121 protein-coding genes and 1 tRNA gene (2 of these 122 running past the window's edge) are annotated in these 109,284 nt (G+C 64.6%); 52 read left to right on the top strand and 70 right to left on the bottom strand.

Features of this window, described 5'->3' with window-relative positions; all coding sequences use genetic code 11:
• Positions 1-317, bottom strand: the beginning of a protein-coding gene (gene hisS, locus RIB52_RS03830) for a histidine--tRNA ligase (protein WP_350173068.1). The gene continues 961 nt to the left of window position 1, outside the view; the window shows 317 of its 1,278 coding nt (coding positions 1-317); its start codon is at positions 315-317; the stop codon falls past the left edge of the window.
• Between the two features lie 143 nt (positions 318-460).
• Between hisS and ppa the strand changes: the two genes are divergently transcribed.
• Positions 461-994 carry an inorganic diphosphatase gene (ppa, locus tag RIB52_RS03825; RefSeq protein WP_350173066.1) on the top strand — a complete coding sequence of 178 codons (534 nt, stop codon included), beginning with the start codon at positions 461-463 and terminating at the stop codon, positions 992-994.
• A gap of 21 nt (positions 995-1,015) precedes the next feature.
• Here ppa and RIB52_RS03820 read toward each other — a convergent pair whose 3' ends face one another.
• Both RIB52_RS03820 and RIB52_RS03815 read right to left on the bottom strand, forming a co-directional pair.
• Positions 1,016-2,401: a mechanosensitive ion channel domain-containing protein gene (locus tag RIB52_RS03820; RefSeq protein ID WP_350173064.1), complete on the bottom strand. Its 1,386-nt coding sequence runs from the start codon at positions 2,399-2,401 to the stop codon at positions 1,016-1,018.
• Between the two features lie 94 nt (positions 2,402-2,495).
• Positions 2,496-2,801 carry a hypothetical protein gene (locus tag RIB52_RS03815; RefSeq protein ID WP_350173062.1) on the bottom strand — a complete coding sequence of 102 codons (306 nt, stop codon included), beginning with the start codon at positions 2,799-2,801 and terminating at the stop codon, positions 2,496-2,498.
• Between the two features lie 396 nt (positions 2,802-3,197).
• On the opposite strand from RIB52_RS03815, the gene lptB reads away from it, so the two are divergent.
• From lptB to ctrA, 3 genes are all read left to right on the top strand, one after another.
• Positions 3,198-3,998, top strand: coding sequence for an LPS export ABC transporter ATP-binding protein (gene lptB, locus RIB52_RS03810; RefSeq protein WP_350173060.1), 801 nt, complete (start codon positions 3,198-3,200; stop codon positions 3,996-3,998).
• A gap of 20 nt (positions 3,999-4,018) precedes the next feature.
• Positions 4,019-5,542 carry an RNA polymerase factor sigma-54 gene (gene rpoN, locus RIB52_RS03805; protein WP_350173058.1) on the top strand — a complete coding sequence of 508 codons (1,524 nt, stop codon included), beginning with the start codon at positions 4,019-4,021 and terminating at the stop codon, positions 5,540-5,542.
• 205 nt (positions 5,543-5,747) lie between these two features.
• Positions 5,748-6,443, top strand: coding sequence for a response regulator transcription factor CtrA (ctrA, locus tag RIB52_RS03800; RefSeq protein WP_350173056.1), 696 nt, complete (start codon positions 5,748-5,750; stop codon positions 6,441-6,443).
• A gap of 186 nt (positions 6,444-6,629) precedes the next feature.
• Here the strand turns inward: ctrA and RIB52_RS03795 are convergent, their stop codons facing one another.
• Positions 6,630-7,847 (bottom strand): mechanosensitive ion channel family protein, encoded by a 1,218-nt coding sequence (locus tag RIB52_RS03795; protein WP_350173054.1) that lies wholly within the window; start codon positions 7,845-7,847, stop codon positions 6,630-6,632.
• Between the two features lie 146 nt (positions 7,848-7,993).
• Here RIB52_RS03795 and trmB point away from each other — a divergent pair, with 146 nt between their 5' ends.
• The gene (gene trmB / locus RIB52_RS03790; RefSeq protein ID WP_350173052.1) at positions 7,994-8,695 is read left to right on the top strand and encodes a tRNA (guanine(46)-N(7))-methyltransferase TrmB; all 702 of its coding nucleotides are present in this window, start codon (positions 7,994-7,996) and stop codon (positions 8,693-8,695) included.
• A gap of 146 nt (positions 8,696-8,841) precedes the next feature.
• Complete coding sequence (locus RIB52_RS03785) at positions 8,842-9,339, top strand: ferritin-like domain-containing protein (protein WP_350173050.1); 498 nt, start codon at positions 8,842-8,844, stop codon at positions 9,337-9,339.
• A 56-nt stretch (positions 9,340-9,395) separates the two neighbouring features.
• Here RIB52_RS03785 and RIB52_RS03780 read toward each other — a convergent pair whose 3' ends face one another.
• On the bottom strand, positions 9,396-11,669 hold the full coding sequence (locus RIB52_RS03780; protein ID WP_350173048.1) for an NADP-dependent malic enzyme: 2,274 nt from the start codon (positions 11,667-11,669) through the stop codon (positions 9,396-9,398).
• 159 nt (positions 11,670-11,828) lie between these two features.
• Between RIB52_RS03780 and mutS the strand changes: the two genes are divergently transcribed.
• Both mutS and RIB52_RS03770 read left to right on the top strand, forming a co-directional pair.
• Complete coding sequence (gene mutS / locus RIB52_RS03775) at positions 11,829-14,504, top strand: DNA mismatch repair protein MutS (RefSeq protein WP_502879464.1); 2,676 nt, start codon at positions 11,829-11,831, stop codon at positions 14,502-14,504.
• Positions 14,505-14,527: 23 nt separating this feature from the next.
• Positions 14,528-14,929, top strand: coding sequence for a hypothetical protein (locus tag RIB52_RS03770; RefSeq protein WP_350173046.1), 402 nt, complete (start codon positions 14,528-14,530; stop codon positions 14,927-14,929).
• A 22-nt stretch (positions 14,930-14,951) separates the two neighbouring features.
• On the opposite strand, the gene RIB52_RS03765 is transcribed toward RIB52_RS03770, so the two are convergent.
• From RIB52_RS03765 to gluQRS, 5 genes are all read right to left on the bottom strand, one after another.
• Entirely contained in the window at positions 14,952-15,275 is a 324-nt protein-coding gene (locus RIB52_RS03765) for a hypothetical protein (RefSeq protein WP_350173044.1), read from the bottom strand.
• Positions 15,276-15,356: 81 nt separating this feature from the next.
• Positions 15,357-16,226, bottom strand: coding sequence for a 3-hydroxyacyl-CoA dehydrogenase NAD-binding domain-containing protein (locus tag RIB52_RS03760; protein ID WP_350173042.1), 870 nt, complete (start codon positions 16,224-16,226; stop codon positions 15,357-15,359).
• Positions 16,227-16,299: 73 nt separating this feature from the next.
• Positions 16,300-16,875 (bottom strand): cob(I)yrinic acid a,c-diamide adenosyltransferase, encoded by a 576-nt coding sequence (locus tag RIB52_RS03755; protein ID WP_350173040.1) that lies wholly within the window; start codon positions 16,873-16,875, stop codon positions 16,300-16,302.
• A gap of 34 nt (positions 16,876-16,909) precedes the next feature.
• On the bottom strand, positions 16,910-17,140 hold the full coding sequence (locus RIB52_RS03750; protein WP_350173038.1) for a hypothetical protein: 231 nt from the start codon (positions 17,138-17,140) through the stop codon (positions 16,910-16,912).
• A 24-nt stretch (positions 17,141-17,164) separates the two neighbouring features.
• The gene (gene gluQRS, locus RIB52_RS03745; protein WP_350173036.1) at positions 17,165-18,004 is read right to left on the bottom strand and encodes a tRNA glutamyl-Q(34) synthetase GluQRS; all 840 of its coding nucleotides are present in this window, start codon (positions 18,002-18,004) and stop codon (positions 17,165-17,167) included.
• Between the two features lie 160 nt (positions 18,005-18,164).
• Between gluQRS and RIB52_RS03740 the strand changes: the two genes are divergently transcribed.
• On the top strand, positions 18,165-18,773 hold the full coding sequence (locus RIB52_RS03740; RefSeq protein WP_350173034.1) for an HNH endonuclease: 609 nt from the start codon (positions 18,165-18,167) through the stop codon (positions 18,771-18,773).
• Between the two features lie 224 nt (positions 18,774-18,997).
• On the opposite strand, the gene kynU is transcribed toward RIB52_RS03740, so the two are convergent.
• The 7 genes from kynU to dksA form a co-directional block, all read right to left on the bottom strand.
• The gene (kynU, locus tag RIB52_RS03735; protein WP_350173032.1) at positions 18,998-20,221 is read right to left on the bottom strand and encodes a kynureninase; all 1,224 of its coding nucleotides are present in this window, start codon (positions 20,219-20,221) and stop codon (positions 18,998-19,000) included.
• Positions 20,218-20,844 (bottom strand): arylformamidase, encoded by a 627-nt coding sequence (kynB, locus tag RIB52_RS03730; protein ID WP_350173030.1) that lies wholly within the window; start codon positions 20,842-20,844, stop codon positions 20,218-20,220. Before kynB ends, kynU begins: the two co-directional genes overlap by 4 nt.
• Positions 20,841-21,632 carry a tryptophan 2,3-dioxygenase gene (locus tag RIB52_RS03725; RefSeq protein ID WP_350173028.1) on the bottom strand — a complete coding sequence of 264 codons (792 nt, stop codon included), beginning with the start codon at positions 21,630-21,632 and terminating at the stop codon, positions 20,841-20,843. The genes kynB and RIB52_RS03725 overlap by 4 nt, the downstream gene beginning before the upstream one ends.
• Positions 21,633-21,667: 35 nt before the next feature.
• Complete coding sequence (locus RIB52_RS03720; protein ID WP_350173026.1) at positions 21,668-22,096, bottom strand: DUF4112 domain-containing protein; 429 nt, start codon at positions 22,094-22,096, stop codon at positions 21,668-21,670.
• Between the two features lie 5 nt (positions 22,097-22,101).
• Positions 22,102-23,574 carry an ABC transporter substrate-binding protein gene (locus RIB52_RS03715; protein ID WP_350173024.1) on the bottom strand — a complete coding sequence of 491 codons (1,473 nt, stop codon included), beginning with the start codon at positions 23,572-23,574 and terminating at the stop codon, positions 22,102-22,104.
• 91 nt (positions 23,575-23,665) lie between these two features.
• On the bottom strand, positions 23,666-24,040 hold the full coding sequence (locus RIB52_RS03710; RefSeq protein ID WP_350173022.1) for a PilZ domain-containing protein: 375 nt from the start codon (positions 24,038-24,040) through the stop codon (positions 23,666-23,668).
• Between the two features lie 178 nt (positions 24,041-24,218).
• Positions 24,219-24,677: an RNA polymerase-binding protein DksA gene (dksA, locus tag RIB52_RS03705; RefSeq protein ID WP_350173020.1), complete on the bottom strand. Its 459-nt coding sequence runs from the start codon at positions 24,675-24,677 to the stop codon at positions 24,219-24,221.
• A gap of 306 nt (positions 24,678-24,983) precedes the next feature.
• Between dksA and RIB52_RS03700 the strand changes: the two genes are divergently transcribed.
• Positions 24,984-25,313, top strand: coding sequence for an SEL1-like repeat protein (locus RIB52_RS03700; RefSeq protein ID WP_350173018.1), 330 nt, complete (start codon positions 24,984-24,986; stop codon positions 25,311-25,313).
• Positions 25,314-25,317: 4 nt separating this feature from the next.
• Here RIB52_RS03700 and RIB52_RS03695 read toward each other — a convergent pair whose 3' ends face one another.
• Genes RIB52_RS03695 through RIB52_RS03675 form a run of 5 tightly spaced genes read right to left on the bottom strand, consistent with a single transcriptional unit; the run spans position 25,318 to position 28,481 of the window.
• The gene (locus RIB52_RS03695; protein ID WP_350173016.1) at positions 25,318-26,472 is read right to left on the bottom strand and encodes a GNAT family N-acetyltransferase; all 1,155 of its coding nucleotides are present in this window, start codon (positions 26,470-26,472) and stop codon (positions 25,318-25,320) included.
• The gene (locus tag RIB52_RS03690) at positions 26,469-27,197 is read right to left on the bottom strand and encodes a glycerophosphodiester phosphodiesterase family protein (protein WP_350173014.1); all 729 of its coding nucleotides are present in this window, start codon (positions 27,195-27,197) and stop codon (positions 26,469-26,471) included. Before RIB52_RS03690 ends, RIB52_RS03695 begins: the two co-directional genes overlap by 4 nt.
• Entirely contained in the window at positions 27,194-27,649 is a 456-nt protein-coding gene (locus tag RIB52_RS03685) for a RidA family protein (protein WP_350173012.1), read from the bottom strand. The genes RIB52_RS03690 and RIB52_RS03685 overlap by 4 nt, the downstream gene beginning before the upstream one ends.
• Positions 27,646-28,275, bottom strand: a complete 630-nt coding sequence (locus RIB52_RS03680; protein WP_350173010.1) for an HAD family hydrolase — start codon at positions 28,273-28,275, stop codon at positions 27,646-27,648. The genes RIB52_RS03685 and RIB52_RS03680 overlap by 4 nt, the downstream gene beginning before the upstream one ends.
• Positions 28,272-28,481 carry a DUF3572 family protein gene (locus RIB52_RS03675; protein ID WP_502879462.1) on the bottom strand — a complete coding sequence of 70 codons (210 nt, stop codon included), beginning with the start codon at positions 28,479-28,481 and terminating at the stop codon, positions 28,272-28,274. The genes RIB52_RS03680 and RIB52_RS03675 overlap by 4 nt, the downstream gene beginning before the upstream one ends.
• Before the next feature lie 136 nt (positions 28,482-28,617).
• On the opposite strand from RIB52_RS03675, the gene RIB52_RS03670 reads away from it, so the two are divergent.
• Positions 28,618-28,983, top strand: a complete 366-nt coding sequence (locus RIB52_RS03670; protein ID WP_502879461.1) for a response regulator — start codon at positions 28,618-28,620, stop codon at positions 28,981-28,983.
• Here the strand turns inward: RIB52_RS03670 and RIB52_RS03665 are convergent.
• Positions 28,980-29,516 carry a Pycsar system effector family protein gene (locus tag RIB52_RS03665; RefSeq protein WP_350173008.1) on the bottom strand — a complete coding sequence of 179 codons (537 nt, stop codon included), beginning with the start codon at positions 29,514-29,516 and terminating at the stop codon, positions 28,980-28,982. The genes RIB52_RS03670 and RIB52_RS03665 overlap by 4 nt on opposite strands.
• A gap of 237 nt (positions 29,517-29,753) precedes the next feature.
• Here RIB52_RS03665 and RIB52_RS03660 point away from each other — a divergent pair, with 237 nt between their 5' ends.
• Both RIB52_RS03660 and spt read left to right on the top strand, forming a co-directional pair.
• Positions 29,754-29,996 carry an acyl carrier protein gene (locus tag RIB52_RS03660; protein ID WP_350173006.1) on the top strand — a complete coding sequence of 81 codons (243 nt, stop codon included), beginning with the start codon at positions 29,754-29,756 and terminating at the stop codon, positions 29,994-29,996.
• Between the two features lie 14 nt (positions 29,997-30,010).
• The gene (gene spt, locus RIB52_RS03655) at positions 30,011-31,255 is read left to right on the top strand and encodes a serine palmitoyltransferase (protein ID WP_502879460.1); all 1,245 of its coding nucleotides are present in this window, start codon (positions 30,011-30,013) and stop codon (positions 31,253-31,255) included.
• Between the two features lie 9 nt (positions 31,256-31,264).
• Here the strand turns inward: spt and RIB52_RS03650 are convergent, their stop codons facing one another.
• Positions 31,265-31,888, bottom strand: a complete 624-nt coding sequence (locus tag RIB52_RS03650; protein WP_350173004.1) for a YqaA family protein — start codon at positions 31,886-31,888, stop codon at positions 31,265-31,267.
• A gap of 448 nt (positions 31,889-32,336) precedes the next feature.
• Between RIB52_RS03650 and RIB52_RS03645 the strand changes: the two genes are divergently transcribed.
• From RIB52_RS03645 to RIB52_RS03560, 18 genes are all read left to right on the top strand, one after another.
• Positions 32,337-32,603: a hypothetical protein gene (locus tag RIB52_RS03645; protein ID WP_350173002.1), complete on the top strand. Its 267-nt coding sequence runs from the start codon at positions 32,337-32,339 to the stop codon at positions 32,601-32,603.
• Complete coding sequence (locus RIB52_RS03640) at positions 32,600-33,925, top strand: DNA-packaging protein (RefSeq protein WP_350173000.1); 1,326 nt, start codon at positions 32,600-32,602, stop codon at positions 33,923-33,925. Before RIB52_RS03645 ends, RIB52_RS03640 begins: the two co-directional genes overlap by 4 nt.
• Before the next feature lie 38 nt (positions 33,926-33,963).
• Positions 33,964-35,121: a phage portal protein gene (locus tag RIB52_RS03635; protein ID WP_350172998.1), complete on the top strand. Its 1,158-nt coding sequence runs from the start codon at positions 33,964-33,966 to the stop codon at positions 35,119-35,121.
• Positions 35,118-35,423: a DUF6127 family protein gene (locus tag RIB52_RS03630; protein ID WP_350172996.1), complete on the top strand. Its 306-nt coding sequence runs from the start codon at positions 35,118-35,120 to the stop codon at positions 35,421-35,423. The genes RIB52_RS03635 and RIB52_RS03630 overlap by 4 nt, the downstream gene beginning before the upstream one ends.
• A 14-nt stretch (positions 35,424-35,437) precedes the next feature.
• A complete protein-coding gene (locus RIB52_RS03625; RefSeq protein WP_350172994.1) occupies positions 35,438-35,827 on the top strand; it encodes an HK97 family phage prohead protease in 390 nt (129 codons plus the stop codon).
• Between the two features lie 100 nt (positions 35,828-35,927).
• Positions 35,928-37,091, top strand: a complete 1,164-nt coding sequence (locus RIB52_RS03620; RefSeq protein ID WP_350172992.1) for a phage major capsid protein — start codon at positions 35,928-35,930, stop codon at positions 37,089-37,091.
• Between the two features lie 51 nt (positions 37,092-37,142).
• Positions 37,143-37,793 carry a head-tail connector protein gene (locus RIB52_RS03615; protein ID WP_350172990.1) on the top strand — a complete coding sequence of 217 codons (651 nt, stop codon included), beginning with the start codon at positions 37,143-37,145 and terminating at the stop codon, positions 37,791-37,793.
• Complete coding sequence (locus tag RIB52_RS03610) at positions 37,790-37,954, top strand: hypothetical protein (protein WP_350172988.1); 165 nt, start codon at positions 37,790-37,792, stop codon at positions 37,952-37,954. Before RIB52_RS03615 ends, RIB52_RS03610 begins: the two co-directional genes overlap by 4 nt.
• A 2-nt stretch (positions 37,955-37,956) precedes the next feature.
• Complete coding sequence (gene gp17, locus RIB52_RS03605; protein ID WP_350172986.1) at positions 37,957-38,352, top strand: tail completion protein gp17; 396 nt, start codon at positions 37,957-37,959, stop codon at positions 38,350-38,352.
• 6 nt (positions 38,353-38,358) lie between these two features.
• Positions 38,359-38,766, top strand: a complete 408-nt coding sequence (locus RIB52_RS03600; protein ID WP_350172984.1) for a phage major tail protein, TP901-1 family — start codon at positions 38,359-38,361, stop codon at positions 38,764-38,766.
• Positions 38,763-39,077 carry a gene transfer agent family protein gene (locus RIB52_RS03595; protein WP_350172982.1) on the top strand — a complete coding sequence of 105 codons (315 nt, stop codon included), beginning with the start codon at positions 38,763-38,765 and terminating at the stop codon, positions 39,075-39,077. Before RIB52_RS03600 ends, RIB52_RS03595 begins: the two co-directional genes overlap by 4 nt.
• Complete coding sequence (locus tag RIB52_RS03590) at positions 39,074-39,274, top strand: phage tail assembly chaperone (protein WP_350172980.1); 201 nt, start codon at positions 39,074-39,076, stop codon at positions 39,272-39,274. The genes RIB52_RS03595 and RIB52_RS03590 overlap by 4 nt, the downstream gene beginning before the upstream one ends.
• The gene (locus RIB52_RS03585) at positions 39,267-39,839 is read left to right on the top strand and encodes a tail tape measure protein (protein WP_350172978.1); all 573 of its coding nucleotides are present in this window, start codon (positions 39,267-39,269) and stop codon (positions 39,837-39,839) included. The genes RIB52_RS03590 and RIB52_RS03585 overlap by 8 nt, the downstream gene beginning before the upstream one ends.
• A 15-nt stretch (positions 39,840-39,854) precedes the next feature.
• The gene (locus RIB52_RS03580) at positions 39,855-42,179 is read left to right on the top strand and encodes a DUF2460 domain-containing protein (RefSeq protein ID WP_350172976.1); all 2,325 of its coding nucleotides are present in this window, start codon (positions 39,855-39,857) and stop codon (positions 42,177-42,179) included.
• Positions 42,179-42,991 (top strand): phage/gene transfer agent baseplate hub protein, encoded by an 813-nt coding sequence (locus RIB52_RS03575; RefSeq protein ID WP_350172974.1) that lies wholly within the window; start codon positions 42,179-42,181, stop codon positions 42,989-42,991. The genes RIB52_RS03580 and RIB52_RS03575 overlap by 1 nt, the downstream gene beginning before the upstream one ends.
• A 427-nt stretch (positions 42,992-43,418) precedes the next feature.
• Positions 43,419-45,599: a GTA baseplate fiber-binding domain-containing protein gene (locus RIB52_RS03570; RefSeq protein ID WP_350172972.1), complete on the top strand. Its 2,181-nt coding sequence runs from the start codon at positions 43,419-43,421 to the stop codon at positions 45,597-45,599.
• Between the two features lie 16 nt (positions 45,600-45,615).
• The gene (locus RIB52_RS03565; protein ID WP_350172970.1) at positions 45,616-46,080 is read left to right on the top strand and encodes a DUF2793 domain-containing protein; all 465 of its coding nucleotides are present in this window, start codon (positions 45,616-45,618) and stop codon (positions 46,078-46,080) included.
• A 173-nt stretch (positions 46,081-46,253) separates the two neighbouring features.
• Positions 46,254-47,399: an OmpA family protein gene (locus RIB52_RS03560; RefSeq protein WP_350172968.1), complete on the top strand. Its 1,146-nt coding sequence runs from the start codon at positions 46,254-46,256 to the stop codon at positions 47,397-47,399.
• Positions 47,400-47,625: 226 nt separating this feature from the next.
• On the opposite strand, the gene RIB52_RS03555 is transcribed toward RIB52_RS03560, so the two are convergent.
• The 7 genes from RIB52_RS03555 to RIB52_RS03525 all read right to left on the bottom strand — a co-directional run bounded on the left by RIB52_RS03555 (position 47,626) and on the right by RIB52_RS03525 (position 54,620).
• Complete coding sequence (locus RIB52_RS03555) at positions 47,626-49,245, bottom strand: MFS transporter (protein ID WP_350173157.1); 1,620 nt, start codon at positions 49,243-49,245, stop codon at positions 47,626-47,628.
• A 73-nt stretch (positions 49,246-49,318) separates the two neighbouring features.
• On the bottom strand, positions 49,319-50,017 hold the full coding sequence (queC, locus tag RIB52_RS03550) for a 7-cyano-7-deazaguanine synthase QueC (RefSeq protein WP_350172966.1): 699 nt from the start codon (positions 50,015-50,017) through the stop codon (positions 49,319-49,321).
• Between the two features lie 52 nt (positions 50,018-50,069).
• On the bottom strand, positions 50,070-50,528 hold the full coding sequence (locus tag RIB52_RS03545) for a hypothetical protein (RefSeq protein ID WP_350172964.1): 459 nt from the start codon (positions 50,526-50,528) through the stop codon (positions 50,070-50,072).
• Positions 50,529-50,568: 40 nt separating this feature from the next.
• The gene (gene hslO / locus RIB52_RS03540; protein WP_350172962.1) at positions 50,569-51,477 is read right to left on the bottom strand and encodes an Hsp33 family molecular chaperone HslO; all 909 of its coding nucleotides are present in this window, start codon (positions 51,475-51,477) and stop codon (positions 50,569-50,571) included.
• A 70-nt stretch (positions 51,478-51,547) separates the two neighbouring features.
• Positions 51,548-52,501, bottom strand: a complete 954-nt coding sequence (argF, locus tag RIB52_RS03535; protein WP_350172960.1) for an ornithine carbamoyltransferase — start codon at positions 52,499-52,501, stop codon at positions 51,548-51,550.
• Positions 52,501-53,700 (bottom strand): aspartate aminotransferase family protein, encoded by a 1,200-nt coding sequence (locus tag RIB52_RS03530; RefSeq protein WP_350172958.1) that lies wholly within the window; start codon positions 53,698-53,700, stop codon positions 52,501-52,503. Before RIB52_RS03530 ends, argF begins: the two co-directional genes overlap by 1 nt.
• A gap of 167 nt (positions 53,701-53,867) precedes the next feature.
• Positions 53,868-54,620: a cold-shock protein gene (locus RIB52_RS03525; protein ID WP_350172956.1), complete on the bottom strand. Its 753-nt coding sequence runs from the start codon at positions 54,618-54,620 to the stop codon at positions 53,868-53,870.
• A 291-nt stretch (positions 54,621-54,911) separates the two neighbouring features.
• Here RIB52_RS03525 and RIB52_RS03520 point away from each other — a divergent pair, with 291 nt between their 5' ends.
• The gene (locus tag RIB52_RS03520) at positions 54,912-55,346 is read left to right on the top strand and encodes a protein tyrosine phosphatase family protein (protein ID WP_350172954.1); all 435 of its coding nucleotides are present in this window, start codon (positions 54,912-54,914) and stop codon (positions 55,344-55,346) included.
• Between the two features lie 7 nt (positions 55,347-55,353).
• Here the strand turns inward: RIB52_RS03520 and RIB52_RS03515 are convergent, their stop codons facing one another.
• A complete protein-coding gene (locus RIB52_RS03515) occupies positions 55,354-56,808 on the bottom strand; it encodes an amidohydrolase (RefSeq protein ID WP_350172952.1) in 1,455 nt (484 codons plus the stop codon).
• A gap of 71 nt (positions 56,809-56,879) precedes the next feature.
• Between RIB52_RS03515 and RIB52_RS03510 the strand changes: the two genes are divergently transcribed.
• From RIB52_RS03510 to RIB52_RS03500, 3 genes are read left to right on the top strand one after another with little or no spacing between them, the layout of a single operon-like run.
• Positions 56,880-57,287, top strand: a complete 408-nt coding sequence (locus RIB52_RS03510; RefSeq protein ID WP_350172950.1) for a hypothetical protein — start codon at positions 56,880-56,882, stop codon at positions 57,285-57,287.
• The gene (locus RIB52_RS03505) at positions 57,287-58,246 is read left to right on the top strand and encodes a sterol desaturase family protein (protein WP_350172948.1); all 960 of its coding nucleotides are present in this window, start codon (positions 57,287-57,289) and stop codon (positions 58,244-58,246) included. Before RIB52_RS03510 ends, RIB52_RS03505 begins: the two co-directional genes overlap by 1 nt.
• A gap of 22 nt (positions 58,247-58,268) precedes the next feature.
• Positions 58,269-59,858, top strand: coding sequence for a GMC family oxidoreductase (locus RIB52_RS03500; RefSeq protein WP_350172946.1), 1,590 nt, complete (start codon positions 58,269-58,271; stop codon positions 59,856-59,858).
• 143 nt (positions 59,859-60,001) lie between these two features.
• Here RIB52_RS03500 and amt read toward each other — a convergent pair whose 3' ends face one another.
• From amt to RIB52_RS03475, 5 genes are all read right to left on the bottom strand, one after another.
• Positions 60,002-61,351, bottom strand: a complete 1,350-nt coding sequence (gene amt, locus RIB52_RS03495) for an ammonium transporter AmtB (RefSeq protein ID WP_350172944.1) — start codon at positions 61,349-61,351, stop codon at positions 60,002-60,004.
• Positions 61,352-61,368: 17 nt separating this feature from the next.
• A complete protein-coding gene (locus tag RIB52_RS03490; protein WP_350172942.1) occupies positions 61,369-61,707 on the bottom strand; it encodes a P-II family nitrogen regulator in 339 nt (112 codons plus the stop codon).
• Positions 61,708-61,923: 216 nt separating this feature from the next.
• Entirely contained in the window at positions 61,924-62,493 is a 570-nt protein-coding gene (locus RIB52_RS03485; protein ID WP_350172940.1) for a pyridoxamine 5'-phosphate oxidase family protein, read from the bottom strand.
• Between the two features lie 11 nt (positions 62,494-62,504).
• Positions 62,505-63,389 carry an alpha/beta fold hydrolase gene (locus RIB52_RS03480; RefSeq protein WP_350172938.1) on the bottom strand — a complete coding sequence of 295 codons (885 nt, stop codon included), beginning with the start codon at positions 63,387-63,389 and terminating at the stop codon, positions 62,505-62,507.
• A gap of 51 nt (positions 63,390-63,440) precedes the next feature.
• On the bottom strand, positions 63,441-64,979 hold the full coding sequence (locus tag RIB52_RS03475) for a peptide chain release factor 3 (RefSeq protein WP_350172936.1): 1,539 nt from the start codon (positions 64,977-64,979) through the stop codon (positions 63,441-63,443).
• Between the two features lie 76 nt (positions 64,980-65,055).
• Here RIB52_RS03475 and RIB52_RS03470 point away from each other — a divergent pair, with 76 nt between their 5' ends.
• On the top strand, positions 65,056-65,265 hold the full coding sequence (locus RIB52_RS03470) for a hypothetical protein (RefSeq protein WP_350172934.1): 210 nt from the start codon (positions 65,056-65,058) through the stop codon (positions 65,263-65,265).
• Here the strand turns inward: RIB52_RS03470 and pheT are convergent.
• From pheT to RIB52_RS03455, 3 genes are all read right to left on the bottom strand, one after another.
• The gene (gene pheT / locus RIB52_RS03465) at positions 65,262-67,676 is read right to left on the bottom strand and encodes a phenylalanine--tRNA ligase subunit beta (protein WP_350172932.1); all 2,415 of its coding nucleotides are present in this window, start codon (positions 67,674-67,676) and stop codon (positions 65,262-65,264) included. The genes RIB52_RS03470 and pheT overlap by 4 nt on opposite strands.
• Positions 67,673-68,809, bottom strand: a complete 1,137-nt coding sequence (pheS, locus tag RIB52_RS03460; RefSeq protein ID WP_350172930.1) for a phenylalanine--tRNA ligase subunit alpha — start codon at positions 68,807-68,809, stop codon at positions 67,673-67,675. Before pheS ends, pheT begins: the two co-directional genes overlap by 4 nt.
• Before the next feature lie 115 nt (positions 68,810-68,924).
• Complete coding sequence (locus tag RIB52_RS03455) at positions 68,925-69,833, bottom strand: helix-turn-helix domain-containing protein (protein WP_350172928.1); 909 nt, start codon at positions 69,831-69,833, stop codon at positions 68,925-68,927.
• A gap of 110 nt (positions 69,834-69,943) precedes the next feature.
• Between RIB52_RS03455 and RIB52_RS03450 the strand changes: the two genes are divergently transcribed.
• Positions 69,944-70,840, top strand: a complete 897-nt coding sequence (locus RIB52_RS03450) for an SH3 domain-containing protein (protein ID WP_350172926.1) — start codon at positions 69,944-69,946, stop codon at positions 70,838-70,840.
• Positions 70,841-70,867: 27 nt separating this feature from the next.
• Here the strand turns inward: RIB52_RS03450 and RIB52_RS03445 are convergent, their stop codons facing one another.
• The 3 genes from RIB52_RS03445 to rpmI all read right to left on the bottom strand — a co-directional run bounded on the left by RIB52_RS03445 (position 70,868) and on the right by rpmI (position 72,509).
• Positions 70,868-71,782 carry a helix-turn-helix domain-containing protein gene (locus tag RIB52_RS03445; protein ID WP_350172924.1) on the bottom strand — a complete coding sequence of 305 codons (915 nt, stop codon included), beginning with the start codon at positions 71,780-71,782 and terminating at the stop codon, positions 70,868-70,870.
• Positions 71,783-71,922: 140 nt separating this feature from the next.
• The gene (gene rplT / locus RIB52_RS03440; RefSeq protein ID WP_291134076.1) at positions 71,923-72,282 is read right to left on the bottom strand and encodes a 50S ribosomal protein L20; all 360 of its coding nucleotides are present in this window, start codon (positions 72,280-72,282) and stop codon (positions 71,923-71,925) included.
• 23 nt (positions 72,283-72,305) lie between these two features.
• Positions 72,306-72,509: a 50S ribosomal protein L35 gene (gene rpmI / locus RIB52_RS03435; RefSeq protein ID WP_350172922.1), complete on the bottom strand. Its 204-nt coding sequence runs from the start codon at positions 72,507-72,509 to the stop codon at positions 72,306-72,308.
• Between the two features lie 294 nt (positions 72,510-72,803).
• On the opposite strand from rpmI, the gene RIB52_RS03430 reads away from it, so the two are divergent.
• Entirely contained in the window at positions 72,804-73,415 is a 612-nt protein-coding gene (locus RIB52_RS03430) for a DUF805 domain-containing protein (RefSeq protein ID WP_350172920.1), read from the top strand.
• Here RIB52_RS03430 and RIB52_RS03425 read toward each other — a convergent pair.
• From RIB52_RS03425 to hisN, 3 genes are read right to left on the bottom strand one after another with little or no spacing between them, the layout of a single operon-like run.
• Entirely contained in the window at positions 73,400-73,804 is a 405-nt protein-coding gene (locus RIB52_RS03425; RefSeq protein WP_350172918.1) for a gamma-glutamylcyclotransferase family protein, read from the bottom strand. The genes RIB52_RS03430 and RIB52_RS03425 overlap by 16 nt on opposite strands.
• A 2-nt stretch (positions 73,805-73,806) precedes the next feature.
• Complete coding sequence (locus RIB52_RS03420) at positions 73,807-74,580, bottom strand: SDR family NAD(P)-dependent oxidoreductase (protein ID WP_350172916.1); 774 nt, start codon at positions 74,578-74,580, stop codon at positions 73,807-73,809.
• A gap of 50 nt (positions 74,581-74,630) precedes the next feature.
• A complete protein-coding gene (gene hisN, locus RIB52_RS03415; RefSeq protein WP_350172914.1) occupies positions 74,631-75,401 on the bottom strand; it encodes a histidinol-phosphatase in 771 nt (256 codons plus the stop codon).
• Positions 75,402-75,630: 229 nt separating this feature from the next.
• Between hisN and RIB52_RS03410 the strand changes: the two genes are divergently transcribed.
• Entirely contained in the window at positions 75,631-76,668 is a 1,038-nt protein-coding gene (locus RIB52_RS03410; protein ID WP_350172912.1) for a helix-turn-helix domain-containing protein, read from the top strand.
• On the opposite strand, the gene RIB52_RS03405 is transcribed toward RIB52_RS03410, so the two are convergent.
• The 8 genes from RIB52_RS03405 to glpX form a co-directional block, all read right to left on the bottom strand.
• Entirely contained in the window at positions 76,650-77,027 is a 378-nt protein-coding gene (locus tag RIB52_RS03405) for a ribose-phosphate pyrophosphokinase (protein ID WP_350172910.1), read from the bottom strand. The genes RIB52_RS03410 and RIB52_RS03405 overlap by 19 nt on opposite strands.
• A 147-nt stretch (positions 77,028-77,174) precedes the next feature.
• Positions 77,175-78,110: a ribose-phosphate pyrophosphokinase gene (locus tag RIB52_RS03400; RefSeq protein WP_350172908.1), complete on the bottom strand. Its 936-nt coding sequence runs from the start codon at positions 78,108-78,110 to the stop codon at positions 77,175-77,177.
• 140 nt (positions 78,111-78,250) lie between these two features.
• Positions 78,251-78,646 carry a hypothetical protein gene (locus tag RIB52_RS03395; protein WP_350172906.1) on the bottom strand — a complete coding sequence of 132 codons (396 nt, stop codon included), beginning with the start codon at positions 78,644-78,646 and terminating at the stop codon, positions 78,251-78,253.
• On the bottom strand, positions 78,646-78,768 hold the full coding sequence (locus RIB52_RS03390; RefSeq protein WP_350172904.1) for a hypothetical protein: 123 nt from the start codon (positions 78,766-78,768) through the stop codon (positions 78,646-78,648). The genes RIB52_RS03395 and RIB52_RS03390 overlap by 1 nt, the downstream gene beginning before the upstream one ends.
• The gene (locus RIB52_RS03385; RefSeq protein ID WP_350172902.1) at positions 78,765-79,175 is read right to left on the bottom strand and encodes a hypothetical protein; all 411 of its coding nucleotides are present in this window, start codon (positions 79,173-79,175) and stop codon (positions 78,765-78,767) included. The genes RIB52_RS03390 and RIB52_RS03385 overlap by 4 nt, the downstream gene beginning before the upstream one ends.
• Positions 79,176-79,455: 280 nt before the next feature.
• A complete protein-coding gene (locus RIB52_RS03380) occupies positions 79,456-79,728 on the bottom strand; it encodes a hypothetical protein (RefSeq protein WP_350172901.1) in 273 nt (90 codons plus the stop codon).
• A gap of 213 nt (positions 79,729-79,941) precedes the next feature.
• Positions 79,942-80,628 carry a DUF6920 family protein gene (locus RIB52_RS03375; RefSeq protein ID WP_350172899.1) on the bottom strand — a complete coding sequence of 229 codons (687 nt, stop codon included), beginning with the start codon at positions 80,626-80,628 and terminating at the stop codon, positions 79,942-79,944.
• A 4-nt stretch (positions 80,629-80,632) separates the two neighbouring features.
• Positions 80,633-81,655, bottom strand: a complete 1,023-nt coding sequence (gene glpX / locus RIB52_RS03370; protein WP_350173155.1) for a class II fructose-bisphosphatase — start codon at positions 81,653-81,655, stop codon at positions 80,633-80,635.
• Between the two features lie 52 nt (positions 81,656-81,707).
• On the opposite strand from glpX, the gene RIB52_RS03365 reads away from it, so the two are divergent.
• Positions 81,708-82,415, top strand: a complete 708-nt coding sequence (locus RIB52_RS03365; protein WP_350172897.1) for a hypothetical protein — start codon at positions 81,708-81,710, stop codon at positions 82,413-82,415.
• Positions 82,416-82,699: 284 nt separating this feature from the next.
• On the opposite strand, the gene RIB52_RS03360 is transcribed toward RIB52_RS03365, so the two are convergent.
• Together RIB52_RS03360 and RIB52_RS03355 are read right to left on the bottom strand one after the other, a co-directional pair.
• Entirely contained in the window at positions 82,700-84,022 is a 1,323-nt protein-coding gene (locus RIB52_RS03360; RefSeq protein WP_350172895.1) for a homoserine dehydrogenase, read from the bottom strand.
• Positions 84,023-84,124: 102 nt separating this feature from the next.
• Positions 84,125-84,985, bottom strand: a complete 861-nt coding sequence (locus RIB52_RS03355) for a hypothetical protein (RefSeq protein ID WP_350172893.1) — start codon at positions 84,983-84,985, stop codon at positions 84,125-84,127.
• A gap of 483 nt (positions 84,986-85,468) precedes the next feature.
• On the opposite strand from RIB52_RS03355, the gene RIB52_RS03350 reads away from it, so the two are divergent.
• The 5 genes from RIB52_RS03350 to RIB52_RS03330 all read left to right on the top strand — a co-directional run bounded on the left by RIB52_RS03350 (position 85,469) and on the right by RIB52_RS03330 (position 89,234).
• Complete coding sequence (locus RIB52_RS03350; RefSeq protein WP_350172891.1) at positions 85,469-86,077, top strand: TonB family protein; 609 nt, start codon at positions 85,469-85,471, stop codon at positions 86,075-86,077.
• A 75-nt stretch (positions 86,078-86,152) separates the two neighbouring features.
• Positions 86,153-86,959, top strand: a complete 807-nt coding sequence (locus RIB52_RS03345) for a MotA/TolQ/ExbB proton channel family protein (RefSeq protein ID WP_350172889.1) — start codon at positions 86,153-86,155, stop codon at positions 86,957-86,959.
• 146 nt (positions 86,960-87,105) lie between these two features.
• A complete protein-coding gene (locus RIB52_RS03340) occupies positions 87,106-87,630 on the top strand; it encodes an ExbD/TolR family protein (protein WP_350172887.1) in 525 nt (174 codons plus the stop codon).
• Between the two features lie 39 nt (positions 87,631-87,669).
• Complete coding sequence (locus RIB52_RS03335; protein WP_350172885.1) at positions 87,670-88,128, top strand: ExbD/TolR family protein; 459 nt, start codon at positions 87,670-87,672, stop codon at positions 88,126-88,128.
• Between the two features lie 62 nt (positions 88,129-88,190).
• Complete coding sequence (locus RIB52_RS03330) at positions 88,191-89,234, top strand: aspartyl protease family protein (protein ID WP_350172883.1); 1,044 nt, start codon at positions 88,191-88,193, stop codon at positions 89,232-89,234.
• A 6-nt stretch (positions 89,235-89,240) separates the two neighbouring features.
• Here RIB52_RS03330 and RIB52_RS03325 read toward each other — a convergent pair whose 3' ends face one another.
• Positions 89,241-91,733 carry a ligase-associated DNA damage response DEXH box helicase gene (locus tag RIB52_RS03325; protein ID WP_350172881.1) on the bottom strand — a complete coding sequence of 831 codons (2,493 nt, stop codon included), beginning with the start codon at positions 91,731-91,733 and terminating at the stop codon, positions 89,241-89,243.
• 290 nt (positions 91,734-92,023) lie between these two features.
• Here RIB52_RS03325 and RIB52_RS03320 point away from each other — a divergent pair, with 290 nt between their 5' ends.
• Together RIB52_RS03320 and RIB52_RS03315 are read left to right on the top strand one after the other, a co-directional pair.
• Positions 92,024-92,242, top strand: a complete 219-nt coding sequence (locus RIB52_RS03320) for a hypothetical protein (RefSeq protein ID WP_350172879.1) — start codon at positions 92,024-92,026, stop codon at positions 92,240-92,242.
• An 87-nt stretch (positions 92,243-92,329) separates the two neighbouring features.
• Positions 92,330-92,572 (top strand): BON domain-containing protein, encoded by a 243-nt coding sequence (locus RIB52_RS03315; RefSeq protein WP_350172877.1) that lies wholly within the window; start codon positions 92,330-92,332, stop codon positions 92,570-92,572.
• A 68-nt stretch (positions 92,573-92,640) separates the two neighbouring features.
• Here the strand turns inward: RIB52_RS03315 and RIB52_RS03310 are convergent, their stop codons facing one another.
• From RIB52_RS03310 to RIB52_RS03290, 5 genes are all read right to left on the bottom strand, one after another.
• On the bottom strand, positions 92,641-92,808 hold the full coding sequence (locus RIB52_RS03310) for a hypothetical protein (RefSeq protein WP_350172876.1): 168 nt from the start codon (positions 92,806-92,808) through the stop codon (positions 92,641-92,643).
• 90 nt (positions 92,809-92,898) lie between these two features.
• Entirely contained in the window at positions 92,899-93,810 is a 912-nt protein-coding gene (locus tag RIB52_RS03305; protein ID WP_350172874.1) for a DUF2059 domain-containing protein, read from the bottom strand.
• A 20-nt stretch (positions 93,811-93,830) separates the two neighbouring features.
• Complete coding sequence (pgmG, locus tag RIB52_RS03300) at positions 93,831-95,246, bottom strand: phosphoglucomutase/phosphomannomutase PgmG (RefSeq protein ID WP_350172872.1); 1,416 nt, start codon at positions 95,244-95,246, stop codon at positions 93,831-93,833.
• Positions 95,247-95,637: 391 nt separating this feature from the next.
• Positions 95,638-95,973, bottom strand: a complete 336-nt coding sequence (locus tag RIB52_RS03295; RefSeq protein ID WP_350172870.1) for a molecular chaperone DnaJ — start codon at positions 95,971-95,973, stop codon at positions 95,638-95,640.
• A gap of 3 nt (positions 95,974-95,976) precedes the next feature.
• Positions 95,977-96,837, bottom strand: a complete 861-nt coding sequence (locus RIB52_RS03290; RefSeq protein ID WP_350172868.1) for a division plane positioning ATPase MipZ — start codon at positions 96,835-96,837, stop codon at positions 95,977-95,979.
• A 122-nt stretch (positions 96,838-96,959) separates the two neighbouring features.
• Between RIB52_RS03290 and panC the strand changes: the two genes are divergently transcribed.
• The 5 genes from panC (at position 96,960) to RIB52_RS03265 (ending at position 101,764) form a co-directional block, all read left to right on the top strand.
• The gene (gene panC / locus RIB52_RS03285; RefSeq protein ID WP_350172866.1) at positions 96,960-97,826 is read left to right on the top strand and encodes a pantoate--beta-alanine ligase; all 867 of its coding nucleotides are present in this window, start codon (positions 96,960-96,962) and stop codon (positions 97,824-97,826) included.
• Between the two features lie 90 nt (positions 97,827-97,916).
• Positions 97,917-97,990, top strand: a tRNA-Gly gene (locus tag RIB52_RS03280).
• 198 nt (positions 97,991-98,188) lie between these two features.
• Positions 98,189-99,094 (top strand): sulfate adenylyltransferase subunit CysD, encoded by a 906-nt coding sequence (gene cysD / locus RIB52_RS03275; RefSeq protein WP_350172864.1) that lies wholly within the window; start codon positions 98,189-98,191, stop codon positions 99,092-99,094.
• Complete coding sequence (gene cysN / locus RIB52_RS03270; protein ID WP_350172862.1) at positions 99,094-101,007, top strand: sulfate adenylyltransferase subunit CysN; 1,914 nt, start codon at positions 99,094-99,096, stop codon at positions 101,005-101,007. Before cysD ends, cysN begins: the two co-directional genes overlap by 1 nt.
• Positions 101,008-101,026: 19 nt before the next feature.
• The gene (locus RIB52_RS03265) at positions 101,027-101,764 is read left to right on the top strand and encodes a 3'(2'),5'-bisphosphate nucleotidase CysQ (protein ID WP_350172860.1); all 738 of its coding nucleotides are present in this window, start codon (positions 101,027-101,029) and stop codon (positions 101,762-101,764) included.
• Here RIB52_RS03265 and RIB52_RS03260 read toward each other — a convergent pair.
• The 8 genes from RIB52_RS03260 to pepN all read right to left on the bottom strand — a co-directional run.
• Entirely contained in the window at positions 101,761-102,399 is a 639-nt protein-coding gene (locus RIB52_RS03260) for an OmpA family protein (RefSeq protein ID WP_350172858.1), read from the bottom strand. The two genes, RIB52_RS03265 and RIB52_RS03260, sit on opposite strands and share 4 nt — an antisense overlap.
• A 43-nt stretch (positions 102,400-102,442) precedes the next feature.
• Complete coding sequence (locus RIB52_RS03255) at positions 102,443-104,374, bottom strand: cation:proton antiporter (RefSeq protein WP_350172856.1); 1,932 nt, start codon at positions 104,372-104,374, stop codon at positions 102,443-102,445.
• Positions 104,375-104,466: 92 nt separating this feature from the next.
• Entirely contained in the window at positions 104,467-105,033 is a 567-nt protein-coding gene (locus tag RIB52_RS03250) for an adenine phosphoribosyltransferase (RefSeq protein WP_350172854.1), read from the bottom strand.
• Between the two features lie 123 nt (positions 105,034-105,156).
• Entirely contained in the window at positions 105,157-106,002 is an 846-nt protein-coding gene (locus RIB52_RS03245; protein WP_350172852.1) for a cytochrome c1, read from the bottom strand.
• A 71-nt stretch (positions 106,003-106,073) separates the two neighbouring features.
• Positions 106,074-107,444 carry a cytochrome b gene (locus tag RIB52_RS03240; protein ID WP_350172850.1) on the bottom strand — a complete coding sequence of 457 codons (1,371 nt, stop codon included), beginning with the start codon at positions 107,442-107,444 and terminating at the stop codon, positions 106,074-106,076.
• Between the two features lie 84 nt (positions 107,445-107,528).
• Positions 107,529-108,062, bottom strand: a complete 534-nt coding sequence (gene petA / locus RIB52_RS03235) for a ubiquinol-cytochrome c reductase iron-sulfur subunit (RefSeq protein ID WP_350173153.1) — start codon at positions 108,060-108,062, stop codon at positions 107,529-107,531.
• A gap of 339 nt (positions 108,063-108,401) precedes the next feature.
• Complete coding sequence (gene pgeF, locus RIB52_RS03230) at positions 108,402-109,157, bottom strand: peptidoglycan editing factor PgeF (protein ID WP_350172848.1); 756 nt, start codon at positions 109,155-109,157, stop codon at positions 108,402-108,404.
• A 2-nt stretch (positions 109,158-109,159) separates the two neighbouring features.
• On the bottom strand, positions 109,160-109,284 hold the 3' end of the coding sequence (gene pepN / locus RIB52_RS03225) for an aminopeptidase N (RefSeq protein WP_350172846.1). It continues 2,557 nt past the right edge of the window; the window shows 125 of its 2,682 coding nt (coding positions 2,558-2,682); its start codon lies off the right edge, out of view — the gene reads right to left on this strand; its stop codon occupies positions 109,160-109,162.

Below are 109,284 nucleotides of genomic sequence, written 5' to 3'. Positions count from 1 at the left end.
ACCTTCAGCGGCGCGTGCTGCTGCCAGCCATTGGTTAGGAAGGCGCGCGCGATCCCGGCGGTGAACTCGGGGCGCAGGGTGAGCGATTCCCCGCCCCGGTCCTCGAAGGAATACATTTCCTTCGAGACGACATCGGTCGTCTCGCCGAGGGAGCGCGCGAAGACCTCTGTCCGTTCGAACGCCGGGAATTCGGCGCGGCGGAAGCGATAGAGGCGGCGGACCCGCTCGAAAGTCTCGACGACGACGGCGAAGGCCTCTGCTTGCGCGCCGAAAATGTCCTGGGTGCCGCGAATGGCCTTCGGGGTGTTCTTGCTCATCAAAGGAATGTCCTTGCCTGCCGGCGCGATTAGGCGAGACTTCCGGTTGCCGCAATATCGAGAGCGGGCTATCGGCTCGCAGCGCTGGCCTCGGGGGAGAGGGGGACCGGCGGCTCATTCAAGCGAAGGACAGGACAGCATTCATGCGCATCGACAAGATCCCGACCGGCAGCAATCCCCCGGATGACCTCAACGTCATCATCGAAGTGCCCACGGGCGGAGAGCCGGTGAAGTACGAATTCGACAAGGAATCGGGCGCGCTGTTCGTCGATCGCATCCTGCACACCCCAATGCGCTATCCGGCCAATTACGGCTTCGTGCCCCACACGCTCTCGCCCGATGGCGACCCGCTCGATGCGCTGGTGATCTCGCGCTCGCCCTTCATCCCGGGCTGCGTCGTGAGCGCCCGCCCGATCGGCGTGCTCAACCTCGAGGACGAGCATGGCGGGGACGAAAAGCTCGTCTGCGTGCCGGTCGACACGACCTTCCCCTATTATTCCGATGTCGGCGAGACCAAGGACCTGCCGGCGATCATTTTCCAGCAGATCGAGCACTTCTTCACCCACTACAAGGACCTCGAAAAGGAGAAATGGGTGCGGGTCGGCAACTGGGGCAATCGTGCGGAAGCTCGCCAGATCGTGACGGAAGCGATCGAGCGAGCGAAGAACGGCGGATAAGGTCCGCAGTCGCGGCGGCGCTCACTCGACCGGGCGCCCCGCGTCCAGCAGATCGCGGCTGCCCGCCGGGTCGCTGCGGCGCTCGGCTTCGACGAGATCGCTGATCTCGCTTTCGGGACAGGTGTCCTGCGCCCGGGCGGTGGCCGGCTGGCCCTTGCGGGGCTTGCCGGTCGCATCGGATCGCTGCGCGCTCCTGCCGATCGGGAGTGGATCGGTGCGCCCGTCGAATCGCAGGCGGTAAATCGGCTCGGGCAGCGCGAATCCCGCTTCCTCGAGCGCGTCCTTCACGCCTGCGATGGCGAGGCTGCGCGACTTGAACCAGTCCGCCTCGCGCTGGTCGATCCAGCCGAAGAACTGGATCAGGATGTTCGAATCGCCGACATTCACGATCCGCGCACTCGGAGCCGGATTGTCGAGTACGAAGCTGGGCGCGCCCAGCACCTCGATCCCCAACGCCATCGCCGCTCTCGGATCGTCGTCGGCATCGACCCCCAGTTCGAAATCGAAGCGCCGCTGCGGGTTGCGGGTGTAATTGAGAATCACGGCCTTGAAGACCTGCGAGTTGGGAATGCGAAGGTGATTGCCGTCCAGCGTCATGAGGATCGTCGCGCGGCTCGTCAGGCGGATCACCCGGCCCTCGAAATCCTCGATGAGCACGTGATCGTTGGGGCGGAAAGGCTGGCGCAGGCTCAACATGAGCGAGGCGACGTAGTTCTCGACCGTATCGCGCATGGCAAAGCCGAGCGCGATCCCGATCACCCCTGCACCCCCGAGAAGCGCGCCGAGCAGCGCGCCCGCGCCAAGCAGGTCGAGCGCGATGACCAGCCCGCCGACCACGAAGCCGAAACGGACTGCGGTGCGGATCAGTTCTGCGAGAAAGGCGTTGGGCGCGACCCGGTCCCAGAGGAAGCCGAAGCTTGCAAGCAAATAGCCGAAGCCGCCGACCAAGGCCGCGATCACCGCCGCAACCGCAAGCAGAGGCAGGACGGCAAGCGCATCCGCACCGATCTGCGCAGCCTGTCCGATGATGGAAAGATTGCGCTCGATCGAGAGGTCGCGTCTGATCCGGTTCTCGACCGTAGCGACGCCCGAGACCCGCCCGGCGATCGCCTCGGCCCGCGCGATCGTTTCGGCATCGGGGAGTGTGCCCTCGAGAGTGACGACGCCCTCGCGCACCGAGACGGTCACGGTCCCGAATTGCGGAAGTTCGGAAAAGATGCCCGTGATTCGCGCTTCGATTCGGCTGTTGTCCGCCGCGTCCTGTTCCTGCGCGATGGCGGGGACCGGCTCGGACGGGGCCTGCGAAGCGGGGGAATCCGCCCCAGCGACGGGAGCCGGGCCGGCAAGCGCGGGACCGGCCGGAACGGCGAGGAGCGCGGCGAGGAGGACCGCCAGAAAACGCAGCACGATCACGTCTCCCCTCCCCGCTTGCCGTAACGCGGGAAACCATACAGCACGTAATGCTATGCGAAAGGCCTGCCCGCGCGGCACGGCGCCGGGGTCAGAAGATCGCGAAAAACGCCTTGATCACAATGGTCAGGGCCACCGGCAGGCCGATCGCGAGCAGCCAGAGTGCGGCGGCGTCACGGCGGAAGGCGGAGGCATGGGCCGGATCGATCGCTTCGCCGTCGGACAGGTCCGACCAGCGCTTTTCGAACCAGCGGCAGGCGGGGATTATGCCGGCGACGAGGATGACCAGCGCGGCATAGGGCAGCAGTCCCGATCCGCCCTCGTTCAATGCCTTGACCACCATGAAAATCTGGAGCCCGGTATAGACGAGCAAGGCGTAAGCGACATGATCGCTCATGGCTCGGCGCCAGTCACGCGGACCCGACCCGTCGCGCCGCCTGTAAGGAGCCGCAGCGCTACGGCCTGCAGTGCGATGCCCGTCGTGCGATGTCTCGTTCATGGTCGATCCCCGATCAATCTCCGTCGCCGACAGTATCACAGAATGACCGCCTTGTTGCAAGGACAGTAACCAAACCGAAATAAAGTTGCGTCCAGCGCACCAGCCTTGAGGTAAGCTCCGGATTTTGCCGGATTTGCCCGGATGTGCCGATATGCAAGGTAGCACGGGTTCGGCGGACGGTCGTCCCCGGCCACGCCTGGAAAGAGACTGACCGGACCATTGCAAGCAAAAATCCTGCCAAATTCGCGGTCGATGCCCTTTCATGACCCGTCATGGATGCTAAGGCACTTCGGTATGGACGACTCATCCGCGATCGAGGATGCCGCAGCAGACGCCGTCGGCGAATCCGGGGAAGCCGGGACTGCCTCGGTAGAAGGCGGTCTTGAAGTGATTTCGATCGCCAAGAGCTACGACAAGCGCGCCGTTCTCACCGACATCTCTTTGACCGTAGCGAAAGGCGAGGTGCTCGGCCTGCTCGGCCCGAACGGGGCGGGCAAGACGACCTGCTTTTATTCGATCATGGGTCTGGTGAAACCCGATTCGGGCCGCATCCTGATGGACGGGGAGGACGTGACCAAGCTGCCGATGTATCGCCGCGCGATCCTCGGGCTCGGCTATTTGCCGCAGGAAACCAGCATCTTTCGCGGCCTCACGGTAGAACAGAACATCAATGCCGTGCTCGAACTGGTCGAGCCGGACCGGGACACGCGCGCCGCCGAACTCGAACGACTGCTTGGCGAATTCGGCCTCGTGCGGCTGCGCGACGCGCCGGCCATGGCACTCTCGGGAGGTGAGCGCAGGCGCTGCGAAATCGCCCGCGCGCTTGCGGCGAAACCGTCGATCATGCTGCTCGACGAACCTTTCGCCGGGATCGATCCGCTTTCGATCAACGATATCCGCGATCTCGTGAAGGACCTGAAAGGGCGCGGCATCGGCGTGCTCATCACCGACCACAATGTCCGCGAGACACTCGACATCGTCGACCGCGCCTGCATCATCTATGGAGGGCAGGTGCTGTTCGCCGGGAGTCCACAGGAGCTGGTCGCCGACGAGAATGTGCGCAGGCTCTATCTCGGCGAGAGCTTCACGCTGTGACGCGGGCGCGGAGATAGGCCATGGCTCTGGGTCCGCGTCTCGACCTCAGGCAATCACAATCGCTGGTCATGACGCCGCAGCTGCAGCAGGCGATCAAGTTGCTGGCGGCGTCTAATCTCGAACTCGAAAGCTATATCGGCGAGGCGCTCGAGGCGAATCCTCTGCTCGAGGCCGGGACCTCGGAGCGTGAGGACGATGCCGGTTCGGGCGAAGCGGACGACATCCCGCGCGCGGAATTCGAAAGCGACCGCCTGATCGCTGCGGGCGAAGGCGAAGGCGATGCCCCGCTCGATCTCGATCCGTCTTCGCTCGACCATGATCGCGACACCGGGGACGGGGCTCGCGGCGACCGGGAAGGCGGCGATATCGAAAGCGGCGATTGGGGCGGCGCACTCGCCGCGCCGGGCGCCGGAAGCCTCGAGGACCAGCCCGACTTCGAACAGCTCGGCGCAACCGATGCGACCTTGGGCGAGCACCTGTTGGCACAAATCGGTCCGTCCTCGCAAAACGAACAGCAGGCCTTCATCGCCCGCCACCTCGTCGGCCTGCTCGACGAGGCCGGCTATCTCGCCTTCGACCTCGACGACATCGCCCATGACCTCGGGGCGGGGCGCAAGGCCGTCGAGGAGGCGCTGGCTCTCCTCCAGTCGCTCGACCCGGCCGGGGTCGGTGCGCGCACCCTCGCCGAATGCCTGGCGATACAGGCGCGCGAGGCCGATCGTCACGATCCGTGCATGGCGAAGCTGATCGACAATCTCGACCTTCTCGCCCGCGGGGAAATCGCTCGCCTCAGGCGCATGTGCGCAGTGGATGAGGAAGACTTCGCCGAGATGCTGCGCGAACTGCGCGGCTACGACCCAAGGCCCGGCCTCACCTTCGCCCCCTCGCGGGTGGACACGATCGTACCCGACGTCATCCTTACGGCAAACGCGGCCGGCGGATGGGATATCGCGATCAACGAGGACACGTTGCCGCGCCTCGTGGTCAACCGCAGCTATTATCTCGAGATCAGCGCGGCCGCGCCCGACGGGGACGCGCAGGGCTGGCTCAAGGAGAAACTCGCCGATGCGAACTGGCTGATCCGAGCGCTCGACCAACGGCAGAAGACGATTCTCAAGACCGCGGGCGAAATCGTAAGGCGGCAGGAGGGCTTCTTCCGCCATGGCGTATCCGAACTGCGCCCGCTGACCCTGCGCGAGGTGGCCGAGGCGATCGAGATGCACGAAAGCACTGTCAGCCGGGTAACCAGCAACAAATATCTCGCCTGCGAACGCGGTTGCTTCGAACTCAAGTATTTCTTTTCCAGCGGGGTCGGCTCGAGTGACGGCGAAGGGGCCTCCTCCGAAGCCATCAAGGCCCGTATCCGCGCGCTGGTCGATGCCGAGGACCCCAAGAAGGTGCTTTCCGACCAGAAGCTGGTCGACCTGCTTCGGGGGGAAGGCTTCGACCTAGCGCGCCGGACCGTCGCGAAATACCGCGAAGCGATCGGGATCGGCTCGAGCGCGCAGCGCCGCCGGGCCAAGAAGCTGGAGGGCATCAGCTGAGGCCGCGCAGCGCCTGCAGGCAAGCGCCGCTTGCCGGGCATTCGCCGGTCTTTAAGCTCCCGCGCCGCTTTTGAAGGCGCGCTGCTTTACGTGTTATTAACCTTTTCCCTTCAGATGTTGTGTGGTTAATGAAGGGCAGCACCTCTTAGCGAGGCGTTACCGCGCACACCAAGTCCACCATTATGGGGCAAGCAGGGGACCGGAAATGCGAGTGCTTCTGATCGAGGATGAGCCGACCACCGCGAAGGCCATCGAGCTGATGCTCACGACCGAGGGGTTCAATGTCTATTCGACCGACCTGGGCGAGGAAGGCCTCGATCTGGGCAAGCTGTATGATTACGACATCATCCTGCTGGACCTGAATCTGCCCGACATGCACGGCTATGACGTGCTCAAGAAGCTGCGTGTCGCCAAGGTCCAGACCCCGGTTCTTATCCTGTCGGGCATCGCCGAAATGGATTCGAAGATCCGCAGCTTCGGCTTCGGCGCGGACGATTACGTGACCAAGCCGTTCCACCGCGAGGAGCTGGTCGCCCGCATCCACGCTGTCGTGCGCCGATCGAAGGGCCACAGCCAGTCGATCATCCGCACCGGCAAGCTGGCCGTGAACCTCGACGCCAAGACGGTCGAAGTGGACGGGGCGCGGGTCCACCTGACGGGCAAGGAATATGCGATGCTCGAGCTGCTCAGCTTGCGCAAGGGCACGACGCTGACCAAGGAAATGTTCCTCAACCACCTCTATGGCGGCATGGACGAACCCGAACTCAAGATAATCGACGTGTTCATCTGCAAGCTTCGCAAGAAGCTCTCCCATGCCTGCGGCGGCGAGAACTACATCGAGACCGTCTGGGGTCGCGGCTATGTTCTGCGCGACCCGAACGACGAGGCCGAAGCCGCATGATCCACTTCACGTTCCTGTAAAAAGGCCTCCGGACTGCATGAGCATCGGAGGCCTTTTTCATGCCAAACGCTTTTCGGCGCGTCCGCATTGGAGCGCCGTCAAGGTCGCCCTTCTCCGCACCGCGAGCCCGACGCGCACGGACAATCAGCAAGAACCGCCGCGCGCCCGGAGCGCTTGCCCTGGCACCTATTCCCGCCCCTGCAGGCCCTGCGCAAGATCGAGCCCCGAAGGCTCCTGGAAAACGCGCAGGCCGAATTCGGGAATGATCGCGAGGATATGGTCGAATATGTCGGACTGGATTGCCTCGTAGACCGGCCATTCCGTGCTGGCGGCAAAGCAGTAAAGTTCGAGCGGCACGCCTTGCGGCGTAGGGGCGAGCTGGCGTGCCATCAGGGTGAAGCCCTTGTCGCTGACGCGCGGATGATCCTTCATGTAGGCGACCGCATAGGCCCGCAGCGTGCCGATATTGGTGATCCGCCGCGCATTGACGAAATCGTCGCCGTCGGACAACGTTCGCGCGTTCCATTCGGCAAGTTCGGCGCGCTTGGCGTCGAGATAGGGCTTGATCAGCCGGAAGCGCGAGAGCTGCTCGATCTCTTCCTCGCCGAGGAATCGGATCGTGTTCTGGTCGAGATGGACCGCCCGCTTGATCCGCCGTCCGCCGCTGTCCGTCATCCCGCGCCAATTGATGAAGGCATCCGAAATCAGGCGGTGGGTCGGGATCGTGGTGATCGTCTTGTCGAAGTTCTGGACCTTCACCGTGTGCAGCGCGATGTCGATCACGTCACCGTCCGCGTTCATGCTGGGCATCTGGATCCAGTCGCCCACCCGCAGCATGTCGTTCGAGGACAGCTGGACGCTGGCAACGAGGCTGAGGATGGTGTCCTTGAACACCAGCAGGATCACTGCGGCCATCGCACCGAGCCCGCCCAGCAGGACGAGCGGCGACTCTCCGATCAGCACCGAAATGACGATGATCGCAGCCCCGCACAGGACCACGATCTTGAGCACCTGGAGGTATCCCTTGATCGGCCGGTTCTTCGAGATCGGGCGGCGCTCGTAGACCTCGTTGGCGTAGGTCAGCGCCTTGACGATCGCCATTGCGATCGAAAGAACGATAAGCCCCTGCGCCAGATTGGCGATGACGGTGCGCAGGTCGTCGTTCAGGTGCCGGACGAAATCGATACCGCGAGAGACGATCAGCAGCGGGATTACGGTTGCGAGCCAGGCGGCGGCCTTGTCGGAAGTATCGGTCTGCTTGTCGAGGAAAGGCGCCGCGGCGCGCAGGATCACCTTCTTGAGCAGGAAATTGGCCGCGAGCGCGGCGAGCGCGAGCAGCACGAGGCCGATCAGCGACTGCACCCACAGCGCCTGTTCCTCGAAATTGGTCAGGAGATCATTCATTGCCGGACGCGATAGCGGCACAGGGGCACAATGCTCAAGCCTTGTGGCGGGATTGCCCGGCGCAAGCGCGCGGGTGCCGCGCCAAGGGGACTGGACAAGCGCCCGTCCCCCGCCCTAGCGCGCGGCCCGATGACGAAAGCACGGGCATGACGGCATACAAGGAAGGCGATCCCACGACATTGAGTCGGCTTTATGGCCGTTCGGTGGGCAAGCCCCTGCGCGCGCGCCAGCAGGGGCTGGTCGACAATCTCCTGCCCAAGATCGCCGTGCCTGACGAAGGCCCGGTGACGGCCGAGCGGCTGTTCGGCGAGGCTTGTCCGCTGCATTTTGAAATCGGTTTCGGCGGCGGCGAACACCTCGCCTATCGCGCCGACCTGTTGCCGAACCACGGCTTCATCGGGGCCGAGCCCTTTCTCAACGGGGTGGCGCAGGCGCTGACCCATGTCGAGCAGCAGCGGCTCGCCAATGTCCGCCTGCATCACGGAGATGCGCTGGAAGTGCTTGGCCGCGTGCCCGACGGGGCGCTGACCATGATCTACCTTCTCCACCCAGACCCCTGGCCCAAGGCGCGGCATGCGAAGCGACGGATGATGAACGACGGGCCGGTCGCGCTGTTCGCCGACAAGCTGAAGGCCGGCGGCGAGCTGCGTTTCGGGACCGATCACGCCGTCTACCTGCGCCATGCGCTGATGGTGATGCAGCGCCACACCGATCGCTTCGAGTGGGTCGTGGAAGGCCCTTCGAGCTGGCAGAACCGCCCCTCGGGCTGGTGCGAGACGCGCTACGAACAGAAGGCGCGCGAGAAGTTCGGTCACGAAGTGTGGTATTTCCGCTTCCGCAGGCTTTGACACAGGGCACAGGCGCCGCAATCTCGCTTCATCGCAGCTGAGCCATCAGCGAACGCGCAAGCATCGGTAAAAACACGGTTTTTCGGAACGAGAGCCGGGCTTCGACCGTCGGTTGGGTGAATACCGATCGAAAGGAAGGCAAGCATATGGCTATCACCACCCTCCGCGAACTCTACATAGACCAGTTGCAGGATATCTACAGCGCCAACCGTCAGTCGCTCGAAGCGACGAAGAAGATGCGCGACAAGGCGAGCGAAAGCGACCTCAAGGCCGCGCTGGATGACGGCTTGAAAGGGATCGAAGACGGCATGAAGCAGGTCAAGGCTCTCATCGAAGGCCACGATGCCGATCCCACCGGCGAACATTGCAAGGGCATGGAAGGCCTCGTCAAGGAAGCCAATGCCCACGCGATCGACGCGAACATCGACGACAAGGACGTGCGCGATGCGTCGATCATCACGCAATACCAGCGGATGGTCCATTACGGCATCGCCGGATACGGCACCGCACAGGCCTTTGCCAAGCGCCTTGGCCTCAATGACGACGCGGCGACCATCGGCAAGTGCCTCGATGAAACCTATGACGGCGACACCCGGATGAACAAGATCGCCCGGCGCGAAGTGAACCCGGCAGCGGCCGCCTGATCTCGCGCGAAATCGATTGGAAGCGGGCCCGGCCTTTCGGTCGGGCCCTTTTCGTGTCAGCCGACGACGCCCGCGCTTGCCAGCACCGAGAGCGTCAGGACGTCCGGGGTGAGCGCGGTCATCGGCGCGATCTGGACCGGCTTTTCCATCCCGATCAGCATCGGCCCGACGGTCGTGTTCGCGCCGAGTTCGCGCAGCATCTTGGCCGAAAGGTTTGCCGACTGAAGGCCGGGCATGATCAACACGTTGGCGGGCGCGGACAGGCGGCTGAAGGGATAGAGCTTCATCACGGTCGGATTGAGCGCGGCATCGGGCGCCATCTCGCCTTCATATTCGAAGCCGGGATCCTCGCGGTCGAGGATCGAGACGGCCTCGCGGATGTTGCCCAGCCATTGCCCCGACGGATTGCCGAACGTCGAATAGGACAGGAACGCGACACGCGGCTCGTGGCCCATTCGGCGCGCGACGGCGGCGGTTTCGCGTGCGATATGGGCAAGCTCCTCGGCCGTCGGCCGCTCATTCATGGTCGTGTCGGCCAGGAAGGTGGTGTGGTTCTTGCCGATCATCATGTGAACGCCGAACGGCAGCGCGCCGGGCTTGCGGTCGAGCACCATGTTCACCTCGCGCACGGTCTGGGCGAAGGTCCGGGTAAGCCCCGAGATCATCCCGTCGCCATGGCCGAGCGCGACCAGCAGCGCGGCGAAGACGTTGCGCTCCTGGTTGACCATCCGACGCACGTCGCGTTCGGTATAACCGCGCCGCTGGAGCCGCTTGTAGAGATAGTCGACCATGGCGGGCACGTGCTCGCTGTCGGCCGAGTTCTGGATCTCGAAACTGCCGGGATCGGAAACCGAAAGCTGGTGCAGTTTGTCGAGCACCGCCTTGGTCCGCCCGACGAGGATCGGCATGCCATATCCGAAATCGCGGAACTGGATCGCGGCGCGCAACACGACCTCCTCTTCGGCTTCGGCGAAGACCATGCGCTTCGGGTTCTCCTTGGCCTCGTTATAGACACCGCTGAGGACTGCGGTCGTCGGATTGAGCCGCGAGCGCAACTTGATGCGATAGGCCTCGAAATCCTCGATTCGCGCCTGCGCCACGCCCGAATCCATCGCCGCCTTGGCGACCGCCGAGGAAACGACCTCGATCAGGCGGGGATCGAAGGGTGCGGGGATGATGTAGTCGGTCCCGAACTTGTGGTTCTTGCCATAGGCGGCGGCGACTTCCTCGGGCACGCGTTCGCGCGCAAGCTTCGCGATGGCCTCGGCGGCGGCGACTTTCATCTCCTCGTTGATCGTCGTCGCCTGCACGTCGAGCGCGCCGCGAAAGATGAAGGGGAAGCCGAGCACGTTGTTGACCTGGTTCGGAAAATCGCTCCGGCCCGTGGCGATGATCGCGTCGGGGCGGACTTGCTTGGCTTCGTCCGGCATGATTTCGGGCACGGGATTCGCCATGGCGAAGATGATCGGCTTGTCGGCCATCTTCTCGACCCATTCGGGCTTGAGCGCGCCCGCTGCGGACAGGCCGAGAAAGATATCCGCCCCGTCGAGCGCTTCTTCGAGGTCCTTCGCATCGGTGGCGGTCGCATGCGCGCTCTTCCACTGGTCGATTTTCTCACGGTCGGGAGTAATCGGGCCGGACCGATCGCACATGATGACGTTGTCGGGCGCGACTCCCATCGCCTTGATGAGCGCGGTGCAGGCGATCGCTGCCGCACCGGCGCCGTTCACGACGACTTTCACGTCCTTGATGTCGCGGTTCGTCAAATGGCACGCATTGAGGAGGCCCGCCGCGGTGATGATCGCGGTGCCGTGCTGGTCGTCATGCATGATCGGAATGTTCATGCGCTCGCGCAGGGCCGCTTCGATAATGAAGCACTCGGGCGCCTTGATGTCCTCGAGATTAATGCCGCCGAAGGTCGGCTCCATCAGCGCCACCGCCTCGATGAACTTGTCGGGGTCCTCGGTCGCGAGTTCGATATCGATCGAATCGACATCGGCGAAACGCTTGAACAGCACCGCCTTGCCTTCCATCACCGGCTTGGAAGCGAGCGCGCCGAGATTGCCGAGACCGAGGATCGCCGACCCATTGGAGATCACCGCGACGAGATTCGCCTTGGCGGTGTAGCGCGCCGCGAGCCTGGGATCCTGCGCAATCGCCTCGACCGGGGCAGCGACACCTGGCGAGTAAGCGAGGCTGAGATCGCGCTGCGAGGTCATCGGCTTGGTCGCGACGATCTCCAGCTTACCCGGCCGGATCGTCTCATGATAGAACAACGCCTCGCGCGTGGTGAACCCGCCCTTCGGCCCGCCCGTCGGTTCGTCAGCCATGCCGCTATTCCTTCAACTGCCCATGCCCTGTGCTCGACAGCCGCTTAGCCCGGCAGAATGACAAACGATAGGCTCTTATGGCCCGCTAGGGCCATGGAACAGGGGAAAGCCCGGCACCGCCTCGTTACGGATCGTCGGTGCGATGCTAGTCGGGAGTCCATGGCAGCAAGGACAGCCTCGACAGCCGCCGGTAAGCCCCGGGGCAAACCCACGCCGATGATGGAGCAATATCTCGCGCTCAAAGAAGAGGCGGGCGCATCGCTGCTGTTCTACAGGATGGGCGATTTCTTCGAGCTGTTCTTCGACGATGCGAGGCAGGCCGCGCAAGTGCTCGACATCGCGCTGACCACGCGCGGCGAACATGCCGGCGAGCCGGTGCCGATGTGCGGCGTTCCCGTGCATTCGGCGGAAAACTATCTTGCGCGGCTGATCAAGGCAGGTTGCAAGGTCGCGATCGCCGAGCAAGTCGAAACCCCCGAGGAGGCGAAAGCGCGGGCGAAGCGCGAGGGCACGCCATCCTCGAAAGTGCTGGTGAAGCGGGACATCGTCCGTTTCGTGACGGCGGGCACGTTGACCGAGGAGGCGCTGCTCGAACCGCGCCGGGCGAACCTGCTGATCGCGCTTGCCGAGATCCGGGACACCATAGGGATCGCCAGCGCCGATATCTCGACCGGGCGCATGGTGCTCGAGGAATGCGCGCCAGACATGCTCGGAGCGGAACTCGCCCGGATCGCACCAAGCGAAATCGTGATCCCGGAAGATTTCGCCTTCGCGCATGAGCCGGGGCTCGAGGAAGCGGCCTTTCACGCAAAGAGCGCCTTTTCGAGCGATGGCGGCGCAGAAGCCCTGCGGCGCGTCCACGGGGTTTCGACGCTCGACGGGTTCGGAGATTTCAGCCGCGTGATGCTCGCGGCAGCGGGGGGACTGATCGCCTATCTTGAGCATGCCGGGCGCGGACGTCTGCCGCTCCTGCTGCCTCCGATAAGGCGCGCCGGGCATGCGGGGCTGGCAATGGACGAGGCGACACGCACCAGCCTCGAAATCCTCGCCGGCAGCAACGGCGGGCGCGGCGGGAGCCTCGCGGCCGCGCTCGATCGCTGTTCGACCGGGGCGGGCTCCCGCCTGCTGGCGGAGGACCTGTCGGCTCCGTTGCTGGACCGCGAGGAGATCGAGGCGCGCCTTGCGCTCGTCCAGTTCTGGCTTGACCGCCCGATCGAGCGGGCCGCCTTGCGCGATGCAATGCGTGCGCTGCCGGATATCGGCCGCGCGCTCGGGCGCATCGCGGCCGGGCGGGGGAGCCCGCGCGATCTGGGGCAGGTGCGCGACGGGCTGGTCGAAGCGGCGCGGCTGCATGACTGGCTGGGCGAGGCAACGGACCGCCCGACCCTGCTGGAGCGGCTGCTGCCCGCGCTTACGGGCCATGACGTACTGATCGACCTGCTGTCGCACGCGCTCGTCGCATCGCCCCCGACCGAGCGTGGCAATGGCGGCTATATCGCAGGCGGCTATGATGCCTCGCTTGATGAATTGCGCGAGACATCGGGCAATGCGCGCAAGGCTATCGCGGCGATGGAGGCACGCTATCGCGAGGAAACCGGAACGCCTTCGCTCAAGATCAAGCATAACGGCGTGCTCGGCTATTTCATCGAGGTGCCCGCGCGTCACGCCGATCGCTTCATGGCCCCCGACAGCGGCTTCACCCACCGCCAGACGATGAAGGACGCGGTGCGCTTCAATTCGCTCGCCCTGCACGAAGAAGCCTCGCGCATCGCCGAAGCGGGCGGCCGGGCGCTGGCGGCAGAGGAGGCGCATTTCGAGGAACTCGTCGGCCATGTCATCGAAGCGCGCGAGAAAATCGCGGGGGCGGCCGCCGCGCTCGCCCGGCTCGACGTCGCGGCGGGCAATGCCGAGCGCGCGGCCGAAGGCGAATGGTGTCGGCCTTCAATCGAGGAGGACCCGGTACTCGATATCCGCGCGGGCCGGCACCCGGTGGTCGAGGCAGCGCTCGCCAAGGCGGGAGAACGCTTCGTCGCCAATGACTGCGCGCTTTCGGCGCTGGACCGTCTATGGCTGATCGGCGGGCCGAACATGGGCGGCAAGTCGACCTTCCTGCGCCAGAACGCACTGATCGTGGTGATGGCGCAGGCAGGCTGCTTCGTCCCCGCGTCATCGGCCCGGATCGGCCTCGTCGACCGCCTGTTCAGCCGGGTCGGGGCTGCCGACAATCTCGCGCGGGGACGTTCGACCTTCATGGTGGAGATGGTCGAAACCGCCGCGATCCTGGCGCAAGCGGGCGAGCGCAGTTTCGTCATCCTCGACGAAGTCGGGCGCGGCACCTCGACCTATGACGGGCTGGCTCTGGCCTGGGCGGTCGTCGAGGCGGTGCATTCGCGGATCGGCTGCCGCTGCTTGTTCGCAACCCATTACCACGAGCTTGCCCGGCTGGCCGAAAGCTGTCCCGAACTCTCGCTCCACCATGTGCGCGCTCGCGAATGGAAGGGCGATCTCGTCCTGCTCCACGAACTGGCGGAGGGTCCGGCGGATCGCAGCTACGGCCTTGCCGTCGCCAAGCTCGCCGGGGTGCCGACCGACGTGGTGGCGCGCGCCGAGCAGGTGCTCGGCAAGCTCGAACAGGCGCGCAGCGAAACCGGGGGGCTCGCCGCCGGGCTTGGAGAACTGCCACTGTTCGCAGCGGCGAGCGCGCAAGTCGAAGTAGCGCCCGAGGATCGACTGGCCGAGCGGCTGCGAGAGATCGACGTCGATGCGCTTTCCCCGCGCGAGGCGCTCGACCTGCTCTATGATCTCAAGCGCGAGGCGGCGGCCACCAAACCTTAATCCCGCTGCGATAGGTCATCCCGATGCCCCGCAACGGTTTCGTCAATATCAGGACAGCACTCGCTTTCGCCGCCGTCGTTTCGGTCGGCGCAGGCTTCGTCGCCGCCAATTTTGACGGCGTGAGCGAGAACTCCGACGACACGGCAGACTATGCCGAAGCGGAGTACGGCGCAGCGGACTATGGGACCGATACGGTGGAGCAAGAGCCTGAACCCGCCACCCAAGACAGCGCCAACGGCGCGTATTCGGAAACTCCCGATGGCTGGTACGATACCCCCTATGACGATGTCGAGCCCGGCGAGCCGCTCGACGACGCGAAGGGGTTCGATCCCTCGCCCGTCCTGCCGACAGAGCCGGTGGACGAGGATTACGTCATCGTCGAGGGCGATGGCTCACTGAACGGCGAATACCCCGAAGGGTACTGAACGCATTGCGCAGTCGAGGCGGTCAGCTTTCCTTGCCGTCATACTTTCCGGTGTTGTCGTCGTGATTGGGCTCGCCCGCATAGGCGGAATGGTCGATCCGGCCCTTTTCTTCCATCGCGCGCATCTCGTCGATCATGTCGCGTTCGTTGCCGGCGACATTGTCGACCCCGGGCGACGGCGCCTTGCGGCTTTCGGTCCCGCCGGGCTGGTCGCTTTTGTCCGACTGCGCTTCGCTGGCGACTTCCTGGGCTTGCTGGCGATGGTCGTCCTGTTCGTCATTGTGCGTCTCAGGCGCGAGGCCCGACTGGCGCTGTTCCTGGCTGACGGGGTTCTTCCGTTCGGTCATGCAAAGATCTCCTTTGCCAGACCAACGGGCCGGAAGGGGGCGATGTTCCGCCACTTTCTGCCGCCTCAGCGCGTCGGGACGTCACCTGGTGGGAACTGGCGCCTCGCCGCTGTAATCGTAGAAGCCGCGCCCGGTCTTGCGCCCGAGCCAGCCGGCTTCGACATATTTCACCAGCAACGGCGCAGGCCGGTACTTGCTGTCGCGGGTGGTCTTGTAGAGCACCTTGATGATGTCGAGGCAGGTGTCGAGCCCGACGAAATCGGCCAGTTGCAACGGCCCCATCGGGTGATTGAGACCCAGCCTGCACCCCTTGTCGATGTCCTCGATCCCCGCCGTGGACTGGCCTAGCACGAAGACCGCCTCGTTGATCATCGGCAGGAGGATGCGGTTGACGACGAAGCCCGGCTCGTCCTGCGAGAGCACCACTTCCTTGCCCAGCCCGCGGGCGAAGGCGGTGACGGCGTCGGTCGTATCCTGCGAGGTGGCCAGGCCCGGAATGACCTCGATCAGGCCCATCACGGGCACGGGATTGAAGAAATGCAGCCCGATGAAGCGTTCGGGATCGGGCGAATGGTTGGCCATGCGGGTGATCGGGATCGAACTGGTATTGCTCGCCATGATCGCGCCCTGGCCGAGCACCCTGCTCGCGTTCTCGAAGATCGCCTGCTTGATCTCTTCCTTCTCGGTAGCCGCCTCGATGATGAGGTCGGCGCTTTCCATCGGGGTGTAATCGGGAACCGGCGTGATGCGTGCAAGCAGCGCCTCGGCCTCGTCCGCCTCGATCTTGCCGCGCCCGACGAGCTTGGTCACCGCCTTCTCGATATTGGCCTTGCCCGCCTCCGCCCGTTCGAGGTCGACATCGGCGAGCATGACCTTCATTTTGTGCTGGGCGACGGTCTGGGCGATCCCGGTTCCCATCTGCCCGGCCCCGATGACGGCGATGTTGCGCATTTCTTTTCCTTCGCAAGTGCAGCAATATTGGCGCGCCTGTTAGCGCCAGCCGCACGCAAAGGCCAGCGGATAGCTACCGGTTCGCGCCCGGAACCCACTTCACGTCGGAAGCGCCGCCGTCATTGAGCACCCGTGCGAGGACGAACAGGAGATCGGACAGCCGATTGATATAGGCGCTGGCCGCCGGGTTGACGGGGCTTTCCCCGGCAAGCGCGGTCATGGCGCGTTCCGCGGCGCGGGTCGTCGCACGCGCGACATGGACCCGGGCCGCCGCTTCGCTGCCGCCGGGCAGGACGAAACTGGTGAGCGGTTCGAGGCTTTCATTTAGCGCGTCGATCTGCGTCTCGATCCATTCGGCCTGTGCAGGCACCATGCGCAGCACCATTTCGGACGGCGCGAAATCGCCGTCCTCGGCCGGAGTGGCGAGATCGGCACCAAGGTCGAACAGGTCGTTTTGGACGCGTGTCAGCAGGGCGCGATGCGCGTCGTCGGCAATCGCGCAGATAGCAAGGCCGATCGCGCTGTTTGCCTCGTCGACCATGCCGATCGCCTCGATGCGAACCGAATGCTTGGGAAGGCGGGAGCCGTCGACAAGCCCGGTCGTGCCGTCGTCGCCGGTGCGGGTGTAGATGCGGTTGAGCTTGACCATGGGCGCATCGTCTATGCGCTCTGCGTCCCCGCGTCTAGCGCGCGACCGCGAGAATGATCGCGACCACCACGATCGCCAGCGCCTGGTACTTGATCCGAGCGAACATCGCCTTGTTCTGGGCGAGTTGCATGTCGGTCGCGGTTTCGCCCTCGCCCGATTCGAGATCGATCTTGGTGGTCTTCAGAAAGGCCACGATCCCGCGGATCAGGGAAACGAGGACCATGATGCACAGGATGACGAGCGCGGGGACGAGAATGTATGCCATGAGTGCAAAATGGCCTTTCTGCGGTCAGGTTCCAGACGGCAAATGCTGCAAGCGCAATTGCCTCGCAAGCATCAATCCGTCCTCGCCCGCTTCACGGCGGTCCGAAAGCGCCGGCGAACCCCGGCGTTTCGCCAGTTTCCGGCCCTTTTCATCGAGCAGCAGGCGATGGTGGTGCCAGCGCGGCACTGGCAGGCCGAGCAACGCCTGAAGCAGCCGGTGGACATGGGTCGCCTCGAACAGGTCGGCCCCGCGCGTCACCACGGTCACCCCGTCCACCGCATCGTCGAGCGTGGCCGCGAGATGGTAACTCGCGGGCAGGTCCTTGCGCACGACCACCGGGTCGCCGCCCGCGCGCGGATCGGCGCCCTGCTCGCCCGCGATTTCGTCCACCCAACCCAGGTTTCCGGTCGCCTCAAGCGCCTTTTCCAGATCGAGCCGCAGTGCAGCGGGGCGCTCGGGATCGGGCGCGCCGCGCTTGCAGGTGCCGGGATAGACCGGCCCTTCCGGCCCTTCGCAGGTGGCCGCAGCTGCAATCTCCCGGCGGGTGCAGGTGCAGGGGTAGACAAGGCCCTCCGCGCGCAGGCGCGCGGTGGCGGCTTCGTAGCTTTCGAGGCGGGTCGATTGCGCCGGGACCTCCTCCCATTCGAGCCCGAGCCATTCGAGATCGCGGCGGAAGGTGTCAGCGAGTTCGGGCCGCGAGCGCGGTCCATCGATGTCCTCGATCCGCAGCAGGAATCGCCCGCCCGCCTCGCGCGCGCGGTCATGCGCCACGATCGCGGCAAAGGCGTGGCCGAGATGGAGCGGGCCGTTGGGGCTCGGAGCGAAGCGGGTGACGATTTCCACAGCCGGTGCCTTCTGCCACATCCCGTCGCGAAACCCCACCAAACAGGGCATCGCGAGCGCATTGGCCACATCTTGTCCACAGGTGGCCCACAGCTTGTCGCGGTGGATAAGCGGTCTGTCATGGCATTGACTCTTTTCCCCGCCACGGCATGTTCCATTCAATCAGGGAGGAACGCCCGGCGTGTTTCAGGCCGAACTGATCGAAAGGGCTGCTCGCTTCCGCAGCAGCGAAGAAGACCCGACACGCAACCTGTCGGCATGTCCCGCTCTCGTGCTGAACGCGGATTACACCCCGCTGTCCTATTACCCCCTGAGCGTGTGGCCGTGGCAGACAGCGATCAAGGCGGTGTTTCTCGACCGGGTCGATATCGTCGCGAGCTATGACCGCGAGGTTCATTCGCCCAGCCTCGACATGAAGATCCCGAGCGTGATTGCGCTGCGCCAATATGTGAAGCAGAGCGAATTTCCCGCTTTCACGCGCTTCAACGTGTTCCTGCGCGACCGCTTCCAGTGCCAGTATTGCGGGAGCGGCGAACATCTCACCTTCGACCATGTCATCCCGCGGCGCCTGGGCGGCAAGACGACGTGGGAGAACATCATAACCGCGTGCGCGCCCTGCAACATGAAGAAGGGCGGGCGCACGCCGAACCAGGCCAACATGCCGGTACGGATGAAACCGATCCGCCCGACAAGCTGGCAATTGCAGCAGCACGGCAAACTGTTCCCGCCGAACTATCTCCACGAAACGTGGCGGGACTGGCTCTATTGGGACATCGAGCTCGAGGCCTGATCATCGGCCCGATCGGGGCCGGGGCAAGGTCATCCGGGGACAGCCTCTGCGGCGAAGGAGACGGCTTTCCTACTTGCAGGCGCGGCGCTAGCTTCACTTGGGGCCCCCTATCGCCGCGAACCGTCGCGATCAGGTAGCGCGCAGCATTCAGCCATCGCGTCCCCTCGGCAGGGGGTATGTGCGACATGAACAAGCCCTCGCGCGAATCGGCCGCGCCGGGTCGCTCAGGTCACGGCCGCGCGGCGATTGAATTCGCCTTTACGCCATTCCTCGCTTGCGATCACTTCGGCGAGATGCCCGGCGGCCTGTTCAATATCGGCAAACCGCAGATAGGCCGGGGCAAAACCGAACCGGAGGATGTCGGGCGCGCGGAAATCGCCGATGACGCCGCGCGCGATCAGCGCCTGGCAGATCGGGAATGCCTGTTCGTGACGGAAAGAGAGCTGGCTGCCTCTCGCTGCGCTGTCGGCCGGACTGACGAGGTCCAGGTCAGTTCCGCGACGAGCGAGGCATTCGAGGAAGAATTCTGACAAATCGCGCGACTTTGCGTGAAGCGGCTCGACGCCGATTTCGGCGACCAGATCGACGCCGACCTCCAGCGCGGTCAGGCCAAGCACCGGCGACGTGCCGCACAGCAATTGTTCGACACCCGGCGCGGCTTCGTAATCATCGGAAAAGGCAAAGGGATCCGCATGGCCGAACCAGCCGGTGAGCGGCTGGGCGAGGTCGGCATGATGCCGCTCGGCGACATAGGCGAAGGCTGGAGCGCCGGGCCCTCCGCAGAGATACTTGTAGCCGCAACCGACTGCGAAATCCGCGCCGATCGCAGCGAGATCCACCGGAACAGCCCCGGTCGAATGGGACAGATCCCAAAGCACGAGTGCGCCCGCATCTTGCGCCGCTCGCGTAAGCTCTCCAATGTCGTGCATCGCGCCGGTCTTGTAATGCACATGGGTCAGCATCAGCAGCGCCACGTTCTCATCGAGCGCTGCGGCCAGTTCCTCGCGCGGAGCCAGGCGCCGCTCGGCGAGCCCCTGCCGTTCCAGGCCAGCGACCATGTAGGGATCGGTCGGGAAATTGCCCGGCTCGGACAGCACCACCGTGCGCCCCGGACGCATGTCGAGCGCCGCAGCGATCAGCTTGAAGAGGTTCACGCTCGTCGAATCGCAGGCGATCACCTCATGCGCGGCGGCCCCGATCAGAGGCGCGATCTTGCTGCCGATCCGCTGCGCCATTTCGAACCAGCCTGCGCTGTTCCAGCTCCGGATGAGGCCCTCGCCCCATTCCTCGCATATCACCCGCTCCATGGCCGACATGGTCTCGCGCGGCAGGGCACCGAGCGAGTTGCCGTCGAGATAGACGACACCTTCGGGCAGCACGAAACGCGCGCGAAAAGGCGCGAGCCGATCAGCCTCATCGAGTTCGCGGGCGCGAGGGGTCGGATTCATGCGAGGTCCCTCAGCACCGCGCGCACGGGCGAGGCATCGCCTCCGACGATCGGCAACGGCAGGGCGATGAGCTCGTAGCGGCCTTCCTCGACACCGTCGAGCACCAGCCCTTCCAGCACACGCATGTCGTGCTTCAGAACCGCCTTGTGAGCGAGCATGTCCTGCGAATCCTGCGGATCAAGCGATGGCCCGTCTATCCCCACCAGACGCACGCCCTGAGCACCGAGCCATTCGATCGTCTCGGGTGCGAGTGCGGTGGCATCGTCCTGCCATTCCGCGCGCGGGAAGCAATCGAAGCTGCGAAACAGCACCCGATCCGCTCCGTGGAGAGGCGGCAGGTCGTCGATCTCGATCATGGCACCGGCTCCGCGCGCATCCACCACGAGGCATTCGCCGACATAAGGCGCAAGATCGACCGAGGCGATGTCGGGCGCATCGGCGGCATAGTGGAGCGGTGCATCGGCGTGGGCGCCCGAATGGGTCGACAAGGTGAGCGCCGACACATTGACCGACGAACCATCCTCCATCTGCCAGGTACGAGCCTGCGAAAAAGGCGTGTCACCCGGCCAGACCGGCAGGCCCGGATGGAGGGCTTGCGAGATGTCGCGGATGCGCCCTTTCATATCGCGGTCCTCACGCTCAGCAATTCAGGGAAGAAGGCCTGTTTCAGAACGCCTTCGAGGTAGGGCACGCCGGGTGTCCCGCCGGTCCCGCGCTTGAAGCCGATGATGCGTTCAACCGTCTTGAGATGGCCGAAGCGCCAGCGCTGGAAATGGTACTCTAGATCAACCAGTTTCTCGGCCAGTTCATAGAGGTCCCAATGGGCCTCGGGGTCGCGGTAGATCGCAGCCCAGGCGGCCTCGACCGTCGCGTCGTGCCGCCAGGCAGCTCCCATCTCCCGCTCGAGCACGTCGGTGGATATGGCGAACCCGCGCCGGGCGAGCAGGCGAATGGCGGTATCGTAGAGGCTCGCCCGATCCGTCTCGGCCTCCAGCCGTTCGGCCCAGTCTTCGTTGCCGCGATGCAACCGGACATGCTTCGCATCGCGTCCGCCCAACATGAATTCCATCATCCGGTACTGCGCCGACTGGAACCCGCTCGACGAAGCGAGATGCGGGCGGATGCGCGAATAATCGTGTGGGGTCATGGTGGAGAGCACGTCCCAGCTCTGGATCAGCTGCTGCTGGGCACGCGCGACGCGGGCAAGCATCTTGAAGGCGGGGCGAAGCTCATCTTCCTCGATCCGCACGCGCGCCTCGGTCAGTTCGTGGAGGCACAGCTTGAGCCAGAGCTCACTCGCCTGGTGGACGATAATGAACAGCATCTCGTCATGCGCGCCCGAAGCCGGATGCTGCGCGGCAAGGATGCGGTCAAGGTCTAGATAACTCGAATAGGTTACATCGCGGCTCATTCCCGGCCTCTAGCGCAGGCGCGAAGGCGAGGAAACTAGCCCTCGATCACCCGCGTCTCGGGATGGCGCTTGTCGAGATGCTTGCGCAGGATCTTCAGGTTGCGCGTGTTCGACCGGAAGAAGAAGTCCGCCGCATCGCCCACCAGCGGGACGAGACCGATGACGGTATCGAAAGCGACATTCGCACCCATCCGGGTGAGCTGCCATTTGGACAGTCGCAGATTGCGCGCTTCCCATACGATATAGGCGCCGAGCGCAGTCGTGATGATGTCGCCGACAACAGGCACCAGACCGATCAGCCCGTCGAGACCAATCGGCACTTTCACGCCGGGAATACGCAGGCTGCGTTCGAGCAGAAATTCGACCGCCTCCACCCGCTGGCGAATCGAAGTTGGATCGGTCCCGGTCGGCAGGGTCATCGTCATGGGCCGGGCCGTTGCAGTGTCGTGAGCATCGCGTTTCATCTGCACTATATGGTCGGCTGGGTCAGCGGGAACAAGGGGTGGAGCCCCCACTGGTTCGCCGAGTATGCCCTCACCGCACCGCGCACCAGCGACCAGCGAACCGGCGGGCCGAGCGGGATGAAGACCTCGGCCTCGACCAGGGCCTCATGCGCCTCCAGAAAAAGCCGGCGTTTTTCGGCCGCATCGCCCACCACCAGCGCGTCGCGCACCAATGCGTCAGCCTCGGGCGCGCATAAGCCGAGATCGAGATCGCAATTGAACTGGTTGAGGAACCAGCGCGGCGAGGAATAACGGGCCAGCCGGTCTCGCAATCGCAGGTCCGCGCCCTCGCCTCCTTGAGCCCGCTCGACCCGTACGCCGACCATCCCCCAATCCCGCGCGATCGCACGCAGCAGCAGCGCGCTGCCCGGCCCGGGTGGCAGGTCGATGCTGACAACCGCCTCCTCGCCGGTTTCCGCGACCCAGGCCGCAATCCGGGCCACAGCGATCCGACGCCGCTGATCGAGATCGAGGTCGGGCCAGCGGCTCGCAGGAGAGAGCGACGGGTTCTCGTAAAGCCCGGGCGGAACGATCCATTCGGTCGGCTGCCAGCCGCCGAGCCCGAAAGGCTGGATCAGGCCCGCGCGATCGAGCGCCATGGACAATGCCTCGCGCCGCTCGGGCGCTGCGAGCAGCCCTTCCTCCTCCATCACCAGCAGCCCGAACAGGCCTAGGGCGGGGTCAACTTGGATCGTCCCGCGTGAGAGCGGACCGAGTTCGGCCAGCGGAAACGTCGCGAGCTTGCCATTGAGGACAAGGTCGACCTCGCCCGCCGAAAACGCCTCGACCGCCTCTCTAGCCGACATCGCACGCAGAGCCAGGGACCGGGCATAGGCCTCCCAGTTTTCCCTCGCGGGCATGCCTCTTTCCTCCGGCGGAAGGGCGCTAAGCCGGGCGAGCGCCTCGTCCCCTTCGTCCCGCGACATGATCATCGGCCCCGTGCCGCTCCCGGCCCTGACCAGTCCGAGCTCTGGCTGGGCCAGAAGGCGGAGGAATTCGGGCATGGGGCTCGACAGCCTCAGTTCTATCACCCGCCCGGTCATCGCCCTGACATCGGTGATCTTGGCGAGGTCGAGCGCAAGCGAGGTGCCATCGAGTTCGCGCAGTCGGTCGCGCAGGAGCTTTCGGATGTCGGCAGCGGTTATCGGGTCGCCGTCGGGCCAGGTCGAATCGCGCAGGCGAAAAATATAGCTCAGACCGTCATCGGTGACGATCCAGCGCTCGGCAATTGCTGGGACCACCTGCCCCATCGGATCGAGCGCCACGAGTCCTTCGGCTGTGGCTGCCCGCAAATGCTGCGCGCCCGGCGAAAGGCGCACACCTTCGGCAAAGAGATCATCAGCGCTGTCGATAACCGCGACATCGATCGGCCCGGATTCGCGCGCGGGGTCGCAGGCGGCGACGAAAAACGCGAGGAAGAGGCAGCAGCAGAATCGCATCCCCGCCGATGTTAGCATCCCGCCATTGTGGATTCAGCGACCAAATCGGGCTGCCGACCGATCAGGCGAGAGGCCCGCGTCGGACCCAGGGTCAGACCTTGCGCAGGGTTTTCGGATCGGGACGTCGCGGGGCGCGGTGGGCATAGGAGGTAAAAGACTCGCCGGAGCCGGCATCATCGCCTTCCGCTGGTCGCCTCGCCCGCTGCGAGTCGATTTCGCTGTCGAAGGCGACCCCGAACCGGTCATCCTGCACCCACGCGACACTGCCTTGGACCTCGCCGATATTGCGCAGGGCGACACGCACCCGATTGCCACGGCGCACCTGCAGGCTCGCTTCGCCCATCATACCGCCATCCGACAGGTTGCGCACCCTGACACGATGCGTCTCATCGCTTTCCTCGAGCTTCAGGTCCGCAAGGAGAAACAGGCTGTCGCGAGCGACGCTGCGCGTGTCGACACCAGTCATGTCAGATTCGCCTCCATTAACCCGGAATGCTTCTGGAACCTCCCGGCAATCCGTCGATCGCAGGGCACGCGAGTGCACTAGGGCGACGCGGTAAACGGATTCTTAAAACAGAGCGCCGCCGGTCCGGTGAGGAATGGCCTGTGCCAGACTGGAACGGCCTGCGGCCTGCGCGTCACGATCAATCGTCGCGCGAGACTTTCTCTCGGCGCTCGTGCGCTTCCTGCGCCTCGACGGTCATCGTCGCGACCGGGCGGGCGATCAGCCGCTTCAGGCCGATCGGATCGCCGGTGACCTCGCAATAACCGTATTCGCCTTCGTCGAGGCGATGCAGCGCGGCATCGATCTTGGCGATCAGCTTGCGCTGCCGGTCGCGGGTGCGCAATTCTATACCCCAGTCGGTCTCGCTCGAAGCGCGGTCGTTGAGATCGGCCTCGCGGATCGGGCCGTCCTGGAGCGATTGCAGCGTCTGGCCCGCAGCGCTGTGGATCGAGCGCTTCCATTCGATCAGCAGCATCCGGAAATAGGCCTGATGCCGCTCGTTCATGTACTCTTCGTCTTCGCTTGGGACATAATCGGGCGCGAGCATGCGCTTGGCCTTTTCGAGAATGTCGATGTCGTCCGACTTAGGCGATCCCATGTGATGCTCTTGTCCCCGCGAGTTGCTGCGTGACCCGCCCGATCGCCAGCCCGGCAACGAAGCGGCCGCGGGGCTTTCCGGACGGACATAGCCTCGCCGCGCCTATAGGGAAGGCCAGATTGGGGCACAAGCCGAATCCCTAAAAGCATGGTCTTGCCCTTTCTGAACGGCCGAATCGAGCGTTTGCCGACACCCTGAAATGCGAAAAAGACGCACTGCGTTAACCAATTATTGACCACGATCCATGAGGTCTAGGGGCGAGCGAACCCGCCAAGAGGTCGGTTTCGCAGGAACGGGGAGTGAAGAATGCAACTCACGCCAATCGAAGGGAAGACCAACCTGACGGCCGACACGGCCAGCCATGACCTCGCCTTGGCCGAACGCCTCGCGGCAGCTTCTCAGGGAGACGTTGCCGCCCTGTTCGATCTCGGCGTTGCCTATTCGACCGCGAGCGACGGCGCGCCTTCTGATCTCGTGGAAGCGCACAAATGGTTCAACCTCGCCGCCGCGCGCGGCCATGAGGAAGCCGGCTGGAGCCGGGCGGACATATCCGAGGAGATGACCGCTCGCGAGATTGCGGAGGCTCAACGCCGGGCTCGCCAATGGCTCGCCGAGGAAAGCGTTCGCGCCGCCTGAGCGGTCAGTCCGCGCCCGGCTTCCTGAACGGCGTACGATCGCCGAGAAAGAGCTGGTCGCTCGCCACGCCTTCGCGTTCGCGTTCCAGAAAATCGGCCACTGCCGCGCGGAAGCCGGGATCGCCGATCCAATGGGCCGACCATGTCTTGACCGGTTCATAGCCGCGGGCCAATTTGTGCCCGCCCTGCGCGCCAGCCTCGACCCTGGGCAGGCCAAGCTCGATCGCGACGTCGATCGCCTGATAATAGCACAGCTCGAAATGCAGGAACTTCACGTCCCGGGTGCAACCCCAGTACCGACCGTATAGTGCATCGCGGCCGATGAAGTTGAGCGCTCCGGCGATCGGTTCTTCCCCGTCGAACGCCAGAATCAGAACGATGCGCTCTCCCATCCGTTCACTGAGCAGGTCGAACGCCGCGCGCGTGAGATAGGGCGTTCCCCATTTGCGCGCGCCGGTATCCTGGTAGAAAACCCAGAACGCATCCCAGTGATGCGGCTTGATCTCATCTCCGCTGAGCCGCTCGATCCTGAGCCCGTCCTGAGCCGCAGCGCGTTCCTTGCGCAGGTTCTTGCGCTTGCGCGAGGCAAGTTCGGCCAGGAAATCGTCGAAAGTGGCATAGCCGCGATTCAGCCAGTGGAACTGGATGTCGTTGCGAATAAGCCAGCCCGCATCTTCGAATAGCGCGACCTGTTGCTCCTCGATGAACGTTGCATGGGCCGACGAGATTCCGTTTCGCTGGCAGACGACTTCTGCGCCCTTGATCAGATGCGGAGCGAGCGAAGGGTCGGACAGGAGCAGGCGCGGGCCACTCGCCGGGGTAAAGGGAACGGCGATCTGGAGCTTGGGGTAATAGCGCCCGCCAGCGCGGTGCCAGGCATCTGCCCAGCTGTGATCGAACACATATTCTCCCTGGCTATGTGCCTTCGCATAGCTCGGCATGGCCGCGCGTAAGGTGCCATGCCCGTCGGTCACGACGATTGGGGCGGGATCCCAGCCGGTGCCTTCCCCGACGCTGCCCGAATCCTCCATGGCGGTAAGGAATTCATGGCTGACGAAGGGGTTGCGCTCCCCGCCAAGCGCGTTCCATTGACCGGCATCGAACTCGCCGACCGAAGGGGCCAGCCGAACCGTCAGGCCGGAGGGATCGTTCTCGCTCATGGCAGACCATTGCCTTCGCTGATCAGGGCGTCGGCCTGGAGAAGAGCTTTCTGCCGCAATTCGGCGGTCCGGACAGTCCAAGTCAGCAGTGGTCCATGATCTGCGCGCCAAGCTGCGGCTTGGGGGTCCGGCAGGTCACGGATATCCAGAGCGAGAAAGTCCGCTGCACCATTCTCACCCGGGTCCCGCTCGCGCCACACGCCCTTAAAGCCGTTGTCGAGGGTATCGGTGCAAACAAGGCCGCAAGGGATAAGAGGGGAGTGCCTAGAGAACCATTTTGGCACTTCTTGATCAAAGCTCATCACCGCTACCGTGCTTGCATGGGCTTCCAACAATCGAGCCACGGAAAGACACGTCGAGCCGATGTCGTAATCGCGCTTCGACTTGATCTCGATGAGGATCGTTGTCCTTCCACCCACCGCCTCGAGAAACCTGTCCAGGCGCAGCGGCGTTTGGTCTGTTCCGAGAAGGCGCAAGGTTTCCAACTCGTCGGCCGTCAGGTCTTCGGTTGTGCCTCCTTGCCCCGTGAGACGGGTCAGTTCCCAATCGTGGAATACGATCGGATGATTGTCGCGGCTGCGCTGGATATCGCATTCGATCCCCATACCTGCTGCGATTGCCGCTTCGGCAGCTGCAAGCGAGTTTTCAGGCACACCAGGGGAATGCAGCCCGCGATGGGCGTATTCGCAAGCCGTGAGCCATTCGGGTGCGGCGCGAACCGTCATTGCGAAACGGCGAACACCGCATCGACCTCCACCGCCGCACCGAGCGGCAATGCAGATACGCCGACCGCCGCTCGGGCATGGCGACCCTTTTCGCCGAAAACTTCGAACATCAGTTCGGAAGCGCCGTTGGCAACCTTTGGCTGTTCGGTGAAATTGGGCGTCGAAGCGACGAAGGCACCAAGCTTCAGGACACGCTCCACCCGTTCGAGCAGGCCGGCTTCGCGAAGCTGGGAAAGGATCATCAACCCGCAGGCGCGCGCCGCCATAATCCCATCCTCCAGCGGAAGATCGTCCCCAAGCCGTCCGGTGACGAGCGTTTTGTTAAGGAAGGGCAGTTGGCCTGAGACATGGGCGATGCCTCGATGGTGGACGACCGGAACATAGCTCGCCACCGGGGCGGCGGCCTCGGGCAGGACAAGCCCCATTTCGGCGAGTCGTTCGTCGATCATCATCGTGCATCCTCTTCGATCCGTTCGATCAACCAAGGCAACGCATCGACCCAGCGGTCGATCCTCGCCTGTGCATGGCCCGCCTTGTGCGCACAATCGATCGAGCCCGCGATCATCGGCTCGCCGCACATGTGCAGGCGCACGACTTCGGGCGCGACCTCTGCGACCGAGGCGTGATGCTGAGCCAGATCGTCGATAAAAATGGTTCGGCTGGGCGCGAATTCCTCGACGATTTTCTTGAGCGCCGGGCCCTTCGGCCCCTGGTTGGTGTAGACGCGCGCATTTATGCCGATTGCGGCAAGCTGCTCCGAGCGCTTCTCGCGCCGCTCATCAACAAGGTTGGTCAGGATAACGACGTCCGCCTGCTCGGCGAGAGCATTCATGCCTTCGACCGCGCCTTTGATCGGGGTCTGCCGGTCCATTTCGCGGTCGAAAAAGCGCCCGAGCATACGCCAGATTTCGGCCGGTTCGAGCAATTCTCCGCTTTCCTGCCAGCGCAGGGCGTGAGCGAAATCGTGACCCTCGAGATTGAAATCGACGCCCTGGCTTTCCTCCAACCATTGCTTGAAATGGGCGACCATGTGGAGGAGCACTTCGTCACAATCGCTGACGATCAGAGGGCGGGTCATTGATTAAGTTCCTTTCGGGCGAGGACCAGTTCCTCGGGCGTGACGGCCAGCGCTTCGGCCGCGCGAAGCAAATCGGGTTCGTGATTGGCTAGGAAATCGAGCGCCGAGACAAGCACGCGGGGATCTTCGAGGCCTGCACGCAATGAATCGGCATCGAGCCCTGTCAGCTCGAGATAGCGATCGGCCCGCTCTGCATCGTCGAGCACCCATCCGAGCGCCGCGAGCGCGAGCGTCTGCGCGCTCGCGGAGGTCCGACCGGCAGCGGGTTCGGGACGATCCGGGATTGTGGCGGCCTCCTGGTGGGGTTACGCTCCGCCAAGGGCTGAACGGGGCGTTGCGGTAATGAAACGAATAATGGTGGTGGAGGACAACGACCTCAACCGGAAATTGTTCTGCGACGTGCTCAAGGCCAACGGCTTCGAGGTGGAGCCGGTCGCCGACGGTGAAAAGGTCATCGAAACCGCACGTGCCACAAGCCCCGATTTGATCATCATGGATATCCAGTTGCCCGGCATTTCAGGCATCGAACTGATCGAAGCGGCGCGGCGAGATACCGACCTTTGCGAAATCCCGGTTCTGGCCGTGACCGCCTTTGCCGCACGCGGGGACGAGGACCGCATTCGCGCTGCCGGAGCTTCGGGCTATCTTGCCAAGCCTGTTTCCATCAGCCCGTTCATGAACGCTGTCAAGGAACTGCTCGACGACTAGACGGGAAGACTGCTAGTCGGGAAACGTCCCTCGGAAGTGTACTCCCAGGCGAAAACTAGCATTGTCAGCAGAAGACCGCCAAGAAAGATGCGATAACCGTAGGCCAGGAATCGATACTTACGGCGGTGAAGCACGCGGCCATTCCCATAGATGTCGTGCATCATCGTTCGGTAGACGCTGGCATCGCATTGAAAGCGTTTCATGAGAAGGGCCTGCCACTGTTCCTCCTCGATGGTCGCAAAATGCCCGAAGAACAGCGGATTGAAACGCTCGTCCTGTTTCGGGGGAGCCCCGAAGGTCGGCATCACGGCGATGACTGCACACATTGAGGAAAGGAAAGCCGTCGCCGCCAGACAGAGCGTGGCAAGCGTGATCGTTTCGCCCATCAACCGCGTCACCGAGAGCGAAAAAACGACGAAGGTCGCGCCGATCATTATGTTGGCTTTCTGATCGGCCATCTGCGACAGGGTAAGGGTGTTGATCTGGGTCGTCCGCAGAAGATGGATCGCGTTGGCGGACCATTCCTGTGCCATGCCCGGCAGCTCTTCCGAACTAGGAATCGTCCGCCCCCGTCCGGACTCCCCGGGAAAATCCGGGCCAGTATCGGCCTTGTCCGTGCTGCCTACCCGGTTCAATTGTATCGTCCCCCAATCGGCACCTTGCATCGCTCTGCCAGCCGGTTCCGTACTTGACAAGGCGCACTGCGAGCCGCTTTGACCGTGAGTGCGTGAAAATTGCGCCCCTCCATCCAGAAAGAGCCCGTTCCCGCCATGACCGAAGCCGAAGTCGACGAGCGCATCCGCGGCCTAATCGACCCCTTCAACAAGAAGGGTATCGATATCACGCCGGCGACGACCTTCGCCGGCGACCTCGAATTCGACAGCCTGACGGTGATGGATTTCGTCGCCGCAATCGAGGACGAATTCGACATCATCATCAGCATGAACCAGCAGGCCGAGATCGAGACCTACGGCCAGTTGGTCAGCGCGGTGCACAAGCTGCAGGATAGCTGATAGAAAGCGTTTCCATGAACGACATGACTCCTCACTCCGCCGAGGCCGCCCGCAATTCAGGGGACCTGTTCGCCAAGTTCGATCCGATCATCGAAACCCGCGCGGCCCTGCTCGCCCGCGGGGTCGAGGATCCCTTCAGCCTAGTCATGGAAAAGGTGCTTAGTCCGACCCGTGCGATCTGCAACGGTCGCGACACGATTCTGCTGGGCACATACAATTATATGGGCATGACCTTCGACCCCGACGTCCTCGAGGCGGGCAAGGAAGCGCTCCAAGAGTATGGCTCCGGAACGACTGGCAGCCGGGTGCTCAATGGGACCTACCAGGGTCATCGCGAATGCGAAGATGCCCTGAAGGAATTCTACGGGATGGACCATGCGATGGTCTTCTCGACCGGCTATCAGGCCAATCTCGGCATAATTTCGACCATCGCGGGCAAGGGCGATTACATAATTCTCGACATCGACAGCCATGCCTCGATCTATGACGGCTGTGCGATGGGCAAGGCCGAGGTTGTCCCTTTTCGCCATAACGATATCGAGGCGATGGAAAAGCGGCTGCGGCGCGTACCGGAAGGCGCGGGCAAACTCGTCATCCTCGAAGGCGTCTATTCGATGCTGGGGGATGTTGCACCGCTCAAAGAAATGGTCGCGATCGCCAAGAGATACGGCGCGATGGTGCTGGTCGACGAGGCGCATTCGATGGGCTTCATCGGCGAGAACGGACGCGGTGTAGCCGAGGAGCAGGGTATCATCGATGATGTCGACTTCATCATCGGCACGTTCTCGAAAAGCGTGGGGACGGTCGGCGGTTTCTGCGTGTCGAACCATCCGAAATTCGAAATCTTGCGGCTGGTTTGCCGCCCCTATGTCTTCACCGCGAGCCTCCCCCCGAGCGTCGTGGCAACCGCGGCGACGTCGATTCGCAAGCTCATGCATGGGGCCAACAAACGGGCGCATCTCTGGGAGAACTCGAAGCGACTGCATTCAGGACTTGCGAAACTGGGTTTCAAGCTCGGGACGGATGAAGCGCAAAGCGCCATCGTGGCGGTCATTATGCCGGATCTCGAACGCGGTGCGATGATGTGGGAAGCGCTGCTGAAAGAGGGCCTTTACGTCAATCTTGCTCGCCCGCCTGCTACTCCGGCCGGCATGACCTTGCTGCGCTGCTCGCTTTGCGCGGAACATTCGAACGAAGAGGTCGACACGATCCTCGCAATGTTCGAGCGCGCCGGCAAGGCGGTCGGCATAATCGGCTGAACGGCCCGCTCAGCGCGTCTCGCGATCGAGCGGCACGGCTGCCGCGCAGCTTTCGTCGACAGCCTGGTCGTCATCCCCTCCGCGTAGCTGCGTGATCACAAGAAAGCCGGCGACGACCAGCAAGGCGAAAACGGTGGTTACAAGACCTAGATAGCGCTCGATGAATGCCTTGATCGGGGTACCGAAAACCCGGAAAAGCACCCCCACTACGACGAAAACGAGCCCTCGACCGGCAAGGCTCGCAAGTATGAACGGCACGAGCGCCATCTCCATGAAGCCTGCCGTGAGGGTCATGAGCTTGAACGGAACCGGGGTCGCCCCACCGATGAAGACGGCCCAGGGGCCGAGTTGCGCAAACCGGCACTGGGCTGCCGGGAAGATCTCCGCATAGCCGAGCGTCGCGATCAGCCATTCGCCGATGCTGCCGTAGAGCCCCCACCCGATCGCATAGCCGAGCATACCTCCTGCCACCGACGAGAGCGTTGCGACGATACCGAAGCGTAGCGCTTTGCGCGGTTCGGCAAGGCACATCAAGCCGAGTAACGGATGCGGCGGGATCGGAAAAAAGCTGGCCTCGATAAAGCAGAAGAAGGCCAGCCAAACCTGAGCTTGGCGGTGGGCTGCCTTGTCCATGGTCCAGTTGTAGAGCCTGCGCAACCACGCCAAGAGATAAGCCTTTCCTTAGGAAGCGTCTGGGGATTAGGCGACGTGAACCACCCGCGCAAGATGGAAAAAATAACCATCACGGTTCGCAATCCTTGACATCGTGACGCTTACGGGTTATCAAAAGTCATCATCGCGATAATGCGAGTCGTCAGGGACGCCCCCTCTCTTGTGGGTGCATCACTTGCTTCCGCTCTTCGACCCCAAAGGTTTCCTGATGAAGGTATCCAGGCATCCGGCCGACTCCGGGTGCGCGGCCCGCACCCGCACCCATCCCCGATGGCGAGACCGGTTCATTTCGCATCTCGAGCAGAGTTGTTGCGTAATCCGGTCAGCCGAACGGGCCGGTATCTCGACCGGACGAGCCTATCGCGCGCGCCGAACGGAGCCAGACTTCGCGCGCGCATGGATCGCCGCTTTGGGGCGGGGCTATGAGGATCTCGAGCTCGAGATGCTGCGCCGCCTGCGCGAGGGAGACCTTCTGACAAAAGACGGGGTTAAATACGATTTCGCCAGCGCGATCCGCTTGCTCGGCCTTCACCGGGACAACATGCTGCGCTTCCACGCCGACCAGCGCAATGTCACCGCCGCCGAAATCCGCGCATCGATCGACCGCAAGATCGCGGACATAAGGCAACGGATCGCCGACGAGGACAAGGACGCTGGCGAGGACAACCAACCATGAGCGAGCCGCTCGAATGTCTCGCCCGCGCGGCATCGGACCAGTCGGCGCAGCTCGCGGGATCCTTGACCGCCGAGGAACGCTGCGAGTTCGTCTATCACTGGGAGCTCTTCGCCCGTCCGTCGCAGCTTGCGCCAACGGGCGAATGGCGGGTCTGGCTGGTCATGGCGGGGCGCGGCTTCGGAAAGACCCGCGCCGGTGCCGAATGGGTGCGCGCTATCGCGGAAAACCATCCGGAAGCCCGGATCGCGCTCGTCTCCGCCTCGCTGGGCGAGGCGCGCGCCGTGATGGTCGAGGGGGAAAGCGGGATTCTTGCCTGCACCCCGCCCGAACGCCGCCCCGTGTTCGAGCCCTCGCTCAGGCGCCTGCGCTTTCCAAGCGGTGCACAGGCTTTCCTGTTCAGCGCACTCGAGCCGGAGGCCCTGCGCGGGCCGCAGCATAGCCATGCCTGGTGCGACGAAATCGGCAAGTGGCCGTTGTCCCACCAGCGCGCGACACGGTGCTGGGACAATCTCCTGATGGGGCTGAGGCTGGGGAGGGAACAGCGGGTCGCCGTCACGACGACACCGCGCCCGGTTCCGCTGGTCGAGCGCCTGCTCCGCCAGCAAGAGGATGGAGCTACCATAGTTACACGAGGTTCGACGTTCGACAACAAGGCAAACCTGCCGGGACGCTTTCTTGCGGCGATCGAAGCTGAATTCGCGGGCAGCCAGCTTGCCAGACAAGAGATCGGAGGTGAACTCGTCAGCGATATCGAGGGTGCCTTGTGGCAGCGCGCTCTGATCGAGACCGTGCGCGACTGCGGCGAGCATCCTCCCCATTGCCGCATTGTGGTCGCGGTCGATCCGCCGGCCTCCGCTTCGGGCGACGAATGCGGGATCATCGTTGCCAGCCTAGGGACGGACGGGCTCGCCCGGGTGCTCGCTGATTGCTCGCTCGGCAACGCCTCGCCCGAGCGCTGGGCGGAGGCTGTCGCGGTAGCCGCCGAGACCTGGCAAGCCGACCGAGTCGTGGCCGAGGCCAACCAAGGCGGCGCGATGGTCGAAACCGTGTTGCGAGCCGCAGACCACGCGCTTCCGCTGAGGCTGGTCCATGCCAGTCGCGGCAAATGCGCGCGCGCTGAACCGGTAGCAGCGCTCTATGGAGCGGGTAAAGTCAGACATCACGGGTTCTTCGCAAGGCTCGAGGACCAGCTCTGCGGCATGATGCTCGGTGGTGAATATGCCGGTCCAGGACGCAGTCCGGATCGCGCCGACGCGCTCGTCTGGGCACTCACCGAGCTAATGCTTGCGCGAGTTTCAAAACCGCGCGTGCGGCAGATCTGAACGCCCCCGGGACGGATTACGACCAAGAAGGAATTCTCATGGCTCTGCTCGAGACGCTGCTCTCCGCCTTTAAGGGCGGGGAGCGAAACCGCGTGCCGCTGTTTCCGGGATATTTACAAGGGTGCCTGTCGGCATTCGGGGCGGAAGGGAACAGCCGCCCCTTCGACTATCGCCACGCGGTCGAGGCGGCCTATCTCGCCAATCCGATCGCGCAGCGAGCGGTCCGCATCGTCGCCGAGGGGATCGGACAGGCGCCGCTATCCTGCGAGGACCCGGACATCGTGCGGCTGGTAACGGCGACCAGCGCGGGCCAGCCACTCATCGAAAGTCTCGCTGCGCATGTGCTGCTTCATGGCAATGGATTCGTTCAGATCCTCAAGGATGCGTCGGGCAAGCCGATCGAGTTGTTCGCGCTCAGGCCCGATCGCGTCTCGATCATCGCCGGACCGGACGGCTGGCCGCAGGCATACCGCTACGAGGTCGGCAGTGAGGGGATGACGATCCCGGGAGAGGATGAGAACGGCTGGCCTACCATCGTACAGGTGAAGGCGATGCATCCGCTCGACGACCACTTGGGGGCTGGCGCGCTGGCCGCGGCATACAAGGCGATCGCGGTCCACAACGCTGCCACGGCCTGGAACCAGTCGCTGCTCGAGAACGCTGCGCGGCCTTCCGGTGCGCTGGTCTACGAGGGCGGAGACGGGGCCGGGCTCACCGCAGAACAATTCGACCGCCTGCGCGACGAACTCGAGAAAGCCTTCGCCGGTGCGATCAATGCCGGTCGACCGCTGCTACTCGACGGCGGCCTCAAATGGCAGAGCATGGCGCTTTCCCCCGCAGACATGGATTTCGCCACCCTCAAAAGCGCCGCTGCACGGGAGATCGCGCTGGCTTTCGGCGTGCCGCCGATGTTGCTCGGTCTGCCGGGTGATAACACTTATTCGAACTATCGCGAGGCGAACCGCGCGCTCTGGCGACTGACTCTGCTCCCGCTTGGCCACAAGCTTCTCTCGGCTCTTGGCGAAGGGCTGCAGCCGTGGTTCCCCGAAGCGGCGCTGGCCATCGATCTCGATCGGATTACCGCTCTTTCCGAGGACCGGGAACGGCTCTGGAAACAGGTCAGCGACGCCGATTTTCTAAGCCGGGAGGAAAAACGCAGATTGCTGGGATTCCCGTCAGAGGAGGGTGTCCGATGACTCGTCCCGCCATGCTGGCCACACTGATGAAGCAGGCCAATGAAGAGGGGGCGGAACTGGTGACCCTGCGCGCGATCGTCGAGGAAACGAGCGAGCTCGCCGCCGACCGTATCCTAGAGCGGCTAGGCCTCGACGACGCGCAGGCGGAGGACGATCTCGGAGAATTGCGCGAATTGTTGCAGGCCTGGCGCGATGCCAAAACGAGCGCATGGAAAGCCCTCGTCGATTGGGCCATCCGCGCCGCACTCGCCCTGCTGCTTGTCGGGATCGCCTTCCGGCTTGGCGTCTGGGACGTGCTATGAAACCGGCCCGGGTAATGCGTTTCGCCGGCTATGCGGGGCTGTTCGATCTTGCCGATGGCGACCGTGACGTAATTCGCAGGGGTGCCTTCGCAGCATCGATAGAGCGGCGAGTCCGTCCGTTCCCGCTGCTCTGGCAGCATCGCCCCGACCAGCTCATCGGTGAGATCGAACGGATCGCGGAGGATGGGCGAGGTCTGAGGGTAATCGCTCGGATCGATCGGCTCGCCTCGCGCGCAGCCTTCCTTCTCAGGAAAGGCAAGATTAACGGCCTGAGCTTCGGTTATCGCGCGCGCGATGCGCGGCGATCCGAGGCAGGCCGCGAATTGCTCGAGATCGAGCTTTTCGAAATCAGCCTCGTCACCCACCCGCTCCAGCACGGAGCGAGGGTCCACCTCATCGCCTGAACGCCCTTCTCGCGAAACCCACTCGCCACTCGCCACTCGCCACTCGCCATTCGCTCGCCGCCAGAGCGCGGCTCTTTTCGTGCCAGTAGAAAGGTTGAATATGGAAAAACCCGTCAATACCACCAGTGTGCCAGTCACCGCACCCGCCGACGAACTTGAGGAGAGCTTTGACATCGTCGCCCGCCAGGACCGGGCCGAAGCGGAGCTCCAAGGCCTTCGCAGCGACGTCGATGACGTGAAGATGCGGCTGGACAAGGTCGCCAAAGCCGCGACCAGACCCTCGATCGCTGGACGCGAGATGGAAAGCCCGGAAGTGAAGGGATTCGTCGACGGCTATCTGCGCCGCGGGCGCGAAACCGAGGTCAAGTCGATCAGCACGGCAACTCCCGGGGATGGTGGCTTCGCGGTCCCTCGCGAACTCGACGCGGTCATCGCCCGCGAACTAGCCGAAATCAGTCCGGTCCGCAACATCGCGCAGGTGGTGAAGACAGGGACATCGGGCTATCGCAAGCTCGTCGCAACCGGCGGGACCGCTTCTGGCTGGGTCAGCGAAACCGCCGCCCGACCCGAAACCGCCACGCCGAACTTCAGCGAAATCGCGCCCCCATGCGGCGACCTTTATGCCAATCCGGCGGCGAGCCAGGCGATGCTCGACGATGTCGGCTTCGATCTCGAAGCCTGGCTCTCGGCGGAGATCGCGGCAGAGTTCGCCCGTGCGGAGGGGGATGCTTTCGTGAAAGGGACCGGGACCAACCAGCCCGAAGGTTTCCTCACCGCGCCGACCAGCACGGCGGAGGACGGCACTCGCAGCTTCGGCCAGCTTCAGTACATCGGCTCGGGCAATGCGAACGGATTCGATGCCGAGCCCGATGCGAAACTGATCGACCTCATCCATTCGCTTAAGGCTGGGCACCGGCAGGGAGCGTGTTTCGTCATGAACTCGGCAACGCTCGCTGCGGTGCGCAAGCTCAAGACCTCGGACGGCGCGTTCCTGTGGCAGCCCGGCCTCGTCGAGGGCCAACCCGACCGCCTGCTCGGCTATCCTGTAATTGAGGCCGAGGACATGCCCGATGTCGAGGGCGGCGCATTCCCGATCGCCTTCGGCAATTTCCGTCACGGCTACCTGATAGCCGAACAGAGTACGACGAAAGTGCTGCGTGATCCGTTCACCAACAAGCCCTTCGTGCACTTCTATGCCACCCGACGGATCGGCGGTCAGGTGCTCGACAGCAACGCGATCAAGCTTCTGAAGATCGAAGCCTGATTCTCCCGTTCCGGTACGCGCGGGTCGCCCCTTGCCCGTGCGCATCGGCGCATGGCGCCCGCATCGTCCCTGTCCAGCACGGACGATACGGGCGCCTTTTTCATGGTCATGCTTTCATTGCCTTCGGAGATCGAAATGCGACGCACCGTCGTCCAGCCTGCCAGTTTCTCGGGAGAGGCCGTAGCCGAACTTAGATCCTGGCTCGGGATCAGCCGCGAGGCCGACGACGCCATGCTCGTCGACCTACTCGAGGCCAGCCATGCTCTTTGCGAATCGTTCACGGGACAAATGCCGCTCATCCAGACGGCTGAGGAGCAATTTCCGTTTCTTGCGGGCCCATGCCAGCTCTCGGTTAGGCCGGTTCGATCGCTCGTCTCGATCGACGAGATTAGCGGCGATGGATCCCGAAGCCCCCTCGACGCGAGCGATTACGATTTGACCATCGAAACGGATGGCATAGCCCAGATCGAGTTCTCTTCCCGCGGCGACGGTCGCCCGCTAGCGATAAGCGTGCAGGCCGGAATCGCACAGGAATGGGCCAGCCTGCCCGCTCCCTTACGGCAAGGTATGATCCGGCTTGCAGCCCATCATTTCCGGGAGCGCGATCGCCCGGCGCAGACCAAATATGAATCGCTCGGTATCGCCGCACCGGCGAGCGTAACGGCGTTATGGCGGCCTTGGCGCCGGGCAAGGCTCACATGATCGAAACCCAGAGCAATCTCGATGCAGTGATCGACCGGCTGAAAAGACATGCGGAACAACTTCGTACCGTCCGGGCAGTACGCCGGGCAGGTTCCCGCATCGAACTGACCAGCGACTGGCGTTCAGCTGCCAGCCTATGGCCCGGCTTCGCACAGGATTGACCATGGAAAATCGCTTGAGAGCGCAGCTGATCGAATGGCTGCGCCTGGACCCTGCGTTGGCCACCATCAATGCAATCGAGGAGGAAAGCCCGCTCGGCGCGAGCACTCCCTGGCTCGGTATTGCGGCGAGCGCCTCCGCCGATTGGGGGACGAAGGACCGGCCGGGACGCGAAGTTCGAATCGCTCTCGAACTCGAAAGCCGGTCCGACGAGCCGGCCGCCGATGCCGATTTGCTCGCTGCGATCGAGCGGAGGGTGCTGGCCCTCCCATCGGCGCAACACGGGTTCGAGGTCGCCTCGATCCGTTTCCTGCGCTCCCGAAGCGAAGCGCGACCAAGCAATCTGCGGGGCGGACTGCTCGAATTCCGCTTTCGTATTCTCGAACACACTCAGGAGTAATCTACCATGCCTGCCCAGAACGGCTCCGCCTTCCTGCTCAAGATCGGCGACGGTGCCGCATCACCGACATATGAAACCGTCGCCGGCCTTCGAACCACGCAATTGTCGATCAACGGAGACGCGGTTGTCGTGACGCACAAGGAGTCGGGCGGTTGGCGCGACTTGCTTTCCGGTGCGGGGACGCGTTCTGTTTCGGTGAGTGCTGCGGGGATCTTTCTCGGCAGCGCGGCGGAGAGCCGGGTGCGCGGCCATGCCCTTGCGGGAACAATCGACGATTATGAACTGGCCTTCGAAGATGGCGAACGCCTGCGCGGCAGATTCCTCGTCCAGCGGCTGGACTATTCTGGCGATTTCAATGGCGAGCGCACTTACACGCTGCAGTTGGAAAGCTCCGGCCCCGTGGTGCCTGAATGACACGTCCGCCCAATTCCCATCGCGGAGAGACGAGCGTTACGGTCGGGCACAAGACATTTGTGCTGCGCCCGAGCTTCGAAAACCTGGTTGCAGCGGAAGAAGAACTTGGCCCGCTTTTTGCGCTAGTGGAGCGCGCCTCCGAAGGGGCGCTGACCCTGAGGGAGATGGGCGCGCTCGTTTGGCATTGCATGTCGCCGGATGACCGGCCCGAGCGGGACGCGATCGGGCAAGCCCTACTCGAGATGGGCCTTATCGCCGCAACAAAGCCAGTGCGCGCAATCCTCTCCCAGGTCCTGCAGGGGCGCGAATGATTCGTTCCTTCGGCGACGCGGCAGTGCGCTACAGCGCCGTGGCTGCGCAATTGCTCGGTTGGCATCCGCAGGATTTCTGGACCGCCACGCCCCATGAACTCGCACTCGCATTGCAGCCAATCGGCGACGAAACCGATCTCGAGGTCCCCAGCCGGGAACATATCGCATGGATGATGGAGCGAGACCTTCATGACTGACACATTCGACGAGCTCGTTATCGATCTGCGCGCCAGCACCGATGCGTTCAGTGCCGATCTTGAGGCGGTTCGAGGGTCGATCGACAGCAGTCTGGTGGATGGCTTCGACAAGGCTGGGGAGAGGCTCGAGCGTGGACTGGTCTCCGCCATCCGCCGCGGCGGCCTGGGATTCGAGGACCTCAAGCGTCTCGCCTTTCGCGCATTCGACGATATCGCCGCTCATGCCCTCCAATCCGGCTTCGGCGACGTTTTCGGGGGCTCCGGCGGAGGCCTCGGCGGCTTTCTCGCACAGTCCTTCGGCGCGCTGCTGGGATTGCCTGGACGCGCGACGGGAGGGCCAGTCTCCCCCGGGCGCGCCTTTCTGGTCGGCGAATCGGGCCCGGAGATCTTCGTCCCGACCTCTTCCGGCAGGATCGAAAGCGGTATCGCCACTGCAGGCGCAGGGCGCGATGTGCGTGTGGCGATCCAACTCACCTCGCCGACGGAAAACGCTGCGCCGACAGCGATGCAACGTTCGTCCCGCCAACTAGCGAGCGCAGTGCGCCGCGCAGTCGAACAGGCCTGAGGAAGAGGACGCGCAATGGCATTCTGGCTTGCACGAGATAGGCGGTCGCAGGAGGCGGGATTCATCCAGCGCTTCGACCCACGCTTCTGGACCGTTGATTTCCCTCGCCCCGCCATGGCCTCGGTAGTCACGACGGGCGCTGACGAGATCAAGGTAAATGTCGAACTGCACCACGAAGGCGAGCTCGTCGGCCTGATCTGGGAAAGCGTTGACCGTTTCGATCACGCCCTGCTCGCCTATGCGACCGATCGCGACTATTCGCATACCAGCCTCAGCTTCCGCTGGCGTAGCGAGGGGGTGGTCGCGCTCGATCAACCCAACGGTCCGACACTGACGATAGAGGGGAGAGACGAGGCAGGCGCTCCCGCGACCTGGTATGTCAGGCTCTGGAACTATGCCGAAGGATCGCCCACCGATGCCCGCATTACCCTGCCGTTCTCGGCCCTCGAAAGCGGCTACACCCTGCCCGGCACCCCTATCCATCCCATGGACATCGATCGGATGTTCATTTCGATTGTTGCCCCCGGATATACTGCCGGGAGCACTGCGCCCCTAGCCCAGCGAGCGAACGGGCAAGTCATAATGAGCGACATCGTCGCCGATGGTGGGCGGGCAATGCTGGAAGTGGGGGATGTCCGCTTGCCAGTCCATGGCCTGCGAATGGCGACCGCTTACGACGATGCCTACAATCAGACCCCTGCAAGGCTGCTGCGCAACATCGTCGGCCTGGGTTACCGTTCGGACATCGTCCATTATGTGGGTATGAGCCATTTCATGCGGCTCGAACGCGCAGCCGACGCGGCCTTGCTCGTCGATCCCTCGGGAGCGTTGTGCGAGCCGGCCCGCTTCTGGCATGAGGCCTTTCTGGAAGGTGGCGCTGAGAGCGATCTCGAGGTGATCGTTTCGCTCTCCTACGAACTCTTCGACGCATATTGCCCGCAAGCCTGGAAGCAACGCGATGCGGGCGGTGCTCCGGCACTGACAGGTTGGGAACCGCCTTCGACGCTGCTTTCGCCGGCCAATGCGGACGCGGTGGCCTGGCTCGCAGCGGTCGCGCGGGAGCTTGTTGGCATCCTGCAGGAGGCGGGCTTACCGATCCGTTTCCAGATTGGAGAGCCCTGGTGGTGGATTACCAATTCGGGGGAGATCTGCATCTACGACCAAGCCGCGATTACGGCCTTTGGCGGCGATCCGCCGATAATCGGAGACCTTCGACAACCGCTTGATCAGGCAGCGATCGACCTGCTCGATACCGCAGGTACACTTCTGGCCTCATCAACAGCCGAAGTGACGGCGGCGGTGCGTGACGCTGCACGGGAACCGGCCGAGGTCCTGCTCCTTGCCTTTACTCCCACCATTCTCGATCCGTCGACTCCGGACGTCCACAGGGCGAATTTGCCTTCGGGCTGGGCTTCGCCGGCTTTCGATCGGCTGCAGGTCGAGGATTATGACTGGCTGACCGCGGGCGCGGATGCGCTGCGAAGGAAGGCCTATAGCTTCGTCGATGAGAAGCTCGGGTATCCGCTGACCCATCAGGACTACCTCGCCGGTTTCGTGCTCGATCCGGCGGACGCGGAAACCTTCTGGGCGCGCATTGACCGAGGCATCGACGAAGTCGCTGCACGAGGAGTCGAGCGGCTCTATGTCTGGGCCCTGCCCCAGGTCGCGCGCGACGGTTACACCCGCCTTCCTCCAACCGGGAAAAGCGAAATGCAATCCTTCGACGACCTACTGTATCCCTTCGCACTCGGTCGCAGCACCGCCGTGGCACCAGAATTCTCGACCTCTATATCGGTCACTGCATCGGGTCACGAAAGGCGCAATGCACTATGGTCCGATGCGCGGATGCATTTCGATGTCGGTCCCGGCATCCGCTCCGAATCCGAGTTGGCCGAGTTGATCGCGTTCTTCCGTGCAAGACGCGGCCCAGCGCGCGGTTTCAGGATCAGCGACCCGTTCGACCACAGTTCAAACGGTATGACAGGATTGCCGACGGCATTCGATCAATTGCTGGGTAATGGCGATGGCTTCGAAGCCGACTTTCAGTTGATCAAGTCCTATGGGCCTGGCCCGGAGGCCCAGGTTCGCCCGATAACCCGGCCACGCGGCGACAGCCTGCTGATAAGCGTCGATGGCGTACAGACAGAAGATTGGAGCCTGGGGCCTCTCGGATTGATCAGCTTTGGTTCGGCGCCTCCAGAAGGGGCCGAGGTGCGAGCCGGTTTCCTGTTCGACGTTCCCGTTCGCTTTGCGGAGGACCGGATCGACATTGCGGGGATCAACTTCGCGGCCGGAGAGGCACCGAGCATCCCACTCATCGAACTGAGAGAGGCGGGCTGATGCGGGTATTCTTCAACCGCGAACTAGACACTGCGGCAACCTTCTGGCGGATATACCGGAGCGATGGGGTGACCCTCGGGTTCACGAGCCACGATCGCGACCTTGTTTGTGGGGGGATCAGGCACAGGGCTGCCCCGGGGATGGTTCCGGCGGCCATCAGGCTCAACGCGGACCTTTCGAACGACAGCGCCGAGGTCGAGGGTGCTCTCAGCCACGATTCGATTCGTGCCGATGAACTCGCTGCGGGCCTGTTCGACAGAGCTGCAATCGAGATCGGAATCGTGGACTGGCAAAGTCTCGAGTGGCACACGCTCTATTCGGGGCAACTAGGCCCTATAGAGAGCGACAGTGGCAGCTTTTCCGCTGAACTGCGATCGGCCAAGCTGATCCTCGAACGCGACATTGTTCCTCGCACGAGCCCGACATGCCGGGCCACCTTCTGCGGGCCCCAATGCGGCCTGTCCGCCGCTCGCTTTACATCCGTGAGAGAATTGGCGGCGCTGGATGTCGATCTCAATCGCGTCAGCTTTGCCGGCCTGGATTCGCCGATTCTCGTAGATGGGCGCATTCGGTTTCTCGATGGTCCGCAAACAGGACTTGTATTCGGAGTCGTGGCGATGGCTGACGGGTGGCTAACACTCGACCGTCCACTCGTCGAGGGAACCTACCCGGGAACACGGACCGAAATCCGCGAAGGTTGCGACCACACTCTCGAGACCTGTGCAACGCGGTTTGACAACGCGATTAACTTCCGCGGAGAGCCTCACCTGCCCGGCAACGACTTGCTCGCCCGATACGGGGGCGGTTCGTGACCTCGCCCAGCGATGAGGGAAACCACCTCGCTAAGGCCGCACGGGCGCTGGTCGGGCGTCCGTTCCTTCTTCATGGGCGCAATCCGGAGACCGGGCTGGACTGCGTAGGGCTCGTCGCAGCATGCCTCCGCGAGATCGGCAGGGAACCTTTCGCTCCCTCAGGCTACGGCCTACGCAACCGCACGATCGACCGTTGGATAAGCTGCGCAAGGCGTTCCGGACTAGCGGAGGTCGCCGATGCCCCCCTACCGGGAGACATCGCGCTTGTCTCGCCTGCCGTCGCGCAGCATCACCTGATCATCATCGATCATGACTGGCGCGCCATTCACGCCCATGCCGGGCTAAGACGCGTGGTAAGCGAGCCACTTGGGCACGCCTTTCTATCCATCATTCATTGGCGGCTTTTGCCGCGGAAGGAGGCGGGCTTATGGCGACACTAGTCCTCACGGCGCTCGGCACGGCCGTCGGAGGGCCGATAGGCGGTGCCATCGGTGCGGTGCTCGGGCGACAGGCGGATCAGGCCGTCTTCGGGAGCGGCAACCGCACAGGGCCGCGCCTTAAGGAACTGGCCGTTACAACCTCGAGCTATGGTCAGCCGATCCCGCGCCAATTCGGGCGAATGCGAACCGCAGGAACGATCATCTGGGCGACCGATTTGGTTGAAACCCGATCGACGGAGGGGGGCGGAAAGGGACAGCCTTCCACGACGACTTACAGCTATTCGGCCTCCTTCGCCGTCGCTGTTTCGAGCACGCCGATCAGCAAGGTCCAACGCGTCTGGGCCGACGGGAAACTGCTGTGCGGGTCGGCTGGCGACCTGAAAGTCGAAGGCTCAATGCGAACCTATCGCGGCTTCGGAGACGATCCGGTCGATCCACTCATTGCAGCGGACACAGGCAGCGACGCACCCGGTTTTCGCGACTTTGCCTATGTGGTCTTTGAAGACCTTAAGCTAGCCGATTTCGGCAACCGGATACCCGCCCTGACCTTCGAGGTCATCGGGCAGGATGAAGATCGTGTAAGGATGGATAGAATCCTGCCTCAGATCGCATCGGAAGCCGAGGGTGTGCTCGTGCCGCACGCCCGGGGCCTGGTCGATGAAGGCGGGCCGATCGCTAGCACCTTTGCGGCGATCGACGAGGTCTATCCGCTTGCAGTCTCGCTGGCGGGAGATCGCGTGCGATTATCGGCCCAGGCCGAAGTGCCCGACCCTATTCCCTGTTTGGCCGAAGAACTTGCGTCAGCTCGAAGGGGCCGTGATATCGAGCGTCGAAAACACCGCGGAGATCGACTCGATCGGCAACCGATGGCATTACGTTATTATGACGAGGCGCGCGATTACCAGCCTGGCGTTCAACGTGCAGTTGGAGAGCGGCCCGAGGGTCGCGAGAACATAGTCGACCTGCCCGCGACCCTGCATGCGGATGATGCGAAAATCCTCGCAAACGCCAATGCGAACAGGGCAAGATGGACGAACGAGCGCCGTTCGTGGCTGTGCAGTGCGCTCGATCCAGCGCTTGGCCCCGGCAGCATCGTGTGCCTGCCCGATGCCGCCGGAGCATGGATAGTCAGGACTTGGGAATGGTTCGAAAGGGGAATTGAGCTGGGGCTGGAACGGCTTCCTCCAGACTTCGACGATAGGGCGCGGGGTGATGCCGGGTCCATTCTACCCGCGCAGGACCGGGAGATCCCCGAGACCTTGCTCGAGGCGTTCGAATTGCCGCCGGACGGGTCAGGCGCAGCGGATTGGCCGTCTGTTTACATTGCCGCTTCCGCTTCAAGCTCAGCTTGGCGTGGAGCGACGATTTTCGCCGAGCGGGGCGATAGTCTGACCGAAATCGGCAAATCCGGCTCTGCGCGTGCTACGATCGGAACACTTGCCGAAGACCTTCCTGCATCGCAATTTCATGTGATGGACCATGGCACTTCGCTCATGCTCGAGGTGCATAACGAGGACAGCTTCTTTCCCACCACCGACTTTATGGGGCTGGCGAATGGGGCGAACAGGCTCCTGGTCGGCGGAGAGGTCCTACAATATCTGTTCGCCGAGCGGACAGGCTCGACGGAATGGACATTGAGAGGCCTTCTGCGTGGTCGGGCGGGAACTGAGCATCTCGCCCTTACGATGCACTCGGCTGGTAGCCCGGTCATTCTGCTGGACGACGCGCTGGTCGCGATCGACCCTTCGAGGGTCGGGACAAGCCCCGGAATCCGCTTCGCCGCGATCGGAAGTGGAGACGCGGCGCCGGTGTTCGCTTCGCTTCGGAGCAGCGGTGCATCGAGGAGACCCCTTGCCCCCGTACACCCCAAGATTTCGCTCAAAGGGGATGAAACCTGGCGCTTTGGTTGGACCCGGCGGGCACGGGGACAATGGCACTGGGACGACTGGATCGACGTGCCAATGGTGGAAGAACGAGAAGAATATCTGGTGGGTTATGGGCCGGAGGCAGCCCCCTTTTCGAGCTGGCTGACCCAATCGGCACATATCGACTTCTCACCGGCATCTCGTGCGGCCCTGCTCGATGCGCACGGCTCGGCCGATCTGTGGGTCAGGCAATCCGGGACCTATTCGAAATCACCGGCACTGCGGCTGGGCCGATTCTTTTGACTATGGGAGACAATCCGTGAGCGAGCCGATCATCTATCCTTCCCGTACCGACGCCCTTGGACTCCCTCTTCTTTTCGCGGGGCAGGCGCAAAAAGAATTCTTCATAAACGAGGCCATGTTTCTGGTAGACGCCGTCATATGGCGGACAGTGGAGGCTGCGCTCGATACGCCGCCTGCCGATGCACCCGAGGGTGCCTGCTATCGGATCCTGGACGGTGCCCTGGCCGATTGGAGCGGCAGGGACCATTCGATTGCCATTAGGATCGGTGCGGGATGGCATTTCATATCGCCTAGCAAAGGAATGCTTGTGTTCGACCGGATGCGTCAATGCTGGTACCACTTCAACGGCATCTGGAGCTGCGCGAACGAAGTCACAAGTCCGGAAGGTGGAACGGTCATCGATGTCGAAGCCCGGGCGGCGTTGTCGCAGCTTATCGATGCACTGAAGCGGCTGGGTATACTTTCTGTAGAGGCATCTTGAGCGGCCTTTTCATGAAATGACGACCGGTTCCTCCGAAGCACTGAACTGCGGGAAAATTCCGCGCTCATAGAGGCTTTCTTGCAACAGTTTGCCACGATTGACCGCTTGCCTCGCATCGGCGGAAAAGATAGAGAGGCGGCGTGCCTCAATGCAATAAAAAGGGGAATGTTAGAATGCGTAAGATCGTCATTGGTATGGCGATGGCTTCGACAGCGCTCTCCGCACCCGCCATGGCCCGCGAAGGGCAGTGGTACATTCAGGGTGACGGTGGTGCCATGATCGTCGAAGACATCTCTTTCGATGTGGACGGCAATCCTGGAGATGCTCAGGCCGATCTGAGTGAGGGCTATGATTTCGGGGCCGTTGTCGGTTACGACTTCGGTGCATTCCGCCTCGAAACCGAAGCCAGTTATCGCGCCGCCGATCTCGAAGAGCTTTCTGCCGGGGCCGCCGGCCTTCAGGTGGCAAATCCTCCGGGACCTCCCGGGACCGTTGTCACTCAGCAGACACTGCCGGCCAGTGGCGAATTCAACGCTCTGAGCTTCATGCTGAACGGCCTGTTCGATTTCGGCTCCGATGATGGCATTCAGGGCTTTTTTGGCGGCGGTGTCGGCATTGCCCGCGTCGATATGGAAGGCACGGTCGCTCTGAGCGGACCGGGCGCATTCGACGATTCGGATACTGGTCTCGCATGGCAGCTTCTCGCGGGCGTTCGCGCTCCCCTGAACGATACATGGGACGTCGGCCTGAAGTATCGCTACTTCAATGCCGAGGATGTCAGCCTGATTGATGTGCGTGGACTTCCTTTCGAAACCGATCTGAGCTCGCATTCGATCCTGGGCACGATTACTTACAATTTCGGCGGCGAAGAGCCGATGGCACCGCCGCCGCCGCCGCCTCCCCCCCCGCCGCCGCCGCCCCCGCCACCGCCGCCGCCCCCGCCGCCTCCCCCGCCGCCGCCGCCGCCGTGCAACACCGGCCCGTACATCGTCTTCTTCGATTTTGACGAATCGATGATCACGGCTGAGGCGGCTACGATTCTTGACAGCGCGGTGACCGCTTATGCGAATTGCGGCACGGCAAACGTCATGCTGGCAGGCCACACGGACCGCGCCGGCAGCGTGAGCTACAACATGGCCCTCGCTGCTCGCCGCAACGACTCGGTTCGCGAGTATCTTGGAGGCAAAGGTATTCCGGACGGCCGCATCACCAGCGAAGCCTTTGGCGAATCGCAGCCGCGCGTGCCGACCGCCGATGGCGTGCGGGAAGCGCAGAACCGTCGCGTCGAGATCACTTACGGTCCGGGCTCGGGCATGTAAGCTCGATCAGCTGAACAAACAAAGGAGGGCCGGAGCAATCCGGCCCTTTTTTTGTCCGTTACGCCTTTGTTTTCGGCGTGCAAACTTCCGCGCGAATGCGCCACTCCCCCGTTCTCGTTTCGCTTGCTGGCGACCGCGTTCGAACTTCCCGGATAATGGTTGGTGGGCAGAGGCGATCAGTCGATGAGGGCAAGGCAAACCTGTAACCTCGACGCCCAATGTACCTTCAAGGCTCACCGGCCGCCTTCGCCCGTTCTGCGATCGTGGCAGCTGCGTTCGGCACCAATTTCGCGGCCGTAAGCAGCAGACCGAGACCGATTGGCGTAATCCAGAGCGTAGCGATCACACCGGCAGAGAGGTCGCCAGCGTTCCTCGCCGACACATACCCCGCCAGATATGGACCGAGCGCAAGCCCGACCAGCGTGGTTGCTAGGAAGAAGGTCGCTGTAGCAGTTCCGCGCATACGGGGCAGGACCAAGGACTGGCTGGTCGCAGCCGCTGCTCCAAGAGCCGACGCGGCGAGAGCACTCACCACAATATTCAGGCCCACGAACAAGGTCCAATTACCTGTCGTGTATTGCATCACGGCAAAAGGGATTGGGCTCAGCAAGCCAAAGACTATCACCCATACCCGGCCGGCAGCCGTGCGTTCGAGAAGGGCATCGGCAAGTCGGCCTCCGAGAATGACGCCCAGGAACCCCCCAACCGCTCCGCCACCACCAAGAAGGAAACCAAGTTCGGATTTCGAAACATCGAGAAAGGAGCGTTCCGCATAGGGCGCGCCCCAATAGGAGGCGGAATAAGCCATGAACGCCACCGTCCCGTACCCGAGGATTGTACAGAGAAAGGCTGGCGAGCCCCAGGTCAACGCAAAGGTCGGGTAATCCCGCAAACGCAGCGCACTGGCCCAACAAAACACGGCATAATATCCGATTGCGAGCAAGAGCCATTGGTCCGTGATCGGCGGCAAAGCGACGCCTGATGCGTCACCTAGCATGACCGTGATAGCACCCGCACCCGAGCGGAGAGTGATCGTCAAAAGGTGCGCGACAAGAATTGCGCCGACGAATACGACGATGTTAAGTAACAGGCTTCGCCACCCTCTTGCCGCCGCCCCGAAGAAGGTGAAGCCTGGTATGATCGTGTAAAGCTCTTGTACGAAGCCCCTAAAGGGGTGGGGATCTTCCGGAGTGGTCAAGCCATCAATCGCACCCCTCATCGGCTCTCTCAAGGTGGCAACCCAGATAGCGAGAAGCAGGCCGGGCAATCCGACCGCCACAAAGGCCGCCTGCCAGCCGACAAGTCCGAGCACGGGATCGCCTTCGGGAAAGGCCCGATTCCAGCCATCGACTACGAAGCCCCCGATGGCGAGCGACACCCCCCCTCCGATGTAGAGTCCGGAGCTGTAGATCGCGAGCGCTGTTGCCCGCAAACGGGCGGGAAACCAGTCGGAAATGAGTGAGTAGGCAGACGGACTGGCGGTAGCCTCTCCGACACCGACGCCTATACGTGCGACGGAGAGCGTGGTCGCATCTCTGGCGAAGCCTGAAAGCGCGGTCATTCCCGACCACAGTGTCAAACCAAGGGTCATGAGACGTACACGTTTCCAGCTGTCGGCCAGCCGGCCGAGCGGAATGCCGAACAGGGCATAAAAGATCGCGAAAGCGGTCCCGTAGAGAAAGCCGAGATATGCGTCGTCGACACCTAGGTCGCGCTTGATGTCATTGGCGAGGATCGACAGGATCTGGCGGTCAATGAAGTTCAGGACATAAACGAGCACCAAAACACCCAGCGCATACCAGCTGTAAGCAGGTACGCGGTCGCTGGCCGCATCCTGCTGGCCCATCGCTTCTTCACTCAATTGATGATCCCCTCGACCTTTTATGGTTCTCATTCGGCGCATCGTCGCCGGTGCCGGATTACGCCGCATAACGTGTGCTATCGACTAGTCCAGCCTCGGCGAATCCCTTTTTCCGCAATCGGCAGGAATCGCACTTTCCGCACGCCAAACCATCCCTGGTCGGATCGTAACAGGACCAGCTCCAGCCAGGATCGAGTCCATGCCGCGCGCATTCCCGCGCGATGTCGGCTTTGGTCATGTGTTGCAGCGGCGCATGAACGGCGACACCACCGCGCTCAAGGCCTGCCTTGGTGCCCAGCCGTGCAGCCTCGGTAAAGGCATGGATGAATTCCGGACGACAATCGGGATAGCCCGAATAGTCCAGCGCGTTCACCCCGATGAAGATATCCCCCGCCCCCCGCGCTTCGGCAAACGCCGTCGTCAAAGCAAGAAAGACAAGATTGCGGGCGGGAACATAGGTGACGGGAATATCCTGCCCCACTCCAGCCTTGGGCACCTCGATTGCGTCGGTCAGCGCGGACCCTCCGAACTTGCGCAGGTCGAGCGCAATCTCGACCTGCTCGGCCAATCCCAGTCGGCTCGCAATCCGACGCGAGGAATCCAGTTCGATCCGGTGACGCTGACCATAATCGATTGTCAGCGCATGCACAGTAAAGCCCCGCTCCTGCGCGATTGCGGCGGTGATCATGGAATCGAGCCCGCCCGACAGCAGCACGACCGCCACCGGACTTTTCTCATCGGTTGCCGAAATCGTCATGGCACGGCTCTAGCGGTCGCGCTGCGCAGGGGAAAGGCGCAGGCGCGCTCGTTTAGCAGGATCCGGTGCGCCGCGCTTCGGCGGAAAATTCGAACGGCAGACCCGAGGCGATTCCCTGACTTTCGATCTGGACCAGCGCGTTGGTCTCGCGTCGGATATTCGTTCGACCGTAGCCATTTCCCGGACAGGTATACTGGACGGTTACCTCTGAGGGCTGATCTTCCACGACGAAGCGGTTGCAATCCCGGCCTTCATGACGAAGTTGGATGAGTTCTTCACCGCTTCGCACGCACACTTTCCGTTCCGCCGATCCATCACGCGGCTTGATTGTCCACTCGCCCCGGGCGAGGTTATCCAGCATTGCGAGACCGTCTCCTTGCGCCGCCGCAGGAAGGGCGAAGCCGAGCAGCAGGACGATGAGAGCGAAAACCCATCGGCGTAAGCTGTAAAATGCCTTTGATGTCATTACTCCGCCCTTGCGCAACGAAGACCCGTCCACTTGCACATTCATGCAATTGCACGCCCAACCGTGCAAAATTAGCGGCGAACTGCTATAGTTCAATGGCGAACTCACGCGAACAAAAGGCGCAGTCAACAACGATCTTACCGCTCTCGTCCTGCATCGCGCGCTGCTCTTCGATCGGGAAACGTGCAATCACCGAGGCATAGTAATCGCCGCTGCAACGGCAACCTCGCGCGAGCGGGGCCCCCGGCTCGACCCGGATTTCCTCTTCCTCGCTGAAGAGGCGCCATGCGATCGCCTCCATTGAGAGCTCGGTATCGAGCAATTCCTCGTGGCTTATCGTCGATGCCAGCGCAAGGACATGCTCCCAATCGGGATGGTCCATCCGAACATGGAGCCTCTCGCGGCCCTCCTCTCCATCAGGCAGGTGCTGTACCAATAGGCCGGCGGCGACTCTTCCTTCCGCCCCTGAACGGCTGGCGACCCGGATCAATGTAGGGACCTGTTCGGACTGGCTGAAATAGGTCTCGCAGGCTTCGGCTAAGGTGTCGCCTTCGAGCGGGACGATCCCCTGATAGCGTTGTCCCGCACCGGTCTCAAAGGTGATTGCAAGGTATCCTTCTCCAAACAGCGCCAACAGTCCCGGATTGGCGCCCAGCCCGGCAAGACCGTCTTCATCGAAATCGACGTAGCCACGCATCGACCCGGCGCGATAGTCGCAGACCAGTAGCGATACGACCCCGGCCTGGGTCTGCGCCTGCATCGTCAGCTGCCCGCCTTCATCCTTGAGCAAGCTGCCCATAAGGGCACCCAGCACCAGCGCCTCTCCGAGCAAATGCGTGATCGGGGGGGGATAATCGTGGGCGGAAAGGACGTCATTCACGACTCCGTCGAGCCGCACGCCTCGCCCTCGCGCACTGCGTCCCGGCAGAGTAAAGCCCAGCAACTTGTCGGAATAGGTCTCGGGAATTTCGTATGTCGATCGAGCGGTCTTCATGCCACTAATATGGGGCGTAGGACTGCTTGCGATAAGCCCCTTGGCCCATTTATCGCACCCCGCCTGAGATTTAGCCGGTCGGGCCCAGCAGCCTGAAGCACCATAGCAGGACGGATTTTTGCGCGTGGATGCGGTTTTCGGCTTCGTCGAAAACGACCGATTGCCCGCCTTCGAAAACATCCTCGGTCACTTCCTCTCCGACATGGGCGGGAAGGCAGTGTAGAAAGATGGCATCGGGCTTCGCCGCGCCCATCAACGCGGCGTCGACCCGGAAGGGCTCAAGAGCCTCCCGCTTTTCCGCTGCATCTTCCTGCCCCATCGAAATCCACGTGTCGGTCACGATCACATCCGCACCCCGGGCAGCCGCTTTGGCCTCCTCGAACAAAGTGACCTTCGCCCCTCCGCTGCGTGCCAGTTTTACGAACTCGGCTTCCGGTTCGTAGCCGGCAGGAGAGGCGACACGGACGTTGAACCTCATCAGCCCCGCCGCCTCGAGGATCGAGTGCAGCACGTTGTTTCCGTCCCCGAACCAGGCGAGCTCGAGGCCGGGCAGAGCCTTCCCGTGCTCGATAACGGTCAAAAGGTCGGCAACGATCTGGCAGGGATGCGAACGATCGGTCAGCCCGTTGATCACCGGCACGCTGGCATGGCGGGCCATTTCCTCGATCTTCGAATGATCGTCGGTGCGCAGCATGATCGCATCTGCCATCCGGCTGAGCACCCGCGCCGTATCGGCAATAGTTTCGCCACGGCCCAATTGGCTCGACCCGGAATCGAGAATGAACACGGACCCGCCAAGCTGGCGCATGGCGATATCGAAGCTCACCCGGGTGCGGGTCGAATTCTTCTCGAACACCATTGCGAGCACCCGGCCCTCGAGCGGGCGGTCGGAATCGGCGCGCCCTTTCGGCCAGTCCCTGCGCGCCGCCTTGCGGTCGATCGCATCGTTGATCATCGCCGCGATCGCATGCGCCCCGGCATCGCCCAGATCGAGGAAATGCCGCGCCCCCACAGTGCCGCCCATCAGGCAGGCTCGGGGATCTTGTAGCTCGCCGCACCGGCGGAAAGCTTGTCGAAGAATTCCTCGGTCTCGGCATCGCCGATCACCAACGGGGGGATGATGCGGATCGTGTTATCGCCCGCCGCCACGGTCAAAAGCTGGTGGTGATCGCGCAGGTGCACGAAGAACGGGCGGCTCTCGACCTTCATCTTCAGGCCCAGCATCAGCCCCTTGCCGCGCACGCATTCGAACAGTTCGGGATAATTGCCGATGAATTGTTCGAGCCGAGTGCGCAGGCGCTCCCCCTTCTCGCGGACTTCGGCGAGAAATTCCTCGTTCGCCACCGCTTCCATGACCGCGCTGCCCGCCGCCATCGCAAGCGGATTGCCGCCATAGGTCGAACCATGGGTGCCGAAGGTCATGCCGCGCGCGGCCTTTTCTGTCGCAAGGCAGGCGCCGATCGGGAAGCCGCCGCCAAGCCCCTTGGCCGTGGCGACGATGTCGGGCTCGATCCCGTAATGCTCGTAAGCGTAGAGGCGCCCGGTGCGCGCAACGCCGCACTGCACCTCATCCAGAACCAGCATCAGGTCATGTTCGTCGGCAAGGTCTCGCAGGCCGGTCATGAACTCCTGCGAGGCAGGACGGATGCCGCCTTCGCCCTGGATCGGCTCGACCAGAAAACCCGCGGTCTTCGGTCCGATCAGCGCTTTCGCCGATTCGAAGTCGTCGAATTCGGCATATTTGAAGCCGCCCAGCAGCGGCGAGAAACCATGATGCATCTTGGCCTGGTTCGATGCGCTGATCGTCGCCATCGTGCGCCCGTGAAAGGCGTTGGTGAAGGTGATCAGTTCATGCCGCTGCGAATCGCCCAGATCGCCTGCATTCTGGTGATAGGCGCGCGCGCACTTGATCGCGGTTTCCACCGCTTCGGCGCCCGAATTGGTGAAGAAGACGCAATCGGCAAAGGTGTTGTCGACCAGCGTCTGTGCGAGCTTTTCCCCTTGCGGACTGCCATAAAGGTTCGAGACGTGCATCAGGGTCTCGGCCTGCTTCTGGATCGCCCCGATCAGCCCGGGATGCGAATGACCGAGCAAGTTGACGGCGATCCCGCTCGCGAAATCGAGATAACGCGTACCGTCCTCGTCGATCAGGTGGCAGTGCTCTCCGCGCACGGGTCGCACGCCGCAGCGCGGATAGACGGGCATGAGGGGCGTGATGGACATTCTCTTATCCTGGTTCTTCAAGGTTCCGGCCCGCAGGTCTGAACAGCGCCCGGACCGGCAAAAAACAAACGGCGGCCCCACTTCGGGGCCGCCGCTCATCCAATAATTGTGCCGAAAGGGCAGGTCAAACGAGCATGGCAGCGAACGAGCCGCCCCCGACGACTTTCTCAGCCCTGAACGGGCACGAGGTTGACGGCGGAATATTTCCCGCGTCGGTCGACCTCGAGGTCGAATTCGTAACGCTCGCCTTCATTGATGGCCGTGAGCCCGGACCGTTCGACCGCGCTGATATGGACGAACGCGTCTGGTTGCCCATCATCGCGCACGAGGAAGCCGAAACCTTTCATCGAATTGAAGAATTTCACTGTACCTGTCGCCTTTTCGCCGGTCAGCTCGCGCTTGGGCGGGCCGCTCTGCTGCGGGGCGATGACTTCGCCCACGACCTGCAGGTCCTGCGCCGAAATCTTCCCGCCACGATCGACGAGGTTAAATTCGAGTTCCTGGCCTTCTGCGAGACCTTCCAGCCCGGCGCGCTCGACCGCGCTGATGTGAACGAAGACGTCTTCACCGCCGCCTTCTTGCTGGATGAAACCAAAACCCTTCTGGCCGTTGAAAAACTTGACCGTGCCCTTGCCGGTGCCGACGACCTGGGCAGGCATTCCGCGGAAACCTCCACCGCCGCCGCTGCCGCCGCCGCCGCGCGGACCGCGAGGTCCACCGCCGCCGCCGAAACGGTCCCCACCGCGATCGCCACCGCCAAAACGGTCGCCGCCGCCGAAACGGTCCCCTCCGCGATCATTCCCGAAGTCCGAGGGAGGAGGAGGAAATCCGTCCATACCCCCGCCGAAGGGATCGAAACCGTCTTCGCCGATTCCGTCGCGCTTGTCCCGCCCGCGCCGACGTCCTCTATCGTAACCCATAGTCCAGTACGTATCCTGTCACACTGCCCGCCCTCCAAAGCGAAGGCCGCGGGGACAGTGAGCCGCGTCCGACGCTGGTGTCCGCCCCGGGTGACGGGGAAGTCGCACCTGCTCTCGCGAGTCATAGCGCACAAAGGCCAAATTTGCGAACGAATTAACCCGACACCCCGTTCGTCGCGCAAAATTATGACATTTCCGAATACTCGCCCCCGCGATATCGCCTCGCTTGCACCGGCGATCGCGTTTCGGCATGGCCGAGCAATCATCGAGCAAGGCCGAGGGGACTGACACATGAGCGATTTCCGCACACTATCCGACGTCATGCTGGCAAGCCCGCAGATCGAGCCGGAGGATATCGCAGCGGCGAAGGATTCGGGCATCACGCTGATCGTCAACAACCGGCCGGACGGCGAGGACCCCGGCGCGCCGCAGGGCGAGGAAATCGAATCAGCGGCCAAGGCAGTCGGCATCGAATACCGCGCCATACCGATCGGGCATGCCGGTTTTTCGGAAGTCCAGGTCGCAGAGATGGTCGAAGCGCTGGAAGGGGCCGATGGGAAAGTGCTCGCCTATTGTCGCTCGGGCACACGATCGACTTTCCTTTGGGCGCTCGCCCAGGCAAAAAGCGGCGCGATGAGCCCGGAAGAAATCGCCGCCGCCGCGATGCAGGCCGGTTATGATGTCAGCCCGATCCGCCCGATGATCGACATGCTCGCCGCTCGCTGAGCGCGCCTTACCTGCGATAATCGAGCGGCGGGTCACGGTCGCCGAGCAGCGAGCGATATTCGTAATCGGCCCCGCGCGCAGCATCGAATTCGCCTCGCGCCGCTTCGCGCAGGTCCCTGTCGGTGAAGAGTTCGACCGCCATCAGCGTCATCGCCTTGGCCGCGACCTGCGTGCCCTTTATGCCGATCGAGTGACCGCTCGCCGCAACCGCCTGCCAGCTGTGCGCGCTTGTCCCCGGGACCCAGGTCGCGGTGCGAACGCCAACGGTCGGCGTCGCCCAGGAGACATCGCCGACATCGGTCGAGCCGTATCCGAGGCTCTTGCCATAAGGCTGGATCTCCATCGCGCTTTCGAGCGGAAGGGCGCTATCGCCAAGCGATTCGCGGACCTTTGCGGCCCAGTCGCGCTCCTCGGCCGAGTAAGTGACGCCCCCCACTTCGCGCAGCTTGGCATCCATCACTTTCGCCAGCGTCTCGTTCACGAGCAACGGGTTGTTGCCATGAATGACTTCCCACTCGACTTGGGTCCCCGTTCCCGTCGCAGCGCCGCGTGCGGCATTCTCGAGCCGCTCCCAGATTGCCTCTACGCCTTCCGGCTGGGGCGCGCGGACATAATAGAACACCTCGGCGAAATCGGGCACGACATTGGGTGCGTTCCCGCCACTGGTGATGACGTAATGCATGCGCGCGTCCTGTGGCATGTGCTCGTGCAGCATGTTCGCCATCATGTTCATCGCTTCCACCCCGTCGAGCGCCGAGCGCCCACGTTCGGGGGCCCCTGCGGCATGGGCGCTGATCCCGGTAAACCGGAACTTGGCCGAGCGGTTGGCGAGACTGGTCCGTGCCGCAGCGCTGTTTTCGTCGTCGCCGTGCCAGTGGATCGCGACATCGACATCGTCGAAAAGCCCGGCGCGGGTCATGTAGACCTTGCCCGAACCGCCTTCTTCGGCAGGCGTGCCGTATAGCCGGATGCGCCCCGGCGTGCCGGTTTCCTCGAGCCATTTCTTGACCGCGATCGCGGCGGTGAGCGAGCCTGCGCCGAACAGGTTGTGCCCGCAGGCGTGGCCGGCATGCTTGCCCTCGACGGGATCGCGAACCGCGCGCGCGGACTGGTTTATGCCCGGCAGCGCGTCCATTTCCGCGAGGATGGCGATCACCGGCCCGTCCTCGCCCCATTCGGCGACGAAGGCGGTGGGAATGTCGGCGATTCCTGCCTCGATGCGAAAGCCCTCGGCCTCGAGCTCGCTCTGGAGCAGTCCAGTCGAACGGTTTTCGAGATAGCCGACCTCGGCATAATCCCACAGCGCCCTGGCGACACGCGCGGTGCGGTCCTTTTCGGCCGCGACCAGTTCGACGGGATCTGGCCCGCGCATTGCGGGCGCGGCATCGGCGAAAAGCGGGGTGTGGGAAAGGACAAGCGCGGCGAGCGCGGTGGTGGCGAAGGTGGTTGCGACAAGCTTCATGGCAATTCTCCTCGCCGCGCTGCTTGCCGCTGGAGGCCTCTCGTGCCAAGCGCTCCGCCGAGATTTTGGCCATGGATATCCCCCCGCTCCTGCTTCAGACGTTGGGCTCGCTCGTCGCCATCCTCGCGCTCGCGGGGCTGGCGGCGCTGATGAAGCTCGGCGGCGAATCCAAGCTGGAAAGTCACGCCGACATAAGGCGCGCCGCGGGCGAAGTCGTCGACGGTTTCGAAGCGGTCGAGACGGCGGCGGCGCGCGACGGTTCAGCGGCGCTGGCACGCGACGCGGAAGCGAGAATCATGCTCATCAAGCGGCACGGCAATCGCTTTGCGGGCCGCGTGCTCACGTCGCAGGCCCGGGTCCGCCGTAACGGCGAGACTCTCGAAGTCGATTGCGGTGAGCGGCGTTTCGGCGTCGTATGCCTCACTCTTGACAATGCGGCTTCCTGGCAGGCGCGAAGCGATGCTATGGGCCATGCGTGATGCCCGATTTTTCGCCCACCCAATATGCCGTGCCGCTGTTCGTCATCGCGGTCCTTGCCGAGATGATCTGGGCGCGGCTGAAACGGCCCGAAGCCTATGAACCGAAGGACACGCTGGTCAGCCTCGCTTTTGGCCTGGGCTCGACCATGGCGGGCGCGCTGTTCGGCGGCTTCGCGCTCTATGTCTTCATCGAGGCCTACGAATACCGTGTCTTCGATTTCGGAGAAGCATGGTGGGCCGTGTGGTGGGCCTGGCCGCTGTGCTTCGTGCTGGACGACCTCAAGTATTACTGGGTCCACCGCGCCGGCCACCGCATCCGCTGGATGTGGGCGAGCCACGTGAACCACCATTCGAGCCAGCACTACAACCTTTCGACCGCGCTCAGGCAGAGCTGGACCGGTGCCTTCACCTTCGGATTCCTGTTCGCGATCCCGCTCGTCCTGCTCGGCTTCCATCCCGCGATGATCGCGATCTGCGGCGGGTTCAACCTCGTTTACCAGTTCTGGATCCACACCGAGGCGGTCGGCCGCATGCCACGCTGGTTCGAAGCGGTGATGAACACGCCCTCGCACCACCGCGTCCACCATGCGACCAATCCGCGCTACCTCGACCGCAATTACGCCGGTGTCTTCATCGTCTGGGACAAGCTGTTCGGCACGTTCGAGCCGGAACGCGACGACGAGCCGGTCCGCTATGGCATCATCAAGCAATTGGGCAGTTTCAACCTGCTCTGGGCCGTCTTCCACGAATGGATCGGCATGATCGGCGACATTATTCGCGCACCGTGGCGGCACAAGCTGTCCTATCTCCTGCGCGAGCCCGGCTGGAGCCATGACGGCAGCCGCGAGACCTCCGACATGATCCGCGAACGCTGGCGCGCGCGGTCCGGACAGTCTTCGACTTTCACTGAACCAGTGGCGAACCGAAACCCGATTGCGGAGCAAGGCGAAGCTGCTTAGTTTTCTCCGCAGAGGAGAAAACATGGAGACTTTCGATTACATCGTGATCGGTGGAGGCAGCGGTGGCAGCGCGGTTGCCGGACGCCTTGCCGTCGACGGAACGCGACGCGTCTGCCTGCTCGAAGCGGGCGGGCGCAACGACAATATCTTCGTCAAGACGCCGGGCTTCATGCCCTTCATCCCGCAGGCGTCGAATTACCGCTATGAAACGGTCCCGCAAAAGGGGCTGAATGGTCGCACCGGATACCAGCCGCGCGGGCGCGGGCTCGGCGGGTCCTCGGCGATCAACGCGATGGTCTATATCCGCGGCAACAAATGGGATTACGACAACTGGGCCGAACTGGGCTGCACCGGCTGGGCGTATGACGACGTGCTGCCCTATTTCCGCCGGTCCGAAGCGAACGAACGAGGCGCGAGCGATTATCATGGCGCAGGCGGCCCGCTATTCGTATCCGACCAGGGCTCGCCCAATCCCACTTCCGAAGCCTTCGTCGAAAGCGCCGCCGCGCTGCAATTGCGTAGGAACGACGATTTCAACGGCGAGAGGCAGGATGGCTTCGGCCTGTACCAGACCACCCAGCGCAACGGAGAGCGGTGGTCGGCGGCACGCGGCTATGTCGAGCCGATCCGCCACCAGGGCAATTTCGCCGTTCGCACAAATACCCTTGTCGACCGGCTCGAAATCGAGGGTGGCCGCGTGACAGGCGTGCGCGTCAGACGCGGCGGTCGCTCGGAAATGCTATATGCGCGGCGCGGCGTGATCCTTTCGGCGGGCGCGTTCAATTCGCCGCAGATCCTGATGCTGTCGGGGATCGGGCCGGCGCAGCACCTTAAACAGCACGGGATCGAAGTCGTGCTCGACCGCCCCGATGTGGGCTCCAATCTGCAGGACCATATCGACTATGTCTCCGGCTGGGAGACGGAAAGCGACGTGCCGCTGGGCGGTAGCCTAAAGGGGACGCTCAAGATGCTCGGCGCTATGGTCGAACACCGCCGCAAGCGGACCGGTGCGATGACGACCTGCTATGCCGAGGCGGGCGGGTTCTGGACGGTGATGCCGGACAGCCCGGCGCCGGACGTGCAATGGCACTTCGTCCCCGCCGTGCTGGAGGACCATGGGCGCGAAAAGGTCAAGGAACACGGGTTTTCGCTCCATGCCTGCGTGCTGCGCCCGGAAAGCCGGGGAACCGTGCGGCTCGGCTCACGCGACAGCGCGGCGGCTCCCGTGATCGACCCCAATTTCCTTGACGACGAGCGCGACATGGCGGTCCTGCGCGCGGGCGTGCGCCTGTCGCACCGCATCGCCGAAGCTCCTCCGCTGACCGATTTCGGGCCGCGCGACCGCCACCCGATCGACCTCGACGATGACGCGGCTCTCGATGCGCTGATCCGCGACCGCGCCGATACGGTCTACCACCCGGTCGGCACCTGCCGCATGGGCTCGGACGACGACGCAGTGGTCGATCCGACGCTCAGGCTCAAGGGGCTGGAAGGGCTATGGATCGCGGATGCGAGCATCATGCCGAAAATCGTGAGCGGCAACACCAACGCACCCTCGATCATGATCGGGGAACGCTGCGCCGATTTCATCAAGGCCGCCGAAGCCGCCTGACCGATCCCTGATCGCGCATGAAAAGAGGGCCGGAAGCGGTTAAACCCGCATCCGGCCCTTTTCAGTCGTCGTTCGCAGGAGGAACGAGGGGAGGCGGGGAAGGGAGAGAGGAGAGGAAACCTCCCCCGCCAAGCTGTTAAAAATCAGGCAGTTCGAGCAAATTCCGGATAGGCCTCCACCCCGATCTCGGCGATATCGAGGCCGGAGAGTTCGGTCTCCTCGCTCGGCCGGACACCCAAGGTGACCTGCAGGGCGAACCAGATAATCGCCGATGCGATGCCCACGAAGACGCCGGTCGCCGCCACGCCGATCGCCTGCACGCCGAGCTGCTCGGCGATCGAAAGCGTGACGCCGTCGACTTCGGACTGGGTGTTGAACGCCACGGCAAGCGTACCCCAGATCCCCGCAAACAGGTGCACCGGGATAGCGCCGACTACGTCGTCGATCTTGAGCTTGTCGAGCAGCGGCACCGTGTAGACCACGATCGCCCCGCCGATCGCGCCGATCAGAATGGATGACCCGACATTAGGCGTCAGCGGCTCCGCGGTGATCGACACGAGACCCGCCAGCGCGCCGTTCAAGGCCATCGTCACATCGGCCTTCTTGTAGCGCAGTTGCGTGAGGATGATGGACGTCACCACACCGCCGGCTGCGGCCATGTTGGTGTTCACGAAGATCTTGGAAACGTCGGAGACATCGCCGACGGTGCCCATGGCAAGCTGCGAGGCGCCGTTGAAACCGAACCAGCCAAGCCAGAGAATGAAAGTGCCGAGGGTCGCGAGCGGGATGTTCGAGCCGGGAAAGACATTCACCCTTCCATCCGCGCCGTAGCGCCCGGTTCGCGCCCCGACGATGATCGCACCGACGAGCGCGGCCCAGCCGCCGGTCGAATGGACCAGCGTCGATCCGGCGAAATCGGAGAAGCCCATCGCGTCGAGAAAGCCCGCCCCCCACTCCCAGCTCACCACGATCGGGTAGATCACGCCGGTCAGGACGGTGACAAATATAAAGAACGGCACAAGCTTCACGCGCTCGGCGACGGTGCCGGAAACGATGGAGGCGGTCGTCGCACAGAACACCATCTGGAAGAACCAGTCGGAGGCGACCGAATAACCTGTCCCGAGGTCCGCCGCACCCACATCCTGCATCCAGTAAGGACCGGTGAAGCCGCCGACATAGCCGTTGAAATCGCCTGGATAAGCGATGTTGTATCCGATGACCCAGAACATCAGGCCCGCGATCGAATAAAGCCCGATATTCTTGAGACACTGGGTCGACGTGTTCTTGGAGCGCACCAGACCGGCCTCGAGCATTGCGAAGCCCGCCGCCATCCACATCACCAGGAACCCGCCGATCATGAACAGCAGCGTGTTGAGAATGTAAGCCGTGCCCCCCGATACCGCATCAGCGCCGGGCGCAGCCGCGAAAGCGGGTTGGGCGATGGAGAGCGAGCCCGCACAAAGGGCGCTCGCCTTGAAAATGTATCGTGTCATGATGCCTGCCCCCTTCGTCACAGTGCCGTCTCCCCGGTTTCGCCGGTGCGGATCCGGGTCGCCGAGGCCAGATCGAGGACGAAGATCTTTCCGTCCCCGATCGCTTCGGTGTTGGCGGTCTGCTGAATTGTCTCGACGACCTGCTGGGCGACTTCGTCGCTGGCTGCGATCTCGAGTTTGACCTTGGGCAGCATGTTGGTGGAATATTCCGCGCCGCGGTAAACTTCGGTCTGGCCTTTCTGGCGGCCGAACCCCTTGACCTCGGAAACGGTCATTCCCGCGACACCGATGGCCCCGAGCGCTTCGCGCACTTCGTCGAGCTTGAACGGCTTAATGACGGCGATGATGAATTTCATGCCTGACCCCTGTTGTTTCCCGGATGTTTCCGGTCACATTCCGGTCAGCAAAAGCCGTGCCAATCCCATCTCCAGGGCGAAACGGGAGGAATCCGCAGGAGTTGTTCGCGTGCGCAACAACGCGCATGCACAAGATTTAACCTATTGGTCACAATTTAGGCAATGCCCGGTCAGGATTTGCGCAAGCGGGCGGGGAGGCGCACAATTATACCGTCTTCAATTGCCCGCGATGAAACGATCGGTCGCGCGGGTCGGGAGACCATCGATGCTCACCGTTCGGCGCGCGGCCTTGGCGGTCCATGCCTCCGGATCGGTCTGGCGATGCGCCTTCTTGAGCGTCTCGCGTTCGCCTTCGAGCGTCATGAAGGGCACGCCCCAGCCGCAGCTCGTCTGGACGCTCTCCACTGCGATGTCGAAGATCTGGCGCGTGCCCGGGAGCAGGTCGAAATGCGCTGCCAAATCCTCCCATCCTTCGTCCTGGGGAAGGACCGGAACGCCGCGGCCGTAAATTCGCAGTATCAGCGCGGGCTGCTGGAAATTGCAGAACATCACAGTGATGCGGCCCGCATCCTCCTGCCTTGCGACGAGATGCGCGTGCGTCTCGTTGCCCGACCCGCCGAGGTCAAGATAGGCGACCCGCGTGGGCGAAAGGACCCGGAAGGCGTCATAGCCCTTGGGGCTGAGATTGATCCGTCCCTCGCGCGCCGCGGTCGCGACGAAGAAGACCGGCTGCTTCTCGATCATGGCAATGTGCTTCGCCTCAAGCGCGTCGAAGAAGTCGGCCATGATTGTCTCCCCTAGTCCTTAAGGAAATCGCGGACAGTGTCGATGAAACGGTCGAACTGGTCGTGGTGAAGCCAGTGGCCGGCCTGTTCGAACTCGAACACACGCGCCGTGTTGAAATGCCTGATGCGTCCGTCCTTCTCCGGGTTGGAAGCCCAGCTGTCCGCCCCGTAGAGCAGCAGGGTCGGGCATTTGATCGCCGCCCAGGTCTGCTCGAGGAATTCATCGGCGACATCCTCGATGCCCCAGACATTGAGATGGGGGTCGAACTTCCAGCTATAGGTCCCGTCCTCGTTGCGGTTGACCCCGTGGATCGTCAGGTGGCGCGCCTGTTCCTCGGTGAGATAGGAATTCTCCTCGATCATCCGGGCAAAGGCCGCCTCGATGCTGTCATAGCGGCGCGGGATGCGGCCGGCGGCCTTGCGTTTCTTCTCGATCCATTCGGCGAGGCGTTCGGGATAGGGGGTGGCGCGCTGCTTGTCGCGCCATTCAGGCGAGGGGCCGAGCCCTTCGATCGCGACCAGTTTCGTGACCATTTCGGGGAAGGTCCCGGCATAGCGCAGCGCAACATTGCCGCCCATCGAATGCGACACGATCGCAACCGGTCCGGTGCCGAGCTGGTGGATCAGCTGCGCAAGGTCATAGACCATGTCCCCGGCGGAGTAATTCCCGTCCGACACCCAGTCGCTGTCGCCGTGGCCGCGGTGATCCATCGCGACGACGCGGTAATCCCCGGCCAGCGCTTCCGCCGTCCAGTCCCAGCTGCGCGCATGGTCGCGCCCGCCGTGAACGAGCACCAGCGTCGGCTTGTCGCCGCGCCCGCCGCTCCCCCAATCCTCGTAATTGAGGCGAAGGCGCTGCGAGATGAAGGTCTGCGAGGTGGGCCCTGTTCCATTCATGCCGCCGCCATGCCGCGAATACACGCGGCCCGCAACCGGGGGAAAGCCGCGTTACCGCTCCTTGGTCGCGGAGAAGGTCAAGTCCGGGTTCTTTTCGACCTGGTAGTTCACGTCCCACGGGCTTTTCGCCATGAAGACAAGATCGCCATCGCGATCACGGGCGAGATTGGCGCGATTGAATTTCTCGAATTCGTCCATCGCGCGCGGCTCGCCCCTGAGCCAGCGCGCCGTTGCGAAAGGCGCGGGCTCCAATGCGGCCTCGACCTTGTATTCGACCGAAAGCCGGTCGACGAACACTTCCAGCTGGAGCTGGCCGACCACGCCGATTATGTGATTAGCGCCGATCTCGGGATAGAAAACCTGGATCACGCCCTCTTCGGAAAGGTCGTCCAATGCCTTGCGCAATTGCTTGGTCTTCGTCGGGTCCTTGAGCTGTACCCGGCGCAGGATTTCCGGCGCGAAGTTGGGCAGGCCGGTGAAGCGGACTTCGTTCTTTTCGGAAAGCGTATCGCCCACCCTCAGCGTGCCATGGTTCGGAATGCCGATGATGTCGCCTGCCTCCGCCGTATCGGCCAGTTCGCGGTCCTGTGCGAAGAACAGGATCGGCGAATGGACCGAAATCGGCTTGCCCAGCCCCGAGGGCGTCAGCTTCATGCCGCGTTTGAACGTGCCCGACACCTGCCGCATGAAGGCGATGCGGTCGCGGTGATTGGGGTCCATGTTGGCCTGAACCTTGAAGATGAAGCCGGTGACCTCGCCCCTGTCGGGCGCGATCTCGCTGTCGCCCGCAGGCTGCGGACGCGGGGGCGGGGCATGGGCGGCGATCGCGTCGATCAATTCGGTGACGCCGAAATTCTTGAGCGCGCTGCCGAAATAGACCGGGGTGAGATCGCCATTGCGATAGGCTTCCGCGTCGAATTCGGGATAGCCGACCTGGGCGAGTTCGGCTTCCTCGGCATAGTTTTCGGGGATCTCCGGGTTTTCCTCGCGCTTGCCGAGGAATTCCTTGGACGGGCCTTCCGGCCGGCACACCGCGCCGCTGGCGAAATCGAGAATGCCGGTAAACTGCCCGCCCATGCCGATCGGCCAGCTCTGCGGCGACACATCGAGCGCGAGCATGTCGGCCACTTCGTCCAGCGTCTCGAACGGGTCGCGGCCCTCTCGGTCGACCTTGTTGACGAAGGTGATGATCGGCACGCTGCGCAGGCGGCAGACCTCGAACAGCTTACGCGTCTGCGGCTCGATCCCCTTCGCCGCGTCGATGACCATGACGGCAGAATCGACCGCAGTCAGCGTGCGATAGGTGTCTTCGGAAAAATCCTCGTGCCCCGGCGTGTCGAGCAGGTTGAACGTGATTGTCTCGCCGCCATAATCCTTTTCGAAGGTCATCACCGATGAGGTGACCGAAATGCCGCGCTGCTGTTCGATCTTCATCCAGTCGGACCGCGCGCGCCGCGCCTGTCCGCGGGCCTTGACCTGACCGGCGAGATGGATCGCGCCGCCCTGCAGCAGCAGTTTTTCGGTGAGCGTCGTTTTCCCTGCATCAGGGTGCGAGATGATGGCGAAGGTGCGGCGCGAATTTGCGGTCATCGCCGGGCCGATAAGCTGCTATGGCCGCCGCGTCCACAGCCGAGAAGGCAAGGACTGCAAGGGTGGGAGACGACGGATGCGCACGGACCTGGTGACTGCGGCCACAGTGCTCGCCGCGCTGGGGCTGGGATTGCCCGCGATGGCGCAGGAAGCGCGCGATGCCGACGGCCATTTCGACCGAATGAGAAGCCCGATGGCCACGCTCGGGGAGGAAATCGCACAAGACACAAAGAGGCTGACGGGAGGAAGGGGGATGAGCGGCGATAGCGCCTCCGCCGCGTCCTAGCCCCTCAGTTCGGCTCCCAGCTTCGCCGCCGCCGCTACGATCCTGTCCGCGATTTCCTTGATCTCGGCATCCTTGTAGCTTTTCTCGGTCGGCTGGAGCGTCACCTCGATCGCGAGCGATTTCTTGCCCTCCGGCACACCTTCGCCGGTGAACAGGTCGAACACGCGCGCGGCGACGATATTGGTCTTGTCCGCTCCCTGCACCGCGCGAAGCAGGTCGCCCGCCGCGAGCGGTTCGGGCACGAGGAAAGCGAAGTCGCGCGTCACCGCCTGCAATTCGGGCGGGGTGAAGCTGGCGCGCGCGAAGCTGACCGGGCCTTTGGCCCCCCTTTTTTCAGGAATCGCATCGAGGAACAGCTCGGCCGCAGCGACCGGTCCGTCGAGATCGAACGCCTTGAGCGTCGCCGGATGGAGCATCCCGAACCGCGCGAGAACGTTCTTCGGACCCAACCTTAACGTCGCCGACTGGCCCGGGTGAAACTGGGCCCCCGCTTCTCCCATCACCATGAGATTCCCGGTCGGCGCACCTGCCGCCTCGAGCAGCGCCAGAGCGGTGGCCTTGGCATCGTAGGCATCGAACAGCGCGGCCTTTCCGGTGGCCCAACCGCGGGGGGCCTTTTCGCCCGCCAGCAACACCCCGAGCGTAGACCGCTCGTCGCTGGCTCCGTCCTTCGCCCGGAAATAGCGCCGCCCGAGTTCGAACAGCCGGGTCGCCGCCGCGCCGCGATCGGCATTGCGCTTTGCCGCCATCAACAGGCCGGGCAGGAGCGAGGGACGCATCACCTTCAGATCTTCGCTGATCGGGTTTTCGAGCGTCCAGAGCGTCTCGCCCTGGGGGGCGAAATGCGCGGCTTCCGCTGCGGGAAGGAAGGACCAGGTCACCGCCTCGTGCAGCCCGCTTGCAGCAGCGGCGCGGCGCATGCGGCGCTCCATCACCTGCTGCGGCGTGGCGGTCGGGCGGGCGACGCCTTCCACGCGCGGCAGGGCAACGCTTTCCACCTTGTCGAGGCCGTGGATGCGCACGATTTCCTCGACGAGATCGGCCGGACCTTCGATGTCGTGCCGACGCAGGGGGCAGGTGACGTGCCAATCCATGTTGATGCTGAAATCGAGGCTTTCGAGAATACGCTTCTGTTCGTCCTCGGGCACGTCGACCCCGCCAAGGCGCTTCGTTAGCCCGGTGTCGAAAACGATGACCTTGGGCTGGGCGGGGGGCGATCCGGCGCGCACGACTTCGCTCGGGGTTCCACCGGCCAGTTCGACGATCAGCCCCGTGAGCAGGTCGAGTCCCGTATCGAGAAAGTCCGGGTCGACTCCGCGCTCGAACCGCGTGCGCGCATCGGAAGCAAGGCCGAGCTTGCGCCCCGTCACGCCGATGCGCGCGGGGTCGAAATAGGCGATTTCAAGCAGCAGGTCGGTGGTATCGTCCGACACGCCCGAATTCTCGCCGCCCATGATCCCGGCGATGTCGTGTACTTCGCGCTCGTCCGCGATCACCACCATGGTGTCATCGAGCGTATAGGTCTTCTCGTTGAGCGCCAGAACCTGTTCGCCCGGCTTTGCCCGCCGCGCATGGACCGCGCCGTGCAGCTTGGCGCAGTCATAAGCGTGCGCGGGCCGACCATAGGCGAGCATGAGATAGTTCGTCAGGTCCACCAGCAACGAGATCGGGCGCTGGCCCGCGCTCTTGAGACGCTGCTGCAGCCAGTCGGGCGAAGGTCCGTTCCTGACGCCCCTGACGACACGGCCGTAGAAAGCGGGGCAGCCATCCGGGTCGTCGGTGCGGATCTCGACGGGGCATTCGCCCGAAGCCGTGAAACCCGGGATCGCAATCGGCTTGAGCGTCCCCAGTCCCGCTGCCGCGAGATCGCGCGCAATGCCGTAAACGCCCATGCAATCGGGCCGGTTCGGCGTCACTGCGACCTCGATGATCGGCGAGGAGCCCTGATAGTCTGCGAAAGGATGCCCGGTGGTCGCGTCATCGGGCAGTTCGAGGATGCCCTCGTGCGATTCCCCGAGGTCAAGTTCCCGCACCGAGCACATCATGCCGGTCGATTCGACCCCGCGGATCGCGGCCTTGCGCAATTCCATGCCGTTCGAGGGCACGACCGCACCTGGCAGCCCCAGCACACCCTTCATCCCGGCGCGCGCATTGGGCGCGCCGCACACGACCTGCAGCGGCTTGCCGCCATTGACGTCCTCGCCCGCATCGACGGTGAGCACCTGCAGCTTGTCCGCATCGGGATGCTTTTCGGCGGTGAGGACATGCGCCACTCGGAAACCGGCAAGCGTTTCGGACGGGTCCTCGACCCCTTCGACTTCCAGCCCGATCGCGTTCAGCGCCTCGGTGATCTCGGCCAGCGTCGCGTCGGTTTCGAGATGGTCCTTGAGCCAGGTGAGCGAGAACTTCATGGCCGCACTCCCACGCCCGCCGAAAGCGTCGGCTGGTCGAACGGCGAAAAGCCGTAATGCCTCAGCCAGCGCGGGTCCCCGTCGAAAAAGGCGCGCAGGTCGTTCATGCCGTATTTCAGCATGGCGATCCGGTCGATCCCGAGGCCGAAGGCAAAGCCCTGCCACTCGCCCGGATCGACGCCCGCGAATTCGAGCACCCGCGGGTTCACCATGCCGCTGCCGCCCAGCTCCATCCAGTCATGGCCTTCTTCGTCGCCATGCCCGCCGACCACGCGGCGACCCCCTTCGTTGGAATAGCCGACATCGACCTCGACGCTGGGTTCGGTGAAGGGGAAATAGCTCGGACGCAGGCGCAGGACGATGTCCTCGCGCTCGAAAAAGGCCCTGAAGAATGTCTCAAGCGTCCATTTCAGGTGGCCGAGATGGATATCCCGGTCGATTACCAGCCCTTCGACCTGGTGGAACATCGGCGTGTGAGTGGCGTCGCTGTCCGAACGATAGACCCGGCCCGGCGCGATGAGGCGCACCGGCGCGCCCTGCTGCATCATCGAGCGGATCTGTACCGGAGAAGTGTGGGTCCGCAGCAGCATGCGTCCAGTCTGGCCTACCGCTTCGCTGCTCGAGGCCGGGCCCCCATCGGGCGCCGCGTCCGGGAAATAGAACGTATCGTGCATCGCGCGCGCGGGATGGCTTTCATCCATGTTGAGCGCGGTGAAATTGTGCCAGTCGTCCTCGATTTCCGGCCCCGTCGCGACCGCAAACCCCAGATCGGCGAAGATCTCCGCGAGTTCGTCCATCACCTGGCTGACCGGATGGATGCTGCCGCGCGGGGTTTCGGGCGCGGGAAGGGTGAGATCGATCGTCTCGCTCGCCAGCTGCGACTCGAGCGCGGCCGCTTCGAGCGACGCTTTCTTCGCCGCGATCGCATCCGCGATTTCAGCGCGCACCGCCTGGATCGCGGGGGCGGCCTGCTGGCGCTCGTCCGGGCTCATTGTCCCGAGGCTCTTGAGTTCAAGGCTAACCCAGCCCTTCTTGCCGAGCGCGGCGACGCGCTGCTCGTCGAGCTGGGCGAGGTCGCTTGCCGCGGCGATCGCGGAGAGCGCTTCGTCCTTGCGGGTATCGAGGTCGGTCATGGTTTCGGGTTCGGCCGGCGGTTTGGTTGAGGGGAAGCGGGTCCGCTAGCGACAAATCGCCCGCCATGCAAAGCGCCTTTGGGTCGGCGCTGCATGTTCGGCGACGCTTTCGCCCTTAGGATGCGCCTTGGGGGCGGTGGAGCCCCTGCACCGCCTGTCCCGCGATCTCCATCCGGGCCCGCGCCGCAGCGACGAGGAAGGGCTTGTCGAGCCTGGTGTAATCGCTCGGATTCATCCCCATGAACCGCTTGAAGTCGCGCACGAAATGGGCCTGGTCGTGATATTGGCAATCGAGCGCCTCGAGCCATTTGAGCGAGGGGTCCAGCATGAATTGCGCAAGGCTGCGCAGGAAACGCTGGCGACGCATCAGCAGCTTGGGGGTGAAGCCGAAAGCGCGCCGCGTCAGCCGTTCGAGCGAACGCACGGTCATGCCGACTCGCTCTGCCAGTTCGGCCACGGTGGCGAGGTCGGGCTCGACCAGCGCTGCATTGATCGCGCGGATCGGACCGCTTTCAACCGTGCGCGCGGGATCGCCCGCCGCGAAAATGCGGTCCATGTGCTGCTCTATGATCGCGAGACCCGCATCGTAGCCCGCTTCCCCCTCGTCGAGCGCGCGGGCGAGCGAATGGAAGGCGGCGAATGCCGGGTCGGCCAGCCCGTCGACGAACCGGTCGACATAATCGCCGGCCTCGCCCTCTACCAAAGCCGCCCAGCCCAGCGGCATCAGCCCGATTCCCCACATCTGGCCCGAACCGATCGCAAAACGTGCCGGCCGACTGGTCGGTCCGGTCGCGGCGAAGGTCGGCACCGGGCGCAGCGCCTCGGTACCGATCGCGCATTCGCACCGCGCGGTCCGGATAAAGCGCATGTTGGGCCATTCGGGATGGAGATAATCCTCGATCACCGGCTCGCGCTCGGAACAGCGGGCCTCGGCGTAATAATAGGTCGTCACATAAGGGCGTAGTTCTTCGCGCGGCAGGGCGAAGCGCACCACGATACCCGGCCCTATTCTTGTCTGTGCCACGCCTGCCGAACCCCCTTCCCCCGTCGATCGGTACGCGCCGGTCGCATTCTTACAACGTTTTCCGCAGGATCAAGCGTAATCATTCTGACACCACAGCAAAGGGGGAAAGGATGAATTACAAAGGTAAATTGATCGCCGCAGCCGCTTGCGCGGCTATCCTCACGAGTTTTTCGAGCCAGGCTCTGGCCCGCGACGACGACGACGAACCGCAGCTCGCCCGGTGTGACGAGAGCATGGGCACGATTGCCCTGATCGACGGGGATCAGGCCGGGTGGCAGGAATGGAAGCTCGGTTCGCCTCGCGCACTGCTCAATGCGCTCGCGCTCGAATCGGGCTGTTTCGAGATCGACGATCCGAACGACTCGGTTCCCGCACGCTTTCTCGTCACCGCGATCGCCGGCAGCAAGGAGGAAGTCGACGAGGGGATGGAGCTCGCCAAGGGTGCGGCGACCGAGGCGCTCCTGCGCAGCGGGGCCGCTGGATCGATCCTCGGAGGCGTGCCGGGAGGCGGCGCCATCCTCGGCCTGTTCGGAGGCCTGGGCGGCAAGAAGCGCACGGTCGCAGCAGGCCTCAGGGTCGTGAGCCCGGCCAACGGCCTTACAGTCGCTGCGGGACAGGGAGTCGTCAAGAAATCGACGATCGAATTCGGCAACTCCGCCTATGGCTGGGCATCGGGTGCAGCGGACGCGGCGGGCTACAGGCGCTCCAAGCGCGGCAGGATGCTGACCGAGGCCTACGTCCTCGCCTTCAACCAGCTCGTCGGCCAGCGCGAACTGATGGCCGCCGCGCCCGAAATCGCCGCCGCTGCTCCGGCCGAGGAAGAACCCGATGCGGTGGTCGCGGTCGATGCGGTGTTGCGCGATGCGCCCGCATCCGATGCCGGGGTCGTACGCTCCTTGCGGCAGGGAACCGAACTCGCGCTGACCGGCCAGCGCGAAGGGCTGTTCATCGAAGTCACCGACAACTACGGCACGCGTGGCTGGGTGTCGGTAGAGAACCTGCGATAAATCAGCGCCCGAAGGCGTCTCGGCCGGTCACCGCGCGGGCCGGTCGAGCGTCTGCGCCGCGCTGCCCCAGGCCTTTGCACGGGCCTCCATGAAGGCGGACAGGATCGGGTGATCGAGCGCGGCGTAATCGCTCGGATTCATGGTCATGAACTCGCGGAACTCGCGGGTGAACTGGGCCTGGTCGTGATAGTGGCCGTCCATCGCCTCGGTCCAGCGCGAGCCGTCGCGCAGCATGAAGGCCGAAAGGCTGCGCATGAAGCGCTGGCGGCGCATCAACAGCTTGGGCGTGAAACCGAAATACCGCCGACATACGCGTTCGAGCGTGCGGATGCTCATGCCGCTCGCCTCAGCGATGTCGGCGACCGACGCGCATGCGCCCGAAACCAGCGCTTCGTGGACTCGCACGATCTTGGGTTCGTCGCGATTGGACCGCATCAGGGCGTCCATCCAGCCGAGGATCGCGGCATATTGTTCATCGAGGCTCGCTTCGGGATCGCACAAGGTTTCGCACAGCGGGGCGAAACGGGCGAAGGCGGGATGGGCCTCCCCGTCGCACACGACATTGGCAAGGTCGTAGGCTTCCGCCTCGACGAAGCGCGCCCAGCCGACGGGCAGGAAGCCGATTCCCCACATGCGCGATGTGCCCAGGCGGAAACGGCAGGGGCGCGAACTCGGGCCCGTGGCGGAAAAGCGCGGGCCGTCGATGCGCGACGATCCGATCTCGGCAAAGGGCCGCGCGCCCGCGAAGAAGCGGATATTGGCCCATTCCGGCTGCAGGTAATCCTCGACCTGGCCGCCGGCCCTTGTCTCGAGATCGAGGTGGTAGAAAGTGGTGAAGCAGCCGTCGAAACGGCCCGGCGGGGGGTGGAAGCGGCTGCGGACGAGCGGTGCCCTGCGCGCGCTTGCGCCAGCCGGTTCGCGGACGAATTCTATTTCCCCCATGCGCTTTCATTGGCGCAGTCGAGGGGATTCGACAAGGTGGCGCGTCGCCGCGCGTTGCGGGTAAACGGCAAGGCCCCGCCGACCCGACTGGTGCGGGGCCGGACGGGGTCCTGGCGATTTCTCTTGCGACCCGCGGCGCGTCAGGCGGGCAGCGCGTCCTTGGCCTGGGCGATGATCGCCTTGAAGGCGGCTTCCTCGTTCATGGCGAGGTCGGCCATCACCTTGCGATCGAGCTCGATGCCGGCGAGCTTCACGCCGTGCATGAACTGCGAATAGGTGAGCCCTTCGGCGCGCACGGCGGCGTTGATGCGCTGGATCCACAGGGCGCGGAAATTGCGCTTCTTTACCTTGCGGTCGCGATAGGCGTACTGGCCGGCCTTCTCGACCGCCTGGCGGGCGACGCGGATGGTGTTCTTGCGGCGACCGCGATAGCCCTTGGCCTGGTCGAGGATCCGCTTATGCTTGGCGCGCGTGGTCACGCCGCGTTTGATACGAGGCATATCTCTATCTCCTTAGTTCGCGGTCAATCGAGCCCGTAGGGCGCCCACTTCTTGACCGTCTTGGTGTCGGCCTCGGAGAGCAGCTTGGTCCCGCGGTTCTGGCGGATATACTTCGCATTGTGGCTGATCAGGCGGTGGCGCTTGCCGGCGACACCGTGCTTGACCTTGCCGGTCGCGGTGAGCTTGAAGCGTTTTTTCACACCGCTCTTGGTCTTCATCTTGGGCATTTTCATCTCCTCATGTGAGAGACACATCGGATCAGCCCTGGCAGCCCTTGTGGCCAGGCCGAACCCTATAATCTGTGTCGGCGAAGGTGCGCCACATAGCGTTTTCGTGCAGGTTTGCAAGCGATTCGGGGGCGATAGTTCGCGCCGATCATACGCGGTGGTCCGGTGCACAGCGACTTTTGCATCGCGGCGCGCCGGGAAGGCCCGGGGCGGAGCATGACGCGCGCCCGCGCGGTAGGAAAGCCCCCTTACGCTCGCTTGCATCGGCTTGGCGCGGCAGGCACGCTCGGACCCATGGAAACCGTCCGACTTACCACCCGTTCCCTGCAACATTGCTGGAGCCGCCTCACAGATTTTTCGGGCCGCGACCGTCGCGAACTGTTCTGGCCTTTCGCGCTTCTCAATCTCGCCGGAACCTTCGTCGCAGTGGCGGTCGTCTTCGCGGTCCTGCTGTCCGGCAGTTTCGAGGCGATCGCGGCCTATGCCGAGGCCAATCCCGACAAGGTGACAGTGATGCGCGGGCCGGGCTCGGTTTCGGTCCGCTTCGACGAGGCGCCGCCGGGCCTCATGCCGGACATGGGCGATTTCCTCCTCCCGATGCTCGCCATCGGCCTCGTCTTCATCGCGCTCCACGCGGCCGCAGTCGCGCGACGGCTGCACGATCTTGGCCGACCCGGCTGGCTCGGCGCGGTTCCGGCCCTGCTGTTCTGCGCCGCCTTCGCGGTGATGTTCGAGCTGTTCGGCGCGGCCGATCGTTCGGCAGAGCCCGGTCCGGGCCTGTTCCTCGGCGGTTTCGCGCTCAACGCGCTCTATAATCTTTCGCTCATCGCGCTCGGCCTCGTCCTCGCGCTCAAGGGCGAGGCCGCGCCCAACCGCTATGGCGAGCGGCCTCAGCTGCCCGAATAGGCGCTCCGCCCCGTCTCCGCCAGCCAGCGGACGAAATCGCCATGCGCGATCGGCTCCGCGCCCTCGGGCAGGTCGCCGGTCCAGACATAGGCCTGAGCCTCGCTCCCGCCCGCTTCCCAGCCATCGACCGGCACGGCCATGCGTTGATATTGCGGCCCCTCGAAGGCATCGAGCACGCCGATATCGACATCGCCCGCCTCGTGCAGAGTGCCGACCACATTGGTGGCGTGTCCCGCACGCGTCAGCACCAGCGCGGGATACCAGCCGCCCGCATCGGGGATCGCGAAAAGCGCGCCCGCAACGCTGGCCTCGGAACCAAGGCCGAGGCCAGCAAGAAAAGGCCAGTCGCCCACGCCTTCGCGCAGCACACCGTAGAAAAAGAGATGCATCGCTATTCCTCGTAAATCATCCTGGCCGTCATCCCGCCATCGACCGTGAGATGCTGGCCCGTAACGAACCCAGCGCCGATCAGGTACTCGACCGCCTCGGCAATATCCTGCGGCCTGCCGACGCGGCCTGCGGGGTGCTGCGCCCGGTCCTTCTTGCGGTGCTCGACCACCTGCCGCTCGGCCTCCTTCTGCCAGTCGCGGGTTTCGATCCAGCCGGGGCGGATGGCGTTCACGCGCACCTGCGGCCCGAGCGAGACCGCCATTGCGTGGGTCAGCGCGTCGATTCCGCCCTTCGAGGCAGCATAGGCGAAGCTTTCGGGTTCGCTCATCACGGCTCGCGTGGAGGAGATATTGACGATGCCCGCCGCCTCGCCCGCCTCCCGATACGCCTCGCGCAGCAGCGGCAGCGCCGCGCGCGAACACAGGAAGGCGGCGGTGAGGCTCGCGTCGATCCACGCCTGCCAGTCGGCGAGGTCGAGATCCTCCAGCGGCCCGCAAAAGGGATTGGCGATGGCCGCGTTGTTGACGAGGGCGCGGAGCGGGGCCTTGCTCGTCCACGAGGCCACCGCCTCGAAGGCTATCGCCACCTCGCGCTCCGATCCGACATCGCAGGGCAGGGTCATCAGCCGCTCCGGCCCGGCCGCGCCGACCAGTTCGGCCAGCGCCTCGGCATCGATATCGAGCGCGGCGACACGCCAGCCCTTGTCCAGAAAGTGACGGACGCAGGCCCGGCCAATGCCCTGCCCCGCCCCGGTGATCGCGATTGTCTTTTGCATAAGGGGCCTAACGGAGCAGAGGAGGCAAGGTGCCCCGGGTTCGGACGGGTCTAGCCCATCGCTTCCAGCACGTCATCAAGCCGCGCCGGATCGCCCAGCGCGATCACGCGCCCGTCCGAATCCCGGTCGAGCGGGTTCCCCATCCAGTCGCTCATCGTGCCCCCTGCGCCTTCGACGACGGGGACGAGCGCGGCGAAATCGTGCAGTTTCAGGTTCGCCTCGATCACGCAGTCGACATGGCCGCTCGCCACCAGCGCGTAATTGTAGCAGTCCCCGCCATAGATGATCTTGCGCTCGGCAACGGCCTTGGCGACGCCCATGAAGGCATCGACATCGGTGCCGGAAAACTGGTGCGGGGTGGTGGTGGCGAGAACCGCGTCGGAAAAATCGCGGCAGGGGCGGGTGCGCACGGGCTTGCCGTTGAAGGTGGTCTCCTCCCCGATCACCCCGACCCAGCGCTCGCCCGCAATCGGCTGGTCGATCACGCCGAGCACGGGCCAGCCGTCCTGCAGCAGCGCGATGAGCGTGCCGAAGATCGCACGGCCCGCGATGAAGCTGGTCGTGCCGTCGATGGGGTCGAGCACCCATTGCCGGCCCGCGCCTTCGTTATGCGTGCCATATTCCTCGCCGATGATACCGTCGTCGGGGCAATGCTCCTCTATCAGGGCGCGCATCGCGGCTTCGGCGGCGCGGTCGGCCTCGGTGACGAAAGAACGGTCGGCCTTGCGCTCCTCGGCCCACTCGCCGCGGAACAGCGGACGGATCGCGGCGCCCGCGGCATCGGCTAGCGCCAGGGCAAGGGCGTGGTCTTTGTCGGTCATGCAGGCGGGCTTTCGCTGGAGCTCTTCGGGAAACGGCCCGCGTCCTAGCCGATTGCGCGGCTTTGGTAATCCCCCGATGGGCGCGGTTTTCGCGAGATGTCCCGGGGCGAAGAAACAAGTCGGGAAAGCGCGTCGCCGGGACGAAACAAGTCAATTTTCCCTTTCACTTGTGAACACTTGGTAGTTGTCCTTATGCTTTGTTTCGCCAGACGTATGGCATCGGGGGAGTATGGCAGGTCCGGGTCGCAATATGGAGGGTGTTGAGCCGCGTTCGGGCGCGACGGCGGACGGCATGCCGCTGTCGCTGAACCGCGCGCCTGCGGCCGATCTCGATCCGTGGGTCGGTCGCATCACCGTCACCCGCGTCCATGCCCCGCGCGATTTCGAAGTCACCTGTTCGGTTTTCAACGATCTCGCCTATGCCCGCGTCGTGCTGGCGGGCGATTGGATCGCCGAAACCCCGGCCGGGGAGATGCGGCTGGGGGCGGAGCCGCTGCTGGCCGGGCCGCAGGCGCGGCGGATGGAGCTGTGGTGCAAGGGCGCCTTTGCGACCGTCAATATCGGCCTGCGCCCGGGCGCGCTGCATTGCCTGCTCGCCCGGCCGGCGGCGCCGCTCGTCAACCGGCTGGAGCGCGAGGACCCGTTCGCGCTGGCCGGGGAGGGGGCGGATTCGCGCTATCCGGCCGACGCCCCGATCGAGGACCTCGCGCTCATCGCGGAAGAGCGCATAAGGGCTTTCATCGCCAGAACAAACCCCAAACAGCCAAGCGCGATCAGCACCGCTTTCGAGGCGGCGAGCTTTGTCGATCCCAATATCAGCCCGGGCGATTTCGCCGAGGAGCACGATATCAGCCTGCGCCAGGTCGAACGGATCGTGCGGCGCGATTTCGGGCTGACACCGCGCACCGTGCTGCGCCGCGCGCGGGCGATGGATCTCGCCTGCCAGATGCTCGGCCTGTCCGACAATCGCGAGGAGCAGGATTTCCTGCTGCGCTATTTCGACCAGTCGCACCTGATCCGCGAATTCCAGCATTTCTTCGGCTCGACCCCGCAGGCTTTCCGTTCGCGGGCCCGCCCGCTGTTGACGCTCAATCTCGAGACGCGGGCGGCGCGGCGGCTGGAGGAACTGCAGCGGATCGCGCCCGGCGCGCGGCGGCCGTGGCACGAAAAGCCGGTCGAGGAAGAGGAGGAGGAAGAGGGCCGGGCGCACGGCGACAGCGAAGAAGCCTGCCACGGCGAGGGGTCCGATCACTTCGATCCGCGCTGATCGCCTCCCCAGTGCTCGAAGGCGAGCCGCTGGTGCAGCGCGACATAGGCCTTCGCCTCCGGCCCCTCCCAGTCGAGCGGCCATTCACCCGGCATTGCGTCCGCAAGGTGCGAGCGTGACACCCACCAGCCCTGCCCGGGCAGCCCGTCCGACTGGCGTACGACCAGCACCGCGAGGCCGGGTTCGCCTGCCAGCCTGCCCTCCTCGTCGATCCGGTCCATCGCCGCGCAGAGCTGGCGCATCAGCGGGCGGGTGAAGGAGTGGCCGAGCGCGAACAGCGCCTGGCTGTAGGTGAGCGGCGTGCGGGCGCGGGCGGCGCCGATGAGCAGGTCGCGGATTTCATGCGGGTCGAGTGGCATGGCGCGTCGGATTATATCGCGATCCCGCGAAGTCGCGAGGCCCGGTCATCGGAGAAAACTCTCCGCAATCTCCCGCGACAGCAAGGAGCGCGCACGTCGGAGCGAAACTGCATGATGTCCCGGCCTCCGCCGGGACTCGCGCCAATCTCAATCGAACAGGCTCGACACGCTGCTCTCGTCCGCGATGCGGCGGATCGCCTCGCCCACAAGCGGGGCGATGGTGAGGATGCGGATCCTTTCGGACTGTTCGGTCGCCTCGGTCGGGCGGATCGAATCGGCGATCACCAGTTCCTTGAGCTTGGACCCGTCGATCCGCGCCACCGCGCCGCCCGACAGCACGCCGTGGGTGATATAGGCCGCGACCGACTTTGCCCCGTTTTCCAGCAGCGCCTCGGCCGCGTTGCACAGCGTGCCGCCCGAATCGATGATGTCGTCGATCAGCACGCAGTGCCGGTCCTTGACCTCGCCGATGATGTTCATGACCTCGCTTTCGCCCGGCCGGTCGCGGCGCTTGTCGACGATCGCGAGCGGCGCGTTGTCGAGCCGCTTTGCCAATGCGCGGGCGCGGACCACGCCGCCGACGTCGGGGGAGACCACCATCAGGTCCTGTTCGCCGTAACGCGCCTGGATATCGGCGGCCATGACGGGCGCCGCGTAAAGGTTGTCGGTCGGGATATCGAAAAAGCCCTGGATCTGGCCGGCATGCAGGTCCACCGCGAGCACCCGGTCGGCCCCCGCCTCGGTGATGAGATTGGCGACCAGCTTGGCCGAGATCGGCGTGCGCGGGCCGGGTTTGCGGTCCTGCCGGGCATAGCCGAAATAGGGCACGACCGCGGTGATCCGCTTGGCCGAGGCGCGGCGCAGGGCATCGATGCAGATCAGCAGTTCCATCAGGTTGTCGTTCGCCGGAAAGCTCGTCGGCTGGACGATGAACACGTCCTCGCCCCGGACATTCTCATGGATTTCGACGAAGACTTCCTCGTCGGCGAAACGGCGCACGCTCGCATCGGTCAGCGGGATTTCGAGATAGGCCGCAATGGCCCGGGCGAGCGGCATGTTCGAATTGCCCGACATGATCTTCATGGCTGCGAATCCTGAGGTTGCGCGTGACGCGCCACGCCTAGCGGCGCGTCACCAAAACGCAACACGCGAGCGGGGATTGTCGTCAGGCGGTCTCGGCGGCCGGCGGGAGGGGCCGACCGGCGAAAGGCCGTCCAGTCGCCCTATCGCAGGCGGGCGCAGGACTTTTCGCCGACAGCCTTGATCACACTGTCATTCGACGAACACACCTTCCTGCTGATGTCGACCTTCAGGCAGATCCGCTTCACCTTCGCGTTGAGCAATCTCCACCTGCGGACCAACCCGTTATGCCGCTCGACATCCTTGTTGTATTCCCGGTTTGCCGAACGATACGTGTCGGCCTTCCTTTGGTCCCGCTTCATTCGGGCCTTGTAGCCATTGATCCTTTCATCAAGACCGTCGCGCAGGTGCAGGAGCATGAGGCATCCGGCGAATGCCTGCTCCCGCGTGAGCGAATCGTCGGCCGCGCGGGCGGGCGCGCTCCCCGGAGCGACGGCGAGCCCTGCTATAGCCGCGATCGCGATGATGGTTCTGAACATTACTGGCCCCCTGTCGTCAGCCTGGAACTGTCATCAGCCTGCGAAATTTCGCGCAGGATATCGGACCCTGCCGCCATGTGGCGTACGGTCGACCGGATCGACACCACCGGACGATCGGTCATCGGCGTCCGAAAAAGAGGCCGCGGTAGGCGCACGGCGTCGCCCTTTCGGTCAGTTCGCGCAGCTCGGGGTCATCGGTCGTGCACACGGCCTGCGCCTGTTTTTGTTTCAAAGAGCCCCGACACAACCTTTTGTAGTCGGACTTAAGGAATTCGAGGTGCCGGCGCACCGCATCGGCGCGCAATGCGCGCTTCTGAACCACGGAATTGCTGCTGCCGACCCGATCGCTCATCGTCTTGACCCAGTGGTTTTCGCTGCGGAGCCAGTCATACTCGCCATCGATGTAGGCTTGCAGCGTCAGGCAGGCCGCGGCCCGATAGGCCGCGTCCCTGTCCTCGTTCGCGCTGGCCCCGCCGTGCACGGCCGCAAGAGAGGCGAGCGCAAGGCCCGCCCCGACGAATCTCATCATGATCGCCCCTCCACTTTCCTGCGCTGAATCCCTGCGCGCCTGGACTTTTTGCTTTTCATTACATAAGCTTGTGGCCGATTCAACCCGGTCGGAGCCCAGTCCCCGGCACGCTTTCGTCGGTGCCTATCGACCAGCCCGGGCAGCATTTCGTCCCCCGCGATCACAGTGCGAGCTCGGGGCACGAAAAAGGCCCGGATACGCGTGGCGCACCGGACCCGGGCCGGAGGTTTCCGGCCGGTTCAACGCTGACAATGGAAGCCCGGCAAGCGCGGGCGGGCGATCAGGTTCCCGGTGACTGGTCCGGGCCGTCATCGGCGATGGCAAAGGCCACTCCGGCTGCCCACAGACCGACAAGGATGAGGGCGAAGACATCCGCGCCCCCCGCGACCCGTTGACCCTCGGCCGTGCGGCCGATGCCCGGCTGCGATTCGGCCGCAGCGGTGTAGGTGCGCGCGCTGTCTCCGGCGCGGGTGTTCGCCTGGGCCGCGATCGGCGTGATCGCGAGCCCGGCTGCGGCGGCCCCGAGGGCCAGTCGGCTAAGCGTTTTCGTCATGATCGCCCCTTTCGCGCATCGTTCGGCCAAGGCACTCGAAGGATGTCGAGGAGCGGGCCCGATGCGTCGGATGGGCACTTTCATAGATGATAAGGGTAAACAATCGCTTATCGACAGGGCGGGCCCGGATTGCGCTGCGCCCCCGCCGGGGTGCGGTCGGCGCGGGTCGGCGCTTGCGGCCGCGCCGGCATGCGCGTCTCGATACGCGGCCCATCAGCCTTCGATCCGCCAGTCCTCGATCCGGCCACGCCAGACCTCGAAACGTTCGCCTTGCCACTCCCAGGCGACCCGGCCTGCATGCGGGATCATGCGACCCGACACGGGGCGGTAATCGGCGAATTCGCCGTGCCACGGGCGCAGGACGAAACCCTTGCCCTCGCGCGCGGGGCGCATGGCGAAAGTGCGCGCGGGCAGCCCGTCCCCGCCCAGATGCAGCTCGACCTCCGCCTCCACCCCGCCGATCCGGGCGGAAACGACGAGCAGGCGCTCGTCCCTTTCCTCGAAACGCAGGCCGGGATTGGAGATGAGCGCATCCGGGTTCCACGCCAGTTCGGCGAGATAGCGTTGCAGCTGGCCCTGCAGCAGTGCGCGCGAGGGCTCGGCCCGCGCCAGGCTGACGAGGCCGAGCGCCCTCACCCGCCCGGCAGGCTCGCCATCGACCAGCGCATCCTCGACATGGACGAGGCCGAGCGGCCCGACCCGTGCGCGCCAGCGGAAAGCGGTCGCAGCGCGCGCCATCCATTGATCCGCGCCAAATCCCATCCAGCGCGCCCCACCGAGGGAGCGCAACGTGCCCGACTGCCGGAAGACTGACCGTCCGCCGGCAGCACCGGCGGGCGCCGCCCGCGCGCCGAGCCGCTCCCCCAGCGCCGCGACGGCATCGGGGAGCGTGCCCGTCATCGCATCAGCCGCGCGGGGCCGTGTCGTGATCCTTGATCCGGTGTTCGCCCCGGATCCAGCGCACCGTGCCGGACGATGCGCGCATGACCACGCTCTGGGTCGACATGATGGTCGCGCCGGTCGCCTTCTTGCGGGTCTTGACCCCGTCGAGCAGCGAGCCGTCGGTGACCCCGGTCGCGGCGAAGATGCAATCGCCCTTGGCAAGATCGCCGAGCGTGTAGATCCGGTCGAGTTCGGTGATGCCCCACTTCCTCGCACGGGCCTTCTCGTCCTCGTTGCGGAAAACGAGCCGCCCGTTGAACTGTCCCCCGACACAGCGCAGAGCGGCCGCGGCGAGCACGCCTTCCGGCGCGCCCCCCTGGCCCATATACATGTCGATCGTCGTGTCCTGGTCGGTCACCGCGATCACGCCCGCGACATCGCCGTCGCCGATCAGCACGACGCCGCAGCCAAGACCGCGCAATTCGGCGATCAGCCCGGCATGGCGCGGCCGGTCGAGCACGCAAACGATGATCTCGGACGGAGCGACGCCTTTCGCCTTGGCCACCGCTTCCACGTTCTCGGTCGGGGTCCTGGCAAGGTCGATGATGCCCTCGGGATAGCCCGGGCCGACCGCGAGCTTGTCCATGTAGACATCGGGCGCGTTCAAGAGGCAGCCCTCTTCCGCCGCCGCCAGCACGGCGAGCGCGTTCGGCCCGGCCTTGGCGGTGATGGTCGTCCCTTCGAGCGGGTCGAGGGCGATGTCGATCTTGGGCCCCTTGCCGGGCGCGCCGCCGACCTTTTCCCCGATATAGAGCATCGGCGCCTCGTCGCGCTCGCCCTCGCCGATCACCACGGTCCCGTCGATATAGAGATCGTCGAAGGCGCGGCGCATCGCCTCGACCGCGGCGGCATCGGCCGCCTTTTCGTCGCCCCGCCCGACCAGCTGCGCGGCGGCGACCGCGGCGGCTTCGGTAACGCGCACCATTTCAAGCACGAGGACGCGGCCCATAGCGGAATCGACATTCGCGGTTTTCTCCGCCAGCATATCGGTAACGGCCGCGTCTTCAGCCGCGTCGCTTGTGGTATTCGGGGTGTTCATGCGCAATCTCTTCCCTGGCAGTTTCGTGTCCGCTCCGCGCGGGTCCCTTGCGGCCCTGCCCGGGGCGCTTAGGCCCATCAGTGGCGTCTTGTCGAGCGCGGCGAGCCGGGCATGGGCGATTCCGCTGGCCGCCTGCATTCCCCTCGCTCTTCCCGATCCGCTGGCGGCGCAGGATGACGGCGTCGTGACGGCGCCGCAGGCGCAAGCGGATGCCGGAACGGACGCGCCGCAGGAGGAAGCCGAATCGCCTCGCTCGCCGATCAACATCATGATCACCGTACCACGCGGAGAGGTGAACGAGGCGGCGATGCAGGAATGCGAGGACGAGGCCGATGCCGGCACGATCAGCGGCGACATCGTCGTCTGCCGCCGCCGCGCCGCGAGCGGGGAGGAACGCTTCTCGAGCCGCGACGAAGCCAAAAGGCGCTATGCCGAGGAAACCGCGTTCAAGGACGCGCCGCGCGCGCCGGACATGTTCGGCATTGCCGATAACGGCAAGGGTATCGGGATAGGCGGCGTTCCCCCGCCCGCGCTGATCATCGATGTCGGGGCGCTCCCCGAAGCGCCCGAGGGCTCGGACGCCGACCGCATCGCGCGCGGCCTGCCGCCGCTGGGACAGGACGAAGAGCTGAGCGAGGAGGAAATCCGCGAGCGCCGCGAGGCTCTCGGCCTGCCGCCGCCCAAGTTCGAGAAGAAGCCGAGATAGCGCCGCGATCTCCTGCGGACACGAAGCAGCCAAAGGCCAACGCAGGAGCTTCGTGCGTCGAAGCGCAGCAGCGCGATGGGCCCGCCTGGGGATTTTTGTTCGGTGTTCGCTCTCGCTCACGTGCGAAGCCGCCCTCTCCCCCGCCCTTCCACCCGGCAGGATATTCTCAAGGGCGCAAGGGCGGGGAGCGGGCGGCGAGGCCCAAGGTTCCCGCGGATGCCGGAGCGCAGTCAAAAAACGGGAGAGGGCGGCTCGGCAGTTCGCAAGCGCCGCAAGAAAAAGGCTCAATCTCGCAGGATCGGCAGCACCAGCGGCTCGCCCGTCAGGCTGTCGGAGCCTTCGAGCAATTCCAGTGCGCGCGTCACGCAGCGCTCCGGCCCTTCATGCGTCACCATGGCGACCAGCACTTCGCCGCCCTCGCGCGATCGTCCGTGCTGGATCAGGCTTTCGATCGACACGTCGGCATCGCGCATCGCCGCAGTGATCTCGGCCAGCACGCCGGGCCGGTCGTTGACGGTGAACCGGATATAGGTGCGCTCGGTGCGGTGGCCCGGTTCGGCCGGTGGCAGGGCGGCGAGCCGGGCGACGGGAATCGAGAACGGGGCGGACACCTCGCTGCGGGCGATATCGATGAGATCGGCCACGACGGCCGAAGCCGTCGGCCCGTCGCCCGCGCCCGCGCCCTGGAACAGCAGGCGGCCGGAGAAATTGCCCTCGGCCACCACGGCATTGGTCGGCCCGTCGACGGGCGCGAGCGGGTGGTCCTTGTGGACGAGGCAGGGCCGCACGCGCTGGAGCAGGCAGGGGCCGTTCGTCCCCTCCTCGACATCGGCTTCCCCGATCAGCCGGATGACGAAGCCCAGCGCATCGGCCTGCGCGATGTCGGCGGCGCGCACCTGGCGGATGCCGGAGACCCTGACCGCCTCGAAATCGACCCGCGCGCCGAAGCCGATGGCGGACAGGATCGCGAGCTTGTGCGCGGCGTCGATCCCGTCGATGTCGAAGGTCGGGTCGGCCTCGGCATAGCCGAGCTTCTGCGCCTCGATCAGCGTCTCGGCAAAGTCCGCCCCGGTCTCCTCCATCTCGGAAAGGATGTAGTTGCAGGTCCCGTTCAGGATGCCGTAGACCTTGGTCAGCGCATTGGCGCTGGTCCCTTCGCGCAGGCCCTTGACCACCGGGATGCCACCCGCGACCGCGGCTTCGAATTTCAGCGCGACGCCCGCGCCTTCGGCCGCTTCGGCGAGGGCAAGTCCGTGATGCGCGATCATCGCCTTGTTCGCCGTGACGAGGCCCTTGCCGCCCTTCAGCGCCGCGCGCGACAGGGCGAGCGCAGGCCCGTCCGCCCCGCCGACCAGTTCGACCACCACGTCCACATCCTCGCGGGCCGCGAGCGCGGTCATGTCGTCCTCCCACGCAAAGGGGGCGATATCGACGCCGCGGTCCTTGGCCCGGTCGCGCGCGCTCACCGCGGTCACCGCGATTCTCCGCCCGGCGCGTGCGGCGATGAGGTCGCGATTGGTTGCGAGCAGCCGGATCACGCCCGCGCCGACCGTGCCGAGCCCGGCGATGGCGATGCGTAAGGGGGCGGCGGTCTGGCTGTCGGGCACGGGTCGGGGCTCCTCGGGTCGCGGGATGTCTCGCCGCCCGCGCTTAGTCATGCGCCGCGCAGCGTCAAGCAGCCGCGCATCGCCCGCGCAGCGCCCCGGTGCTCAATCCGCCTCGGTGATCGCCCGCTCGCATGCGCCCAGTTCGGCAACGACCAGGGCGTAATCCGCCTCGGCCAGCGCGCGGGCATCGGGATTGCGCGCGAGATTGGCGCTGCTCGGCAATTCGCGCGGCAGGGCGCAGGCGAGCCGGTACCAGCGCAGCGTGCCCGGTTCGGGCGGGCGGGCGGACGAATCGATGATCTCGCCCCACGAAACGCCCCATGCCGGCGGCTGGCCGGGACGGCGCAGAACGCTGATCGAGACCGGCGAATCGCCCGCCGTCGACAGGAAGATCTGGGTTTCCGATTCCCCCGCGAGATTGCCGCGGACCGAGAGCGCATCGGCAATGCCGGTGATTGCGGGCGGGCTGCCGGGGGCGACGAGTTCGCGCAGGACGCCGCGCACCCGTTCTCCGAGCCCGGGGTTCCAGGCCAGCTGCCCGGCTTCGTCCACCAGCACGATCGTGCCCGGTCGACCCGGCACGGGATCGGCGAACAGCAGGACCTCGCTCTTCTTGAGCTTGGGCGGCTTGCCCTTGGCATCGAGCGGCACATCGACCAGCCAGGCGAGCGATTCGCGCACGCCGCTGCTCCCGCCGAGCAAAGCGCGGGTTTCGCCTTCGACGTAAAGCCGCGCGAATCCGGGCTCGAGGCCCGGCGCGCGCTCGGGCTTGACCGGCACCTGGTCGCGAATCTGGGCGCGGATGACCATCGCGCTTTCCTCGGCAAGGGTGACGAGATCGGCGTAGGTCGGCTGCGTCCCGGCGGACTGCGGCGCCACTGGGCGATCCTGCGCAAGGCCCGCCCCGCCGGGCCCGGCAAGCGCGAGGACGATCCCTGCGAGGCCCGCCGAAAGCGCGCCCATTTGCTTGTTTTCATTTGTTAATTTCAGGTTAAAGCGCATCCGGGTCCATTCCTTTCGCGGCGCTGCAAGCGGCCCCTCGGTATCGGGGGACATAACAGGTCCCGGGCCGTGAATCCGCCCTGAACCGATAAAGCGTTTGATCACCTAGGGGCCAGTCGTTAAAGCCCGCAAGGCTTGCGCCGGGGTTGGGGACCAAAGTCGGCGCAGCGAGCGTGTCGCACGTGGAACCGGCCAGGCGGGAGTATCTGACGGAGCATGTGGGGCCAGCCGGGTCAGGTCTGACGCTCTCGAACGGGGCAGACGCTCCCGGCGTGGGAGGGCCTGTATTTGGGATTTCGCGCCCCGGCCTGCTTTACCGGGACGCGAACAGGTGTGTCGGCAATCCGCCGACCGTAGTGATGGAGAGAAAGCGACTGGATGGCTTACGCTGACCAAGGAATGACGCCTGCAAAGGTCGTCTCGCTTGCAATCGCGCTCGGCATCGTGGGGCTGATCGGGCTCGCGATGATCCTTGGCCTGACGATTTCGTCGGTCAAGAAGGCGATCGAGCGCGTCGATACGTTCAATGTCGAGGAGGAGGAGCCGCCGCCCCCGCCGGAGGAGCCGGATGAGCCGCCGCCCCCTCAGGAAGAGGTGGCACCGCCGCCCCCGGTCGCGCCGCCGCCGCCGATCAATATCGCACCGGCCCCGCCGCCGATCCGCACTCAGCGCGAGATTCCGCCGCCCGCGCCGCCCGCGCTGACGCTGCCGCCGCCCGCGCCGGCCGCGCCGCCGGCCCCGCCGCCGCCGCCGTCGCTTGCGCGTGGTCCGCAGCCCCGCAATGCGCGTCGCTGGCAGCAGCGCATCATCGACGACTATCCTTCGCGCGCCCTGCGCCAGGACGAGGAAGGCGTAGTCGGCGTCCGGGTCACGGTCGGCACGAATGGGCGCGTTTCCGGCTGTTCGGTGACCTCTTCGAGCGGGTCGAGCATCCTTGACCAGGCCGCGTGCCGGTCGATGAAACGCTATGCCCGCTTCGAACCCGCCCTCAACGATGCCGGCGATCCGACGACCGGCAGCTGGAGCACCCGGATCATCTATCAGCTACAATGACTTGCGTGTCGGGAGCGAGGGCCTGAGCGGCCCGAGCGACCTTTCGGGACATTTCTTTCAAGAGGACTTTTCGCAATGAACCTTTACACTCTCGCGGCCGCCGCCGCCACCGAAGCGCCGAAAAACGAATTCGGCTTCATGGAAGCGATGGAGCAGGGCGGCCCCGTCGCCTGGGCCATCCTCACCGTCATGGTCATCATGTCGGTCGGGTCCTTCTACATCCTGTTCACCAAGCTGTTCGAGCAGAACAAGATCATGAAGCAGTACAAGGCCGTGAAGGGTCAGTTCTGGCGCGCCAGCAGCCTCAAGGAAGGCGCCGCCAAGCTCGAGAAGAACAGCGCCTGGCGCCAGATCGCCGACGACGCGATCGAGGCCCAGGAGAAGCATTCCAAGATGACCGACAGCCTCGAGGCGCATGATTACATGCACGGCTCGCTCCAGCGTTCGGAAGACTCGATCAATTCGAGCCTTGCCGGCGGCCTGCCCTTCCTCGCCTCGGTCGGCGCGACCGCGCCGTTCATCGGCCTGCTCGGCACCGTGATCGGGATCTACCGCGCGCTCATCAATATCGGCATCGCCGGGAACGCGTCGATCGACAAGGTCGCCGGGCCCGTCGGCGAAGCGCTGATCATGACCGCGATCGGCCTGCTGGTCGCCGTGCCCGCAGTGCTCGCGTTCAACTGGCTGCAGTCGCGCAACCGCCGCATCGCCGAGCTGCTCAACAGCTTCTCGACCGACATCCTCGCCTACATCTCGTCAGACGGCGCGGTGAAGCCGGCGGCCGCTCCGGCAGCCTCGAAGCAGTCGGGCGCCAAGCCCGCCGCCAAGAATGCCGGCACCACCGCCACGACCGCGGGCGGCGTGAAGGCCGGCTCGAAGTAAGGCCCTTCCCGCGCGGCGGGCGGGGAGCGACGCTTCCCGCCCGCCGCCGACACATGACGGGCGACGGGTCGGCGCAAGACGGTCGGCACGGCGGGCAAGCCGCCACCGGCGCCCGGTAACGAACCAATTCAGGGTAGGAATTCACAATGGCGATTTCGATGGGAGGCGGGGAAACCCCGATGTCCGACATCAACACCACGCCGCTGGTGGACGTGATGCTGGTGCTCCTGATCATCTTCCTCATCGCGGTCCCGGTGGCGATCCAGACGATCGAGAAGCTGGAAATCCCGATCATCGAGAGCGAGGAGGCCAAGAACAAGGTCGAAAACCTCCAGCTCACCGTCAGTACCACCGATTCGGCCGGTCGCAGCGCCGGGGAACCGGGCTACGAAGGCGCGTCGAGGACGGGCGAGTGCCGGGTCTATTTCAACAACATCACCCCCGTGACCTCCGAACAGCTCTACGACCAGGCCTTCACGCGGCTTGACCGAATCGTGACCAGAGCCGGCGGTGCCGAAGCGATCATGAATGACCCGGAGCAGATCCCGCAGGTGCATATCCGCGGCGATGTCAACGCGCCGTGGCGCTGCGTGGCGGGGACGATCTACAACGTGCAGGCGGCGGGTTATCCGATCGTCGGCTTCATCTCGAACCCGGTCGATCCGGGCTGATCGCCTGATCCCTTCCGGACACTTCAAGGAGTAACTGACATGGGTATGAGCGGAGGCCAACTCGACGGCGAACCGATGCTCGACATGAACATGACGCCGCTGATCGACGTTTTGCTCGTTCTGCTGATCATGTTCATCATCACCATCCCGATCGCCACGCACTCGGTCGATATCGACCTGCCGCAGGACAATTCGAACAGCCCGCCGCCCGATATCGATCCGGTCAAGAACAAGCTGGTCCTCACCGCGCAGGACCAGATCCTGTGGAACGCCGAGCCGATCTCGCTGGGGCAGCTGGCGAACACGCTGCAGCAGACGACGACCATGACACCCGAGCCCGAACTGCAGTTCGAGCCCGAGGCGCTGGCGAGCTACGAGATCTCGGCCCAGGTGCTGAAGGTCATCAAGCAGACCGGCGTGACCAAGTTCGGCTTCGTCGGCAACGAAAAGTACCGCCAGTTCGGCACCGGCGGCCCCGGCGTGGGCGGGCAGCAGTAAGAGACGTTCAAAGCGAAAGTCTTTGATAGGGGCGGCATCCGAAAGGGCGCCGCCCCTTTTTCGTGTGGCGTGATTGGTCTTCACCTGCCCTTCATTGCCTCGGCATAGTTTTTCCCAATGCGGACAATGCTTTTCCTCATCGGAGCCGCTGCGCTTGCGCGCCCGGCCATGGCCCAGGACAGCCCCCATCGCAGGACGGCGGGACTGGGCCGGTCGAACTCTGCCCGAGCGAAGAGATCGACCCGGGCCTTGCCGAACAGGAAGAGCGTTCGATCGAGGTTACGATCCTGCACTCGGCGGAGCGCGCCAATCTCCTGAGATACGACCTCTCCGACGGGCTGATCTACGCCGAGGTGCTGGTCAACGGCCAGGCCGTGCGCGGCATCTTCGACACGGGCGCGGACAGCACCTATGTCGACACGGGCCTGATCGAGAGGCTCGGCGGCAGTCTCACCGGACCGCGTTCGCGCGGTCATACCGGGCTCAACACATTCGACGTGAGTCGCGCCTGTGAAACGACCTTCACGATCCCCGGGCAGATCACGCTGACCGGCGACCTGCCCGCGACCGACCTTTCCGGCCTCTCCGAAAGACTTGGCCGACAGGCCGGCGTCATCATCGGCCGCAACCTCCTCGGCCAAATGACATGGGTGGTCAATCCGAAGGACAATTTGGGCATCCTCGCCCTCGGCACCATGACCTTCAATGGCGGCGTACCGGACAGCGTGGCGGTCGAGGAGAGAAGGATCGAGGCCACGGTCAACGGCATGCCCGCGACATTGCTGTTCGACACCGGCTTCAACGGCACGCTCGCCCTCCGCGCGGAGCGTTGGGACGACTACGTTCCGGCAGGAGCGGAGATCGGCACGCAAAGGGCCGCCGATGGCACCGGAGCGGTCTATGAAAAGCGGGCTACTTCGGGCGTCTCGCTCTCGGTGGGCGGCGTCACCGTCGATGCCGAGGCGAGCGAAGGCAAACTTGCCCAAGAGGGTGTGGACGGCCTGCTCGGCTACGGCTTCTTCCGCAACGCGACGATAATCCATGTGCCGACCGAGGGCATCCTCTATTTCTCGATGCGGAAGGACGAGAGCGCGGACGCCGACTGAGCCGGATCAGTCCCCCTCCTCGCGCTCCGGCCCCTCTCCGGGCGCGATCCGCATCGCCTCGGCGACCAGTCCCTCGGCCTCGATCAGCAATTCGTCGTCGACCGCGCCCTGCGGCACGGCCTCGCGCCCGATCATCGTCATCACCGGCACGGCGAGCGGGCTGACGCGTTCCAGCTCGACATGGACCAGCTCGCGCTCGGAACGTTCGAGCAGGTCCGCCAGCCGGCCGACATCCGTCATCCGCGCCCGCGCGTCCTGCCACGCTGCTTCGAGCAGCACGTGGTCGGGCTCGTATTTCCGCAGCACGTCGTAGATGAGGTCGGTCGAAAAGGTCACCTGCTTGCCGGTCTTCTTCCTGCCCGGATGCTGCCGCTCGACCAGGCCCGAAATCACCGCGACCTCGCGGAAGGCGCGGCGCAGCAGGTGGCTTTCGGTCACCCAGTCGACGAATTCGTGGCGAAGGATATCGGGCGAGAGCAGCGGCGCGGGGTCGCTCACCGGCTTCAGCCCCCACACGGCAAGGCAGTAGTCGTTCGCCACGAACCCGCCCGGCAGCAGCCCCCGGTCCTCCATCCGCCGGGTTATCAGCATCCCGAGGCTCTGGTTCGCGTTCCAGCCCTCGAAAGTGTAGTAGGCGCTGTAATGCTTGCCGCCATGGGGGAAGCTTTCGACCAGCAATTCGCCCGGCGCGGGCAGGCGGCTGCGATAATCCTGCATCTCGAGCCATTCCCGCACATCGTCGGGAAAGCGCGCCCAGCCCGCGCGGTCGGTCAGCATTTCCTGCACCCGCTCGGCCAGATGGGTGGTGAGCGGCAGGCGCAGCCCGCCATAGGAAGGGATCGTCGCCGATTTTGTCGCCGCGCGCACGATCACGTCCATGTCCTTGAGGCTTTCCACCTCAAGGCTCATCCCTGCAAAGAAGAAGGTGTCGCCCGGTGAGAGCTGCGCGGCGAAGCGTTCCTCGACCTTGCCGAGGCTGCGGCCGTTCTTGAACCGGACAGTGAGCATCTCGCTATCGACGATGATACCGGCGTTCATCCGGTGGCGCTGCGCCTGGCTCGGATGGGCAAGCCGCCACACTCCGTCCTTGCCGCGCACGATGCGCTTGAACTTGTCGTAGGCGCGAAGGGAATAGCCGCCGCTTTCGACGAAGGAGAGGACGCGCGCGAATTCCTCGCGGCCCAGCCACGCATAAGACAGGGCGGAGCGGATTTCGGCGAACAATGCGTCCTCGTGGAACGGCCCTGCACAGGCGCAAGCCATGACGTGCTGGGCGAGCACGTCGAACCCGCCGGGGCGGAATTCCTCGCCATCGCGCCGGCCCTCGTCGACTGCGTCCTTGGCCGCCATCGCCTCGAGGAATTCGAACCGGTTGCCGGGCACCAGCACGGCGCGGCTCCTCGCGTCGAGCCGGTGGCCCGCGCGCCCGATGCGCTGCAGCAGGCGCGAGGAACCCTTGGGCGCACCCATCTGCACGACGAGGTCGATATCGCCCCAGTCGACGCCGAGATCGAGGCTCGCCGTGCACACCAGCGCGCGAAGGTTCCCCGCCGCCATGGCGTCCTCGACCTTCCGCCGCGCCTCTTTCGACAGGCTGCCGTGGTGGACGCCGATGGGCAGGTGGTCCTCGTTCGCCTCCCACAGGCACTGGAAGATGAATTCAGCGAGGAAGCGCGTATTGGTGAAGACCAGCGTGGTGCGGTTCGCCTTGATTGCCTCATAAAGCTGGCCCACCGCCCAGCGTCCGGCATGGCCGCCCCACGGCACGCGCTCCTCGATCGGAAGCAGGATCTCGACATCGGGCTCCGAGCCCTTTTCGCCCAGCACGAGATCGGCGGCGAAGATTTCGCCCGTCCCATCGGCAGGCTGGGGGGCGAGCCATTCCTGGAACGAGCGCGGATCGGCGAGCGTCGCCGACAGCGCCGCGCGCCGCGCCTCGGGGGCGATGCCGTGGAGCCGCGCGAGCGAAAGCGCGAGCAGGTCGCCGCGCTTGCCGGTCGCGAAGGCATGGACCTCGTCGATGACGATGCGCTTCAAACCTCTGAAGAGCTCGAAACTTTCGGGATAGGACAGCAGGAGCGACAGGCTTTCGGGCGTGGTCAGCAGGACGTGGGGCGGCTTTGTGCGCTGGCGTTTCTTGGCATCGGAGGACGTATCGCCCGAGCGGGTCTCGACCCGGATCGGCAAGCCCATTTCCTCGACCGGCATCAGCAGGTTGCGCTTCACATCATGGGCGAGCGCCTTCAGCGGCGAGACGTAGAGCGTGTGCAGCCCTTCGGGCGGCGCGGCCCCGGCCAGCGACGAGGGCGCGAAATCGCACAGCGTGGGCAGGAACCCGGCGAGCGTCTTGCCCGCCCCCGTATCGGCGACGAGCAGCGCGTCCCGCCGGGCGCGCGCCTTTTCCAGCATCGCGAGCTGGTGCCGCCGGATGCGCCAGTCGCGGCCTTCGAACCAGGCGGCTATTTCGGGCGGGACAGAAGGGGCGGTGTCACTGCTCATCGCAGACCCCTTGCCGGGCGGCGCGGCGCTCCGGCAGCCGCGCCAAGCGGACGCACCGGGAGGCAGGCCCGCAGGCGGCACGGCCTCCCGCGCAGGCCCGAAATCAACATATGTTTCAATCCCTTGTCTATCGCCGAGCTGCGTGACCACCGCGCCGGATCGTGGACCTCGATCGTTCTGCGAGGCGTTTGTCAGATGCCTTCGCCCCCCGATTCTCCGAAGGCATGCGCGCCGGGATGCTGCCCGCTCGGCGGGGCTTCCCGCAAGGGCAGAATGGAGGACCCCTCATCATGGCAGACCAATATAACGACAGTCCCCGCAACCGTGACCGCGACGACCAGCCGGGTGGCGAACCGCGCTCGTACCAGGAAAGCCAGTTCGAGCCCTATCGCGACCAGCGGTACGATGGCTATAGGGGCGGGCAATATGGCGAAGGCAGCGATCGCTTCGACGAACGCGGCTATTGCCGCTCCGACCGGTTCTACGACGATGATGGTGGGCGCGGATAGCGCGGCCGACCCGACGAGAATTCCGGCCGCTCGTGGCCCGACCATCGCGGCAAGGGCCCGGCCAACTACACCCGGTCCGACGAGCGATTGATGGAGGATGCCTGCGAACGGCTGACCGAGGATCCGCAGATCGATGCACGCCGGATCACGGTCGCGGTGAAGGACAAGGAGATCACGCTCGACGGCCATGTCGCAAGCCGCTTCGAAAAGCGCGAGGCGGAGGATTGCGTCGAGGCGATGACGGGCGTGAACCATGTCCAGAACAACCTGCGCATCGCCGAGCCGGGCGATGGTCCCGGCATGTCGGATCGCGCGGCGACGCGCGGCTAAAAGGCGAAAGGGCCGACGCGACCATGCAAAAGGGGCTCCGCGCTCGGGGCCCGTTCGGCTCCTCGCGGTCAGCCCCCGCGGTCGCGAGCGGCATCGCTCTCCCGCCCGGTTTCCGCCATGGCGCGCCCGGCCTTGCTCCGCTCGGCCTCGGCGCCGGGCGCGGGAGCGGCGGCGGTGGCCGGCGTGGCCGGGGCAAGGCTCGCGCCGAACAGGCCTGCGGCGATCAGTTTTCGCATCACTGCCTCCTCGAACGTGATTGTCGACAACGAGGCGATAGCACCGCGCCCGGCGATGCGATTGTAGGAAATGGCCGATTCCGAAACGGATCAGCTGATTTCGGCCGCATCCGTTTTTTGCGGACCGGTTTCGCCGTCGACCGGCTGGAGCGCGTCGAGCTCGGCCTCGGGCTTGCCGATCAGCCGTGAAGCGCGGGCCCGCTCGGCCGCGCTCAGCTCGCCAAAGCGCCGCTCGGAGGCGATATCCGCCTCGAGCGCGGCGATGCCTTCGATCATTGAGGGCATGATTTCCACCATCGCCGGTCCCATCTGTTCCATCACGCCCAGCATTTGCGGATCGTATTGCACCAGCAGCGATTCGCGCGCGAACTTGCCGCCGGTGGGCGTTTCGAAGAAGGCGAGCAATTCGCGCATCTCCGCGGCATCGAACCGGGTCGCCAGCGCGCGGGCATAGGCCTCGCGATAGGACGGCTCGATCGCGTCGAACAACTGGCCCATCATCTCGACGATCACCTCGGTCATCCGCTCGGTGCGCTGCTCGAAAGCCGGGTCGTAGATGTCGAGCGCCTCCTGCGCCGCCTCGTCCTCGAGCGCGGCGAGGTCACGGGCATCCACGCCCGAAACTTCGGCCAGCCGAAGGCGGGGATCGGCCGTGACCGCCCCCATGATCGCGCCCATCATCGGGCCCATCGTATCCTCCATCACCGTGGCGAAAGTGCCTTCGGGCATGATCTCGAGCGCCATTTCCCCGGCGAGCGGGAGGCGCGCTTCCTGCTCGGGGGTGAGCGGGTCGACCTTGAACAGGTCGGAAAACATCGCGAAGCTCTCGCTCATCTGGCGCTCGAATTCGGCCATGGCCTGCGAATCCTCGTCCCAGTCCATCGGCGCGGAATCGCCGGTCTCGCCGTCCTCGGCAAGATCGACCCGTTCCTCCTCGGCATCCTGCGCGGCGAGCGGGGCGGCCGACAGGGCCAGGGCGAGCGTGAATGCGACCGTTCTCATCATTTCCTCCTTCGGGTTCGTCAGTGCCCGACGCTCTCGCCGCGCTCGAGCCCCGACAGGGCGAGCTGTTCGTCGATCTGCGCCATGAGCCGCCCTAGTCCCTCCTCGCTCTCGCTCTCCGCCCGCGCGACCAGGACGTCCTGCGTGTTGGACGCGCGCAGCAGCCACCAGCCGTCCCTTGTCGTCACGCGCACGCCGTCGGTCGCGTTGACGTCCTCCACATCCGGGCCCGGCGCGGTCTTCAGCCGCTCGGAAACCTCGGCGATCGCGGCGAACTTGCGGCTTTCATCGACCTGGAAGCGCATTTCGGGGGTGTTGAGCATGGCGGGCATGGCCTCGCGCAGCGCGCTTACCGACCAGCCGAGTCGCGCCGACGCGGCAAGCAGGCGCACGCCAGCATACAACGCGTCGTCATAGCCGTAATATTCGTCGGCGAAAAAGACGTGCCCGCTCATCTCGCCCGCGAGAGGCGAGCCCGTTTCCTTCATTTTGGACTTAATCAGCGAGTGGCCGGTTTTCCACATCAAGGGCTCGCCGCCATGCGCTGCGACATGGTCGAACAGCGCGCGGCTCGCCTTGACATCGGCGATGATCGTCGCGCCCGGGCGGCGTTTCAGCAGGTCCTCGGCATAGATCATCAGCAGCTGGTCGCCCCAGATCACCCGCCCTTCGCCGTCGATCGCGCCAATCCGGTCGCCGTCGCCGTCGAAAGCCACTCCGAAATCGAGCTTCTTGTCCGCGACGAGCGCACGAAGATCGGCCAGGTTCGCCTCGACGGTCGGATCAGGATGGTGGTTTGGAAAATGTCCATCGACTTCGGTGAAAAGCAGGTGATGTTCCCCGGGCAGCCTTTCGGCGAGCCGTTCGAGCGCGGGGCCGGCGGCGCCGTTGCCCGCGTCCCAGCCGACCCTGATGGCGGAGAGATCGCCGACATCGAGGTCGGAGAGGCCTTCGAGAAGACGCTCGACATACTCGCCCATGACGTCGCGTTCGGAAACGGTCCCGGCCCCGCTGGACCAGACCCCCTCTTCCGCGATTTTCCCGAGCTTCCGGATGTCGGCGCCGAAGAACGGACGCCCCTGAAATACCATCTTGAAGCCATTGTAATTGGGGGGATTGTGGCTGCCGGTTATCTGAATGCCGCCATCAATCTCTTCGCTTGAGGCCTCGGCATAGTAGAGCATCGGAGTCGGCCCGAGCCCGATCCGCACGACATCGCATCCCCCCGATGTGAGCCCTTCGCACAGGGCGTGCTCTAGAATGGGCGAACTCTTGCGCCCGTCATATCCCACCGCGACAGTGTCGCCGCCCGCTTCGCGCAGGAGGGTCGCAAAGCCGCGCCCGATCGCCCGGGCATCGTCGGGGCCGAGCGTCTGGCCGATGATTCCGCGAATGTCGTATTCGCGCAGCACGCTCGCATCGAATGTGTGAGTCATAACGGTCTGGTTTCCTGCCCTTTGCTGGCGCCCCCCGCTCCGGCGGGCGACGCGTTACTCGGTCTCACGCAGGGAGAGCGCGTGCTGAGCGCCGGGTTGCGGCCGTGATTGCCCCATACCCCCGCAGCAGCGCATGTTCCCCCGCCCGCGCGCCCGGCGACACGCGAATGCGCGGCGTAGTGGACGCGATTTGTGTCAATACCGCGATGGGGCCGTCACGCAAATGCGCGAGGCGCGAGGTGTCCCTTATCGGGGCCGCCAATGCAGGCGGGCACGGTCGGGCCCGCTGCGCACTGTCCCGGGAAACAGGCTGGAAATCCCGCCTTTGCGAAAGCGGATGCGCCATGCGAGCCGGGATAGGCCATGCCGGGATGGAAGCGGCCCGCGCGCTTCAATCGCCATCTGCTGCGCCATCGCTGCCCGCACCCGCATCGCCCGCGTCGTTGCCGCCGGAAAGCTCGGCCAGCAGCAGGTCGCGCGCCGCATTCGCTTCGTGCACCGCTCCGGAGGAGCCGCCGCGATCGGGATGGACGCGGGCGAGCATGCGTTTGTGCGCGGCGACGATCTGGTCTCGCCCGGCGCGTTTTCCGACGCCCAGAAGCTGCCGCGCCCGCGCAAGATCGGCTTCGCGGCCAGACGCCTCGAACAGCCCGTCCCACGGCCAGCTGCCGAGCGCCCAGCGCCACACGATGATCGCCAGCACCAGAATGATCGCCGCCTTGATCATGGCTCAGACGAGCTCCAGCCTCGGCGACGCGGCCGCGAATTCGGGCAGGTTCAGCACCTTGATCAACGCGCGCAATTCCTGCCGCGCGACAAGATGGCTGGTGCCGAGCTCGCCGAGATACCCCTTGTCGAGCAGGGTCAGGCCCGAGGGAAACAGTTCGCGATAGATCACGCGTTCGGACAGTCCGCGGGTTACGCGAAAGCCCACGCGTTTCGACATTTCGGCCAGCGCTTTCTCGATCCGGATCCTGTTGCGCGCCTCGACATGGCCCGTGCGGTTCCTGACCACGATCCAGTCCATTTCGGGGCGCTCCTCCTCGAGCGTGGCCCGGCTGCGGCGCATACGCGCCTCCCAGATAAGTTCGGCGAAGAAAGACAGCTTGCGCACCTTGAAGGTCTCCCCGTCGACCTGGCCGATGAGGTCGAAATCGACGAAGCTGTCATTGAGCGGCGTTACAAGGGTGTCGGCATTCTCCACCGCGGTGCGGGCCAGCGGGTCGTCGCGGCCGGGATTGTCGATCACGAGGTAATCGCAGGTCCGCTCGATCCGGGCCATGACCTTGAGCAGCTTCTTGGTGCTGTCGCCGTTGAACACCTCGCAGGCCGGGGTCGGCAGGGAGAGGCCGCGCAGCTCCATCGTGCGCACGCGGTTTTCCATGTAGCGAAAGCTGGTGCGCTGACGCGGGTCGAGGTCGAGGATCGCCACCCTCGCCCCGAGATAGGTGAGCGCCACCGCGATGTGGACGGCGGTGGTGGACTTGCCCGTGCCGCCCTTTTCATTGGCGAAGACGATCCGATGCGCCGGACGCTCGGCGGGCCCGGGGGCGTCGGGCGAAGCGGGACTTTCGGCAGGCTCTTGCGGCATCAAAGGGGTGCTTTCCTTGCATTCGCCCTGCCCACGCTCGCGCTGTGCTTGTGAAGCGCGCGCGCGGATGCTTAGGAAGCGGGCGACCAACGACCACGAAGTCTATAGGCGGAGGCGCAGGGGTGCAAACGGCAAGCACGCTCGACATGTTGAGAACGGCGCTCGCCGCGCTGCGCGAGGGCGGCGGGACCGTGGGGTTCGTGCCGACCATGGGCGCGCTGCACGAAGGCCACCTGAGCCTCGTCCGCCGCGCGCGCGAGGACTGCGACCATGTCGTCGCCTCGATCTTCGTCAATCCCACCCAGTTCGGCGAAGGCGAAGATCTCGACGCCTATCCCCGCCAGCTTGCCGAAGATGCGGCGATGCTCGAGGCGGAAGGGGTCGCGCTGCTCTGGGCTCCCACGGTCGAGGCGATGTATCCGGCCGGCTTCGCGACGAGCGTATCGGTCGCCGGCGTGAGCGCCGGGCTGTGCGGAGCGGCGCGGCCGGGCCATTTCGACGGCGTGGCGACCGTGGTCGCGAAGCTTTTCAACCAGGTCCGACCCGACAGGGCGTTCTTCGGGGAAAAGGATTACCAGCAGCTCGCCGTCATCCGCACCATGGCGCGCGATCTCGACCTCGCCTGCCCGCAGGTGGACTCCATCATCGGCGTGCCCACGGTGCGCGAGGCGGACGGGCTCGCCCTGTCGAGCCGCAATCGCTACCTCTCCGCCGACGAACGCGCGGCGGCCGCGGCGCTTCCCGCGGCGATGCGCGAGACCATCGTGGCGCTCGAATCGGGCGAGCCCGTCGCGGCGACGCTGGCAGCCATGGGGGAAAGGCTGATCGCGGCAGGGTTCGATCAGCCCGATTACGTCACCCTCGCCGATGCCGATACGCTCGCACCGCTCGATGCGCTCGGTTCTGCGCCCGCCCGCCTGCTGGTTGCCGCGCGGATCGGCGGGACGCGGCTGATCGACAATATGGCGGTGGGTCCGGCGCGCGCGTGAGCGGACACACAATCGGCGTTGACCTCGATGCGAGAGTGGTGGCAAAGGCCAGCACGCCCCGGCGGAACCTGTCCAGGCGCGATTGCGGGCGCGGGTATAGCATAGTGGTAATGCTCCAGCCTTCCAAGCTGGCTAGGCGGGTTCGATTCCCGCTACCCGCTCCATTCCCCTCGGGTTCTTGCCGTGACCACGGCGGGTTCGATCGGTCGAGTGGCATGCGTTCGTGTGGATCTGCGCACCACCCGTCGGATCATCCGCGGCTTGCGCCTGGGCCAGGTTGCTGCAGGGCAAAGCTGCGCTTGATTGTGCAGGTGCAAAAACTTGTTTGCGTCCGCTGCACCATCGCCTAGGGCTTCAGCCCGATGACTACTACGCTCACGCATCTGCAGCGGCTCGAGGCCGAAAGTATCCATATCTTCCGCGAAGTCGTGGCCGAGGCTGAAAACCCGGTCATGCTTTATTCGGTGGGTAAGGATTCGTCGGTCATGCTTCACCTCGCGCGGAAGGCCTTTTATCCCTCGCCGCCGCCCTTCCCGATGCTGCATGTCGCGAGCGGGTGGGATTTCCAGGACCTCATCGACCACCGGGACCGGACGGTGAGGGAATACGGGCTCGAACTCATCGTCGCGCAGAACGAGGACGCCGAAGCGCAGGGCATCAACCCTTTCGACACCGGCAGTGCGCTCTATTCGCAGGCCCAGCTGACCGACCCGCTCAAGCGCGCGCTCACCGAACACGGGTTCGACGCGGCATTCGGCGGCGGGCGGCGCGATGAGGAAAAGGCACGCGCGAAGGAGCGGATCTTCTCCTTTCGCACTGCGGCGCATCGCTGGGATCCCAAGAACCAGCGGCCCGAATTGTGGAACCTCTACAACGCCAGGAAAAACAAGGGCGAGAGCATTCGCGTCTTCCCGATCTCGAACTGGACCGAGCTCGACATCTGGCAATATATCGCGCTCGAGAAGATCGACATCGTTCCGCTCTATCTTTCCAGGAAACGCCCGACCGTGGAGCGCGACGGATTGATCCTGGTGGTCGACGATGACCGCTTCCGTTTCGAAGAGGGCGAGGAGGTCGTCGAACGCTCGGTCCGGTTCCGCACGCTCGGCTGCTATCCGCTCACCGGCGCGACCGAAAGCGAGGCGACCGACATGAATGCGATAATCCAGGAAATGCTCCTCGCCACGGGTTCGGAGCGGCAGGGCCGGGCGATCGACAAGGGTCAGTCGGCCTCCATGGAGGACAAGAAGCAGGAAGGGTATTTCTGATGACCGAGCACCCTTCGTTCCAGACCGACGCGCTGATCGCCGAGGACATCGACGCCTATCTCCACCAGCACCAGCACAAGGGGATGCTGCGCTTCATCACCTGCGGCAGCGTGGATGACGGCAAGTCGACCCTGATCGGGCGGCTGCTCTACGATTCGAAGATGATCTTCGAGGACCAGCTCTCCGCCCTCGAAGCCGACAGCAAGAAACACGGGACGCAAGGGGGCGAAATCGATTTCGCGCTGCTCGTCGACGGTCTTTCGGCAGAGCGCGAACAGGGCATTACGATCGACGTCGCCTATCGCTTCTTCACGACGGAAAAACGCAAGTTCATCGTCGCAGATACGCCGGGGCACGAACAATACACCCGCAATATGGTGACCGGCGCGTCTACCGCCGACCTTGCCGTGATCCTCGTCGATGCGCGCAAGGGCGTGCTGCAGCAGACGCGGCGCCATTCCTATCTCGTCCACCTGCTCGGCATCAGGCACATCGTGCTGGCGGTGAACAAGATGGACCTGGTCGAATACGACCAGTCCGCCTTCGAGCATATCGTCGCCGACTATCGCAGCTTCGCCCGGGAAGTGGGGATCGAGGAATTCACCGCGATTCCGATCTCCGGTTTCAAGGGCGACAACATAACGCGCGCCCCGTCGGACAACACGCCCTGGTATGGCGGACCGTCGCTGATCGATCACCTCGAAACCGTTGAGGTCGCGGCGACGGCGGCGCAGGAACGCGCCTTCCGGATGCCGGTGCAATGGGTCAATCGTCCCAATCTCGACTTCCGCGGTTTTTCAGGCCTGATCGCCAGCGGCACGGTGCGCCCCGGCGACCCGGTGCGGATCGTGCCCACCGGCAAGACGAGCACGGTCAAGTCGATCGCCACCTTCGACGGCGATCTCGACGCTGCGGTCGCTGGCCAGTCGATCACGCTCACGCTGGAGGACGAGGTCGATTGCAGCCGCAGCGACGTGATCGCAGCCGCCGGCGATCCGCCCGAATCCTCCGACCAGTTCCGCGCGACGCTTGTCTGGCTCTCCGAAGAGGCGCTGAAGCCCGGTCGGGGCTATTGGCTCAAGCTCGGCACGCAGATGGTCACGGCCAATGTGCAGGAGCCTGAATACGAGATCGACGTGAACACGCTCGATCACCTTGCAGCCAAGACGCTCGAGCTGAACAGCATCGGCATCGCGGATTTCTCGACCGACCAGCCGATCACTTTCGAACCCTATGAAACGAGCCGGCAGCTGGGCGGCTTCATCCTGATCGACAAGTTCACCAATGCGACGGTGGGCGCGGGGATGATCGAGTACAGCCTGCGCCGGGCGGACAATGTCCACTGGCAGCCGACGACGATCACCCGTGCCGATCACGCCGCGATGAAGAACCAGGTGCCGCGCGTCCTGTGGTTCACCGGACTTTCGGGTTCGGGCAAGAGCACGATCGCCAACGAGGTGGAAAAGCGCCTCGCGGTTATGAACCGTCACACCTTCCTGCTCGACGGGGACAATGTGCGCCACGGCCTCAACCGCGATCTCGGCTTTACCGAGAACGACCGGATCGAGAACATTCGCCGGATCGGCGAGGTCGCCAAGCTGATGGCCGATGCGGGCCTCATCGTGCTTACCGCCTTCATCAGCCCCTTCCGCGCCGAACGGCGCATGGTGCGCGACATGCTGGCGCAAGGCGAATTCATCGAGATCTTCGTCGATACCCCGCTCGAGGTCGCCGAACAGCGCGACGTCAAGGGGCTCTACAAGAAGGCACGCAGCGGTGAATTGAAGAACTTCACCGGCATCGACAGCCCCTATGAACCGCCCGAAAATCCCGAAATCACCGTCAACACGGTCGAGATGACGCCCGCCGAAGCGGCGCAGCACATCGTCGACGCGATCCTCCCGCTCAAGTGAGCGCGCCGGAAGGGGCACCATGACCGACGCAGAACTCGCCGCGCATCTTGCCGAAGTCGCCGGGCGCATCCTGATCGAAGTCCGCGCGAGCGGGATGTTCGAGGGCAAGGCATTGGGCAAGGCCGGGGACGCAACGGCGAACGAATTCCTCTGCCACGCGATCCGTGCCGCACGCCCCGATGACGGGCTCCTGTCCGAGGAGGAAAAGGACAACACCGAGCGCTGCGCGATGGAACGTGTCTGGATCGTCGATCCGGTCGACGGGACGCGCGAATATGGCGAGCAGCGCGGCGATTGGGCGGTTCATGTCGGGCTTGCGATCGGCGGCGAGGCCCAGGTCGGCGCGGTCGCGCTCCCCGGCCTCGACGGCGGCGTGGTGCTGCGGTCCGATCGAACGGTCCCGCTCGCCGAGGCCGCGCCGCGCCCGCGCTTCCTGGTCAGCCGCACCCGGCCCGCGCGCGAGGCGGAAGAGGTCTGCGGCGGAATGGGCGGCGAACTCGTGCCCATGGGCAGCGCCGGGGCCAAGGCCATGGCCGTGGTCCGCGGCGAGGCGGAGATCTATCTCCATTCGGGCGGCCAGTATGAGTGGGACAGCTGCGCGCCCGTCGCGGTGGCGGCAGCGCATGGCCTGCATTGTTCGCGGATCGACGGCTCGCCGATCCGCTACAACAATGCGGACACCTATCTCCCCGACCTGCTGATCTGCCGACCCGAACTGGCCGAAGACGTCCTCGCCCGCGTAGCCGCGCTGGGCTAACTCCCGGTGTCCTCCAAGGTCTCAGGATCGGTATCCGAGGGATCGACCGTCTGCGCGGGGACGGGAACAACCGCTATTTCGACCCGCCGGTTGAGCGCGCGCCCGCGCGGATTGGGCGATCCGTCGGGAAGGGCGTTGGGAGCCACGGGGTTCTGCTCGCCGAAGGGGATGACCCGGATGCGCTCGGGCTCGATGCCGCGTTCGACCAGCCAGTCCTTGACCAGCTCGCCGCGCTTTTCCGAAGCGCGCATGTTGACCGTGTCGCTTCCCGCCGAATCGGTGTGCGAGCGAAGGACGATCGGTGCGCCCGTCTCCACCTGTTCGGATTCGATCACGGTCTCCAGCGCGGTTTCGGCTTCCGCGTCCAGTTCCATCGCGCTTTCGGGAAAACCGATCGTGAGCTCGAGCGGCTGCAGCGGCACCTCGGGCAGGTCGGGCAGGTCCGGCGGCTCGATATCGGGGCGCAGGATCGATACGGGCGCCGGTTCCCCCTCGCCTTCCTGCTCGTCCGCCTCGGTTTCGCCGGCTTCGGGTGTCTCGCCAGATTGCGGGTCTTCGCTCTCGTCGCTTTGGACCTGGCACGCGGCAAGGCCAAGGACCAGTGCCAGCGGGGCCAGGTATTTCGTAATGGTCATCGGCTCCTCATTCCTGTTCTTTCGATAATCACTTCCCGGCCGTTTATCCCGGCTGGGGCTTGCCCCCCGGTCTGGTATCGGGTTTCTGCGCGGATTTCTGCCGCCCAGCCTCTTTGGCGGCGCGCTTCGCCGCCTTCTCCTCCGGGGTCTTCAATTGCGGCGGCGAAAAGGAAATGATCACGTCGCCTGCGCGCGGTTCGGGCCTCGCGGCATGGGTGAAGAAACGCAGCGTGCCGTCTTCGCGCACCAGCAGCAGCATGTTGGCGCTGTCGGGCAGCTTTTGCTGCGCATCCTCGAAGGCAAAGGCTTCGGAGAGCTTGGTCTTGCGAAAGACCCAGCCCTGTTGCTGGCGTTCGTTGACATCGGCAACGCCGAAACCGCTTTCGAAAAGGGCCCGCCCGCGGATCGATTCGGGCAGCGCATGACGATCGTTCTCTTCGCGGCTTTCGCCCAGCTGGTAGACGCTGTCGCGCCCGATTTCGTGCGCGAATTCATTGCAGACAAGCGCGTTATACGCCTCGTTCTCGGTCGCGGCGACCAGCACCTGGTAGGGTGTCAGGTCGAGATTGTGCTCGGTCGCCTCGTTCAGGATTTCGCCGTGGTAGAAAGGCAATCCCTCGCGCCGCGCCGCGCCGAGGCGTTGCCAGCTCGCATCGACGATCATGATCGGGGTACCCAGCGCCTTCATTTCCCGCGCGAGCGCGATGGTCCATGGGGTCGATCCGACGATCAGCAGGCCGGGACGCGATGTTACCTTGACCCCGAGCCAGCGCGCCACCCTGTCGACGCTGAAGCCGTGCGCCACCACCGTGGCGAAGACGACTGCGAAACTGAGCGCGGTCAGGACCTGCCCGTCGCCATAGCCGAGATCGGCGAGGCGCAGCGCGAACAGGCCCGAAATGGCGACCAGCACGATACCGCGCGGGGCGATCCAGGCGACGAACAATCGTTCGTTCCACGGCACGCGCGAACCGACCAGGCTCACCAATACCGTGACAGGACGCACCACGAAAAGCAGCACGGCCACGAACAGCGCGAAACGTTGGCCGACAGGTTCGCGCGGATCGAGATAAGCGAGGTCGGACGGCGTGAGGCTGGCGGAAAGGATGATGAAAATGCCCGACACCAGCAGGACCGCGACGTTCTCCTTGAACGGATGGATCGAGCGCAAGCTTGTGAAATCGGTGTTGGCGAGTGTCACGCCCATTACGGTCACCGCAACGAGGCCCGCTTCGTGTTCGATCTGGTTGGTGAGGACAAAGACCCCGATCACGCTCGAGAACAGCACCGGGACCTTGAGATATTCGGGGATTCCCCCGCGCGGGAAGACATAGGCGACTGCCCGCGCGGCGGCGTAACCGATCAGCCCCGAAATGATCGCCGCGATGATGAGCGGCGGGACGACATCAACGAGCGTCGCATCCGGTGCTTGGGCGACACGGCGGAAATATTCATAAGCGACGACCGCACACAGCGCGCCGGTCGGATCGTTGACGATGCCTTCCCACTTGAGGATGTTCGCAGGCCGGGTCTGCACATTCGCCTGCCGCAGCAGGGGAATGACGACCGTGGGGCCCGTGACGATCAGGATACCGCCAAAGAGCACCGCCACGGGCCAGGCGAGCCCGGCGATCTGGCTCGCCGCGAGCGCGCCGAGCGCCCAGCCGACCGCGACGCCGATCGTCGCCAGCCGCCAGACGGCGCTGCCCATGTCGCGCAGTTCGCGCAGGTCGAGGCTGAGCCCGCCCTCGAACAGGATCAAAGCGACACCAATGCCGATGGCCGGGTCGAGAAGGTCTCCGAATGCGCCTTCGGGATCGATCAGGCGATAACCGAATTCGCCTGCGACGGGCCCTGCAAGGAAGCCCGCGGCAAGCATCAGCACGATGGCCGGCCAGCCCGTGCGCCAGGCGATCCACTGCGCCCCGATACCGAGGACACCGATCGCGGCGATGACGAGTGCTTGCGATTCCATGCCGGGTTTCGGTCTCCTCCTCCCGCTGGATCAATGTCTCCGACAGCGGCACGTTCCGGCAGGACCGGGAGGCCGGGCTCCGGAACGGTTATTCAGTCGCCTTCGAATTCCATCAGGGTGCCCACGTCGACCCCCTCTTCGCGCAGGCGCCGTGCGCCGCCGAGATCGGGCAGGTCGATGACGAACAGTGCCTGTTCGACCACCGCGCCTGCCCGGCGCAGCAATTCGACTGCGGCGAGCGCGGTGCCGCCGGTGGCGATAAGATCGTCGACGATCGACACTTTCTGCCCCGGGCGGATCGCGCCCGGGTCCATCTCGAGCCGGTCCTTGCCGTATTCGAGATCGTATTCGACCCCGATGACCTCGACCGGTAGCTTGCCGGGCTTTCGCACGGGGATGAAACCGGTGCCGAGCGCGATCGAGACCGCCGCTCCGAAGATGAAGCCGCGCGCTTCCATGCCCGCAATGTCTTCCGCCCCTGCGTCGCGCGCCATGTCGGCAAGATGCTGCACGCTCGAGGCAAGCGCGCGCGGGTGGCCGATGACCGTGGTGATGTCGCGGAACTGGATGCCGGCCACGGGAAAATCCGGGACGGTGCGCACCAGCGCCTTGATCTGCGCGGGCGAGAGAAGCCCGTCCGTCGTCGTGGTTGCGGTCATGACCCTCGCGTCCCCTGTCATCGGCCGGTGTGCCGGTCCCCTAGAAAGCATGACGCCCCACCATCCGCAAGGGACGATGGGGCGTCGATATTCGCCTGGCGCGCCGGGAGACGCGCGATGCGCTTACTTTTTCTTCGGCTTCATCCCGGCCCAGACCTGCTTGTAGGACAGGAAGGCCAGCGCCGTCATGAACAGGAGGAAGCCCAGCACGACCCAGCCGGTCTGCTTGCGCTGGATCATCTTGGGCTCCGCCGTCCAGGCGAGAAACGCGGTCACGTCGGCCGAAATCTGTTCGGCGGTCGGCTCGGTCCCGTCCGGATAGGTCACCAGGCCGTCATAGATCTGCTGCGGCATGGCCAGATTGATGCTCGGGAAATAGACGTTGAAATACAGCCCGGTCGGGGTTTCGAAGCCGGTCTTTTCCACGAGTTCGGGGTCGGGCTCCTTGTAGCCGAGATTGAGCGAATAGACGTAGTGGACACCGTCCGGCCGCGCCTTGGTGATCAAGGAGAGGTCGGGCGGATAAGCATTGTTGTTCGCCAGCCGGGCCGCCGTCTTGTTGGGATAGGGCATCGGGAAGTGATCGGTCGGCTCGGCCGGGCGCATGATGCTCTCGCCCGTTTGCGGATCAATACCGGGCACCTGCCAGCTCGCCGCCTCGGCGCGAACTTCCGCCTCGGAAAAGCCGATTTCCTGCAGGTTGCGGAAAGCCACATATTGCAGCGAATGACAGCTCGAGCAGACCTGCTTGTAAACCGAATAGCCGCGCTGCAGCTGGGCCGTGTCCCACTTGCCCAGCGGACCCTCGAAGGAGAACCCGCCCGCAGGCTCGATCAGCTCTTCCTTGAAGGCGTAGTAATCCGGTTTTTCCGGGGCGGAATAGTTGAGGGCACCCGGCAGCAGTGACCACAGGACGAGGATGCCCGTGATCACCAGGCCGACGATGATGCCTGCGAGGCGGATGGTCATGACCGAACTCTTTCTCGTTATCGGGTCGAGTTGAGGGAGAGATGGGGACGGGGGCCGAAGCTCCCGTCACCTTATTCTGCGGGTGCAAGCGAACCGTCCGGGTCGCTGCCGGGGAGCGGCTTGACAACCTTGCCCGGCTTGTCCCCGCCACCTTCCATGCTTCCCGGCTTGTCATCCGAGCCGAGCACGGCCTCGGTGATCGAGAAAGGCAGCGGCTTGGGCACTTCGATCTGGCTCACGATCGGCAGGATCACGAGGAAGTGCAGGAAGTAGTAGGCGGTGGCGATCTGGCTCAGGATGACCCAGGGTTCCTCGGCCGGCGAACCGCCGCAGATCGTCAGCAGGATCATGCAGGGCACAAGGCCGAACCAGAAGAACTTCTTGAACAGCGGGCGATAGCTGCCCGAGCGCACCGGGCTCTTGTCGAGCCACGGCAGGAAGAACCACACGAGGATCGACCCGAACATCGCGATCACGCCGAGCAGCTTGGCCGGGACCAGCGTCACGCCGAACAGGGCGAGGTCGCCGGTGAAGGCGCGCAGGATGGCGTAGAACGGCAGGAAGTACCATTCGGGAACGATGTGCGCCGGGGTCGAGAGCGGGTTCGCCTCGATGTAATTGTCCGGGTGGCCCAGCACGTTCGGCAGGAAGAAGACAAACAGGGTGAACAGGATAAGGAACACGCCCAGCCCGAAGCCGTCCTTCGCCGTGTAATAGGGGTGGAACGGCACGGTATCGCTTTCCTGCTTCACTTCGACACCGGTCGGGTTCGACGAACCCGGGATGTGCAGCGCCCAGATGTGCAGGATAACAACCCCCGCGATTACGAAGGGCAGCAGGAAGTGGAGCGAGAAGAAGCGGCTGAGCGTCGCGTCATTCGGCGCATAACCGCCCACCAGCCAGACCTGCAGCGGCTCGCCGATCAACGGGATCGCGCCGAACAGGCCGGTGATCACTTTCGCACCCCAGAAGCTCATCTGGCCCCAGGGGAGGACATAGCCCATGAAGGCGGTCGCCATCATCAGCAGGAAGATCACCACGCCGAGCAGCCAGATCATCTCGCGTGGAGCCTTGTAGGACGAATAATACAGGCCGCGGAAGATGTGCAGGTAGATGACGATGAAGAAGAAGCTTGCCCCGTTGGCGTGGGCATAGCGCAGCATCCAACCCCAGTTCACGTTGCGCATGATGTGCTCGACCGATGCGAAGGCGACTCCGGTGTCGGATTCGTACTGCATCGCCAGCACGACGCCGGTGATGATCTGCAGCATGAGGCAGAAGCCCGCCAGCACGCCGAAATTCCACATGTAGTTGAGATTGCGCGGCACCGGATAGCCCGCGCCGACCGCGTTGTAGACCAACCGCGGCACCGGCAATTTCTCGTCGATCCACTTGGTGAAAGCGGATTTCGGTTCATACTGTTTTGCCCAGGCGAAGCTCATGGCGCTCTCTTCGATGTTACTGCGTTGCTGGTCGGGTCGGTTATCGTTCGTTGGCGCTGGCCGCGCGCCCGTAGATACGGGCTATCAGCCTACGCGGATGGTGGTGTCGGTGGTGAATTGGTATTCCGGCACGACGAGATTGGTCGGCGCGGGGCCTTTGCGAGTCCTTCCGGCGGTGTCGTAGTGCGACCCGTGGCAGGGACAGAAATAGCCTCCGAATTCGCCCTTTTCCTCCCCCGAAGCCGCGCCCAACGGAACGCAGCCGAGATGGGTGCACACGCCGAGAGTGACGAGGAATTCCTTTTTGCCTTCCTTGGTGCGATCGGCGAGCGTTTCGGGATCGCGCAGGGTCGAGACATCGACCGCGTCGGCCTCGGCGATCTCTTCGGGCGTCAGGCGACGCACGAAAAGCGGCTGCGAGCGGAACGTTTCCTTGATCGCCATGCCCGGCTCGAGGGTGGAAAGGTCTACATCGGTGGTCGACGCGGCGAGCACATCGGCGGAAGGGGCCATCTGGCTCACCAGCGGATAGACCGCGCCGACTGCCGCCACACCGCCGGCGCTCAGCGCGGCAATATGAATCCAGTCGCGGCGGCGAACGCCTTCCTCATCCAGCATGTTCGGATCCGCCGTCGCGGTCCCACCCATGTCAGCACCAGAATTGGCCATCGTTTCCTACCTTACCCTTGGCTCTTGAATAATCGCTATATCTTACCCGCCGTGCCGCAGCAGGATGCGACCCGGCGCGGCGTGGCCCTTGAAACCTGTCTTTGCCGGCTTTGCCCGCAGCGAGCTGCCGATCTGCTCTAAAGATGTCTCCCGGCACCGCCTGGGCGAGCACGACACACCGTGCTTCAAGATAGACGGAACCGCGCCCTTACCCACAAAGAACGACGAATCCAACAGTGTTTTGAGCATTCCCTGTTCGGAACGGCGCAAACCCCGCAAGGCCTGCCCCTATGCCAGGGCGATGAGGCTGATCTGCCTCCCATAACCCGACTCTCCGAGAGAAGAGGCTCGTCTGTAGGAGTGGTAACGACGATCATGTAAGAATGTATCCCCGCCAACATAATTTATTTTGCGCACTCCCGATTGCATGATTTGCGCGGCAACATAACCCGGCAGGTCGAAGCGCCAGCGCGCCTTCCCCTCACGCATCGGGGCGGGCGCGAAGTGCAGCTCGTCGGCGGCGGTGAAATGGGCGCGGAAAGCTGCGTCGACCTCGTAGCTTTGCTGCGCGATGGTCGGTCCGACCGCCGCCGCGACACGTCCGGCGCGCGCGCCCAGCGCTGCCATTGCCGCGACCGTGTTCGCGACCACCCCCGCTTTCGCACCGCGCCATCCGGCATGGACAGCGCCGATAACCCCCGCCTCGCTGTCGGCGAGGAGGATCGGCGCGCAATCGGCGGTGACGATGCCGAGCGCGAGGCCCGACCGGTCGGTGACGAGCGCATCGGCGACCGGGCGGCCTTCGGGGGTATCCTCCCACCCTGCGGTAACGGTGAGGACATCGGGCGAATGGACCTGGTGCGGAGCGAGAAGCGCCGCTCCCGGCTGGATCGTCTCGGCCGCCGCAGATCTCAGCGCCGCGATCTCTTCCGGCCCACCTGGCCCGCCATATCCGAACTGGTGCGCACCGCCCGCGCTGCCGAAAAAACCGTGCGGCACACCTTCGAGCGCCTCGCCCCGCTCGATCGCGAACGCGCTTGCCACGCTCAGTCCCCGAGGCTGCGCGTGACCTGTTCGTAGGTGTCGCGCGAAAGATTGCCGGCGGCGACAATCCGTTCGAGTTCACCCTTCATCAGCGCCGCCCGGCCCGGTTCGATCCGCCGCCAGCGGC

Source organism: Erythrobacter sp., assembly GCF_040217515.1.
In the GTDB taxonomy this organism is placed as follows: Bacteria; Pseudomonadota; Alphaproteobacteria; order Sphingomonadales; family Sphingomonadaceae; genus Erythrobacter.
Note: the sequence above shows the minus strand (reverse complement) of the source record. Positions and strands in the feature narration are given on the sequence as shown.

Coding starts and splice junctions, on each gene's coding strand:
- RIB52_RS03770 (WP_350173046.1), top strand. CDS start 14,528: ATGCCCCGCAACGGTTTCGTCAATATCAGGACAGCACTCGCTTTCGCC.
- RIB52_RS03765 (WP_350173044.1), bottom strand. CDS start 15,275: ATGACCGAACGGAAGAACCCCGTCAGCCAGGAACAGCGCCAGTCGGGC.
- RIB52_RS03520 (WP_350172954.1), top strand. CDS start 54,912: ATGAGCGATTTCCGCACACTATCCGACGTCATGCTGGCAAGCCCGCAG.
- RIB52_RS03555 (WP_350173157.1), bottom strand. CDS start 49,245: ATGGGCCAGCAGGATGCGGCCAGCGACCGCGTACCTGCTTACAGCTGG.
- RIB52_RS03245 (WP_350172852.1), bottom strand. CDS start 106,002: ATGACCATCCGCCTCGCAGGCATCATCGTCGGCCTGGTGATCACGGGC.
- RIB52_RS03260 (WP_350172858.1), bottom strand. CDS start 102,399: ATGACCATTACGAAATACCTGGCCCCGCTGGCACTGGTCCTTGGCCTT.
- RIB52_RS03615 (WP_350172990.1), top strand. CDS start 37,143: ATGGCGCCCGCATCGTCCCTGTCCAGCACGGACGATACGGGCGCCTTT.
- argF (WP_350172960.1), bottom strand. CDS start 52,501: ATGGGCGGCACTGTGGGGGCGCGGCATTTCCTCGATCTGGGCGATGCC.
- RIB52_RS03335 (WP_350172885.1), top strand. CDS start 87,670: ATGGGTATGAGCGGAGGCCAACTCGACGGCGAACCGATGCTCGACATG.
- RIB52_RS03610 (WP_350172988.1), top strand. CDS start 37,790: ATGATCGAAACCCAGAGCAATCTCGATGCAGTGATCGACCGGCTGAAA.
- RIB52_RS03255 (WP_350172856.1), bottom strand. CDS start 104,374: ATGGAATCGCAAGCACTCGTCATCGCCGCGATCGGTGTCCTCGGTATC.
- RIB52_RS03500 (WP_350172946.1), top strand. CDS start 58,269: ATGGAGACTTTCGATTACATCGTGATCGGTGGAGGCAGCGGTGGCAGC.
- petA (WP_350173153.1), bottom strand. CDS start 108,062: ATGCTGGATGAGGAAGGCGTTCGCCGCCGCGACTGGATTCATATTGCC.
- gp17 (WP_350172986.1), top strand. CDS start 37,957: ATGGAAAATCGCTTGAGAGCGCAGCTGATCGAATGGCTGCGCCTGGAC.
- amt (WP_350172944.1), bottom strand. CDS start 61,351: ATGACACGATACATTTTCAAGGCGAGCGCCCTTTGTGCGGGCTCGCTC.
- RIB52_RS03750 (WP_350173038.1), bottom strand. CDS start 17,140: ATGGCATACATTCTCGTCCCCGCGCTCGTCATCCTGTGCATCATGGTC.
- RIB52_RS03695 (WP_350173016.1), bottom strand. CDS start 26,472: ATGAGCGAGAACGATCCCTCCGGCCTGACGGTTCGGCTGGCCCCTTCG.
- RIB52_RS03665 (WP_350173008.1), bottom strand. CDS start 29,516: ATGGCACAGGAATGGTCCGCCAACGCGATCCATCTTCTGCGGACGACC.
- RIB52_RS03525 (WP_350172956.1), bottom strand. CDS start 54,620: ATGGGTTACGATAGAGGACGTCGGCGCGGGCGGGACAAGCGCGACGGA.
- RIB52_RS03470 (WP_350172934.1), top strand. CDS start 65,056: ATGCGCACGGACCTGGTGACTGCGGCCACAGTGCTCGCCGCGCTGGGG.
- pheS (WP_350172930.1), bottom strand. CDS start 68,809: ATGACCGACCTCGATACCCGCAAGGACGAAGCGCTCTCCGCGATCGCC.
- RIB52_RS03515 (WP_350172952.1), bottom strand. CDS start 56,808: ATGAAGCTTGTCGCAACCACCTTCGCCACCACCGCGCTCGCCGCGCTT.
- RIB52_RS03815 (WP_350173062.1), bottom strand. CDS start 2,801: ATGAGCGATCATGTCGCTTACGCCTTGCTCGTCTATACCGGGCTCCAG.
- pheT (WP_350172932.1), bottom strand. CDS start 67,676: ATGAAGTTCTCGCTCACCTGGCTCAAGGACCATCTCGAAACCGACGCG.
- RIB52_RS03305 (WP_350172874.1), bottom strand. CDS start 93,810: ATGAGAACGGTCGCATTCACGCTCGCCCTGGCCCTGTCGGCCGCCCCG.
- gluQRS (WP_350173036.1), bottom strand. CDS start 18,004: ATGTGGCAGAAGGCACCGGCTGTGGAAATCGTCACCCGCTTCGCTCCG.
- spt (WP_502879460.1), top strand. CDS start 30,011: ATGAACGACATGACTCCTCACTCCGCCGAGGCCGCCCGCAATTCAGGG.
- RIB52_RS03375 (WP_350172899.1), bottom strand. CDS start 80,628: ATGACGGGCACGCTCCCCGATGCCGTCGCGGCGCTGGGGGAGCGGCTC.
- pgmG (WP_350172872.1), bottom strand. CDS start 95,246: ATGACTCACACATTCGATGCGAGCGTGCTGCGCGAATACGACATTCGC.
- RIB52_RS03450 (WP_350172926.1), top strand. CDS start 69,944: ATGAATTACAAAGGTAAATTGATCGCCGCAGCCGCTTGCGCGGCTATC.
- RIB52_RS03345 (WP_350172889.1), top strand. CDS start 86,153: ATGAACCTTTACACTCTCGCGGCCGCCGCCGCCACCGAAGCGCCGAAA.
- RIB52_RS03365 (WP_350172897.1), top strand. CDS start 81,708: ATGCGCAATCTCTTCCCTGGCAGTTTCGTGTCCGCTCCGCGCGGGTCC.
- RIB52_RS03710 (WP_350173022.1), bottom strand. CDS start 24,040: ATGACTGGTGTCGACACGCGCAGCGTCGCTCGCGACAGCCTGTTTCTC.
- RIB52_RS03505 (WP_350172948.1), top strand. CDS start 57,287: ATGCCCGATTTTTCGCCCACCCAATATGCCGTGCCGCTGTTCGTCATC.
- RIB52_RS03240 (WP_350172850.1), bottom strand. CDS start 107,444: ATGAGCTTCGCCTGGGCAAAACAGTATGAACCGAAATCCGCTTTCACC.
- RIB52_RS03630 (WP_350172996.1), top strand. CDS start 35,118: ATGACTCGTCCCGCCATGCTGGCCACACTGATGAAGCAGGCCAATGAA.
- RIB52_RS03580 (WP_350172976.1), top strand. CDS start 39,855: ATGGCATTCTGGCTTGCACGAGATAGGCGGTCGCAGGAGGCGGGATTC.
- RIB52_RS03475 (WP_350172936.1), bottom strand. CDS start 64,979: ATGACCGCAAATTCGCGCCGCACCTTCGCCATCATCTCGCACCCTGAT.
- RIB52_RS03320 (WP_350172879.1), top strand. CDS start 92,024: ATGGCAGACCAATATAACGACAGTCCCCGCAACCGTGACCGCGACGAC.
- RIB52_RS03380 (WP_350172901.1), bottom strand. CDS start 79,728: ATGACGAAAACGCTTAGCCGACTGGCCCTCGGGGCCGCCGCAGCCGGG.
- RIB52_RS03385 (WP_350172902.1), bottom strand. CDS start 79,175: ATGATGAGATTCGTCGGGGCGGGCCTTGCGCTCGCCTCTCTTGCGGCC.
- RIB52_RS03680 (WP_350173010.1), bottom strand. CDS start 28,275: ATGACCCGCCCTCTGATCGTCAGCGATTGTGACGAAGTGCTCCTCCAC.
- RIB52_RS03510 (WP_350172950.1), top strand. CDS start 56,880: ATGGATATCCCCCCGCTCCTGCTTCAGACGTTGGGCTCGCTCGTCGCC.
- RIB52_RS03785 (WP_350173050.1), top strand. CDS start 8,842: ATGGCTATCACCACCCTCCGCGAACTCTACATAGACCAGTTGCAGGAT.
- RIB52_RS03290 (WP_350172868.1), bottom strand. CDS start 96,837: ATGCCGCAAGAGCCTGCCGAAAGTCCCGCTTCGCCCGACGCCCCCGGG.
- rplT (WP_291134076.1), bottom strand. CDS start 72,282: ATGCCTCGTATCAAACGCGGCGTGACCACGCGCGCCAAGCATAAGCGG.
- RIB52_RS03715 (WP_350173024.1), bottom strand. CDS start 23,574: ATGCGATTCTGCTGCTGCCTCTTCCTCGCGTTTTTCGTCGCCGCCTGC.
- RIB52_RS03310 (WP_350172876.1), bottom strand. CDS start 92,808: ATGCGAAAACTGATCGCCGCAGGCCTGTTCGGCGCGAGCCTTGCCCCG.
- RIB52_RS03635 (WP_350172998.1), top strand. CDS start 33,964: ATGGCTCTGCTCGAGACGCTGCTCTCCGCCTTTAAGGGCGGGGAGCGA.
- hisN (WP_350172914.1), bottom strand. CDS start 75,401: ATGACCGACAAAGACCACGCCCTTGCCCTGGCGCTAGCCGATGCCGCG.
- RIB52_RS03670 (WP_502879461.1), top strand. CDS start 28,618: ATGAAACGAATAATGGTGGTGGAGGACAACGACCTCAACCGGAAATTG.
- RIB52_RS03650 (WP_350173004.1), bottom strand. CDS start 31,888: ATGGACAAGGCAGCCCACCGCCAAGCTCAGGTTTGGCTGGCCTTCTTC.
- RIB52_RS03325 (WP_350172881.1), bottom strand. CDS start 91,733: ATGAGCAGTGACACCGCCCCTTCTGTCCCGCCCGAAATAGCCGCCTGG.
- RIB52_RS03400 (WP_350172908.1), bottom strand. CDS start 78,110: ATGAAGATCATGTCGGGCAATTCGAACATGCCGCTCGCCCGGGCCATT.
- lptB (WP_350173060.1), top strand. CDS start 3,198: ATGGACGACTCATCCGCGATCGAGGATGCCGCAGCAGACGCCGTCGGC.
- RIB52_RS03570 (WP_350172972.1), top strand. CDS start 43,419: ATGGCGACACTAGTCCTCACGGCGCTCGGCACGGCCGTCGGAGGGCCG.
- ctrA (WP_350173056.1), top strand. CDS start 5,748: ATGCGAGTGCTTCTGATCGAGGATGAGCCGACCACCGCGAAGGCCATC.
- RIB52_RS03425 (WP_350172918.1), bottom strand. CDS start 73,804: ATGCATCTCTTTTTCTACGGTGTGCTGCGCGAAGGCGTGGGCGACTGG.
- RIB52_RS03395 (WP_350172906.1), bottom strand. CDS start 78,646: ATGTTCAGAACCATCATCGCGATCGCGGCTATAGCAGGGCTCGCCGTC.
- hslO (WP_350172962.1), bottom strand. CDS start 51,477: ATGAAGACCGCTCGATCGACATACGAAATTCCCGAGACCTATTCCGAC.
- RIB52_RS03405 (WP_350172910.1), bottom strand. CDS start 77,027: ATGCCACTCGACCCGCATGAAATCCGCGACCTGCTCATCGGCGCCGCC.
- glpX (WP_350173155.1), bottom strand. CDS start 81,655: ATGCTGGCGGAGAAAACCGCGAATGTCGATTCCGCTATGGGCCGCGTC.
- RIB52_RS03755 (WP_350173040.1), bottom strand. CDS start 16,875: ATGGTCAAGCTCAACCGCATCTACACCCGCACCGGCGACGACGGCACG.
- RIB52_RS03795 (WP_350173054.1), bottom strand. CDS start 7,847: ATGAATGATCTCCTGACCAATTTCGAGGAACAGGCGCTGTGGGTGCAG.
- RIB52_RS03410 (WP_350172912.1), top strand. CDS start 75,631: ATGGCAGGTCCGGGTCGCAATATGGAGGGTGTTGAGCCGCGTTCGGGC.
- mutS (WP_502879464.1), top strand. CDS start 11,829: ATGGCAGCAAGGACAGCCTCGACAGCCGCCGGTAAGCCCCGGGGCAAA.
- kynB (WP_350173030.1), bottom strand. CDS start 20,844: ATGAAAGGGCGCATCCGCGACATCTCGCAAGCCCTCCATCCGGGCCTG.
- RIB52_RS03590 (WP_350172980.1), top strand. CDS start 39,074: ATGATTCGTTCCTTCGGCGACGCGGCAGTGCGCTACAGCGCCGTGGCT.
- RIB52_RS03485 (WP_350172940.1), bottom strand. CDS start 62,493: ATGGCCGACTTCTTCGACGCGCTTGAGGCGAAGCACATTGCCATGATC.
- ppa (WP_350173066.1), top strand. CDS start 461: ATGCGCATCGACAAGATCCCGACCGGCAGCAATCCCCCGGATGACCTC.
- RIB52_RS03640 (WP_350173000.1), top strand. CDS start 32,600: ATGAGCGAGCCGCTCGAATGTCTCGCCCGCGCGGCATCGGACCAGTCG.
- RIB52_RS03700 (WP_350173018.1), top strand. CDS start 24,984: ATGCAACTCACGCCAATCGAAGGGAAGACCAACCTGACGGCCGACACG.
- RIB52_RS03690 (WP_350173014.1), bottom strand. CDS start 27,197: ATGACGGTTCGCGCCGCACCCGAATGGCTCACGGCTTGCGAATACGCC.
- RIB52_RS03355 (WP_350172893.1), bottom strand. CDS start 84,985: ATGGGCGCGCTTTCGGCGGGCCTCGCAGGGATCGTCCTCGCGCTTGCC.
- RIB52_RS03420 (WP_350172916.1), bottom strand. CDS start 74,580: ATGCAAAAGACAATCGCGATCACCGGGGCGGGGCAGGGCATTGGCCGG.
- RIB52_RS03725 (WP_350173028.1), bottom strand. CDS start 21,632: ATGAGCCGCGATGTAACCTATTCGAGTTATCTAGACCTTGACCGCATC.
- kynU (WP_350173032.1), bottom strand. CDS start 20,221: ATGAATCCGACCCCTCGCGCCCGCGAACTCGATGAGGCTGATCGGCTC.
- RIB52_RS03620 (WP_350172992.1), top strand. CDS start 35,928: ATGGAAAAACCCGTCAATACCACCAGTGTGCCAGTCACCGCACCCGCC.
- cysD (WP_350172864.1), top strand. CDS start 98,189: ATGACTACTACGCTCACGCATCTGCAGCGGCTCGAGGCCGAAAGTATC.
- RIB52_RS03265 (WP_350172860.1), top strand. CDS start 101,027: ATGACCGACGCAGAACTCGCCGCGCATCTTGCCGAAGTCGCCGGGCGC.
- RIB52_RS03445 (WP_350172924.1), bottom strand. CDS start 71,782: ATGGGGGAAATAGAATTCGTCCGCGAACCGGCTGGCGCAAGCGCGCGC.
- RIB52_RS03720 (WP_350173026.1), bottom strand. CDS start 22,096: ATGAAACGCGATGCTCACGACACTGCAACGGCCCGGCCCATGACGATG.
- RIB52_RS03625 (WP_350172994.1), top strand. CDS start 35,438: ATGCGTTTCGCCGGCTATGCGGGGCTGTTCGATCTTGCCGATGGCGAC.
- RIB52_RS03545 (WP_350172964.1), bottom strand. CDS start 50,528: ATGAATGTGCAAGTGGACGGGTCTTCGTTGCGCAAGGGCGGAGTAATG.
- RIB52_RS03560 (WP_350172968.1), top strand. CDS start 46,254: ATGCGTAAGATCGTCATTGGTATGGCGATGGCTTCGACAGCGCTCTCC.
- RIB52_RS03530 (WP_350172958.1), bottom strand. CDS start 53,700: ATGTCCATCACGCCCCTCATGCCCGTCTATCCGCGCTGCGGCGTGCGA.
- queC (WP_350172966.1), bottom strand. CDS start 50,017: ATGACGATTTCGGCAACCGATGAGAAAAGTCCGGTGGCGGTCGTGCTG.
- RIB52_RS03575 (WP_350172974.1), top strand. CDS start 42,179: ATGCGGGTATTCTTCAACCGCGAACTAGACACTGCGGCAACCTTCTGG.
- RIB52_RS03585 (WP_350172978.1), top strand. CDS start 39,267: ATGACTGACACATTCGACGAGCTCGTTATCGATCTGCGCGCCAGCACC.
- dksA (WP_350173020.1), bottom strand. CDS start 24,677: ATGGGATCGCCTAAGTCGGACGACATCGACATTCTCGAAAAGGCCAAG.
- RIB52_RS03685 (WP_350173012.1), bottom strand. CDS start 27,649: ATGATGATCGACGAACGACTCGCCGAAATGGGGCTTGTCCTGCCCGAG.
- RIB52_RS03295 (WP_350172870.1), bottom strand. CDS start 95,973: ATGATCAAGGCGGCGATCATTCTGGTGCTGGCGATCATCGTGTGGCGC.
- RIB52_RS03660 (WP_350173006.1), top strand. CDS start 29,754: ATGACCGAAGCCGAAGTCGACGAGCGCATCCGCGGCCTAATCGACCCC.
- rpmI (WP_350172922.1), bottom strand. CDS start 72,509: ATGCCCAAGATGAAGACCAAGAGCGGTGTGAAAAAACGCTTCAAGCTC.
- cysN (WP_350172862.1), top strand. CDS start 99,094: ATGACCGAGCACCCTTCGTTCCAGACCGACGCGCTGATCGCCGAGGAC.
- RIB52_RS03600 (WP_350172984.1), top strand. CDS start 38,359: ATGCCTGCCCAGAACGGCTCCGCCTTCCTGCTCAAGATCGGCGACGGT.
- RIB52_RS03490 (WP_350172942.1), bottom strand. CDS start 61,707: ATGAAATTCATCATCGCCGTCATTAAGCCGTTCAAGCTCGACGAAGTG.
- RIB52_RS03390 (WP_350172904.1), bottom strand. CDS start 78,768: ATGACCGATCGTCCGGTGGTGTCGATCCGGTCGACCGTACGCCACATG.
- RIB52_RS03430 (WP_350172920.1), top strand. CDS start 72,804: ATGGAAACCGTCCGACTTACCACCCGTTCCCTGCAACATTGCTGGAGC.
- RIB52_RS03780 (WP_350173048.1), bottom strand. CDS start 11,669: ATGGCTGACGAACCGACGGGCGGGCCGAAGGGCGGGTTCACCACGCGC.
- RIB52_RS03480 (WP_350172938.1), bottom strand. CDS start 63,389: ATGAATGGAACAGGGCCCACCTCGCAGACCTTCATCTCGCAGCGCCTT.
- RIB52_RS03340 (WP_350172887.1), top strand. CDS start 87,106: ATGGCGATTTCGATGGGAGGCGGGGAAACCCCGATGTCCGACATCAAC.
- RIB52_RS03595 (WP_350172982.1), top strand. CDS start 38,763: ATGACACGTCCGCCCAATTCCCATCGCGGAGAGACGAGCGTTACGGTC.
- RIB52_RS03250 (WP_350172854.1), bottom strand. CDS start 105,033: ATGACCGCAACCACGACGACGGACGGGCTTCTCTCGCCCGCGCAGATC.
- RIB52_RS03760 (WP_350173042.1), bottom strand. CDS start 16,226: ATGCGCAACATCGCCGTCATCGGGGCCGGGCAGATGGGAACCGGGATC.
- trmB (WP_350173052.1), top strand. CDS start 7,994: ATGACGGCATACAAGGAAGGCGATCCCACGACATTGAGTCGGCTTTAT.
- rpoN (WP_350173058.1), top strand. CDS start 4,019: ATGGCTCTGGGTCCGCGTCTCGACCTCAGGCAATCACAATCGCTGGTC.